Source organism: Pseudomonas sp. IT-232MI5, assembly GCF_949767845.1.
Lineage (GTDB): Bacteria > Pseudomonadota > Gammaproteobacteria > Pseudomonadales > Pseudomonadaceae > Aquipseudomonas.
Genome location: NZ_CATKQE010000033.1, coordinates 288,210 through 403,552 on the forward strand (window position 1 = coordinate 288,210; position 115,343 = coordinate 403,552).

The 115,343-nt window shown below is 59.9% G+C and carries 88 protein-coding genes and 3 pseudogenes (2 of these 91 cut by a window edge); 60 read left to right on the forward strand and 31 right to left on the reverse strand.

The genetic code is table 11. From position 1 onward, the window contains the following. Together ACM6JQ_RS17240 and ACM6JQ_RS17245 are read left to right on the forward strand one after the other, a co-directional pair. Positions 1-2,144, forward strand: the 3' portion of a protein-coding gene (locus tag ACM6JQ_RS17240; protein WP_414894300.1) for a TonB-dependent siderophore receptor. 85 nt of this gene lie to the left of the window's left edge; 2,144 of the gene's 2,229 nt are visible here — the last part of the coding sequence; the start codon falls outside the window, past its left edge; it ends in the stop codon at positions 2,142-2,144. A 185-nt stretch (positions 2,145-2,329) separates the two neighbouring features. After that, entirely contained in the window at positions 2,330-2,539 is a 210-nt protein-coding gene (locus tag ACM6JQ_RS17245; RefSeq protein ID WP_123375311.1) for a hypothetical protein, read from the forward strand. Positions 2,540-2,879: 340 nt separating this feature from the next. Here the strand turns inward: ACM6JQ_RS17245 and ACM6JQ_RS17250 are convergent, their stop codons facing one another. The 7 genes and pseudogenes from ACM6JQ_RS17250 to ACM6JQ_RS17280 all read right to left on the reverse strand — a co-directional run bounded on the left by ACM6JQ_RS17250 (position 2,880) and on the right by ACM6JQ_RS17280 (position 8,643). Further along, positions 2,880-3,377: a GNAT family N-acetyltransferase gene (locus tag ACM6JQ_RS17250; protein WP_007913340.1), complete on the reverse strand. Its 498-nt coding sequence runs from the start codon at positions 3,375-3,377 to the stop codon at positions 2,880-2,882. Between the two features lie 158 nt (positions 3,378-3,535). Further along, positions 3,536-4,117, reverse strand: a complete 582-nt coding sequence (locus ACM6JQ_RS17255) for a DinB family protein (RefSeq protein WP_007917388.1) — start codon at positions 4,115-4,117, stop codon at positions 3,536-3,538. Positions 4,118-4,134: 17 nt separating this feature from the next. After that, the gene (zapE, locus tag ACM6JQ_RS17260) at positions 4,135-5,250 is read right to left on the reverse strand and encodes a cell division protein ZapE (protein WP_007917390.1); all 1,116 of its coding nucleotides are present in this window, start codon (positions 5,248-5,250) and stop codon (positions 4,135-4,137) included. A gap of 22 nt (positions 5,251-5,272) precedes the next feature. Beyond that, a complete protein-coding gene (locus ACM6JQ_RS17265; RefSeq protein WP_007917392.1) occupies positions 5,273-5,614 on the reverse strand; it encodes a nuclear transport factor 2 family protein in 342 nt (113 codons plus the stop codon). Positions 5,615-5,667: 53 nt separating this feature from the next. Continuing rightward, the gene (locus tag ACM6JQ_RS17270; protein ID WP_414894301.1) at positions 5,668-6,384 is read right to left on the reverse strand and encodes a helix-turn-helix transcriptional regulator; all 717 of its coding nucleotides are present in this window, start codon (positions 6,382-6,384) and stop codon (positions 5,668-5,670) included. A 191-nt stretch (positions 6,385-6,575) separates the two neighbouring features. Next, a complete protein-coding gene (gene speB, locus ACM6JQ_RS17275) occupies positions 6,576-7,535 on the reverse strand; it encodes an agmatinase (protein ID WP_095112098.1) in 960 nt (319 codons plus the stop codon). Between the two features lie 16 nt (positions 7,536-7,551). After that, a pseudogene (locus ACM6JQ_RS17280) lies at positions 7,552-8,643 on the reverse strand (polyamine ABC transporter substrate-binding protein). 99 nt (positions 8,644-8,742) lie between these two features. On the opposite strand from ACM6JQ_RS17280, the gene ACM6JQ_RS17285 reads away from it, so the two are divergent. The 4 genes from ACM6JQ_RS17285 (at position 8,743) to ACM6JQ_RS17300 (ending at position 12,460) form a co-directional block, all read left to right on the forward strand. Then, on the forward strand, positions 8,743-9,636 hold the full coding sequence (locus ACM6JQ_RS17285; RefSeq protein ID WP_007917400.1) for a LysR family transcriptional regulator: 894 nt from the start codon (positions 8,743-8,745) through the stop codon (positions 9,634-9,636). A gap of 217 nt (positions 9,637-9,853) precedes the next feature. Continuing rightward, positions 9,854-11,320 carry a nucleobase:cation symporter-2 family protein gene (locus tag ACM6JQ_RS17290; protein WP_077572736.1) on the forward strand — a complete coding sequence of 489 codons (1,467 nt, stop codon included), beginning with the start codon at positions 9,854-9,856 and terminating at the stop codon, positions 11,318-11,320. A 67-nt stretch (positions 11,321-11,387) separates the two neighbouring features. Further along, complete coding sequence (locus ACM6JQ_RS17295) at positions 11,388-11,861, forward strand: LEA type 2 family protein (protein ID WP_123375315.1); 474 nt, start codon at positions 11,388-11,390, stop codon at positions 11,859-11,861. 53 nt (positions 11,862-11,914) lie between these two features. Beyond that, positions 11,915-12,460, forward strand: coding sequence for a GNAT family N-acetyltransferase (locus tag ACM6JQ_RS17300; protein WP_414894302.1), 546 nt, complete (start codon positions 11,915-11,917; stop codon positions 12,458-12,460). Positions 12,461-12,596: 136 nt separating this feature from the next. Here the strand turns inward: ACM6JQ_RS17300 and ACM6JQ_RS17305 are convergent, their stop codons facing one another. Next, positions 12,597-13,520 (reverse strand): carbon-nitrogen hydrolase family protein, encoded by a 924-nt coding sequence (locus ACM6JQ_RS17305; protein ID WP_095112094.1) that lies wholly within the window; start codon positions 13,518-13,520, stop codon positions 12,597-12,599. 84 nt (positions 13,521-13,604) lie between these two features. Between ACM6JQ_RS17305 and ACM6JQ_RS17310 the strand changes: the two genes are divergently transcribed. Further along, positions 13,605-14,513: a LysR family transcriptional regulator gene (locus tag ACM6JQ_RS17310; protein WP_007917410.1), complete on the forward strand. Its 909-nt coding sequence runs from the start codon at positions 13,605-13,607 to the stop codon at positions 14,511-14,513. 4 nt (positions 14,514-14,517) lie between these two features. Here the strand turns inward: ACM6JQ_RS17310 and ACM6JQ_RS17315 are convergent, their stop codons facing one another. Beyond that, on the reverse strand, positions 14,518-14,772 hold the full coding sequence (locus ACM6JQ_RS17315; protein ID WP_007917411.1) for a hypothetical protein: 255 nt from the start codon (positions 14,770-14,772) through the stop codon (positions 14,518-14,520). Positions 14,773-14,926: 154 nt separating this feature from the next. Between ACM6JQ_RS17315 and ACM6JQ_RS17320 the strand changes: the two genes are divergently transcribed. Further along, positions 14,927-15,244 carry a DUF883 family protein gene (locus tag ACM6JQ_RS17320; protein WP_007917413.1) on the forward strand — a complete coding sequence of 106 codons (318 nt, stop codon included), beginning with the start codon at positions 14,927-14,929 and terminating at the stop codon, positions 15,242-15,244. Between the two features lie 179 nt (positions 15,245-15,423). Here the strand turns inward: ACM6JQ_RS17320 and ACM6JQ_RS17325 are convergent, their stop codons facing one another. After that, positions 15,424-16,464 carry an Ldh family oxidoreductase gene (locus ACM6JQ_RS17325; RefSeq protein ID WP_123375364.1) on the reverse strand — a complete coding sequence of 347 codons (1,041 nt, stop codon included), beginning with the start codon at positions 16,462-16,464 and terminating at the stop codon, positions 15,424-15,426. 230 nt (positions 16,465-16,694) lie between these two features. Here ACM6JQ_RS17325 and ACM6JQ_RS17330 point away from each other — a divergent pair, with 230 nt between their 5' ends. After that, complete coding sequence (locus ACM6JQ_RS17330) at positions 16,695-21,569, forward strand: dermonecrotic toxin domain-containing protein (RefSeq protein ID WP_414894303.1); 4,875 nt, start codon at positions 16,695-16,697, stop codon at positions 21,567-21,569. Between the two features lie 65 nt (positions 21,570-21,634). On the opposite strand, the gene ACM6JQ_RS17335 is transcribed toward ACM6JQ_RS17330, so the two are convergent. Beyond that, positions 21,635-21,904, reverse strand: a complete 270-nt coding sequence (locus ACM6JQ_RS17335; RefSeq protein ID WP_042705002.1) for a PepSY domain-containing protein — start codon at positions 21,902-21,904, stop codon at positions 21,635-21,637. A 152-nt stretch (positions 21,905-22,056) separates the two neighbouring features. On the opposite strand from ACM6JQ_RS17335, the gene ACM6JQ_RS17340 reads away from it, so the two are divergent. After that, complete coding sequence (locus tag ACM6JQ_RS17340; protein ID WP_414894304.1) at positions 22,057-23,058, forward strand: FecR family protein; 1,002 nt, start codon at positions 22,057-22,059, stop codon at positions 23,056-23,058. Positions 23,059-23,114: 56 nt separating this feature from the next. Here ACM6JQ_RS17340 and ACM6JQ_RS17345 read toward each other — a convergent pair whose 3' ends face one another. Further along, positions 23,115-25,460 (reverse strand): acylase, encoded by a 2,346-nt coding sequence (locus tag ACM6JQ_RS17345; protein ID WP_414894305.1) that lies wholly within the window; start codon positions 25,458-25,460, stop codon positions 23,115-23,117. Positions 25,461-26,275: 815 nt separating this feature from the next. Between ACM6JQ_RS17345 and ACM6JQ_RS17350 the strand changes: the two genes are divergently transcribed. Beyond that, positions 26,276-26,653 (forward strand): hypothetical protein, encoded by a 378-nt coding sequence (locus ACM6JQ_RS17350; RefSeq protein WP_007918105.1) that lies wholly within the window; start codon positions 26,276-26,278, stop codon positions 26,651-26,653. A gap of 18 nt (positions 26,654-26,671) precedes the next feature. Here ACM6JQ_RS17350 and ACM6JQ_RS17355 read toward each other — a convergent pair whose 3' ends face one another. Further along, positions 26,672-26,860 (reverse strand): hypothetical protein, encoded by a 189-nt coding sequence (locus ACM6JQ_RS17355; protein ID WP_007918108.1) that lies wholly within the window; start codon positions 26,858-26,860, stop codon positions 26,672-26,674. A 158-nt stretch (positions 26,861-27,018) separates the two neighbouring features. Between ACM6JQ_RS17355 and ACM6JQ_RS17360 the strand changes: the two genes are divergently transcribed. The 6 genes from ACM6JQ_RS17360 to ACM6JQ_RS17385 all read left to right on the forward strand — a co-directional run bounded on the left by ACM6JQ_RS17360 (position 27,019) and on the right by ACM6JQ_RS17385 (position 34,469). Then, the gene (locus ACM6JQ_RS17360) at positions 27,019-27,159 is read left to right on the forward strand and encodes a hypothetical protein (RefSeq protein WP_007918111.1); all 141 of its coding nucleotides are present in this window, start codon (positions 27,019-27,021) and stop codon (positions 27,157-27,159) included. Between the two features lie 275 nt (positions 27,160-27,434). After that, positions 27,435-28,682 (forward strand): MFS transporter, encoded by a 1,248-nt coding sequence (locus ACM6JQ_RS17365; protein ID WP_414894307.1) that lies wholly within the window; start codon positions 27,435-27,437, stop codon positions 28,680-28,682. A gap of 11 nt (positions 28,683-28,693) precedes the next feature. Beyond that, positions 28,694-29,824 carry an acyl-protein synthase gene (locus tag ACM6JQ_RS17370; protein ID WP_414894308.1) on the forward strand — a complete coding sequence of 377 codons (1,131 nt, stop codon included), beginning with the start codon at positions 28,694-28,696 and terminating at the stop codon, positions 29,822-29,824. A gap of 1 nt (position 29,825) precedes the next feature. Further along, positions 29,826-32,222, forward strand: coding sequence for an acyl-CoA reductase (locus ACM6JQ_RS17375; protein WP_414894309.1), 2,397 nt, complete (start codon positions 29,826-29,828; stop codon positions 32,220-32,222). A 43-nt stretch (positions 32,223-32,265) separates the two neighbouring features. Beyond that, positions 32,266-33,567, forward strand: a complete 1,302-nt coding sequence (locus tag ACM6JQ_RS17380) for a phenylacetate--CoA ligase family protein (protein ID WP_095112085.1) — start codon at positions 32,266-32,268, stop codon at positions 33,565-33,567. Continuing rightward, a complete protein-coding gene (locus ACM6JQ_RS17385) occupies positions 33,555-34,469 on the forward strand; it encodes a GNAT family N-acetyltransferase (protein ID WP_007918120.1) in 915 nt (304 codons plus the stop codon). The genes ACM6JQ_RS17380 and ACM6JQ_RS17385 overlap by 13 nt, the downstream gene beginning before the upstream one ends. A 70-nt stretch (positions 34,470-34,539) precedes the next feature. On the opposite strand, the gene ACM6JQ_RS17390 is transcribed toward ACM6JQ_RS17385, so the two are convergent. Further along, positions 34,540-35,067, reverse strand: a complete 528-nt coding sequence (locus ACM6JQ_RS17390) for a hypothetical protein (RefSeq protein WP_007918129.1) — start codon at positions 35,065-35,067, stop codon at positions 34,540-34,542. A 384-nt stretch (positions 35,068-35,451) separates the two neighbouring features. Here ACM6JQ_RS17390 and ACM6JQ_RS17395 point away from each other — a divergent pair. The 19 genes and pseudogenes from ACM6JQ_RS17395 to ACM6JQ_RS17485 all read left to right on the forward strand — a co-directional run. Next, positions 35,452-36,582 (forward strand): annotated as a pseudogene (locus tag ACM6JQ_RS17395) (cache domain-containing protein); the annotation flags it as partial. Between the two features lie 333 nt (positions 36,583-36,915). Further along, positions 36,916-37,443, forward strand: a pseudogene (locus ACM6JQ_RS17400) (methyl-accepting chemotaxis protein); the annotation flags it as partial. Between the two features lie 315 nt (positions 37,444-37,758). Further along, the gene (locus ACM6JQ_RS17405; RefSeq protein WP_007918132.1) at positions 37,759-38,205 is read left to right on the forward strand and encodes a DUF411 domain-containing protein; all 447 of its coding nucleotides are present in this window, start codon (positions 37,759-37,761) and stop codon (positions 38,203-38,205) included. Beyond that, positions 38,205-38,639: a YqaA family protein gene (locus tag ACM6JQ_RS17410; protein ID WP_042704985.1), complete on the forward strand. Its 435-nt coding sequence runs from the start codon at positions 38,205-38,207 to the stop codon at positions 38,637-38,639. Before ACM6JQ_RS17405 ends, ACM6JQ_RS17410 begins: the two co-directional genes overlap by 1 nt. A gap of 87 nt (positions 38,640-38,726) precedes the next feature. Next, the gene (locus tag ACM6JQ_RS17415; RefSeq protein WP_007918137.1) at positions 38,727-39,776 is read left to right on the forward strand and encodes an alpha/beta fold hydrolase; all 1,050 of its coding nucleotides are present in this window, start codon (positions 38,727-38,729) and stop codon (positions 39,774-39,776) included. A gap of 13 nt (positions 39,777-39,789) precedes the next feature. Further along, complete coding sequence (locus tag ACM6JQ_RS17420; protein WP_414894311.1) at positions 39,790-40,743, forward strand: D-2-hydroxyacid dehydrogenase family protein; 954 nt, start codon at positions 39,790-39,792, stop codon at positions 40,741-40,743. Positions 40,744-41,325: 582 nt separating this feature from the next. After that, the gene (gene glgA / locus ACM6JQ_RS17425; RefSeq protein WP_007918141.1) at positions 41,326-42,912 is read left to right on the forward strand and encodes a glycogen synthase GlgA; all 1,587 of its coding nucleotides are present in this window, start codon (positions 41,326-41,328) and stop codon (positions 42,910-42,912) included. An 18-nt stretch (positions 42,913-42,930) separates the two neighbouring features. Beyond that, entirely contained in the window at positions 42,931-44,733 is a 1,803-nt protein-coding gene (gene treZ, locus ACM6JQ_RS17430) for a malto-oligosyltrehalose trehalohydrolase (RefSeq protein WP_414894312.1), read from the forward strand. Then, positions 44,730-46,808, forward strand: a complete 2,079-nt coding sequence (malQ, locus tag ACM6JQ_RS17435; RefSeq protein ID WP_414894313.1) for a 4-alpha-glucanotransferase — start codon at positions 44,730-44,732, stop codon at positions 46,806-46,808. Before treZ ends, malQ begins: the two co-directional genes overlap by 4 nt. Beyond that, the gene (locus tag ACM6JQ_RS17440; protein WP_414894315.1) at positions 46,805-49,579 is read left to right on the forward strand and encodes a malto-oligosyltrehalose synthase; all 2,775 of its coding nucleotides are present in this window, start codon (positions 46,805-46,807) and stop codon (positions 49,577-49,579) included. Before malQ ends, ACM6JQ_RS17440 begins: the two co-directional genes overlap by 4 nt. A gap of 21 nt (positions 49,580-49,600) precedes the next feature. Continuing rightward, positions 49,601-49,915, forward strand: coding sequence for a DUF2934 domain-containing protein (locus tag ACM6JQ_RS17445; RefSeq protein ID WP_123375375.1), 315 nt, complete (start codon positions 49,601-49,603; stop codon positions 49,913-49,915). Between the two features lie 224 nt (positions 49,916-50,139). Then, positions 50,140-52,299, forward strand: a complete 2,160-nt coding sequence (gene glgX, locus ACM6JQ_RS17450) for a glycogen debranching protein GlgX (RefSeq protein ID WP_414894316.1) — start codon at positions 50,140-50,142, stop codon at positions 52,297-52,299. Position 52,300: 1 nt separating this feature from the next. Next, the gene (locus ACM6JQ_RS17455) at positions 52,301-53,299 is read left to right on the forward strand and encodes an acyl-CoA dehydrogenase (protein WP_414894452.1); all 999 of its coding nucleotides are present in this window, start codon (positions 52,301-52,303) and stop codon (positions 53,297-53,299) included. Further along, positions 53,296-54,054 (forward strand): PIG-L deacetylase family protein, encoded by a 759-nt coding sequence (locus ACM6JQ_RS17460; protein WP_414894317.1) that lies wholly within the window; start codon positions 53,296-53,298, stop codon positions 54,052-54,054. Before ACM6JQ_RS17455 ends, ACM6JQ_RS17460 begins: the two co-directional genes overlap by 4 nt. Beyond that, positions 54,051-54,650, forward strand: a complete 600-nt coding sequence (locus ACM6JQ_RS17465) for an SAM-dependent methyltransferase (protein WP_095112075.1) — start codon at positions 54,051-54,053, stop codon at positions 54,648-54,650. Before ACM6JQ_RS17460 ends, ACM6JQ_RS17465 begins: the two co-directional genes overlap by 4 nt. Further along, positions 54,647-55,333 carry a glycosyltransferase gene (locus tag ACM6JQ_RS17470; protein ID WP_007918170.1) on the forward strand — a complete coding sequence of 229 codons (687 nt, stop codon included), beginning with the start codon at positions 54,647-54,649 and terminating at the stop codon, positions 55,331-55,333. Before ACM6JQ_RS17465 ends, ACM6JQ_RS17470 begins: the two co-directional genes overlap by 4 nt. A 156-nt stretch (positions 55,334-55,489) precedes the next feature. Then, a complete protein-coding gene (locus ACM6JQ_RS17475; RefSeq protein WP_007918172.1) occupies positions 55,490-56,248 on the forward strand; it encodes a PIG-L deacetylase family protein in 759 nt (252 codons plus the stop codon). Positions 56,249-56,446: 198 nt separating this feature from the next. Then, positions 56,447-57,229, forward strand: coding sequence for an endonuclease/exonuclease/phosphatase family protein (locus ACM6JQ_RS17480; protein WP_095112072.1), 783 nt, complete (start codon positions 56,447-56,449; stop codon positions 57,227-57,229). 389 nt (positions 57,230-57,618) lie between these two features. Next, the gene (locus ACM6JQ_RS17485; protein WP_095112071.1) at positions 57,619-58,686 is read left to right on the forward strand and encodes an autotransporter outer membrane beta-barrel domain-containing protein; all 1,068 of its coding nucleotides are present in this window, start codon (positions 57,619-57,621) and stop codon (positions 58,684-58,686) included. Positions 58,687-58,808: 122 nt separating this feature from the next. Here ACM6JQ_RS17485 and glgB read toward each other — a convergent pair whose 3' ends face one another. The 3 genes from glgB to ACM6JQ_RS17500 form a co-directional block, all read right to left on the reverse strand. Next, entirely contained in the window at positions 58,809-61,040 is a 2,232-nt protein-coding gene (glgB, locus tag ACM6JQ_RS17490; RefSeq protein ID WP_414894318.1) for a 1,4-alpha-glucan branching protein GlgB, read from the reverse strand. A 2-nt stretch (positions 61,041-61,042) separates the two neighbouring features. Further along, positions 61,043-64,384 carry a maltose alpha-D-glucosyltransferase gene (treS, locus tag ACM6JQ_RS17495; protein WP_414894319.1) on the reverse strand — a complete coding sequence of 1,114 codons (3,342 nt, stop codon included), beginning with the start codon at positions 64,382-64,384 and terminating at the stop codon, positions 61,043-61,045. Positions 64,385-64,526: 142 nt separating this feature from the next. Continuing rightward, on the reverse strand, positions 64,527-66,524 hold the full coding sequence (locus ACM6JQ_RS17500) for an alpha-1,4-glucan--maltose-1-phosphate maltosyltransferase (protein WP_414894320.1): 1,998 nt from the start codon (positions 66,522-66,524) through the stop codon (positions 64,527-64,529). A gap of 217 nt (positions 66,525-66,741) precedes the next feature. Here ACM6JQ_RS17500 and ACM6JQ_RS17505 point away from each other — a divergent pair, with 217 nt between their 5' ends. Then, positions 66,742-66,900 (forward strand): hypothetical protein, encoded by a 159-nt coding sequence (locus ACM6JQ_RS17505; protein ID WP_003224520.1) that lies wholly within the window; start codon positions 66,742-66,744, stop codon positions 66,898-66,900. Positions 66,901-67,036: 136 nt separating this feature from the next. On the opposite strand, the gene ACM6JQ_RS17510 is transcribed toward ACM6JQ_RS17505, so the two are convergent. After that, positions 67,037-67,549: an MgtC/SapB family protein gene (locus tag ACM6JQ_RS17510; protein WP_007919183.1), complete on the reverse strand. Its 513-nt coding sequence runs from the start codon at positions 67,547-67,549 to the stop codon at positions 67,037-67,039. Between the two features lie 123 nt (positions 67,550-67,672). Between ACM6JQ_RS17510 and ACM6JQ_RS17515 the strand changes: the two genes are divergently transcribed. From ACM6JQ_RS17515 to mapR, 3 genes are all read left to right on the forward strand, one after another. Then, positions 67,673-67,921 (forward strand): DUF3203 family protein, encoded by a 249-nt coding sequence (locus ACM6JQ_RS17515; RefSeq protein WP_007919185.1) that lies wholly within the window; start codon positions 67,673-67,675, stop codon positions 67,919-67,921. 195 nt (positions 67,922-68,116) lie between these two features. After that, the gene (gene ccoG, locus ACM6JQ_RS17520) at positions 68,117-69,547 is read left to right on the forward strand and encodes a cytochrome c oxidase accessory protein CcoG (protein WP_414894321.1); all 1,431 of its coding nucleotides are present in this window, start codon (positions 68,117-68,119) and stop codon (positions 69,545-69,547) included. Positions 69,548-69,929: 382 nt separating this feature from the next. Next, a complete protein-coding gene (gene mapR / locus ACM6JQ_RS17525; RefSeq protein ID WP_007919188.1) occupies positions 69,930-71,339 on the forward strand; it encodes a GntR family transcriptional regulator MpaR in 1,410 nt (469 codons plus the stop codon). Between the two features lie 149 nt (positions 71,340-71,488). Here mapR and ACM6JQ_RS17530 read toward each other — a convergent pair whose 3' ends face one another. The 7 genes from ACM6JQ_RS17530 to tpx form a co-directional block, all read right to left on the reverse strand. Beyond that, positions 71,489-72,235 (reverse strand): SDR family oxidoreductase, encoded by a 747-nt coding sequence (locus tag ACM6JQ_RS17530; RefSeq protein WP_007914361.1) that lies wholly within the window; start codon positions 72,233-72,235, stop codon positions 71,489-71,491. A 189-nt stretch (positions 72,236-72,424) separates the two neighbouring features. Further along, on the reverse strand, positions 72,425-74,506 hold the full coding sequence (locus tag ACM6JQ_RS17535; protein ID WP_095112067.1) for a putative bifunctional diguanylate cyclase/phosphodiesterase: 2,082 nt from the start codon (positions 74,504-74,506) through the stop codon (positions 72,425-72,427). Positions 74,507-74,802: 296 nt separating this feature from the next. Beyond that, positions 74,803-76,275: an efflux transporter outer membrane subunit gene (locus ACM6JQ_RS17540; RefSeq protein ID WP_123375383.1), complete on the reverse strand. Its 1,473-nt coding sequence runs from the start codon at positions 76,273-76,275 to the stop codon at positions 74,803-74,805. Then, the gene (locus ACM6JQ_RS17545; protein ID WP_007914366.1) at positions 76,272-79,379 is read right to left on the reverse strand and encodes an efflux RND transporter permease subunit; all 3,108 of its coding nucleotides are present in this window, start codon (positions 79,377-79,379) and stop codon (positions 76,272-76,274) included. Before ACM6JQ_RS17545 ends, ACM6JQ_RS17540 begins: the two co-directional genes overlap by 4 nt. Before the next feature lie 142 nt (positions 79,380-79,521). Next, positions 79,522-82,623, reverse strand: coding sequence for an MdtB/MuxB family multidrug efflux RND transporter permease subunit (locus ACM6JQ_RS17550; protein ID WP_414894323.1), 3,102 nt, complete (start codon positions 82,621-82,623; stop codon positions 79,522-79,524). Then, positions 82,620-83,927, reverse strand: a complete 1,308-nt coding sequence (locus ACM6JQ_RS17555; RefSeq protein ID WP_095112064.1) for an MdtA/MuxA family multidrug efflux RND transporter periplasmic adaptor subunit — start codon at positions 83,925-83,927, stop codon at positions 82,620-82,622. The genes ACM6JQ_RS17550 and ACM6JQ_RS17555 overlap by 4 nt, the downstream gene beginning before the upstream one ends. A 175-nt stretch (positions 83,928-84,102) precedes the next feature. Further along, positions 84,103-84,603, reverse strand: a complete 501-nt coding sequence (tpx, locus tag ACM6JQ_RS17560) for a thiol peroxidase (protein ID WP_007914372.1) — start codon at positions 84,601-84,603, stop codon at positions 84,103-84,105. 342 nt (positions 84,604-84,945) lie between these two features. Between tpx and ACM6JQ_RS17565 the strand changes: the two genes are divergently transcribed. Then, positions 84,946-85,371: a YciI family protein gene (locus ACM6JQ_RS17565; protein WP_095112062.1), complete on the forward strand. Its 426-nt coding sequence runs from the start codon at positions 84,946-84,948 to the stop codon at positions 85,369-85,371. 174 nt (positions 85,372-85,545) lie between these two features. Here ACM6JQ_RS17565 and ACM6JQ_RS17570 read toward each other — a convergent pair whose 3' ends face one another. Continuing rightward, positions 85,546-85,914 carry a DUF6124 family protein gene (locus ACM6JQ_RS17570; protein ID WP_414894324.1) on the reverse strand — a complete coding sequence of 123 codons (369 nt, stop codon included), beginning with the start codon at positions 85,912-85,914 and terminating at the stop codon, positions 85,546-85,548. 650 nt (positions 85,915-86,564) lie between these two features. Here ACM6JQ_RS17570 and ACM6JQ_RS17575 point away from each other — a divergent pair. From ACM6JQ_RS17575 to ACM6JQ_RS17640, 14 genes are all read left to right on the forward strand, one after another. Continuing rightward, a complete protein-coding gene (locus tag ACM6JQ_RS17575) occupies positions 86,565-87,353 on the forward strand; it encodes a hypothetical protein (RefSeq protein ID WP_095112199.1) in 789 nt (262 codons plus the stop codon). 10 nt (positions 87,354-87,363) lie between these two features. After that, positions 87,364-87,564, forward strand: coding sequence for a hypothetical protein (locus tag ACM6JQ_RS17580; RefSeq protein ID WP_095112060.1), 201 nt, complete (start codon positions 87,364-87,366; stop codon positions 87,562-87,564). 12 nt (positions 87,565-87,576) lie between these two features. After that, positions 87,577-88,527: a transporter gene (locus ACM6JQ_RS17585; RefSeq protein ID WP_414894325.1), complete on the forward strand. Its 951-nt coding sequence runs from the start codon at positions 87,577-87,579 to the stop codon at positions 88,525-88,527. A gap of 23 nt (positions 88,528-88,550) precedes the next feature. Continuing rightward, on the forward strand, positions 88,551-89,531 hold the full coding sequence (locus ACM6JQ_RS17590; protein ID WP_007914385.1) for an AAA family ATPase: 981 nt from the start codon (positions 88,551-88,553) through the stop codon (positions 89,529-89,531). Continuing rightward, positions 89,528-90,463, forward strand: a complete 936-nt coding sequence (locus ACM6JQ_RS17595; RefSeq protein WP_007914387.1) for a DUF58 domain-containing protein — start codon at positions 89,528-89,530, stop codon at positions 90,461-90,463. Before ACM6JQ_RS17590 ends, ACM6JQ_RS17595 begins: the two co-directional genes overlap by 4 nt. After that, on the forward strand, positions 90,460-91,059 hold the full coding sequence (locus ACM6JQ_RS17600; RefSeq protein ID WP_414894326.1) for a DUF4381 domain-containing protein: 600 nt from the start codon (positions 90,460-90,462) through the stop codon (positions 91,057-91,059). Before ACM6JQ_RS17595 ends, ACM6JQ_RS17600 begins: the two co-directional genes overlap by 4 nt. Further along, positions 91,046-92,038, forward strand: a complete 993-nt coding sequence (locus ACM6JQ_RS17605; protein WP_414894327.1) for a vWA domain-containing protein — start codon at positions 91,046-91,048, stop codon at positions 92,036-92,038. The genes ACM6JQ_RS17600 and ACM6JQ_RS17605 overlap by 14 nt, the downstream gene beginning before the upstream one ends. A 1-nt stretch (position 92,039) precedes the next feature. Next, entirely contained in the window at positions 92,040-93,620 is a 1,581-nt protein-coding gene (locus ACM6JQ_RS17610; RefSeq protein ID WP_414894328.1) for a VWA domain-containing protein, read from the forward strand. After that, a complete protein-coding gene (locus ACM6JQ_RS17615; protein ID WP_414894329.1) occupies positions 93,617-95,059 on the forward strand; it encodes a hypothetical protein in 1,443 nt (480 codons plus the stop codon). Before ACM6JQ_RS17610 ends, ACM6JQ_RS17615 begins: the two co-directional genes overlap by 4 nt. Next, positions 95,056-96,078 carry an HAD family hydrolase gene (locus tag ACM6JQ_RS17620; protein ID WP_414894330.1) on the forward strand — a complete coding sequence of 341 codons (1,023 nt, stop codon included), beginning with the start codon at positions 95,056-95,058 and terminating at the stop codon, positions 96,076-96,078. Before ACM6JQ_RS17615 ends, ACM6JQ_RS17620 begins: the two co-directional genes overlap by 4 nt. 70 nt (positions 96,079-96,148) lie before the next feature. Further along, a complete protein-coding gene (locus ACM6JQ_RS17625; protein WP_095112052.1) occupies positions 96,149-97,723 on the forward strand; it encodes an arylsulfatase in 1,575 nt (524 codons plus the stop codon). A 193-nt stretch (positions 97,724-97,916) separates the two neighbouring features. Further along, a complete protein-coding gene (locus ACM6JQ_RS17630; protein WP_414894331.1) occupies positions 97,917-100,421 on the forward strand; it encodes a fused MFS/spermidine synthase in 2,505 nt (834 codons plus the stop codon). 100 nt (positions 100,422-100,521) lie between these two features. Beyond that, the gene (locus tag ACM6JQ_RS17635) at positions 100,522-102,141 is read left to right on the forward strand and encodes a J domain-containing protein (protein ID WP_414894332.1); all 1,620 of its coding nucleotides are present in this window, start codon (positions 100,522-100,524) and stop codon (positions 102,139-102,141) included. Beyond that, positions 102,138-103,136 carry a DUF3829 domain-containing protein gene (locus ACM6JQ_RS17640; protein ID WP_414894333.1) on the forward strand — a complete coding sequence of 333 codons (999 nt, stop codon included), beginning with the start codon at positions 102,138-102,140 and terminating at the stop codon, positions 103,134-103,136. Before ACM6JQ_RS17635 ends, ACM6JQ_RS17640 begins: the two co-directional genes overlap by 4 nt. A gap of 49 nt (positions 103,137-103,185) precedes the next feature. On the opposite strand, the gene ACM6JQ_RS17645 is transcribed toward ACM6JQ_RS17640, so the two are convergent. Continuing rightward, on the reverse strand, positions 103,186-103,860 hold the full coding sequence (locus ACM6JQ_RS17645) for a DUF3313 domain-containing protein (protein WP_414894334.1): 675 nt from the start codon (positions 103,858-103,860) through the stop codon (positions 103,186-103,188). A gap of 212 nt (positions 103,861-104,072) precedes the next feature. Between ACM6JQ_RS17645 and ACM6JQ_RS17650 the strand changes: the two genes are divergently transcribed. After that, on the forward strand, positions 104,073-106,433 hold the full coding sequence (locus ACM6JQ_RS17650; RefSeq protein WP_414894335.1) for a tetratricopeptide repeat protein: 2,361 nt from the start codon (positions 104,073-104,075) through the stop codon (positions 106,431-106,433). A gap of 349 nt (positions 106,434-106,782) precedes the next feature. Here ACM6JQ_RS17650 and ACM6JQ_RS17655 read toward each other — a convergent pair whose 3' ends face one another. The 3 genes from ACM6JQ_RS17655 to ACM6JQ_RS17665 form a co-directional block, all read right to left on the reverse strand. Further along, on the reverse strand, positions 106,783-107,757 hold the full coding sequence (locus ACM6JQ_RS17655; RefSeq protein WP_123375399.1) for a hypothetical protein: 975 nt from the start codon (positions 107,755-107,757) through the stop codon (positions 106,783-106,785). A 235-nt stretch (positions 107,758-107,992) separates the two neighbouring features. Further along, a complete protein-coding gene (locus ACM6JQ_RS17660) occupies positions 107,993-108,472 on the reverse strand; it encodes a DUF934 domain-containing protein (RefSeq protein ID WP_007919006.1) in 480 nt (159 codons plus the stop codon). Further along, positions 108,469-110,142, reverse strand: a complete 1,674-nt coding sequence (locus ACM6JQ_RS17665; protein ID WP_414894336.1) for a nitrite/sulfite reductase — start codon at positions 110,140-110,142, stop codon at positions 108,469-108,471. The genes ACM6JQ_RS17660 and ACM6JQ_RS17665 overlap by 4 nt, the downstream gene beginning before the upstream one ends. A gap of 346 nt (positions 110,143-110,488) precedes the next feature. Here ACM6JQ_RS17665 and ccoN point away from each other — a divergent pair, with 346 nt between their 5' ends. Together ccoN and ACM6JQ_RS17675 are read left to right on the forward strand one after the other, a co-directional pair. Then, positions 110,489-111,916: a cytochrome-c oxidase, cbb3-type subunit I gene (gene ccoN / locus ACM6JQ_RS17670; protein ID WP_414894337.1), complete on the forward strand. Its 1,428-nt coding sequence runs from the start codon at positions 110,489-110,491 to the stop codon at positions 111,914-111,916. A gap of 18 nt (positions 111,917-111,934) precedes the next feature. Continuing rightward, positions 111,935-112,153 (forward strand): hypothetical protein, encoded by a 219-nt coding sequence (locus ACM6JQ_RS17675; RefSeq protein WP_016983187.1) that lies wholly within the window; start codon positions 111,935-111,937, stop codon positions 112,151-112,153. Between the two features lie 306 nt (positions 112,154-112,459). Here ACM6JQ_RS17675 and ACM6JQ_RS17680 read toward each other — a convergent pair whose 3' ends face one another. Then, the gene (locus tag ACM6JQ_RS17680) at positions 112,460-112,951 is read right to left on the reverse strand and encodes a hypothetical protein (RefSeq protein ID WP_414894338.1); all 492 of its coding nucleotides are present in this window, start codon (positions 112,949-112,951) and stop codon (positions 112,460-112,462) included. A gap of 234 nt (positions 112,952-113,185) precedes the next feature. On the opposite strand from ACM6JQ_RS17680, the gene ACM6JQ_RS17685 reads away from it, so the two are divergent. Beyond that, entirely contained in the window at positions 113,186-114,121 is a 936-nt protein-coding gene (locus ACM6JQ_RS17685; RefSeq protein WP_414894340.1) for a halovibrin HvnC, read from the forward strand. 182 nt (positions 114,122-114,303) lie between these two features. Further along, a protein-coding gene (locus ACM6JQ_RS17690; protein ID WP_414894342.1) for a hypothetical protein crosses the window boundary here: on the forward strand, positions 114,304-115,343 show its 5' portion. Its footprint extends 361 nt past the window's final position; the window shows 1,040 of its 1,401 coding nt (coding positions 1-1,040); it begins with the start codon at positions 114,304-114,306; its stop codon lies off the right edge, out of view.

The following is a 115,343-nucleotide window of genomic DNA, read 5'->3' on the forward strand; positions in this document are numbered from 1 at the left end:
AAGCCGGAAAAACGCCGCAGCCCGCTGACACAGCGCTTGAGCTGGCGGCGACCAACGTCAGTGCACAAGGTCTGGGTACCACCACCGAGAACACCGAGTCCTATACCACCGGCGCCATGAGCACGGCGACGCGCCTGAACCTGTCGATCAAGGAAACCCCGCAATCGGTCTCGGTGATCACCCGTCAGCAGATGGATGATTTCAAACTCGGTACATTGTCCGAGGCCATGCGCCAGACCACGGGCATTGTGGTGCAGCATCTGGATTCGGATCGGGTCAGTTATTCGTCGCGCGGTTATGCGATCAATAATTTCCAGATCGACGGGATGCTCAACACCTTTGATCGCATGAAGTCCGATTCCGACACCATCATCTACGACCGTATCGAGGTGGTGCGCGGTGCCACGGGCCTGACCACGGGGGCCGGTGATCCATCGGCGACCATCAACATGGTGCGCAAGCGTCCGACCGCGCAGTGGCAGGCGCTGGCCGGAGTCAGTGGCGGCAGCTACGACAATTACTACAGCTACGTCGATGTCGGCGGGCCGCTGGCGTTCGACGGGCGCTTGCGCGGGCGTACGGTGTTGGCCTATCGCGACAACCAATCGATCAAGGACAAATACGCGCTGCAACGCGAGGTCGGTTATGGCGTGCTTGAGGCGGATCTGAGCGATTCCACCGTGCTGGCGGTCGGTTACGACTATCAGAACAAGCATGTGCAAGGCTCGTCCTGGGGCACGGTGCCTTACTGGAATGCCGATGGCAGCAAGGCCGGTCTCGGCCGTTCGACCAACATGGCGACGTCGTGGAGTTCCTGGCCGCTGCAGGACAAAACCGCGTTTGCCACCCTCGATCAGCAACTGGCCGGCGGCTGGCGCCTGAAAGCGGCGTACACCCACCGCGACAGCGCGAGCGACGGCAAGGTGTATTACGGCGGTGGCGGTTTCCCCGAGGCCGACCGCAGCGGCATGCTCGCTTACACCTCGCACATGATCGGCACGCAGAAAATGCAGGCGTATGACTTCAATGTCTCCGGCCCCTATTCGCTGCTCGGCCGTGAGCACGAAATGATGTTCGGCTATGGCGAGGCCGAACGCCGCTCGAACTCGCCGTACACCATTGCCGGCGCACAACCCAGCGATTACGGAAAAATCCGCGACTGGAAGTACATGGGCGATATCGCCAAATTCAGCGACACCGTCACCGACCTCACCGGCTCCAAGGACAATACCCGACAGAAAGCCGGCTACATCGCCACACGCCTGAGCCTGGCTGATGATCTGCACGCCGTGCTCGGCAGCCGATACGGCAGCTGGGAAGCGTCCAGCACCAGCAACCGTTACGACGCCAGCCGGCAACTGACCAAGGTCGATTACACCAGCCAGAAACAGAACGACGTCTGGACGCCTTACGCCGGCCTGCTGTACGACTTGACCCCGGAGTACACGGCATACGTGAGTTACACCGACATCTTCAAACCCCAGGGCAACCGCGACAAGAACCGCAAATACATCGACCCCGTTGTCGGCAAAAACTATGAAGTGGGCATCAAGGGCAGCCTGCTCGAGGAACGCCTGAACCTGTCCACGGCGCTGTTCTGGAGCAAGCAGGATAACGTCGCCGAACTCGACAACTCGGCCCCGGCGGATCCGGTGACCCGTGAGCAGTTCTACAAATCCGGCGGCAAGGGCAACAAGGTCAACGGCTTTGAGGCTGAAGTATCCGGCGAAATCCTGCAGGACTGGAACATGACCGCCGGTTACACCTATACCCACTCGGCCGACGGCAACAGCGAGCGCACTAACACCAGTGAGCCGATGAATCTGCTGCGCGTCTCCACCGCGTACCGTTTACCGGGCGAATGGCAGGCGCTGATCGTAGGCGGTGCGGTGAACTGGCAGAGCGATGTGTATGGCACGTCGAGCCGGCCGGTCGGCGGCGACACTCAGGAGGCACGCATCAACCAGAGCGCGTACACCGTCGTCAACCTGATGTCGCGCTACGCGTTCGATCGCCACCTGTCGGCGTCGCTGAACGTCAACAACCTGTTCGACAAGAAGTATTACGACAATGTCGGCTTCTATAACGGCGTGTATTGGGGCGACCCGCGCACGGTAACGGTGAGTCTCGACTGGAAGCTCTAAGCCTTTCCCTTCGACGCGGCGTGCCTTCGCCTGACGGGCGCCGCGTCTGTCTGATACCGCCCCGCAACATGCTGCAAAACCTACACTGAATGGGCGTTAACCCGGTGTTAATTCATGCCACCCAGACTCTCTTCCGAGATCTGCTTCATGGACGAACGGCTCCCACTTTTTCAGTAGGAGGCACCATGAAAATCACCACCGTAATCCTTGCCGGGCTGTTTGCCCTGGGTTCTGCCAGCGTCTTTGCCGAGGGCGGCGCTGAGCGTATGCGTTATTACTACGACAACTTCCCGGTTCACCACGCCCAGAGCGCGCAGCAGAGCGACGCCAACGCGAAAGAAATTCGCGTTCCCGCCGACCAGACGGCGCAAGTGACCGAGTCCTATCGCGACTGAGATTGACCGAGCAACCGATGGACCTTCCGTGGCTCCGCTCTGGCCCGGGAGAAGACAGTTTGGCGCCCTGATTAGGGCGCCTTTTTTATGGCCATTGAGCGGGGTGTTCGACCTTATGCTGTCGCGAGTTCGCAGATTGGGTTGGGTCAGCAAGATCCACCCACCCTCACCCCAGCCCTCTCCCCAAAGGGGCGAGGGGGAAAGGGAGCCGATTTTCATGCTTTTCAAAACCTACGTTCGGCTCGATGTTTCAGGTCGGCGTACCTTGCCCAAACGCCTCGGTCAATCCCCTCTCCCTCTGGGCGGTCCGACGTTTCGGGAGGGTTAGGGTGAGGGGCTTCTAGGCTTGGAGGTTTTTGATCCAGAACAGCATCTGCCCATGATCCGGGTCGAACATGCCCGGCGCGAAGCCGAACTTGCGGTAAGAACCCTGAGCCACAGCGTTGCCTTCCAGCACTTCAAGGGTGATTTTGCAGCAACCGCGCTGGCGAGAGATCTCCTCGACTTTCTGCAGCATTTTCTGGCTCAGACCGAGGCCGCGGAATTTGCCCACCACCGCCACGTCATGGACATTGACCAACGGTTTGCAGGCGAACGTGGAAAACCCTTCAAAGCAGTTCACCAGCCCCGCCGGCTCGCCCCCGACAAAGGCCAGCACGCTGAACGCATGCGGGCGTCGGGCCAGCTCTTCGGGGAGCCGACGCAACAGGTCAGGGTCGAGCGAATGACCGCCGCCCATCGGGTCTTCTGCGTAATGATTGAGCACGATACCGATGGCCTCGGCGTGCGTTGGATTGCTGTAGCTGGCTTGAAGCACAAGAATCTCTGCGGAATCCATTTCCATCCCCGAACACACAAAAGCCCCGGCGCGCAAAGTGCGCACTGAAAGGCTGTCTGACCTTAGCGCGGGGGTGATCGAGCGGGCAACCCGCAAATGCAAAAGATCAAAAGATCAAAAGATCAAAAGATCAAAAGATCGTCCGATCGCGGGCTTTTTCAGCGGCCCCAGATCAACTCTTCAGTCCAGCCCAGTTCGGCGAAGTCTTCGGCACGCAGGCCGCTCTCGCCGGCACAGAAAAACTCATCCAGTTGCGGCGGCTTGACCACTGTGTCGCTGAGCATCGCATGCACCTGGCCTCGGTGATGAATCTGGTGTTCAAACAGGTGCGACAGCATGCGCAAACGGCTGTCGTGCTGCGGCGTGTCGCGGGCAATGGTGACAATCCGGGCCAGATCGCCATCGCGCAGTTGCTCGCAATAGGCAATCAGCCGTCGATCAACATGCGCCTGCTCATCGCGCAGTTGCGGGCCGTCGGTAAATGGCTCGTCCGCATTGAAAAACACATAGCAGTCGGGATGCGGCTCAGCCCCGCGCAGCTCGCGTTCCAGTGCATCGACGTAGAACCAGTCGCAGGTGAGGATGTGATTAAGGGTCAGACGAATGCTCGGGAAGAAACTCGCCCTGGGGGCGGCCAGATCTGCCGCACCGAGCTGGCGCCAGGCCTTGGCCAGACGATGATTGGCCCAGGCATTCTGGTAGGCCATGGTCAGCAAATGATGGGAAAGCGGTTGGCTCATGTCGGCGCCCTCTTCACTCACGTTTCGGCAAAGCGCTGCAGTTGCATCTCCTGCAGGCGACTGAGGGTGCGGCGGAACGGGAATTCCAGATAACCCTCGGTGTACAGCGCGTCCATTGGCACTTGCGCCTCGATGTACAGCGGCACTTTACGGTCATAGCACTCGTCGACCAGCGCGATGAAACGCCGCACACCGTCATCGTGAACCGACAATTGCGGCAGCTCGCGATCACCGGCCACCACCCGCTGCGCGCCATCTTCGGTGCCGCGCGCGATGCGCCCTTCACGTTTCTGTGCGCTGAGGTTCGGCACCTCGCTCAACAGAATAGCCGTGTAGCGATCGCACAGCGCGATGAAATCCATGGCGGCGAACGGCTGCTCGCAAAGATCCGCATAGCGACACCACAACACCGATTCGCTGGCCTGCACGACGTTCAACTGACGATGACCGACCGACACGGGTTCGGTGCTGGCTGGCTGTCCGGCGGTCAACGCCTGAAAGACTTCGTCTAGCGCGCTGACCGGCGACGTGATCACAAAGTAGCGTTGCAGGCCGGCCCCTGGATGCAAGCGGTGATCCTCGGCACCATTCACCGCCACCACCTGCATATGCGCCTTGATCGCGGCAATTGCCGGTACGAAACGGTCGCGGTTGAAGCCGTCGGCGTACAGATCATCCGGCGGCAGATTGGAGGTGCAAACGATGACCACGCCTTCGTCGAACATCACCTGAAACAGCCGACCGAGAATGATCGCGTCGCCGATGTCGTTGACGAACAGCTCATCGAAGCACAGCACCCGCACCTCCGCCGCCAGCTCTTTGGCCAGCGCGCGCAACGGATCGGCAATCCCGGTCAACTGGAACGAGCGCTGATGCACCCAGCCCATGAAGTGATGAAAGTGTTGGCGTCGCGCCGGTACGCGCAGGCTCTGATAGAACTGATCCATCAGCCAGGTCTTGCCGCGTCCGACCGGCCCCCATAGGTAAACGCCGGTGACCGAACGGGCACCGGCGTGCAGGGCTTCATGGCATTTTTGCAGCGCCCAGACCGCGTGTTCCTGGGCTTCGTCCTGGACAAAGCCCTTGTGTTGAACGGCGTGTTGCCAGGCGCTGAGGGGAGTGTCGAAAGTCATGCGCGGCAGTATGCCACGATGCTTACAGGGAAATATCCAGGCGGGCGATTTTGCCCTGTTCGTTCAAGCGAAACGTATAGCGTAACTGGGCCGGGCTGCCGGGGAATGTCCCGGAAATCAGCCCGTGTACCAGCACCTTGCCGGTGCGCTGCTGGACGTCGAGCACTTCGACCCGTGGCTGATAGCGTTGCCCGGTGTCTTGCATCCATTGCGCGATGGCTTGCGGGCCGACCTGATGCTGGCCCTCGTCGAACACGTTGGCATCCTCGGCAAAAAAACTGCCGACCCGCGAGGTGTCGCGTGCGTTGGCCGCATCGATATACGCAGCGATCGCCGGGGCCAGTGTAGAGACAGGATGTGACATGGTTGCAGCTCCTTTTTTGTTTGGTTCTGCGACCATCCTAAATCAGCGCTGCGTCAGTTTTTGTCAGGAGTGAAGCGCCCACTTTCGTCCAGCTGCATCTGCTCGCGCCAAGTGCGTAACAGGTCGCTGCGCCGTCCCGGATAACTGTCGCCCTGACGGCTGGCGGCGCCGATCCGGTCAGTGCGAAATGTACGGTAGGCGCCGCGCAATTCGCACCACGCAACGATGATCCGCACCTCATTGAGGAAGCCCAGCGCCAAGGGCCAGATCAGCCGCTGACTGGGCACCTGTTGCGCGTCGGCGTAATCGATGTGCAGTTTGGCCTGATCGCGGATAGCGTGGCGGAACACGTTCAACGGCACGGCGTTTTGTGGAAAACCATAACCCGGCGGGCCCGGCATCACGGTGGGATTACGCAGCGCTTCCTGCGCTTGTGGATCGAGCACTGCGGCAATTTTCGCCAGCGCATCCGCCGCTGCTTTGCCGAGGACTTCATCACCGCGCTGATCGACATAACGCAAGCCGAGGACGATGGCTTCGGTCTCGTCGGCGTTGAGCATCAGCGGGGGCAAAAACAGGCCGCTGCGCAGCACATAACCGATCCCGGCTTCACCATGGATCGGCGCGCCGAGGGCGGTCAGCTCAGCAATATCGCGATAGAGCGTGCGCTCGGACACATCCAGCTCGGCGGCCAGCGTTGCCGCCGTCACCGGGCGCTTTTTGCCGCGCAGCACTTGCAGCAAAGTCAAAAGACGAGTGGTACGCGACACGATGGTCAGGCTCAGCAGGGAAAGTGATCGCAGCTTAGCAGAGGCTAGTGTCAGAAAATGGCAGGAGCCTTTGCTGAAAATGTGGGAGCGAGCTTGCTCGCGAAAGCGGCGGATCCGTCGACAAAGATGTTGGCTGAAAAATGACGCCTTCGCGAGCAGGCTGGCTCCCACAGGGAGTACGCAGTGTTGCGTCAAATATCGACCTTGTGTCGAGCGGCGTAGAGGCAGAGCATTTCCATCGCCAGTGTGGCGGCGGCCAGTGAGGTGACGTCGGCGTGATCGTAAGCCGGGGCAACTTCCACCACGTCCATGCCGACCAGATTGATCCCGCGCAAACCACCGAGAATTTCCAGCGCTTGCACGGTGCTCAAACCGCCGCAGACAGGCGTTCCGGTTCCGGGTGCAAACGCCGGATCCAGGCAATCAATGTCGAACGTCAGGTACACCGGGTTATCGCCAACCCGGGCGCGGATCGCTTCGACAATCGCTTCGCAGCCACGGCGATGCACCTGTCGAGCATCCAGCACCTGAAACCCCATGTGATCGTCATTGGTCGTGCGCAAACCGATCTGCACCGAACGTGCCGGATCGACCAGACCTTCGCGCGCCGCGTGCCAGAACATGGTGCCGTGATCGACGCGTTTACCCTCTTCATCCGGCCAGGTGTCGCTGTGCGCATCGAAATGAATCAGCGACAGCGCGCCGTGCTTGCGCGCATGGGCCTTGAGCAGCGGATAGCTGATGAAGTGATCACCACCAAATGTGAGCATGGCGCTGCCGGCGTTGAGAATCTGTTCGGCGTGGGCTTCGATGCGTTCCGGGACGGTGTGTGGCGAGCCGTAATCGAAATTGCAGTCGCCGTAATCAATCACCGCCAGATGATCGAACGGGTCAAACGTCCACGGCCAGTGGCGCTCCCAGGCAATCCCGGTGGAAGCCGCGCGAATCCCCCGTGGCCCGAAACGTGCGCCGGGGCGGTTGCTGGTGGCCGTGTCGAACGGCACGCCGCTGACCGCGACATCGACGCCGCGCAGGTCACGGCTGTAGCGCCGGCGCATGAAACTGGTGATGCCGGCGTAAGTGCTTTCGGCGGCGGTGCCATAAAGTCTGTCACGGGTCAGGGCCTGATCGTTTTGCATGGGCACATCCATCGTGGTGCTCCTGTTGTTATTGATGGCTACGGAAAGTGGTCCACAGACGCGTGCGCTGACGCATGTCCTTGAGGCTCATGCTGCGATCGGCATACAGCCGCGCGCGCACCTCGCTGGGTGGGTAGATGTCGGGATCGTTGCGCACGGCGTCATCCACCAATGGCGTGGCAGCCTGGTTGGCGGTGGCAAAAAACAGCGTGTTGGTCAACTCGGCCACCGAGTTCGGCCGCAGCATGAATTCGATGAACGCCCGCGCGGCTTCGGGGTGCGGCGCGTCTTTGGGGATGGCCAGATTGTCTTGCCACACCAGCGTGCCTTCTTTGGGAATGCGATACGCCACTTCGAAGGGTTTATTGGCCTTGTGTGCCTGATCAGCGGCCATGCTTGCGTCGCCGTTGTAGGTCAGCGCAAGGCACACGTTGCCGCTGGCCAGGTCATTGATCTGCCGGCCAGTGGCGACGTAGAGCACCGACGGCTGAAGTTTCTGCAACAACGCTTCGGCGGCGGCCAGATCGTTCTTGTCCGTGCTGTAGGGATCTTTACCCAGGTAATGCAGGGCCAGTCCGATGACCTCCTGCGGCGAATCGAGGATCGCGATGCCGCAGTCTTTCAGCTTGCTGGCGTTCTCGGGTTTGAACAGCAGATCGAGGCTGTTGAGCGGCACATCGGGCAAGCGCTGCTTCACCGCCTCAACGTTCATCCCCAGACCCAAGGTGCCCTAGGTGTACGGCACGCCGTAGCGATTGCCGGGGTCGACGGCGGCCATTTTTTCCAGCAGGTCCGGATCAAGATTGGCGTAGCCCTTGAGGCCGTCGTGGGGGATTTCTTTCAGCGCACCCGCCGCAAGTCCTCGCGCCAGAACGCTGGACGACGGCACCACCACGTCATAGCCGCTACCACCGGTGAGCAACTTGGTCTCCAGCACCTCGGAGGTGTCGAAGGTGTCGTAACGCACATGGATACCGGTTTCCTGCTCAAACCGTTGCAGGGTTTGCGGTGGCACGTAATCGGCCCAGCTGTACAGATTTAGCGTTTTGTCCTCGGCCTGCGCCTGAAGAGCCACGGACAACAGCAGCGCGGGGAAACACAGCTTGAACACGGGAGCCATGACGAACACCTGACCGGAGGAAGTGGTTGCAGAATGCGCGGTCCGATACATTAGAAAAATAGCCGAATAATTATCCTGACTTTATTCCGGAGTAATGTGATGTTGGGTCAACTGCACGACGTCGATTTGCAACTGTTGCGCCTGTTTGTGCGGGTGGTCGAGTGCGGTGGTTTCAGCGCGGCTCAAGGTGATCTGGGCCTGAGCCAGTCAAGCATCAGTCAGCAAATGGCCAAACTGGAAACCCGTCTCGGCTATCGTCTGTGCAGTCGCGGCAAGGGCGGTTTCAGCGTCACGCCCAAGGGCGAGCAGTTGCTGATTGCTGTGCGCACGTTGTTTGAATCGATTGAAACCTTCCGCCATCAATCCAACGGCGTCGCCGGGCGTTTGATCGGCGAAGTGCGCTTGGGGATCTCCGAGTCGGTCGATCAGTCGGTGTTGCAGCGGGTGGCGGTGGCGATCCGCCGCTTTCGCGAGCGTGATGAATCTGTACGCATCGAATTGATCAGTGCCATGCCCGGCGAAATGGAACGCCTGCTGTTGCAACAGCGACTGGATCTGGCGATCGGTTATTTTTCGCAAGTGCAAAGTGCCTTCGACTATCGCCAGTTGTTTAGCGAAACCCAGCATTTGTACTGTGCTGCCGGCCATCCGTTGTTTACCGATGCAGCGCCGAGTGATGCAGCCTTGCAGGCCTGTGACCGAGTCGATCACCCCTATCGGTTTTTGCGCAGTGACGAACCGTTTCAGGGCAAGGTCTGCTCTGCGCGGTCGGAACAGGTCGAGGGTACGCTGACGTTTATTTTGTCGGGTAAACATGTCGGCTATCTGCCGGATCACTATGCGCGCAGTTGGCAAGCCAAGGGCCTGCTGCGGCCAATCCGCGAGGGCGAGTTGAGTTTCGAGGTGGCGTTTCATCTGGCCCGGCATCGGGCACAGGTGCCGGGGGATGCGCAAAAGGCGTTTGAAGAAGATCTGCTCGCAGCCTTCTCCTGATACATCTCGCTGTAGGAGCTGCCGCAGGCTGCGATCTTTTGATCTTAAAAGATCGCAGCCTCGTTTCACTCGACACCTCCTACACAGCCGTCTACCGCTAGCGGCCAATAAAACCTGACCTTTCAGGCAGTTATTGCTCGTTGCCCTCGCCGCCCTCTTCCGGCATCCTGCGCCTCCATTTTCTGACCCGGCCCCGCCTCGCGGCGCGCAAAACACCATGACCGCCTCTGAAAAAGCCCCGCGCAACAACGACCTGATCTATGGTCTCAACGACCGCCCGCACCTGACTGCCACCGTGTTTGCCGCGCTGCAACACGTGCTGGCGAGCTTCGTCGGCATCATCACTCCGACTTTGATCATGGGCGGCGCCCTCGGTCTGCACAGTGAAATCCCCTACCTGATCAGCATGGCGCTGTTCGTTTCCGGCCTCGGCACCTTCGTCCAGGCCAAGCGCTTCGGCCCGGTCGGTTCGGGATTGTTGTGCCTGCAAGGCACCAGTTTTTCCTTTATCAGCGTGATTCTCAGTGCCGGGTTCATGGTCAAGGCGCGCGGTGGTGGCACCGATGAAATTCTCTCAACGATCTTCGGTGTGTGCTTTTTCGCAGCCTTCATCGAAGTGGTGCTGAGCCAGTTCATCGGCAAACTGCGCATGCTGATCACCCCGGTGGTCACCGGCACCATCATCACGCTGATGGGCCTGTCGCTGATCAAAGTGGCCATGACCGACATTGCCGGCGGCTTCGGCGCGCCGGATCTGGGCGCGGCCAGCCATATCTTTCTGGCAGCGCTGGTGATCGGCACCATCGTCGTGCTGAACCGCGTCGACGTGCCGTTTCTGCGCCTGGGCGCGATCGTTATCGGCCTGACGCTGGGCTATGTGGTTGCGTGGCTGATGGGCACGGTGGATTTCGCCTCGATGCCCGAGGTGCCGCTGGTCAGCGTACCGGTGCCGTTCAAGTACGGTTTCAACTTTGACTGGGTGGCGTTCGTGCCGGTGGCGGTGATTTTCCTCGTGTCGCCGCTGGAAGCTGCCGGTGATCTGACCGCCAACTCGATGATCTCGCGACAACCGGTCAAAGGCCCGCTGTACATCCGCCGAATCAAGTCCGGCCTGCTCGCCGACGGCCTCAACTCGGCCATGGCGGCGGTATTCAACAGCATGCCGATGGTGACCTTCGCGCAAAACAACGGCGTGATTCAACTCACCGGTGTGGCCAGCCGCTACGTCGCCTTCTTCATCGCCGGTTTGCTGGTGCTGCTGGGGCTGTTCCCGATGATCGGCGCGGTGCTGCAACTGATGCCGAAACCGGTACTGGGTGGCGCCGAACTGGTGATGTTCGGCACCGTCGCGGTGGCCGGCATCAAGATCCTCGCCGAGGCTGGCCTGCATCGGCGCAACATGCTGATCGTGGCGATTTCGCTGGGCATGGGCCTGGGCATCGCCGCTGTGCCGGAAGTATTGCGCGAACTGCCGCAAGCGCTGCGCAACATCTTCGAATCGCCGATCACCGTCGGTGCGTTGTGCGCTATCGTGCTGAACATCTTTCTGCCAGAAGAATTCATCGAGCTGGAAGAAGACGATTTCGACCCGGAAGCTTCTATCCTTCAGGTCATGGAAAACCCGGACATGCCGGCCAAAGGTGAACCTGCCCCGGCGGCGGCTGTCGCACAGTTGAACCGCTAACGTCTGGCCTTTGATAGAGAGGGCTGAGCCGGTGACGGTTCAGCCCTTTTTTGTTGAGAGACCGTTTATGCGCCGTTTCCAAGCCGTCATGCTGTCACTGCTTCTGCTGTCCCTCAGCGCCTGTGCGCTTTTCCCCAACCGTGATCCGGTGAACATCAACGTGGTCGGCCTCGAACCGTTGCCGAGCCAGGATCTGGAAGTGCGTTTCGCCATCAAGATTCGCGTACAGAACCCCAATGAGACGGCCATCGACTACAACGGCATTGCGCTGGATCTGGAGGTCAACGGCCATTCGCTGGCCTCCGGCGTGAGCGATCAGAGCGGTTCGATCCCGCGTTTTTCCGAAACCATCGTCACAGTCCCCGTCAGCATCTCGGCGTTCTCGGTGCTGCGCCAGACTCTTGGCCTGAGCCAGACGCAAACCCTCGATAACCTGCCCTATGTGCTGCGCGGCAAGCTTGCCGGCGGTCTGTTTGGCACCATGCGCTTTGTCGACAGCGGCAAGCTCAGCCTGCCCAAGGCCACTGCCGCTACCTGGTAAAAATGCGCTAGCCTGCTTCGTTCCTGAAAGACACGCATGGAGGCTGCAGGTTTATGGAAGACATACCGACGCTGTACACCGAACGACTGATCCTGCGCCCATTGCAACTGGCCGATGCCGAAGCCGTGCAGCGCGAATTTCCGCATTGGGACGTGGTGCGTTATCTGAACGCGGCCGTGCCATGGCCGTATCCGGAGGACGGTGCCCTCGCCTATCTGCGCGACATTGCCTTGCCAGCGGTGGCGGCAGGCAAGGAGTGGCATTGGACGATTCGCCTCAAGGCCGCACCCGAACAGTTGATCGGCAGTATCAGCCTGATGGATCAGGCGGACAACCATCGCGGCTTCTGGCTGGCGCCGGCGTGGCAAGGTCAGGGCTTGATGACTGAAGCCTGTGCGGTGGTGACCGATTACTGGTTCAACGCTCTGCAACGCCCGCTGATGCGCGTGCCGAAAGCAGCGCCGAACATCGGCTCACGCAGAATCTCGGAGCGCGCGGGAATGCGTTTGATTCGGACCGATGAAGACGATTTCGTCGCTGGGCGTTTCCCTCGGGAGCTTTGGGAAATCACCCGCGAAGAATGGCAGCAACGCCACTGATTTCCAAGACACACTACCGATCCATTGTAGGAGCTGCCGAAGGCTGCGATCTTTTGCTTTTGTTTTTTAAGATCAAGATCAAGATCAAAAGATCGCAGCCTTCGGCAGCTCCTACAGGGGTTACCAAGGCAGTGGGTTAGGTGTGGAAGCGCACCCCGGGTTTGGCGCGTTCATCTACTGACAGCTCAAACACATCCGGCCGCGCATAGTGGCCGACCACATCGTAGTCATAGCGCGCACGCACCAGTTCATCGGTGTCGATTTCAGCCGTGAGCAAGCCCGCCTCACCGCGCAACGGCCCCGCCAGCACGTCGCCCATCGGCCCGACAATCACGCTGCCGCCGGCAATCAAAGGTCGATCCGCCGGCCAGTTGGCAATCTCGACACCCAACGCCTGAGGCGATGCCTGCACCTGGCACGCACTGACCACAAAGCAGCGGCCTTCATGGGCGATGTGACGCATGCTGACCTGCCACATTTCACGCTCGTCCACGGTCGGTGCACACCACACTTCAATGCCTTTGGCGTACATCGCCGTGCGCAGCAGCGGCATCATGTTTTCCCAGCACACCACGGCGCCGAGCTTGCCCACCTGGGTGTCGAACACCGGCAAAGTCGAGCCGTCGCCCTTGCCCCAGATCAACCGTTCGGTGCCGGTTGGCATCAGTTTGCGGTGTTTGCCGACGAGGCCGTCCTGCGGGTCGAAATACAGCGCGGTGCAATACAGCGTGCTGCCAGAGCGTTCAATCACGCCGATCACCAGATTGGCCCCGGTGCGCGCCGACAGACCGGCCAGCGCTTGCGTCTCGGCCCCCGGCACATCGATCGCATTGGCAAAATAACGGGCGTAGGCTTCACGCCCTTCAGGCAGGCGATAACCCAATTGTGTGCCGAAACCCTCGCCTTTCGGATAACCGCCCAGCAGCGCTTCCGGCATCACTACCAGCGCCGCGCCGGATTCGCTGATCGCGCCTTCCCAACTCAAAATCTGTTCCAGAGTGGCAGCTTTGCCGTCGGGCAATGCGCCGATTTGCAGCGCGGCAACAATCGATTTGGCCATTACGGGGACTCCTTCAGGTTCAGTGGTTGCCGATTCTGCGGCGCCACGCGATCATGAATAAAGCCCCAATTGCTGCTTAATGATATGAGTCAAATGAATATCGCCACGGTCGACCTCAATCTGCTGAAAGTCTTTGAAGCCTTGCATGAAGAATCCAGCGCCAGCCGCGCGGCGTTGCGTCTGGGCGTCACGCAATCGGCCGTCAGCGCGGCGTTGCGCCGGTTGCGTGAGGTTTACGGCGATCAATTGTTCGTGCGCACCGGGCGTGGGCTGGCCCCGACGCTCAAAGCCAATCAATTGAAACCGGTGGTCAGCGACGCGCTGAACAAATGCCGACAAAGTCTGGCGATGGTCGACCCGGCGGCCAATCAATACGAGGGTCGCTCGGTTACCGTAGGGCTGTCGGATGACTTCGAGATCGCCTACGGTCGCCGCCTGATCGAGGAAATCGCCCGCATCGCACCGAAGCTGCGGGTAATCTTCCGACAGACGCATAGCCAGATCGTCGCCCGCGCGCTGATGGAACGCAGCATCGATCTGGCGATTACTGCCGGTGGCTTTGCCGAGCGCTTGCTCAGCCGTCAGGTATTGGGCGAAGGTGGATATGCGTGCCTGGTCGATCCGGCGAGCCTTGCGCCTGGTCAGCAACAGATTGATCTTGAGGCGTTCGTTGCCCGCGAGCACATTCTGGTGTCGTCCGGCGGGTTTATCGGGATTACCGATGAGGGGTTGGCGGCGCTGGGACTGAGCCGGCGAGTGTGCGCCTCGACCACACATTTCGCCGCGCTGCCGTATCTGCTCAAGGGCAGCCGGGCGGTGGCGACGATTCCGACGCATGCCGCCGAGAGCATCGCCGCACTCAGCGGTCTGGCGCTGCTGCCCTGCCCGCTGAAGTTGCCGCGTTATCCGATCGAACTGGGCTGGCGCACCAGCACGCAGATCGATCCGGTGGTGGTCAAAGTGCGTGAAGCGATTGCCACGACGTTCAGTTGAAGCGTTACTTGTTGGCGGCCATCAGGCGATTGACTTCACTGCGTACCATGTTGGCGAACTCCGGCGGCGACATGCCGTCCAGTTCCGCGCGGACCCACTCGGCCCATTTGCCTTTGCGCTTGCCGCGCTCGCCGAACAAACGCGCGGCTTCGCCTTTGGCTTTGCCCAGATTGTTCTGCCAGAGTTCGAACAGACGGGATTTCTCGTCTTCCAGCGCAGCGCGCTCTGCAAGGGATTTGTCGGCCAGATTGAAACTCATGGGGAATTATCCTGCTGCGTAAAATGGCGACATCTTACACGCTCGACGGAAATCTCCCGCGCAGGTTTTTATTTCTGACCTAAATTCAGTGCAACTTTTCAGCAAGCGCCACACTCCATTGATCACTGTCCATTCAACTGCAAGGAGTCACCCAATGGCCCGCAAATCCGCCGTGCAAGCCGCCGAAGACCAAATCAAGGATCAGGCCTTCAGCGAACTTCAGGCTCTGATTCAAGAGTCCGACAAACTGCTCAAGAGCAGCGCCTCACTGGTCGGCGAAGAAGCGGAAACGCTGCGCGGACAAATCGCCCTGAAACTGCAACAGGCGCTGGATTCCGTGTCGAGCGTGCGTGATCGCACCAAACCAGCGGTCGATGCCACCGAAAGCTACATCGGCGGGCACCCGTGGCAGACCGTGGCGATCTCCGCCGGTTTCGGCCTGGTGGTCGGCTTGCTGCTCGGCCGTCGCTGAGTCAAACGCGCACGAAAAAGGCGAACCCACTGGGTTCGCCTTTTTTATGCCTGCCGGTTTTTTTCTGTTCAGATCCTGAATTCAGCTCGGTATTCCACGTCGGCGTACCTCGCCCATTCACCTCACCCTAGCCCTCTCCCCCCGGGAGAGGGCTAGGGTGAGGGGCCTTGGCTCTTTGCTCACACCCCCGCCAGTTCGCGCAACTGCGCCAGCGTCTGCGCGTCCAGCACAATGCCCTCAGCCAACGACTTACTGCGTTGCCAATGCCGACGATCCCCCGGCAAACGCTTGAGCCCGACACTGTGCATCTGGCGCACCAGTTCGCCACTGCGTTCGGCAAAACCCTGCCCGGCGGCTTTGCTCGGGTCGATGACAATCAGCAACTGCCCGGTCCACGGCGTTTTCGCCCCGGGATGATTGGACCAGTCGAACTCGAAGGAAAAATTCCCCCCGGTCAGCGCTGCGGCCAGCAACTCGACCATCATCGACAGCGCCGACCCCTTATGACCACCGAACGGCAACAACGCCCCGCCCTCAAGAATCGCCTTGGGATCCTGAGTCGGCTGACCGAGGCTGTCCACGCCCATCCCGGCCGGCAGCCGCTCACCTTTGCGCGCAGCGATCTGCACGTCGCCATGGGCGATCGCGCTGGTGGCCAGGTCGAAGACAATCGGCGCGGCGCCGGCCCGTGGCGCGGCGAACGCAATCGGGTTGGTGCCGAACAGTGGCCGGTCGGCGCCATGGGGCACCACGCAGGTCATGCTGTTGACCACACTGAGCGCCACCAGACCTTCATCGGCGAAAGGTTCGACATCCGGCCACAGTGCGGCGAAGTGGTGAGAGTTGCGAATCGCCAACACGGCAATCCCGGCGTTTCGCGCCTTCTCCACCAGCAGCGGCCGGGCGGCAGCCAGTGCCGGTTGGGCGAAACCGTTGCCGGCATCGACACGGACAAATCCCGAGGCGACATCTTCGACGTGCGGCACCGCGTGCCCGTTGACCCAGCCGCTGGCCAACGTCGAGACATAACCGGGAATGCGAAACACGCCATGGCTGTGAGCGCCGTCGCGCTCGGCCCCGGCGCAGTTGGCGGCCAGCACTTGCGCGACGTCGGCGGAGGTGCCGTGGCGCAGGAAAATCGTTTCAAGCAGTTGCGTCAGCGCTTCGAGCGATAACGAGGACGCGACAGCAGAGGACACATGATCGTGTGGCGCAGACATCTGAAGCTCCAGAATGATTATTGGAGGGAACAACAGCGTACGGACGACTTGCTCGTCGATTAACCACGGCGGAGCTGTCGGCTGTCAACCCTTCGATCATTCGGGAGTGATTGACGCCCTTCCCTGCACATTTCAGCTCGGCACGTGCGGTAACTATGTACCGCCTGCGCGCTGAACTGCGTACCTATTCTTGAGCCCCCGCCCAAGGCGCCTGCATTCAGAGCTCAATGATGTCTAGCCCCACTGCACCTTTATTGTTCCCCGACATTCTTAAATCCCCAGGCCTGCATGAGGGCTTCCGTCTGGCCCACGGTCTGAACAGCAAAGATTTCTCTTGGCTCGCTCATGTGCAACTGGCAACCCATGCGCTGCGCAGCGAACAAACCCCGCCGATGCTGGCCGAACGCATTCTGTTAAACGCCGACAAGCAATTGGCTGTGCCGCTGGCCGGCAGTTTTATTCTCAGCGCCGGGCCGGATGACAAGGGCGTGTTTCTCTATACCCCCTACGATGGCCTGAAAAAATACAGCGATCACAAGGTGCTGACCGAAGCCTTGCAAGCGCGCCTCGACAACGCTGACGAAAAGGATGATCTGCTTGCCTTTCTCACCGTGTCGCTGCGCAAGGAATTGGTGGAGAAACGCAGCTTTACCCTGACCCGTGAAACGATCGAAGGCGATGTATTTGACGATCAAAAAGCCGCGATCAGCCAATCTCAGGAGACCTGCGGGCGCGACCAGCTGGATGAACTCAAACGCCTGCCTTCGCTGACCACCCTGCTGGAAAAGATTCTCGATGAACTGCTCGAACCTCACTTTGCCGGTTTGCAGCAGTCGCGCACCCGGGTCAGTTTTTTCGCCGACACCGCCCCACTCTCCGGGGATGTCAGGCAATGGGTCGATTCGCTATCGCTGAGTGAAGCGCTACTGCTGTACTTCCGCCGTCATGGCTGGCCGCGTGGTCAGACAGCTGAATTTTCCCATCCCGCCCGCGCAACCCGGCCTGCTGACCAGATCGCGTGGGCAGAAGCGATCAAATCCGCGGCGGGAAAACTGACCATGCTGTTGTTTCGGCAACTCGAGGCCTACTGGAATGCCGCCTCATTCGAGGGCTCGCCCAGACGCGCATTCTTCAGCCAGACACTGCAGGATCAGGTGCGTGCGGATTTGATGATCAAGCGCGAAACGGAAATCCTCTCTGCCGCTGAGTTCGACGCATTGCACTGCTTGATTCGGGAACCGAATGTCGCTTTCCAGCGACCCACCTTCGAAACCGTGTGCTTGCGCGAGGAGAGCACCTATGTCGAGTTGGCCGGCTCGCTGATGATCAACCATGACAAGGCCTATCTCTACACCCCCACGCAAGGCTTTCAGGTTCTCACCGACTACGCCGATCTGAAACAGACGTTGACCGCCAAACTCAATGCCGCCGGACATGAGGACGAGCTGTACGGCCTCATGAGTATGGAGGAGCGCAATCGCTATCTTGGTTTCACCAACGCCCAGGTGTCCGGTGAAAACATCGGCGGCGAGATCATTGCGACGCTGTTTGAGGCAATCCTCACCAAACAGCGCCAGAACGTTGAATACGTCTTGCAACTCTTTCGCCAAAGCGAGCGCACGACTGACATCCATGCGCTTTTCGACAAGGCGCTGGATGTCCGCGCACTGATTCACGAGCGTCTGCTCAAGCTTGACGTCAACGAACGCTGGAGCACCCGCCCGCTGTTTTCCAGCGCACCACCCTCCTCACTCGTGCAGGCCGACAAGGCTGGGCAATTGGCGACAAAGCTGGAACGCACCCTGGATAATCTCACCAGCCACTTTAAAAATCAGCCGACCACGAGCAGCACTGAACAACGCGCCTTTCTCGAAGATATTCGATGGAAACTGGCGCAGGCTTTCGAGGACGGCCTGCGTGGAGAGGCACAGATGAGAAACCTCAGCGGGTCCTGGCTGCCGGCCGAGCGAACACTAGTCGAAACCGTGTTCGACGCAAAACACGCAACACGCATGGATCGCCAGTCCCTCAATGGCTTCCGGCCGGATGCATGGTCGCTCACTCTCACCCGCACGGGCCAAAGTGAAGTGATGTCGCTCGCCCACTGCGTACTCCTGACCGAACGCGGAGGCATGGATGTCAAGCATTCCGGGCGTGCCATCCTGTGGACCCCAGCCATGGGCCTGGAATCGTTCGACGACATCGCCATTGCGCAAAAGCAAATGCAACGACGGCTCGACGACAACAACCAGAATCAGACGCTGCTGGAAAACCTGCCACCGAAGCAACGGCAACTCGATCAGCCATACACTCTGGGTACCTTCCAGCTGATTGAAGGCGATGTGTTGAACGATCGCATGCAGTCGGCCATTGAACATTTCCTCGACCATTGCGAGCTATTACGCGTTTGCATCAAGGACAAGGACACACTCGCTAACTTCCTGAGTCAGATGAAAAACACCGTCATCGATAGCAACTTGCGCCGGGCCATTGAACTCGCGCGGGCCATCGTCCGTCGGCTCGACTATCCAGACTGGTTACGCATGGCCCCGGTCACCGAACAACACACGCAACTCGCCCTGCTGGATGAACTGCGGCGCAGCTTTATCGATGGCAAGGATTTTCTCGAGGGCGTCCCTCCGTTAGCTACCTATGTCGAGCAGACGCTGAAGACCCTGCTCGACGCCAGATTCCCGAACAATGGACTCAAACCCCAGGAGATCCAGATCACACCGAATCTGACGCTGGCCGGCCCTGCGTGCAATCTTCTCGATTTTGCCTTGCATCACTACAACATCGTGCAGGGCACCGGGTTCAAGGTTGCCTCGAACACAGCCACCGCGTTACCGAAGCACCTCAATCAGACTGCCGTGCAGCAACTGCTGCAATCCCTCGATATCACCACCACCTACACGCAGAAAGTGACGCAAGCGCTGTCAGCTGACAGTGCCTCGGCACGCACCAGCAAAGCGCGCTTTTTACGTCAATTGCCCTGGCAGTTGATGCAGCACGCGCACTCGCTGAAGTTGCAGCAACAGCTGTCAGAAAGCGGCTACGACTACATTTGCCAGGTTCTGGACATGCCGGACGGGGTGGCGCGTGCCACAGTCAAGGACGCCCACGCCATTGTCTGCCCGCTGTTATTGAACAAAACCACGGGCGCCGCTTTTGTCGAGGCCCTCGGACTTTATGTGATCGGGCCGGGTGCAGGACAAACAGGTCCACGGGTGCTCTACGCGCCTTACTCCAAATACGTTTTTCGCGAATTCGATAATGAAGCGCAGTTGATTGATGCGTTGAATACACCGGGGCACTTCCAGGATCTGATCATTCGACGTTTGCCCTCAGCGCAACAGGCAGGCTTCAGGAATCTATTGAAAACAACGATCGGCAAACCGACTGAAATCAAGCTGCAAAGCACTGCCATTAACGGCAATCTACTGGAGCGATTGCACAAGGACACGCTCAGCCTGTTGCCGCAGTTGCTCAGTTGCCAGCCGCAGATCAATGCGCATTCCGACTGGGAAGCGGCGAAGTTTCTATTCAGCCACGGTGTCCGTCTGGTCCCCCATCTGTTGCCGGGGAAACTCGCTTCTTTGTTTTTTCTCTGGAAGAGTTACAAGGACTTCAAAGAGTCTGCCGAAGACCTGCAGGAGCACCATTGGGCGAACGCCCTGAAAAGCTTCATTGCAGGAGCGATCTCCCTGTTCAGTCTGGGTCGTTTATCCTGGGAAACAGAGGTGGAAGAGGAAACAGCCGAATTTGCCACTGAAACGCAGGCGCCTGGATCGACGGCTGCCGCAAGCGGCGCGACGACAACGGTAAAAGCCGCCGCTCGCTGGGCAAAAGTCGCACCCGTTACGGCCTCTCGCATTAATCTGCAACGCTTTGAAACCACCACCGCTCTCGAGAAGCTGAAGCTTGAGGACAATAAACTTGTTTATAGGGATTCGTCGACGGCACAAAAATATGCGGCGATTGCCGGCAAGGTCTATCCGGTGATCCAGTCTGAAAAAACCTGGTATTTGCAGGTAAAGGACGGCGGGCAAGGGCCGGCGCTTGAACAGAAGAACTCGAGACTTGTAATTGCCGGCGCCGACAAGTCGGCTCGTCGTTGCCGGTCAAAACAACGCAACAGCGTGCAAACCGACATCGAGCGCAGCCGCTCAATAATGATGCACATCCAGGCCAAAGGGATGGCACAAATCAACCGCCGCTATCCCGCCAGAGCCTTCGTGATTCAGCAAGCTGTCGGTCGGGCGAGAGACTATGCGCTGAATTGCCTGCACAACTTCGTCATAAATCGCGACAACCTGGGTGGCACTCGAGTTGAAACATTACTCAAACACTTTTTCGAAGTTTCGCAAATCACACCCAGGCTACTCAGAAAAATCGAACAGGTGATCATTCCCCTTTGCCGTGAGTTAACTGATCCAAAAGATGACTTGCTCTATACGGAACGCTTTTTCGCGGGCCTGAATGCGCGGTATGGCGACGATACGGTTGCATTTGTTTTCAAGGAAGACAAACGAAAGGTCGTCCACTTCACCGAACTCTTTTTTAATCCGGGGCTGCATGCCTACACCGCTTTTCTGCCGCCCAGGTTCAATATTGACTCTCATGCTCGCGCGATCACGCTGATCCATGAACTTTCGCATTTAGTCTGCGACAGCGACGATTTCGAATCCGTAGAGGCGATGGGGCCATTTCCCCAACTTATCGATACATCAACCGCAAACGGGCTACTTCTCAAAGCTGATATTGATCGGCTGCGTAAGTCCTTTTCCCGTTCCACCCCATTTTCGCAGTTGTTCGCAGAGAAGAGTACGAAGGGTGTGTGGGTGGGTCTGGATCAGTTGCCGGAGCGCGCCAATGAGTACAAAAAAATTCTCAGTCTGACAAAAACCCAAAACCTCGCAGATGCACGTAAAGCCTTTCGCAGTGCGGTTTCTGATGAAGCACGCGTTGATGTGATGCTGGCCAACGCCGACTCGATCGCGTTGCTCATCAGCGAAATGGGCCGGGAACTGGACCCGCTTCCGGTCCCCATACCTTTACCGGCGCCAACTTCAAGTCAGACAGGATCCTCATCTGCTTCGCCTTGACGACTGGAACAAAAAAATACGCCGGCTAGAAGCCGGCGCATTTTCACACGTTGCATTCGGGTTGGTTAATCCTTCTGATCACGCAACACATTGCCCGACGCCCCGTCGATACGGAACTCGTAGACAACGCCATCAGCCTTGCGCCCCTCGCCTTTCCAGTAGCCGTTGTTGTCGGCCTCGATCTCATAGACCTCGACATAACCGGCCTTGGTCTTGACGATCTCGATGGCTTTTTCGATGGTGATCCAGCCAGCGCCCGGCCGATCGGCCAACGCTGCGCCAGCGCTGAGCAAACTGGCGGTGGCAATCAACGCTGCGATTGTCTTTTTGATCATTTTTTCACTCCATTTGTGGATAGTGTTCATTAGCGTCCTGCTTTTTGGGTGCCGGAGCGAAAAATAAGTTCCAATTTGATGGGTAAATGCCATGACGGATGTTCTCGGTCACTTCCCGACAAGGTTAGAATGTGCGAAATCAGGACGAGTCAATGACCCAAGACACCCTCTCGGAAGCCGAATACGATGCGATCACTGATGCCGCCGCGCATTGGTGCATGCGTGTGCACGCCGCCGACTGCACAGACGGAGAACGTCTCGCATTCAAGCAATGGCACGACGCACATCCACTGCATGCCTTCGAATATGAAGTCATGCTGGAAATCTGGGAAGTGGCTGAACACTTGCCTCGCCCGGAATCGGCGTCATTCGTGCCAGCGCCTCGACCTTCGCGCGCATGGCGTCAATTCGCTGTTGCCGCCGGTGTCTGTGCACTCGCCCTGCCACTGGCCGCTTACACTGGCTGGAACCTGGGCTGGCTGCCCGACAGCTATGAACATTTCGCCGCCACCGATAATGTCCGGCAGGTCACGCTGAGTGATGGCAGCCAGATCGAACTGAACCTGAACACCGACCTGACCTTCAGCAATTACAAGGACGAACGCCGGGTCACCCTGAAAAAAGGTGAAGCGTTCTTTACGGTCAGTCACGACATGTCCCACCCGTTTGTCGTCCGCGCAGGCGAAGGTAAGATTCGAGTCACGGGAACACGGTTCAACGTCTGGATGTATCAGGATCAAGTGCGCGTGAACCTGATCGAAGGTTCGGTGCTGGTCACCAGCAATCGTTCATTACCGGGCGATGGCTTGCGCCTTGGCCCGTCGATGCAGGCACGTTACAAACAAGGCGACTACATGCCACAGATCAGCCAGACCTACGCCAGCGACACGTCACTGGCGTGGCGCAATGGCAAACTGGTGCTGGATAACCTGGCGTTGAGCGAAGCACTGCCACTGATCAACCGTTATCTGAGCAATCCACTTGAACTGGCTGATAACAGCACCGGTTCGATTCGCGTGGGTGGCATCTACAACATCAAAGAGCTGAACAACCTCGCCAACAGCCTGCCCAAGGTGCTGCCGGTCTACCTGAGCCGTAACAAGGAAGGTAACCCGGTGATCAACTCGATACCGCAACAGCCACCAAAAAGCTGAAGGCCGCACCCCTTGCAGGATGCGGCCTTCAGGCTCGATGCAATGAACGCTTGTACTTATTGAGCGGCGACTTTCCCCACCTTGTCCAACGTCGCGCGAACAGTCTGCAGCTGATACTGCGGATCAGCCTGAATCTGCTGTTCGGTGAACGGCAGCACACTCCACTGCTTCTTCGAGAACGCCTCGGTCTGATCCCGCGAATACTTCGATGCCGGATCGCTGGACAGCGAGAACGCCAGTAGCCCTTGGGCGTGCGGGCCTTTGTCGTCAAAGGTCACGACTTGCAGGTAGCTGGTGCCACTGACCACTTCGAGTTTGCCGTCCTCACGGGGCACGCTCTGGATGGCGTTGTAGATCCCGAGAGCAGCCGGCCCGCCGTGAATCGGCGTCTGTTGCCCGCCACTGCTGACCACTTGGATATCACCCCAGCGGGTTTGCGGCGTGAGGCCCATTTTTGTACTCGATTCGACCGACGCCAACATGGCCGCACGCAACGCCTTGGCCACCGCTGGCTGCTCGACTGCCAGGCCACGCGGAGTGTGTTGCGCATCCTTGGGATCGAACGCCACGCGCCAGACATCCGGCGAAGCCTGCAATGCCTGCATGATGTTCTGGAAGTGCACCAGGCCCACGCCCGAATCAAGATTGGCGCGGCCATCCCAGGCCTTGAGGCTGACGCAAACCGGTTTGAGAGCCTGAGCGTCGGCGCCGAGGTCAGCGGCACAGAACTTCAACAGATCCGGCACCACCTGCGTTGCCAGATACACCTGGTCGTCCATCACCATTTGCTGCAGATCCTTCACCGCCAACGGCCCTTTCTTGCTCAGTGTGCTCAAACGCTCCAGAGCAAACCGGGCGCGCAAGCCCAGCGGCTGGCCATCCTGACTGATCAACGGCGAGAAACCGGTGAGCGGCTGCGCCGGGTTGGCCAGCCATGCCGAGTCATTGGAGTGCTGGACAAAGTCCTTGCGCAGCAGTTGCGGCAGTTGGCTGGAGGCATAAATGCCTTTCTGCGCCGCTTGCGGGTCGATGTCCCACGCGCAGGCACTGTTGGAGCCGTCCAGCACGATCATTTGTGTGCCGATACGCGGGTCGCTGCACTTGGCCAGTTTCTCGGCGTTGACGTTCGGCACCACCGACAGGTTCATGTACAGCGTCTGGCCTTTGTCATCGACGGCCAGGGTGTTGACCCACGGAATCCCCTGAATCTTGTGCACCGAATCCTGCAGTTCTTGCAGCGTCTTCGCCTGATTCATCGTGTACCACTGGTTCAACACCCGATCATTGTCGAGGTTGGCGTCGCGCAGGCTATAAGCGAACTGATTGTCCCAGTCGAGCTTGCCCGGCCATTGCACAATCGGCCCGAATTGCGAGCTGTAGACATCACGCGAGACCGGAACCACTTGCCCGTCGGCCTGTTTCACCTGCACGGTGACGGTCTGCTTGTTCAACGGCAGGGATTTGCCATCGAGCAGATAGCGTGTGGAATCCTTCGGATCGAGTTGCAAACGATACAAGGTGAAGTGTTTCGATGAATCGACCGTGTGCGTCCAGGCCAGGTGCTGATTGAAACCGATATTGATCATCGGCAGGCCCGGCAATGCTGCGCCCATGACGTCGAGTTTGCCGGGAATGGTCAGGTGCATCTGATAGAAGCGCATGCCGCCGACCCAAGGAAAGTGCGGGTTAGCCAGCAACATCCCGCGGCCATTGACCGAGCGTTCACTGCCCACTGCGACAGCGTTACTGCCACGGTCCAGGGCGAAGCGCTGCTGACGTGCGTCAGCCAACTGATAGGCCTGCACGTTTTGTTCGATTGCGGCGCTCGCATGCGGCGGTGTAGCACCGACCAGGGCCTCGGCGAACTGGCCGACACCGCCCTCGACCAACAGACGGCGGGTCAGCTTCACCAGATCTTCCGGTGCAATCTCTCGCACCCACTCACCCTGACACTGTTGCGGCAAGCCTTGCGGACGGCGCTCGGCCAGATAACGGTTGTAGCCGGCGGCATAGCCCTCGACCAGATCACGCACCTGCGCAGGTTGCGCCTGCCAGAAAGCCTTGACTGCTTCAGGCGTATTGAGCCAGGTAAAAAACACGTCGCTGACGCGGTTTTCGCGTTGCTCGACGGTGAACTGATCCGGACCGAAGTAACGGGAACGCTGGCCATTGACCGTCACGATCTCGTTGGCCAGCAGGCACAGATTGTCCTGGGCATAGGCATAGCCAATGCCAAAACCCAGCCCGCGCTCGTCTTGCGCGCGGATATGCGGCACGCCAAAAGCAGTGCGGCGAATATCGGCGCTGACGTCCGTGGCCGGGCTGAACGCATGGGCCGAACCACTCAAGCCAAAAACCACGCCGGCCAAGGTCAGTCCGGTTAACTGTCTGGAAATTATCACGCTCGCTCCTGATCGACATGCCAAAGAGCGGATCTGACGCTGACGCGGACCCGCCTTGGAAACACCCACGCGTCCACGCGCAATGAGCCTGTCGAAGAAACGAAGCCGAAGAAAAAAATTTAGGCTCGCCGCGTAATCCCCGAAAGCACAATCAAAAGCCCCTCACCCTAGCCCTCCCGAAACGTCGGACCGCCCAGAGGGAGAGGGAACTGACCGAGGTGATTGGTAGAGGTACGCCGACATGAAATACCGAGCCGCACTCAAATTCGCAAGCAAATCAAAAGCCCCACCCACCCCGCTTCTCACCACTCAACAGGATGAGCGTTAGCTCGGCTGCAGCTCTTGATCTTGCCGTGCTGGCCCCTTCGGCAGGCTGAGTGGAGGGATTTATCCGGGGGTGGGAGCGCAGCGACCGTTCGACGAAGTCGAATACATCGAGAGGAGGTGCAGCGAAGCAAACCGTAGGCGATGCCCCCGGATAGATCCCGCAACGAAGGCACCCGAGCCACGGCGAGGGCCGAACGCCGGGGCCCAGACCTTTGGTTCCTTTGGGGCGTTTGCCAAAGGGACTCGCTGTAAGAGCGAAACCGCCAGCCGCAACACCCAAAACAACGGATATTCACCCAAAACCCCAAGAGCCTGGTCGGCCCAAAGGCCGCCAAGCCCAAAGCGATCTCAAGCCAGAATCACAAGAAAAAGACAAACCCCCGACAAATTTTCTACATTTTTTCTTTCATGATTTGTCGTGCTGATACGTCTTGTTTAAAGAGCGCAAAAAAACCTTTCCCGATCAGGCTCTGAAAAGGAGTAATCGCATGTACAACTCGCAACTACCAACGGACGGTAGCCAGGCCCCCAAAGGAGCTTCCATGAGCCCACACGCGAGCGATTTCGGGCAACGCGTCGAGCGTCACGGCAACGAACGCATCCGTTTGCTGCTGAAAAGTTTCGGGCTGCGCACCAGCCTGATTCGTCTGAAAGTCATTGATGCCCTGCTGGTCGCCGCACAAAGCGAGCGGCGTCTGGGTGTGCGCGGCGTCCACAGCCAATTGCTGGATCTGGATATCCCGCTGTCCTTTCTCAGTGTGCGCGAAGTGCTCAAGCGTCTATGCGCCGAAGGGGTGATCACCTTCAATGAAGACAAGAGCTACAGCCTGCATCCACAGGCTGCGGCAGTCCTCAACAACGATTGATGCGTGCGGCAAAAGCCGTCAAGGCTTGACCTTGCGGCGCATGACGCCGTTGATCACCACCACGATCACTGCCACACCGATGGCGACGAACTGGAACGTCTTTTCCGAAATCATTCCTTGGTTTTGCAGCCAGGACAGGCCGAGCATGATCGCCAGGACCGACACGGCGATCAGAATCGAATAAATCAAGCGTTGCTTGTGGGTCATTGCGGCTTCCTGAAACGGTGAAATGTATCCGGTTTGTATCCGCTTGCATGCCATGCACATACCGTTCTACGGGGATGCGCCGCTGCAATCGGGGTCTCATGTTACAGCCGATGAAGAGTTTTGGCTTCATGACGGCGTAACCATGAGGAATTTTCAAAATGCTGCGTCGAATCACCTGGCTGATTCCCGTTCTTGCCCTGCTGACCCTGAGTGGCTGCATCATCTTCCCCCACGGCGGCTGGCATGACGATCACCACCGTTATTACCAGGGTGGCCCTGGTTATTACCAACATCGCTAGAACAGGATTGTTCGCCCTGCCCGCTTGCCCATGAACAGATTGAGGCAGGAACTCAACAAGCCCGATCAACTTCAAACAAAGCCCGCCCTGTTGCGGGCTTTTCTGTTTTTGCCGACGGCGGCTGCCGCGCAGTTGAAACTCACCTGATACGCAAAGCGGACTGGCTAAACAAGTTGCAAGCATTTGAAATCTAATGTCGCAGCAAAAGAATAGGTCACACCCGCCTCTGCAACTAGTCTCTGGCAACTTTCTTCTACTCTCTAACAGGGACGTTTATGCAGAGAACACTTGTAAGAATCGGGCCGCGACAAGTACTAGGGTTTTGTTTGGCGCTGAGCGCTTTTGAACTTCTGACGTATATGGCAAGTGACTTGATCATGCCAGCCATGTTGGCCGTGACAACAGAACTTCAGGCCGACGTCAGACATGTTCCCCATGCGTTCAATCTGTATCTGATTGGCGGAGTCTGCCTGCAATGGCTGATTGGGCCGCTGTCCGATCAATGGGGCCGGCGGCGAGTACTGTTGATCGGCTGCGCATTGTTTGCAATCGCCTGCGCAAGTGCATTTGCCACCCAGCGCATTGAAACCTTCAATCTGCTGCGACTGTTGCAAGGCATGGGCCTGGGTTTCGTGGTCGCGGTCAGTTATCCCGCCCTTCAGGAAGTATTCTGCGAGGCCGATGCGGTGCGTTTGATGGCGCTGCTCGGCAATATCGCCCTGCTTTCACCGCTGCTGGGGCCGCTACTGGGTATTGTCTTGCTGCAATGGCTATCCTGGCGCGAGCTGTTTCTGGGCCTGGGTTTTGCCGCATCAATGGTCTGGCTGGGGCTTTTCGTCTGCATGCCGGAAACGGTCGGGGTCACTCGCGGCGATGGGCAAGTACAAGCCGCCGTGCCTTTTTCCTGGCACCAGACCGGTCAACGCTACCGAGCTCTCTTGAGCAATCGTCGCTTCCTCGCTGCCAGTCTCGCACTGGGGCTCATGAGCCTGCCGCTGATCGCCTGGATCGGCCTGGCACCGTTGCTGCTGATGCAGCTGCTCGAGCTGATGCCGCTGGAATATGCCTTGTGGCAGATTCCGGTTTTTTCCGCCGTCATCACTGGCAATCTGATCCTCGACCGCTTGCTGGTTACGCATTCTTTATCCCGGTTGATCCGGTTGGCGCTCTGGCCTTTTTGTCTCGGCCTTGTGGCGTTGATTGCCTGCGCGCTGTCAGGTGCCGGACTGGGCGCAGTGGTTGCCAGTCTGGCGCTGTACGCGGTCGGGCTGGGAATGAGCAACGCTGCGCTGTATCGGCTGGCGCTGTTTGCCAGCGACGACAGCAAGGGGTTGGTTTCGGCGCTGGCCGGCATGATTTCGATTGCTGTGATGGGGCTCGGCGGCTCACTGATTGCCGCCATCGGCGGTGGCGCCCGCCTCGACCTCTTCGCACTCTGCGCCGCCCTCAGCGGCCTGATGTGCCTGCCCCTGGTGCACGGTTTGTTGCAACGCACACCTCCCGACTCCTCCACTGCTCAATAACGGACTATTGAATGAATCACTTCCCCGCCAGCGATGCGCTTTGCGCATTGCCACACCCCTATTGCCCGGATTCCGTGCCAGCAGGCCTGTTTGATCGGGCCATGACCGAGATCAGTCGTTTTCATTGCCAGCACACGCCCGGCTACGAACATTGGCTGAACGCCAACGGCCTCGACGTGAAGGATCTGGACAGCCTCGATGACTGGTCCCGGCTACCGCCGATTCTGGCCAATTTTTTCAAGCAGCAACTGTTACTCAGCCCCACCGGGGAGGATGCCCTGGAACTGACATCGTCCGGCACCAGCGGCCAAAAAAGCCGCATGCGCTATGACCCGCGCAGTCTGTCGGCCGCGCAGTTCATGGTTGAACGAATCTTTAGTCATTACGGTTGGCATTCAGCGGATACGCCGTGCAATTACCTGCTGCTGAGCTACGAACCGCGGGGCGCGATCACCCTGGGGACGTCCTACACCGACCAATTCCTCTGCCGCTTTGCGCCCGTCAACCGCGTTGTCTACGCCTTGCGCTGCAACGGCGATGGCCACCAGTTCGATGTGTTCGGGGTCATCGCGGCCCTGCAAGCGTTCGCCGAAGAAGGCCTGCCCGTGCGCATTTTCGGCTTCCCGGCGTTTCTTTGGCAGACCTTGCAGCAGATGCAGGCCACCGGCGTGCCTGCGCTGAAACTGCCGAGTGCTTCACTGGTGTTTTTCGGCGGGGGCTGGAAAACCCGATCCAGCGAGGAAGTTCCAAAACAACAACTGTATGGGCGCATCGCCCGGCAACTGGGCATCGAAGTGTCGCGGTGCCGCGACGGTTACGGCGCGGTCGAACATGCGGTGCCGTATATCGAATGTGCCCGGCATCATTTTCATGTCCCCGTTTACGCCAAGGCTTACGTGCGCAATCCGCAGGACTTTTCCATCCAGCCTTACGGTCAGCAGGGCTTGCTGGGATTCGTCTCGCCCTACATCTCGTCCAGCCCGGCGCACGCGGTGGTGATGAGCGATCTGGCGACGCTGCATCCCGGGTCGAGTTGTGATTGCGGCCTCGCCAGTGACTGGTTCGAACTGCAGGGTCGCGCAGGCACCACGGCCGGTAGAAGCTGTGCGATGGCCGCGTCCGAATTGCTGGGGGGACACTGACATGTACCTGATCAACGGAGAACTGCACGCAGATGTCGACCTCGATAACGCACTGGCGCTGCTGCAGCAGACCTTGCCGCAACACCTGAGTACGCCGCTGGACAGCGCCACCGTACTGACTGCCGCCGCACATTTTGCAGGGCAATTGCACAGCCCCGAGCTGCCGCTGGACGATGAACAACGCCAGGTGCTGATCGACTTCTGTCAGCCGCACGCCCTGCAACACAAGCTTGAACGTGAACTGGGCGATCAGGCTGAATCGCTGCGACGTGTCGATTATCAGCATTCGCGCTTTGAGCGCTGGAGTCCGCTGGGACTGGTGGTCCACGTCACGCCAGCCAACGCGCCGCTGCTGGCGTGCTGCGCGCTGATTGAAAGTCTCTTGGCCGGCAACATCAACTGGCTACGGCCCAGCAGCAGTGACCAAGGCCTGACGGCGCGCCTGTTGCACACGCTGGTGCAATGCGACCCCAGCGGTGAGTTGCGCCATTACGTCGCGGTGTTACCGGTGGCGACCCTGCAGATCGGCCGTTTGTGCAAAATGGCCAACGGCGTTTCGGCGTGGGGTGGCGAAGCGGCGCTGCAGGCGATCCGCCAACAGTTGCCGCCCGGATGTCGCTGGATCGACTGGGGGCACCGCATCAGTTTTGCCTACCTGACGCCGCAAGCGGCCTCGCCACAGGCACTGGACGCGCTGGTCGATGAGGTCTGCCGACTGGATCAGCAAGCCTGCTCCAGCCCGCAATGGTTGTTGGTCGATAGCGACGACCCCGCTGTTCTACAAGCAATCGGCAACGAATTGGCCAAGGCGTTCGAGCGCCGCGCCGGACAATGGCCGGCACTGATCCCGACGGTTCAAGAAGCCAGCGAAATCACCACCCGCACCCTGATGACACGTCTGAGCCAGAGTTTTTCCGCAGTGACGGCGCAGGTCTGGAGCGCACCGGGATGGCGAGTGATCTGGAGCCATGATCAGTTGCTTGCGCCCTCGCCGCTGTTTCGCACGGTGCTGCTCAAACCCCTGCCGCGTGCGCGACTGACGCAAAACCTGCTGCCTTGGCGCAACGTTTTACAGAGCTGCGCACTGATGTGCGACGAAGCGCAGATCGGTGCATTGTCGCGAACATTGATTGCCGCCGGCGTCAGCCGAATTGCGCCCATTGATGCAATCCATGATGGCTACGATGGCGAACCCCACGACGGCGTCTATGCACTGCAACGTCTGAGCCGGCGGGTGTCGGTCAGCGTCGCACCGACGCAGTTGCCCACCCACATGACCCTCGACCGTCCAGCTTGCAAGCCGACGCTGGCGGGCCTGGCGATCACCGACAAAGCAGCGTTTATCGCGCGGCCGACGACAGCAGCGGCGCAACTGTTTTTCCGCTCTGGCGGCAGCAGCGGCACACCGGCGCTGGCGGGATACAGCTACCGCGATTTTCAACGGCAAATACGCGCAACGGCCGACGGGTTGTTTGCGGCGGGTCTCGATCCGAGCCGCGACAAGGTGATGAACCTGTTCTTCAGTGGCGGTTTGTACGGCGGCTTCTTCAGCTTTGCCAAAGTGCTGGAAACATTGGGGGCCAGCCACCTGCCAATGGGTGCTCCCGCCGACGATGACTACGGCGATATTGCACAAGTCATCATCGAACAACAGGTCACCGTACTGATCGGCATGCCCAGCTCCCTGCATCGCTTGTTCCTCAACGAACAGCAGCGTTTGAGCCGTTATGGCGCCATCGAAAAAGTCTTTCTCGGCGGTGAACACATCAGTGAGCAGTGCCGCGAACTGTTGCAGCGCTGTGGCGTTGCCAGCATCCGCTCGGCGGTGTACGGCAGTGTCGATGCCGGCCCCTGCGGACATGCCTGCGCCGCGACCGGTGATGGCGTGTTTCATCTGATGGACGCGATCCAGCATCTGGAAATCGTCGCGCTGGAGGAGGACGTGCCTGTCGTTGGCAATGAAATCGGCCGTTTACTGTTCACTTCCAAAGCCCGCGAAGGTCAGCAGGTACAGCGTTATGACGTCGGCGACACAGGGCGCTGGTTGCCCGGCGATTGCGCGTGCGGGCTGAGTTCCCCGCGGTTCGAGCTGCTGCAACGGCACGGCAGGCTGCTGCGTATCGGTAGCGATTTCATCTGCCTGAACGAACTCGGCAGACACCTGCAAGCACCGTTTCAGTTGCACCTCGATCACGCCCCTGACGGCCTCGAACGCCTGCTGGTTCGCAGCCCCGCTGCCCCCGCCGACGTCCTCCTCCGACTGGAAGGCTACGCGACGCTGACGAGCCTTGTGCGAGCCGGGCTGCTCACAGTGCAAACGCAAACCTGCGAGACGCAACAGTTCGACAGAAACAGGCATAGCGGAAAGATACCGGCAGTGGTCGACGCTCGCCGCTGAAAGTCCAACTTCGTCCATGACCAGAACAATTAAAGAGCCCCCCATGAACACAACACTTGAACTGAGCAAGTTGCTCGCCTTCGCCCGCGAACATTCAACGTATTACGCCAGACATTGGCAAGACCTTGCGCCGCAGATCAGCACACTGGATCAACTTCCGCCGATTGATCCGCAACAATACTGGGCCAGCAGCAATAACCTCGATCAATGGCCAGTACTGACTTCAACGGTTGAACGCGCACTCGTGTTCAAGACCGGTGGAACCACCAGCGCGGGTAAACTTTCGGTATTCACCCGTGAGGAGTGGCAGACACTTGTGCGCGACTTCGGTCGCCATCTGGCGAGCCAACTCAATCCGGGAGACCGGGTTGCAAATCTGTTTTTTGTCGGCGATCTGTATGCCAGTTTCATCTTTATCCACGACGCGTTGGCACACGAAACGTCAGGTATTACCGAATACCCCTTCACCGGCGACGTCGACTTTACACTGCTGACTGACTCTATCCGCCAGCACCGAATCAATGTGCTGGCCGGCGTGCCTGCGCAATTGCTGACGTTCGCCAGCGTGTTGGAGCGCCAGGGGCAAACCCTGGCCGAGGTCGAAAGCGTGCTTTACGGCGGCGAGAGCCTGTTCGCCGGGCAATTGCAGATGTTGCACCGAGTGTTCCCCAACGCACGGATCGCCTCCATCGGCTACGCCAGTGTCGACGCGGGGTTCATCGGCGCCACAAGCCGCGATTGTGCCTTGGGCGAACACCGCATGCTCGCCAGCCACAGCGTGCTGGAAATTATCGATGAACACACCGGTGAAGTGATTGAAGAATGCGATCGCACCGGACGCCTGCTGATCACCAACCTCACCCGCCGGCTTATGCCATTGATCCGCTATCCCGTGGGTGATCTCGCCTGCTGGCGAGAGCCGGCCACGGCGAGCATGCGCAAGTTTGCCTTGATGGGTCGCAGCATGAGCAGTCAGCGCGTACGGGTCAGCAGCCTGACCCTGCTGATCGACGACATCGACACAATCATTCAGCGCAACACGGTCAGCGACGACTGGCAACTGGTGATCAGCCAATCGGCAAACGTCGATATCGTGTGTCTGAAATGGGTGCCCGAGGCGTTGAAACCCGAAACGACTCAGGCCAGCACAGCCTTGCACAACGCCTTGATCGAGCGTTATCCGCTGATCGCACAACTCTGCGCTGATGGCCAGCTTGAGCTGCAGGTCGCCTATTGCACAGCCGATGAGCTCGCTCGTCATCCGCGCTCCGGCAAACGCCAACGCGTCGTCGACCTTCGCGACTACGCCGCCCCACGTCCGGAGCAACGCCCATGGACAACGTGACGCTGCGCAGCTATCGCCGCTCCGATGCCGGAGCCGTCAGCCGTTTGTTCCGGGAAATCTATGGCGACCATTACGTACAGCCACACGTGTATTTGCCGTTGATGATCAACCAGAACCATGGCGATGGGAGATGGCATTCACTGGTGGCGGAATCCGGAAAAAAAATCCTCGGCCACGCCACGTTGTGCAGAAACGCGGGATCGCATACGGCAGAACTGGCGTTGAGCGTGGTCCATCCGTCGACCCGCGGGCAGAACATCGCCACCCAGTTGGGCATTCGATTGTTGATCCATGCGCAGGCGCTGGGATGCCATGGTGTAACCATCAAACAGGTGACGCAGCACGCCTATACCCAACGCATGGCTGACCGGCTCGGCTTTTGCAGCAGTGGGTTATTGCTCGACTATGTGCCCTCGCCGTTTGGCGAAGCACTGCCGGAGTCGATTGTCATCGGCTACACCCCTATCGATGGCTACCGCCGCCCGCTCCCGGCATTGCCGTGGCCACAAAGCTGTCGCGAATTCATGGAGCATTTGTGCGAGGTACACGGGGTGCAGGAAAAAGAAGCACCCTGGGTGGGGCCGCCGATGCAGATCGAACACGCTTTCGGGCGTTATGACGTGGTGCTGAAGAAACTCGACGCCGGCTTGCTTCAACAGCTACGACGACTGCCTGAACACTGGATGGTCTCGATCAGACTCAGGCTGGCAACCGGTTTCGCCAGCGCCGTGGACAGCCTCTCGGCAATGGGCTTCGTCTTTACCGGGATTGCCCCGAATGAACGGGGCGCTGGATGGTTGGCGTTGTTTCATCGGGGCTATTGCGCCCGATCGCTGGAGCTGCGCTGCCCACACCTGCAACGACTGCATAATCAGGCTCAACAACACGTCGCAGCACGCTGAAGCGAGGCGTTGCCGGGTTCTTGCACATCAACTAGCCCGTTCAAGCGCTGAGCGGGCTAAACGGTCAGCCTCAAGCTTTGGCTTTGACACCTTCATCGACCGGTTTCGCGGCGTTGCCTTCACCGTAGGTCTTGAGGTTCTGCAGAACATAGATCGCTTTCTTGAACTCTGGAATCAGACTCTGGCCGTAAGCGTTGCCATTGAGGCCATTGTTCTGAATGGCGTCGAGCTGGGTCGCGAAATACTCCAGGGCGTTGAATTTGGCATCGATATCTTTGGTCACGCCAAAACGGTCGAACTTGTCACCGGCGTTCTTCAAGGTAAACGAAGTGATCTCTGAGATCAGCCCGCGGCTGCGCAGCATCTCGCTCAGATTTCCCAATTGTTTTACCGAAACATTCGCAGGATCAAAGCCCTTGATGGCCTTGCGCATGCCCTGCTTGTCCATTTCAGCGGTATTCAGCGCGGTGGGATTGGTGCCGACCTTGGTCAGCATCTGCTGCACTTTGATGCTCTGGGCCACTTGTTTTTTCGCGCCGGTGTTACGAACCATAACGCCTGCTTTGCTCTCCCAGCCGCCGACAATACCGATCGTCATGAGAAGACTCCCTGTGAAATGAACATAAAAAAAATATCCGTGTTGAACGGCATTAATGGGCGCGAGTATCGGCGGGCGAACTGATGGCACCAACCTCTTTCTGCACTTTTTTACAATTCTCGTACATTCTCGATACAAAAGCGCAACGCGCCGCAAAACCTGACCCAGAGCTGTCATCACAATGAAATGAAAATGGCTTTTTCAACCAGTCGCAGGCGATGACCAGCGCTTGTGTATCGAACCCGATACCGACCAGTCATCGGCGCCCAGTTTTTTTAGGACGCAAGTACCTAAAGCTTCCCGTCGCAACGACGATACGCTGTGAATACCCGCACTGTTTTATCCCTGCCCCTAATAAGAAACGCTGCTCAAGGACCGGTCTCCATGCCCGCATTCCGCACTATTCAGGCTCGCTACACGCTGTTTCTGGTTCTGTTCATCCTGCTGTTGTCGGTGTTGACCGTGGTCGGCATCAGCCAACTCGTCGCCCCCAAGCTGCGTCATACAGAAGAACAAGTCGTCCTCAACCGCATTGCCGAAGTCGCCGAGCAGATTCAGGGCGAGTTGAACAAAGTGCAGGCGCAACAGCGCAGCATCACCCAGACCATCCCGCTGCTCGACAGCGCCGCCATCGACACAGTGCTGCCAGGTCTGGTCGATCAGTACGGAGAGCTGAAGGTATTCGGCGGCGGGATCTGGCCTTTGCCGGGGCAACGTGAAGCCGGGCGCAACAAATTCAGCACGTTCTGGCACCGCGATGCCTCGGGCAAACTGGCGGTGAATACATTCTGGAACAGTGACGCAGCCCCCAACTATTACGACCAGAGCTGGTACAAGGGCGGCATGGCCACACCGCGTGGCCAATGCGCCTGGGCGGCGGCTTACAAGGATGACGCCAGCGCCGAGCCGCGCACCAACTGCGCCATGGCCATCCAGAAAAACGGTAGCGCGTGGGGCGTGTCGACCATTGACGTCACCCTCGGCTTCTTCAACGATCTGGTGGCGCGCAAGGAAAAAGACCTCAACGCCGAAATGCTGATCATTGAAGCCGACGGCAAGATCATCAGTAACAGCTCGCGCATCAGTGGCCAGATCGTGCTGAAGAACATCAGCGAACTGGCCGGCACGTCGACCTTCGCCAGCCAGGTCAAAGCCGCGTTGCAGAACCGCGATCAGGCGCAGCGCATCGAGTTCGATAACAACGGCGAAGCCAGCACCTTCTTCATGCGCCCGATTGAAGGCACGCCGTGGTTCCTCGCCAGCGCCCTGCCAACGAAAATGCTCACGGCCCAGCGTGATGACGTTCTCAGCACCCTGAGCCTGTTGCAGATTCCGCTGGTGATTCTGCTGGTGCTGCTGCAGGTCTACGCGATTCGCCAATTGGTGCAGCGCATGAAAGCGTTGAAAGCCAACATCGATTTGCTCTCCAGCGGCGATGCGGACCTGACCCGGCGCATTACCATTCGCGCTGAAGATGAACTCGGCGCCATCGGTCACTCGGTCAACACCTTTATTGCCTACCTGCAAAACATGATCGGCGAAGTCACCCAGGCCACCGGCGCCATGGCATCGAGCCTCGACAACCTGCAACGCACCTCGGCGCACACCAGCCAGATCCTGCTGCGTCACGCCTCGGAAACCGATCAGACCGTTACCGCTATCACCGAGATGAGTTCGACAGCAGAAAGCGTTGCGCAGAATGCCGCCGAAACTGCCGCATTCACCCAGCGCGCCAATGAAAACGCCGACCGTTCCCGCGTGGTCGTGGGCGAAGCGACCAACAGCGTGGTGGCGCTGATCGATGAAGTGGCCAGTGCCACACACAAAGTTGAAAACATGCAGCAGGACGCTCAGCGCATCACTGAAATCCTCGGGGTGATCGGTGCAATTGCCGGGCAGACCAACCTGTTGGCGCTCAACGCCGCAATCGAAGCAGCTCGCGCCGGTGAACAGGGCCGCGGGTTTGCCGTGGTTGCCGATGAAGTCCGCGCCCTCGCCGCACGCACGCAGGCGAGCACTTCGGAAATCAACGAGATGTTGACGCGTCTGACGCAAGGCGTGAGCTCGTCGGTCAGCGCCATGGAAAACACCCAGGCCAGTTGCCAGTCGGCTGCCGACGCCACTGCAAGGGTCAATTCCGGTCTGGATGAAATGGCCGGTTCGGTCAGCCACATCAACAGCCTCAGCACGCAGATCGCCACTGCCGCCGAGCAGCAAAGCGCCGTGACCGAAGAGATCAACCGCAGCATGGTGCAGATCCGTCACATGGTCGATGAGCTGGTGCAGAGCGGCAAAGCCAGCGAACTGAATACCCATCAGTTACTCGAAGCCAACAGCCGGGTGAGCGCGATCATGGGGCGCTTCAAAGTCCGCTGATTCATGCAGGAATTTCTGCAAACCAGATAACCCCTGTGGGAGCGAGCCTGCTCGCGAAAGCGTCCTTTCAGTCACTGCATCCAGTGCCTGACACACTGCCTTCGCGAGCAGGCTCGCTCCCACAAGGTTCGACGGTGTTCACACAATTGCCACCTGACAACTTTGTCATCTCGCGCTCAGCAACCTGTCAGCCTTGATCTACGATCATCCTGCCAGCCCGTCTCGCAACAACTGGAAACATTGCGTTGATGCCAGGCGGCAAAAACCGGTCAAAATGCGTTCTTTTCTGATCGTCACCCGAGCCGAGAATCCGCTATGCGTACCCACCTGCGTCTGGTCGCCCTGAGCGCCCTGTTCATTTCCTCCCTGGCGCAAGCCGCCGATCTGATCCCCATCGAAGTCCATCGTGACGCCAATTGCGGCTGCTGCAAAAAATGGATCAGCCACCTCGAAGCCAACGGTTTCAAGGTCGAAGACCACGTCGAAAGCGACATGAGCAGCTTCAAGCAACAACATGGCGTACCGCCGCGCCTGGCGTCGTGCCACACCGCAATCATCAACGGCAAATTCGTCGAGGGTCATGTGCCGGCAGAACAAGTGCTGGCCCTGAGCAAGCGTGACGACCTGCTCGGCGTCGCCGCACCGGGTATGCCGATGGGTTCGCCGGGCATGGAAATGGACGGCATGAGCGATGCTTATCAGGTTATCGGCCTGAAGAAGAATGGCGCTGACGTCGTCGTGGCGGACTACCCGGCCCATTGATCGGCGCCGCCTACTTCGGGCTGTTCTTTGCCGCGTTCGGTGCAGCGACCCTGTTGCCGCTGCAGTCCGAGGCATTGCTGGTCGGTTTGATCGTCAGCGAACGCTACTGGCTGTGGGGTCTGCTCGCCGTGGCGACGCTGGGCAACGTACTCGGTTCGTTGGTCAACTGGTGGCTGGGCCGTGGCATCGAGCGCTTTCAGGATCGGCGCTGGTTTCCGGTCAGCCCCGCGCACATGGCCCGGGCGCGCAAACACTATGAGCGTTACGGCCACTGGTCGTTGCTGCTGAGCTGGTTGCCGATCGTTGGCGATCCGCTGACACTGATTGCCGGCGTCATGCGTGAACCGCTCGGGCGGTTTTTATTGATCGTTACCCTGGCCAAAGCTGCACGCTATGGTGTGCTGGCCTTGCTGACGCTGGGCTGGCTGGGTTGAACGATCAGGCGCGGTGATTGCCTGTGTTTAACGTCGGCATAATCCAGTCATTCCAGCATCGGCCGATTTCAAACGGAGTTTGACCTTATGTCTGTCATGTTTTCCCGTTGGCTACCCGGCCTGTTTCTTTGCGCCGCCCTGCCCCTGTCGGCACAGGCCGCAACGCCAAGCGAAGCCGCGCCGGAAGGCCCGGCCTATGGCCCGGAGCTGCAAGGCTTCGAATACCCTTACACGCTTAAACACTTTGCCTTTCAGTCCCAGGGTAAATCCCTGCAGATGGGTTACATGGACGTCGCCGCTCACGGCAAGGCCAATGGCCGCACCGTGGTGCTGATGCATGGCAAGAATTTTTGCGCAGCCACCTGGGACAGTTCGATCAAGGCCTTGAGCGAGTCCGGTTACCGGGTGATCGCGCCGGATCAGATCGGCTTCTGCACCTCGAGCAAACCCGACAATTATCAGTACAGCTTCCAGCAACTGGCGACCAACACTCAGCAGTTGCTCAAAGCGCTGGGCATTCAAAAAGCCACCCTGCTCGGCCACTCCACCGGCGGCATGCTCGCCACCCGGTACGCCTTGCTGTTTCCCGAGCAGGTCGAGCAACTGGCACTGGTCAACCCGATCGGTCTGGAAGACTGGAAGGCCCTCGGCGTGCCCTATCGCACCGTGGATCAGTGGTATCAGCGCGAGCTGAAAGTCAGCGCCCAGGGCATTCGCGACTATGAACGCACCACCTATTACGACGGCCGCTGGAAACCGGAATTCGACCGTTGGGTAGACATGCTCGCCGGCCTGAGCAAAGGCCCGGGCAAGACGCAAGTGGCGTGGAACTCGGCGCTGATTTACGACATGATTTTCACCCAGCCGGTGTACTACGAGTTCAAGGACTTGAAGATGCCGACCCTGCTGCTGATCGGCACCTCAGACACCACAGCCATCGGCAAGGACCTCGCACCGCCTGAGGTGAAGGCGAAAATCGGCCACTATGAGGTGCTTGGCAAACAGGTTGCCAAGCTGATCCCGCAGTCGACGCTGGTGGAGTTTCCCGGCATGGGCCACGCGCCACAAATGGAAGAACCGGCGCAGTTCCACAAGGCCCTGCTCGACTGGCTGAATACATCCAATCCCGTGCGTTGATGAGGTAAGGCTGATGGCGGTGCAGATTGCAGTGATCGATGACTGGCAGGACGTGGCCCGCGACGTGGTCGACTGGTCAGTGCTCGATAGCCTCGGTGAAGTGACCTTTGAACACGATTACCCGGCCGACAACGCCACACTGGCCGAACGGCTGGGCCGCTACGAGGTGATTTGCGTGATGCGCGAGCGCACGCGGTTCGACGAAGACTTGCTCAAGCGTTTGCCCAATCTCAAGTTGCTGGTCACCGGCGGCATGCGCAACGCAGCGCTGGATATGCAAGCGGCCGCCAGGCTGGGGATCAAGGTCTGCGGCACCGACAGTTACAAGCACGCCGCCCCGGAGTTGACCTGGGCGCTGATCATGGCGGCCACGCGCAATCTGGTGAATGAGGCGAATGCCCTGCGCGCCGGTCATTGGCAGCAAGGACTGGGCGGCGATCTGCATGGCAAGACCCTCGGCATTCTCGGTCTCGGCAGTATTGGCCAGCGCGTTGCGCAGTTCGGTCAGGTGTTCGGCATGCAGGTCATCGCCTGGAGCGAAAACCTCACAGCCGAACGGGCGCAGCAGGTTGGCGTGACCTACGTGAACAAGCAGGAACTGTTCGAGCAGGCCGATGTGTTGTCGGTGCATCTGGTGCTCAGCGAGCGCAGTCGCGGCCTGGTCGATGCGCAGGCGCTGGGCTGGATGAAGCCGACGGCGCTACTGGTCAACACCGCGCGCGGGCCGATTGTCGATGAAGCGGCGCTGATCAAGGCCTTGCAGAAACAGCACATCGCCGGGGCAGCGCTGGATGTGTTCGAACACGAGCCGTTGCCGGACATGCACCCGTTTCGCACACTCGACAATGTCTTGGCGACTCCGCATGTGGGGTATGTCAGTCGGCAGAACTATGAACAGTTCTTTTCGCAGATGATCGAGGATATTCAGGGATGGGCGGCTGGTAATCCAATTCGTGCGTTAAATTAACCCCCACTGTAGGAGCTGCCGAAGGCTGCGATCTTTTGATCTTCGCTTTTAAACGCAAAATCAAAAGATCGCAGCCTTCGGCAGCTCCTACAGGTGTTGTCTGTGTCAGCCGATCAACAAACTGCCCGCACCACAACAGTGCAACCGCCCTTCCCGCTAGCACAAAATCGTGACCGTCCAGTCACCGTTTTGGCCCTCCCTCGCAGAAAAACCTGCACTTCGTCGGTGCGTTTGCTCCTCAAAAGCAAGGTTGGTGCTGACAGCCAACCGATTGTCGAACAATTTACCCATTTGCTCTGGCCCGCTCTAGGATCTGGCCTAGACTGACTTTCGCGGGGTAAAACCGACCAGTCACATCGCCGAAAAAAAGTCGAAACTTTTGCGCGCGGCGACAGGTCATCAGAAAGACAGGGCCAAAGCGACTGGTGCAATCCTTGCAACGGCCCAATCACCCATTCTGCTTGCGCGTGTTGGGTAGCGTTTGCTCACCGATGCGTGGCGCGTTTGCGCCCGGCCACAGGACTTGGCCATGGACATCGCTTGTTCAAGACAAGAATCAGATCAACGAGACGGGAGATTCATATGATCAGTGCGGCATTGGATATTCAGGGAGAGCGTGCTCAGCAGGCGGTTGGTGAATCGAGCACCGTCAGTGTTCCCGGCAGCCGACAGATCAACGTCCCCGGCACCAAAACGCTGACTCCAGTAGCGAGCCAGAACCCCAACAAGAAAAAAGTGTTGTTTGTTACCTCGGAAATTGCCGATCTGGTCAAGACCGGCGGCCTGGGTGACGTATCTGCCGCCCTGCCCCGCGCCATGGCTCATCTGCACGATGTGCGGGTGTTGATCCCCGGCTACCCGCAAGTGATGCACAGCGAGAACCCGATCCACATCATCGGCGAACTTGGCGGCCATGCGGCGCTACCACCGTGCAAGATCGGCCGCATGGACATGCCGGACGGTCTGGTGATCTACGTGTTGATCTGCCCCGAATTGTACGAGCGCGAAGGCTCGCCCTACGGCGCCAACAACGGCCGCGACTGGCCGGACAACCACATTCGTTTCGCCCGTTTGGGTCTGGCTGCTGCCGACATCGCCGCCAACCTTGCACAAATTCACTGGTGCCCGGATCTGGTGCATGCCCATGACTGGCCGGCCGGTCTCGCCCCGGCCTATATGCACTGGCGCGGGCAGCGCACGCCGACCCTGTTCACCATTCACAACCTCGCCTATCAAGGCGTGACCAGCCTCGGCTCCTGCCCCGAGCTGGGTATTCCCACCCATGCCCTGCAACAGGAAGGCATGGAATTCTACGGCAAGATGTCATTCCTCAAGGCGGGCATGGCGTATTCGAGCCATATCACCACGGTCAGCGCCACTTACGCGCAGGAAATCACCACCCCGGATTTCGGCTGCGGCCTCGACGGCTTTCTCGCCGCCAAGACCCAGCAAGGTTTACTTAGCGGCATCCCCAACGGCATCGACGAGAGCTGGGACGCCGCCACCGATCCGCACCTGTTCGCGCCGTTTGCCATTGGTGACTGGGAAGGTAAAGCGGTCAACGCTGCGCATGTGCGTGAATTATTTGAATTGAATGACTCAGAAGGCCCGCTGTTCGCCGTGGTGTCGCGACTGGTCTATCAAAAAGGTCTGGACCTGACGATCGCGGTATCCGAGTACATCGTAAAAAACGGTGGCCAGATCGCCATTATCGGTCGCGGCGAACCTGAAGAAGAACAAGCCATGCGCGAACTGGCCCTGCGCTTCCCAGGCCAGATCGGCGTGCGCATCGGCTTCAACGAAACCGACGCCCGACGCATGTTTGCCGGCAGCGATTTCCTGCTGATGCCTTCGCGTTACGAGCCTTGCGGCTTGAGCCAGATGTACGCCCAGCGTTTCGGCTCGCTGCCGGTCGCACGCAATACCGGCGGGTTGGCCGACACCATTGAAAACGGCGTCACCGGTTTTCTCTTCGACGAATCCACCGCTGAAAGCTATCAGGAAGCCCTGAGCCGCGCGTTCAAGGTGTTCGCCTTCCCCGAACTGCTCAATGCCATGCGTTGCCGGGCGATGGCTGCGCCGTTCAACTGGTGCAAAGCGGTCGAACCGTACGCCGAACTCTACGAACAACTGGTCGCCAAGGCGCTGGGTAAAGCTCACCACAAATAACCAGGGAGGTTCACCACGATGCCGTTACGGTCTACTGAAACCTGGCCCCACGGCGCGATCATGCTGGACGCCGAACACACGCAATTTGCGCTATGGGCGCCGGATGCGTTTTACGTGAGTGTCGAACTTGAAAGCGGCCAGTCGCTGCCGATGCTGCCTCAGGTAGACGGCTGGTTTGTGATCAAGGCCCGCTGTCCGGCGGGCACCCGCTACCGCTATAACATCGACGGCGAACTGGAGGTGCCCGATCCGGCCTCCAGGGCGCAGGATGGCGACCTTGACCGCCACAGTGTGGTGGTCGATCCGCTGGCCTATCAATGGCGACACACGGCCTGGCACGGTCGGCCATGGAGCGAAGCGGTGATCTACGAGTTGCACGTCGGTGCGCTCGGGGGTTTCGCTGAAGTCGAACAACATCTGGCGCGGCTTGCAGGCTTGGGCATCACCGCCATCGAACTGATGCCGCTGGCGCAATTCCCCGGCGAACGCAATTGGGGCTACGACGGTGTTTTGCCCTACGCCCCGCAAGCCTCCTACGGCACGCCGGAACAACTCAAACACCTGATCGACAGCGCCCACGGTCATGGTCTGGCGGTGATTCTCGACGTGGTTTACAACCACTTCGGCCCCGACGGCAATTACCTGCATCGTTACGCCAAAGGCTTTTTCCGCGAAGACAAACACACGCCATGGGGTGCAGCGATCGATTTTCGCCGCGACGAAGTGCGCGAGTTTTTCATCGAAAACGCCTTGATGTGGTTGCTCGAATACCGCTTCGACGGTCTGCGCCTGGACGCGGTGCATGCCATCGAAGACCCGGATTTCCTCACCGAGATGGCCCAGCGTATCCGCGCGCAGATCGACCCGAGCCGGCATGTCTGGCTGACCGTGGAAAACGAACTCAACCAGTCGAGCCTGCTCGAATACGACTACGACGCGCAGTGGAATGACGACGGTCATAACGCCTTGCACGTTCTGCTCACCGGCGAAACCGACGCCTATTACGCCGATTACGCCGCGCAACCCACCGAACAATTGGTGCGCTGCCTGAGTCAGGGGTTTGTCTTCCAGGGACACATCACCCGCCATGGCGAACCGCGTGGCGAGCCCAGCGAACACCTGCCGTCCACGGCGTTTGTGCTGTTCCTGCAAAACCACGACCAGATCGGCAACCGCGCGTTCGGCGAACGCCTGCATCATCTGGCCGATCCGCGCGCCGTACAGGCAGCGACCGTGTTGTTGCTGCTGTCGCCGATGATTCCGCTGATGTTCATGGGCGATGAGTTTGCCGCCGAGCAGCCATTCCTGTTTTTCACCAGTCACCACGGCGAACTGGCCGAGTTGGTGCGTGAGGGCCGGCGCAATGAATTTGCCGCATTCAGCGCCTTTGCCGACCCGCACAAACGTGAGCAGATTCCCGATCCGAATGGCGAAAAAACTTTCCACGCCTCACAGCCAAGGTTGATCGGCAACGGCAGCGCAAAACAGCAGGAAACCCTCGCGCTGTACCAAAAGCTCCTGCAATTTCGCCATCAATACATCATTCCCCATCTGTCCGGCACTCAGGCCCTCGGCGCCCATATGCTCGGTTACGGCGCGGTCAGCGCACGCTGGCGGCTGGGCAATGGCAGCGAGCTGCGAATTGACCTGAACCTCAGCGACACGCCAGTGGTCAACCCTCCACAGACCGAGGCCGTGTGGTTGTTTCAGCAGCCATCCACCGCCGATCTGTCGGAATCGGGCGAACTGCCCGCGTATTGCGCGCTTGTCAGCCTCACGGCCGCAACCCCTTTGCAACCTCTGGATGGAGAGCGCCTATGAGCGATGCGCAACTGGAAATTCTTGCCAGCCGAGCCGGCCTTGCCGTCGACTGGATCGACGCCAACGGCCGCCCGCAAAAAGTCGCCCCGGCGGTGCTGCGCAATGTCCTGATCGGCCTCGGCCACCCGGCCAGCACGGCGCAGGAAATCGACGCCAGCCTGTTGGAACTGCAAGCCGTTCAACAAGACCGCTACCTGCCGCCGCTGTTGACCGCCGATGTCGGGGTCGGCGTGGATCTGGCGCGGTACTTCGCGCCGGAGACGCCGTGTGAAATCCACCTTGAAGACGGCTCGCGGCTGAACCTGAAACTCGACTCTGAAGCGATACTGCCGGGACTGATCCCGGTCGGCTATCAACAGGTGCACATCAGCGATCAGTATTTCACCCTGGCCGTGGCCCCGGAGCGCTGCTTCAGCGTCGGCGATGCGGTGGATAATCCGATTCCCCGCGTCTGGGGCCTGAGTGCGCAACTGTATGCCTTGCGCCGCGCCGGCGACGGCGGTTTCGGCGATACCCAAGCACTGGAAGATCTGGTCCGCGTGGCCGGTGAGCGCGGCGCCGATGCCCTGGCGATCAGCCCGCTGCACGCCATGTTCAGCGCCGATACCGGGCGCTACAGCCCTTATTCGCCATCCAGTCGGTTGTTCCTCAATTCTCTGTACGCGGCACCCGGGGCCATTCTTGGTGAGCGCGCCTTGCGTGATGCGATCGACGCGGCCGGCCTGGCCGAGCAGTTCGCGCAACTGGAAGACCTGACACTGATCGACTGGCCGAGCGCCGCCGACGCCAAGCAAAAACTCTTGCAAGCGTTGTACGAAGGTTTCATCGCCGGTGAGCATCCGCTGCACCCGGACTTCGCCAGTTTCCGCCACGCCGGTGGCGAAGCACTGGAAAATCACTGCCGTTTCGAAGCTATTCAGGAAATGCGCGCCGCCCGTGGCGAAAACCTCGACTGGCGGCAATGGCCAGAACACTGGCACGACCCACGCGGTGCAGCGCTCGAAGCGTTTGCCGAAGAATACGCCGAACGCATTGGCTATTTCGCTTTTTGCCAATGGCTGATCCACCGTTGCCTGGAACGTGCGCAAACCGCCGCCCGCAGCGCCGGCATGGGCATTGGCCTGATCGCCGATCTGGCGGTGGGCGCCGACGGTGCTGGCAGTCAGGCCTGGAGTTTTCAGGATGAACTGCTCGCCTCGCTGACCGTGGGCGCACCGCCGGACATTCTCAATCGCTCTGGCCAGGGTTGGGGCATTTCCGCGTTCTCGCCGGAAGGTCTGATCCGCAACGGCTTTCGCGCCTTCATCGACATGCTGCGCGCCAACTTCGCCCACGCCGGCGGCCTGCGCATTGACCATGTCATGGGCCTGCAACGCTTGTGGGTGATTCCCAACGGCGCAGTACCTGCCGATGGCGCCTATCTGTATTACCCGGTCGACGACTTGCTGCGATTACTGACCCTTGAATCCCATCGCCACCAAGCGATTGTCCTGGGTGAAGACCTCGGCACCGTGCCCGATGGCTTGCGTGAAAAACTTATCGCCCGCTCGATGCTCGGCATGCGCGTGCTGCTGTTCGAGCAGGACAACACTTACTTCAAGCCGATTCTCGACTGGCCGGACAACGCATTGGCCACCACCAGCACCCACGACCTGCCGACGCTCAACGGCTGGTGGCATGGCCGCGATATCGACTGGAATGCGCGCTTGGGGTTTGTCGATGCCAACGGTGAAATCGAATGGCGCCAGCACCGCCAGCGTGAACGCGAAGGTTTGCGCAGCGCCTTGAGTCAGGACCCGCAGAATTTTCGCGAGGAATCCCACGAGGCCGATCAAGTGGTCGATGCCGCGGTGCGTTTCCTCGGACACACCCGTGCCCCTCTGGTGCTGTTGCCGCTGGAAGATGCGCTAGGCATCAACGAACAAGCGAATCTGCCGGGCACCATCGACACCCATCCAAACTGGTCACGGCGCTTGCCCGGCACCAGTGAGGCGCTGCTCGATGGCGCGGATGCGGCGCGACGTCTGGAACTACTCGCGTGCGCGCGTCTTCAGGCTGCCGAGCGTGACCAATGAATCAAGCGCTTATCCAGCCCCTGCGCGCAACACTGCGCCTGCAATTTCATAAGGGTTTTACCCTTGAACAAGCCGTGCCACTGGTGCCGTACTTCGCCCGGCTCGGCATCAGCCATATTTACGCCTCACCGTTGCTCGCGGCGCGGGCCGGCTCGATGCACGGCTACGACGTTGTCGACCCGACCCAGGTCAACCCGGAACTCGGTGGCGAAGCGGCGTTACGGCGCTTGGTCAGCGCCCTGCGTGAACACAACATGGGCCTGATCCTCGACATCGTCTCCAATCACATGGCCGTCGGTGGCAACGACAACCCGTGGTGGCTCGACTTGCTGGAATGGGGGCGACTGAGCCCTTACGGCGAGTTCTTCGACATTCAATGGCACTCGCCGGACCCGTTGATGGAAGGCCAATTGCTGCTACCGTTTCTTGGCAGCGATTACGGTGTGGCCTTGCAGGAAGGCACGCTGAAACTGCAGTTCAATGCGCAGACAGGCAGTTTCCATGTCGAGCATTACGACCATCACTTCCCGATCTGCCCGAACGATTACGGTGAATTGCTCAGGTCCGAGGAAACGTTGAAGGCGCTGGCCGATCGCTTCAGTTCCCTCAGCTATCAGACCGATGCCCATTCGCTGGCGATTCCGCTGAAAGAAGAATTGCGCCAGTTGGCGATTGATCCGCAGATCCTCGAAGCGATCCAGAACAACCTGAAGCATTACGATTCGAGCAGCGAAGAAGGCTTCGACAAACTGCATCAGTTGCTGGAACGCCAAAGCTATCGCCTGGCGAGCTGGCGTACGGCGGCAGATGACATCAACTGGCGGCGTTTTTTCGACATTAACGAACTCGGCGGTTTGCGCGTCGAACGTCCGGCGGTATTCGAAGCCACCCACGGTAAAATCTTTCAGTTGATCGCCGAAGGCTTGGTCGACGGTTTGCGCATCGACCACATCGACGGCCTCGCCGATCCGCGTGGTTACTGCCGCAAACTGCGCCGCCGGGTTGATCTGCTGGCACCGGGCAGGCATTTGCCGATCTACGTCGAGAAGATCCTCGGCGCCGGCGAAACCCTGCACCGCGACTGGGCGGTGGACGGCACCACCGGTTACGAGTTCATGAATCAGCTGTCATTGCTGCAACATGACCCGGACGGCGAACACGTGCTCGGTGACCTCTGGCAACGGCGCACCGAGCGCCCCGCCGCGTTCATCGAAGAGGCACAACTGGCGCGTCAGCAGATCCTCAACGGCTCGCTGGCCAGTGATTGCGAAAGCGTCGCCCAGGCCCTGCTGCAGGTCGCCCGCGATGACCTGATGACTCGCGACTTGACCCTCGGTGCGATCCGCCGGGTGTTGCAAGCGCTGATCGTGCACTTCCCGGTCTATCGCACTTACATCAGTGCGATGGGTCGCTCCGAGCAGGACGAGGTGTTTTTCCAGCAGGCCATGGACGGGGCCCGGCAAACGCTGAGCGAAGCCGATTGGCCGGTGCTCGACTGCGTTGCCGCTTGGCTAGGTGGCACGCCATGGCGGCGCAAACCGCGTGGTCGCTCGCGCAAGATCCTCAAGCATGCCTGCGTACGCTTTCAGCAACTGACTTCACCGGCAGCCGCGAAAGCCGTGGAAGACACCGCGCTGTATCGCTCGGCGGTACTGTTGTCGCGTAATGACGTTGGCTACAACACCGAGCAGTTCAGCGCCCCGGTCAGCGACTTTCATGCCGTCAATCAGCAACGGCTGGACGAGTTCCCCGACAACTTGCTGGCCACCGCGACCCACGATCACAAACGCGGCGAAGACACCCGCGCGCGTCTGGCCGTGCTCAGTGAGCGCAGCCACTGGTACGCCGAGCAGATCGAACTGTGGCGCGCCCTCGCCCGCCCGGTGCGCGTTGACGATCAGATGCCGTCGAGCGGCGATGAGCTGATCCTCTATCAAGCGTTGCTCGGCAGTTGGCCGCTGCAACTGCGCGATGACGATCAGGCCGGGTTCGCCGATTACGCCAAACGTATCTGGCAATGGCAGCAGAAAGCCCTGCGTGAAGCCAAGTTGCAAAGCAGTTGGAGTGCGCCTAACGAAGCCTATGAAAACGCCGCGCAGGCATTCACCGAAAAACTCCTCACCGGTGAAGAAGGCGAGCTGCTGCGCGCCGCACTAAGCAAGACCGTCAACAGCATCGCCGCTGCCGGCGCCCTCAATGGCTTGGCGCAAACCTTGCTGCGCATGACCGTGCCGGGGGTGCCGGATTTGTATCAGGGTAATGAGTTCTGGGACTTCAGCCTGGTCGATCCGGACAATCGCCGGCCGGTGGATTATGCCGCTCGTGAACACGCCTTGCAGGAGCCATTGCCACCTGTGGAGTTGTTGGCGAACTGGCGTGACGGGCGCATCAAGCAAGCCTTGATCGCCCAGGTGTTGAACCTGCGTGTCGAGCATGCCGAGCTGTTCCGCCGTGGCAACTACCAGGCCCTGGAAGTGCTCGGCAGTCAGGCGCACAACGTGCTCGCGTTTGCCCGTGAGTACGAGGGCAAGCAGGCCATCGTGATCGTGCCGATCCGTTGCGCAAAGCTGCTGGAAAACGGTGCTGTACCTCAAGTCGATGCGCTGCGCTGGGGCGACACGCGGGTGGTTCTACCGTTCGCCGCCTCTGAAACAAACCTGAAGGGACTTTTTTCAAGCAGCGCAGTCACAAAAAACAGGGAGCTGAATATCAGCGACGCGCTGGGGGATGTCCCGGTCAATCTCTTTATCCAACACTTAACACAAGCATGAGTTCAGTTCAGGAGCATTGCGATGAGTACCGACGATAAACGCATTCGCGAATTCGCCTATCAAATCTGGGAATCGGAAGGCAAGCCTGAAGGGCACGAGGAGCGCCATTGGGAAATGGCGCGCAAACTCGCTGAAGCCGAAGCGCTGGCGCCGAAGAAACCGCCAAAAGCCGCTGGCAGTAAAGCCGCGGGCAAGACTAGTGAGGCCAAGGCCCCAGCCGCCAAGCCAAAACCTGCGGCCAAAGCCAAACCGGCCAGCGCTGCAAAAGTGATTCCCCCGGGTGAAAAGCCCGCTGAGAAAAAGCCTCGGGCGCCGAAGAAGCCTTCGGCGATCTGACGCTTTAACGACGATTGAACTGAATGACCGTGTGGCGGGTTCGCTCGCCACCGAGGGCGCGTTCGTCCTCAAGAAACCCACCAATCCCCTGTAGGAGTGAGCCTGCTCGCGATAGCGATCTGACATTCAACATCGATGTCGCCTGATAGACCGCTATGGCGAGCAGGCTCACTCCTACAGGGGGATGTGTAAGCCCAGAAATTACCCGTTTTGCAGGAGCAATCATGACCCGTCCAAAGAATGCCGAACCCGCCGCGCACGCCGAGCCGTCGAGAATCCGTGAAGGCCTGCCCTTCCCGCTCGGTGCGACCTGGGATGGTCTGGGGGTGAACTTTGCTCTGTTTTCCGCCAACGCCACCAAGGTCGAACTGTGCATCTTCGACGATGCCGGCGAAGTCGAACTCGAACGCATCGAACTGCCGGAATACACCGACGAGATCTACCACGGCTACCTGCCCGATGCGCACCCGGGGCTGATTTACGGCTACCGCGTCTACGGCCCGTACGACCCGGCCAACGGTCACCGCTTCAACCACAACAAACTGCTCATCGACCCGTACGCCAAGCAATTGGTCGGCGAACTGAAATGGTCGGAAGCGCTGTTCGGCTACACCATCGGCCACCCTGACGCCGACCTCAGTTTCGATGAGCGCGACAGCGCGCCGTTCGTGCCCAAGTGCAAAGTCATCGACCCGGCGCACACCTGGGGCAACGACCATCGCGTCAGCGTGCCGTGGGACAAAACCATCATTTACGAAACCCACGTGCGCGGCATCAGCATGCGTCACCCTTCGGTGCCGGAGAACGTACGCGGCACTTTCGCCGGGCTGATGGTCGACGATGTGCTCGAACATATTCGCAAGCTCGGCGTGTCCACCGTCGAGTTGCTGCCGATTCACGCCTTCGTCAATGACCAGCATCTACTGCACAAAGGCATGACCAACTACTGGGGCTACAACAGCATCGCCTTCTTCGCTCCGGACCCGCGTTATCTGGCCAGCGGCAAGATCGCCGAGTTCAAGGAGATGGTTGCGCACCTGCACGAAGCCAATCTCGAAGTGATTCTCGACGTGGTCTACAACCACACCGCCGAGGGCAACGAGCAAGGTCCGACCCTGTCGATGCGCGGCATCGACAACGCCTCGTACTACCGTTTGATGCCGGACGACAAGCGCTTCTATATCAACGATTCCGGCACCGGCAACACGCTGGACCTGAGCCATCCGTGCGTGCTGCAAATGGTCACCGACTCGCTGCGTTACTGGGCCAGCGAGATGCACGTCGACGGCTTCCGTTTCGATCTGGCGACTATTCTCGGCCGCTATCACGATGGTTTCGACGAGCGTCACAGCTTCCTCGTCGCTTGCCGTCAGGACCCGGTGCTGCGTCAGGTGAAAATGATCGCCGAGCCGTGGGACTGCGGCCCCGGCGGCTATCAGGTGGGCAACTTCCCGCCGGGCTGGGTCGAATGGAACGACAAGTTCCGCGACACCGTGCGCGCGTTCTGGAAAGGTGACGACGGCCAGGTTGCCGACTTCGCCAGTCGCATGACCGCCTCCGGCGAGATGTTCAACCAGCGCGGACGGCGGCCGTACTCGTCGGTGAATTTCATCACCGCCCACGACGGCTTCACCCTCAACGACCTGGTGTCGTACAACGACAAGCACAACGAAGCCAACGACGAAAACAATCAGGACGGCAGCAACAACAACCTGTCGTGGAACCATGGCGTAGAAGGCCCGACCGACGATCCCGAAATCAATGCCCTGCGCCATCGGCAGATGCGCAATTTCTTCGCCACCCTGCTGCTCGCTCAAGGCACGCCGATGATCGTCGCCGGTGATGAATTCGCCCGTACCCAGGACGGCAACAACAACGCTTATTGCCAGGACAGCGAGATCGGTTGGGTCAACTGGGACCTGAGCGAGGACGGCAAGGCGTTGCTGAAATTCGTCAAGCGCCTGATCAAGTTGCGTCTGGCTTATCCGATCCTGCGTCGCGGCCGCTTTCTGGTTGGTGAGTACAACGAGGACATCGGCGTCAAGGACGTCACCTGGCTGGCACCCGACGCTACCGAGATGACCACCGAGCATTGGCACGATGCGCACAACCGCTGCCTGGGCATGTTGCTCGACGGCCGCGCGCAGGAAACCGGGATTCGCCGCAAGGGTGCGGATGCGACGCTGCTGCTGGTGGTCAACGCCCACCACGACATCGTCAATTTCACCTTGCCGGAAGTGCCGGAAGGCAGCTTCTGGACTTGCATGATCGACACCAATCAGCCGTCGATTCGCGGTCAGGAACGCTTCGATTTCGGCCACGAATACTCGGTCACCGGGCGCTCGCTGCTGCTGTTCGAACTGCAACGTGATGAAGAAGACTGATATGGACCTGCACCGTTATCTCGCCCGGCGTCCGGCGGATTATCCGCACACCGTAGCGCTCGGCAATTGTCTGCGGGCGCTGGTCGAGGCCGGGCTGGATCGTTTGCCGTTGCCGGGCAGTGGCCGCACGCTGGAACGTTTTCAGTGTCTGGCGGAGGTCGCTGGGCATGACCTCGGTTTGTGCAAACTGTTCGAAGGCCATACCGACGCACTGGCGATCATCGAGCAATTGGGCGGTTCGCCGACACCGGGCAGTACGTGGGGCATGTGGGCGGCGGAACCGCCGCAGGCGCGGGTCAAGGTCAGCCCGGCCGGGCACATGGTCGCGCTGCACGGGCGCAAGGCGTGGTGCTCCGGGGCAGCCGTGCTCAGCCACGCCTTGCTCACCGCGTGGGATGCCGATGACCAGCAACAACTTGTGGCCGTCGCCCTCGACCAACCGGGCGTGACCGTCACCGAGCAAGGCTGGCAAGCCGTGGGCATGGCCGCCACTGGCAGCGTGGAGGTGCTGTTCGACGGCGCCGAAGCACAGGCCATCGGCAATCCCGGCGACTATCTGCAACGACCGGGTTTCTGGCAAGGCGGGATCGGTATTGCGGCGTGCTGGTACGGCGCCGCAAGGCAAATTGCCGAAGCGTTGCGCGCACAGTGTGAGCAACGCCCGGAGCCGCACGCCCTCGCCCATCTCGGCGCGGTCGACAGTGCCTTGCAGGCGGCCGCCGATGTCCTGCGTTTCAGCGCCCTGCACATCGATGCACACCCCGAGGACAACGCCGAACTGCTCGCCCGTCGTGCCCGCGCGGTGGTCGAGCAGTCGGCTGAACAGGTGCAGCGAGAGGTCGGTCGCGCCCTCGGCGCCGGGCCGTTTTGCAAGGATCGGCACTTTGCCCGGCTCAGCGCCGACCTGCCGGTGTTCCTGCGTCAGAGTCACGCCGAACGTGATCTGGCTGCGCTCGGGCAAATGGTTGCCGGGCAATCCGCGGAGGCATGGGCGCTATGAAAACCAATCCGATTGTCGGTCAGGGTACGAGCCTGCATCAATGGCAGGCTTCGCGGCATCTGGCGGAACTGGACAGCATCGACATCCTTAGTCTGGTGCCACCCGGCGCACGGGCGGTGATTATCGCGCCGCACCCGGACGACGAAGTGCTGGGTTGTGGCGGTTTGCTGCAATTGCTCGCGGCTGCTGGACGGCCTCTGCAGCTGATTTCAGTCACCGACGGCAGCGCCAGTCACCCCGGTTCCAGTCGTTGGCCGGTCGAACGTCTGAGCGTGGTGCGCCCGCAGGAGTCTGCCGAAGCGTTACGCCGCCTCGGTTTGCCGATGCATCGCGTGAAGTGGCTGCGCGGTGGCTTCAGCGACACCCAGGTGGCCGCTCAGGAAGCAGAGTTGGTCAATTTCATCGGGCGTCATCTGCGCCCCGATGACGTGCTGTTCACCACGTGGAGTGAAGACGGTCATTGCGACCACGAAGCCGTCGGCCGCGCCAGTGCCGAAGCTGCCCGCCGCGTCGGTGCGAGTTGCCATGAACTGCCGGTGTGGACCTGGCACTGGGCAACCCCGGAAGACGCCTTTGTCCCGTGGCAACGCGCACGCAAGATTCTCCTGACGCCGGCGCAAGTTGCGCGCAAGCGCCACGCGGTACATGCCTTCGCCAGTCAACTGGAGGGCGATCCTGACGCCGGACTCGGTCCGGTGCTCGCGCCATATGTGCTCGATCGCCTCCTACAGCCCTTCGAAGTGGTGTTTCTATGAGTGTCGAAGATCGCTACTTCGATGGCCTGTTTGCCGGCAACGACGACCCGTGGGCGTTCCGTGAGCGCTGGTACGAGCAGCGCAAACGCGCGATCACTCTCGCTGCCCTGCCGCGTCCGCACTACCGGGCAATCTTCGAACCGGGCTGCGCCAACGGCGAGTTGAGTGCCGAACTGGCCAGCCGCTGTGATCGCCTGCTGTGCTGCGACACCGCCAGTGCGGCGGTGACCTTGGCGCGCACGCGTTTGAGTCTGTTCGATCATGCCGAAGTGCGGCAAAACCGTCTTCCCGGCGACTGGCCGGAGGAAAAATTCGACCTGATCGTATTTAGCGAGATCGGCTACTACCTCGATGGCGAAGATCTGACAGAAGTGATCCGTCGGGCCAGTGATTGCCTGACTGCCGACGGCCAGTTCCTCGCCTGTCACTGGCGTCCGCCCATCGATGGCTGCCCGCTGAACGCGCGGCAGGTTCATGACCTGATCCACGAAAAATTGCATCTGCCGCGAGTGGCGCTGCATCAGGAAGCGGATTTTATCCTTGAGGTGTGGAGCCGCGAGCCGCGCTCGGTGGCGGCACTGGAGGGCTTGCGATGATCGGCATTCTGATCCCGGCGCACAACGAGGAAGACTTGCTCGACGACTGTCTGAACGCGGCCATGCGCGCCAGCCGCCACGGTTTGCTGGCGGGCGAAAAGGTTGAAGTGTTGGTGGTACTCGACAGTTGCACCGACCGCTCGGCGCAGATTGTCAGCCGCTATCCGGTGCTGAGCCTGCACATCGATGCGCGCAATGTCGGCCAGGCCCGGGCGGCGGGTGCACAGCTGTTGCTGGAACGCGGCGCACGCTGGATCTCCTGCTCGGACGCCGACAGTCGGGTCGCCGACGACTGGCTGGTCGCCCAGCTGGGGTTGGGGGCCGACGCGGTATGCGGTACCGTCACCGTCGAACGCTGGCACGAGTCGTTCGATGCCGCGGCGCAAATCCGCTATCACCGGCATTACCGGGCCTGTGATGGCCATCGGCACATTCACGGCGCGAATCTGGGCATCAGCGCCGACGCCTATCGCTGGGCCGGAGGCTTTAAACCGTTGGCCTGCGATGAAGATGTGCAGTTGGTACGGGAGCTGGAACGGGACGGTGCCAACATCGCCTGGAGTCATCGCCCGCAAGTGCTCACCAGCGCGCGGTTCGACAGCCGTGCTCGTGGTGGCTTTGGTGACTATCTGCGAAATCTGGCACAGATGGAGCAAAAAAAAGCGGATCAGATTGATCTGTGACGCGACGGATCTGGCTTCATGAGCAATACTCTGCTGCGCGGCAATCCAGGGTTCGGAGCGTCGCACGGCATTCAACCAGCCTTCACGGGTCGGTGGCGTCTGGCAATCACTGCCACGCACACGACTGAGGGCGAGACAACACAAGGACGTCAGACCATGAAAACGTTATCCCTCAGCGACAGCAGCCTGCCGGCGCAAATATGGAACAGCGCCGCACAACTGGACAACATTCCCGTCATCAATACTCGCAGCCTGGTGCCCGATGGTGCCCGCGCCGTGGTCATCGCGCCGCATCCCGGCGATGAAGTGGTCACCTGCGGCGGACTGCTGCAATTACTGTCCAGCCTCGGTCATCCGCTGCAACTGCTCTCGATCACTGACGGCAGTGCCAGCCACCCCGGCTCGCGGCAGTGGTCGGAAAAACGCCTGAGCGTATTTCGCCCACAGGAAAGCGTCGAAGCCCTGCGCCGCCTCGGCCTGCCAATGCACAGCCTGAAATGGGTGCGTGGCGGCTTCACCGATAACGCCCTGTGCGACCAGCAGGCGCAAGTGACCGAGTTCATCGGCCGCTACCTGCGCCCCGGCGACGTGGTGTTCAGCACCTGGCGCGGCGATGGCAACGACGACCACGAAGCGGTGGGCCGGGCCAGTGCGCAAGCGGCTGAACAGGCCGGTGCGATCTTCCATGATGTACCGGTCTGGGCCTGGCACTGGCCCGAACGCGACCAGCAACTGATCCCTTGGGAGCGCGCGCGCAAACTGCGCCTCGACACCTGGACCGTCGCGCGCAAGAGCCACGCCACCCACGCCTACGCCAGCCAGCTCAACGGCGAACCGGCGATCGGCATTGCGCCGATGCTGCCGCCGGTGATTCTCGAAAGAATGCGCCTGCCCTATGAAATCGTGTTTGTCTGAATCTCTGATTCCCTGTGGGAGCGAGCTTGCTCGCGAAGAGGCCGTCACATTCACAATATTCGTATCGACTGGAACGACGCCTTCGCTAGCAAGCTCGCTCCCACAGGGTTTGATGTGCAATCGAAATTATCCATAAGGAACTGCCGCACCTCCCCATCAGTCGCATGAATAAGCGGCCCGCAATCCAGAGGAGTGAACGTGTCCAGCGATCCCAAGCGTCATATTGTCGACGCGCCCGGCATTCATCGTCTCAGGGTACTGACGGTCAACACCCACAAGGGCTTCACCGCGCTCAACCGGCGCTTCATCCTGCCGGAACTGCGCGAAGCGGTGCGTAGCACCTCGGCCGACCTGGTGTTTCTGCAGGAAGTGGTGGGTGAACACGAGCGGCATTCGAGCCGTTACAACGAATGGCCGCAAACTTCGCAATACGAGTTTCTCGCCGACAGCATGTGGAGCGATTTCGCCTACGGGCGCAACGCCGTCTACCCCGACGGCCATCATGGTAATGCGCTGCTGTCGAAATACCCGATCCGTGAGTACCGCAACCTTGATGTGTCGATCACCGGGCCCGAACGCCGTGGCCTGCTGCATTGTGTGCTCGACGTACCGGGGCACGCTGAGGTTCACGCGATCTGCGTGCATTTGAGTCTGCTCGAAAGCCATCGGCAATTGCAGTTGCAACTGCTCTGCCAGTTGCTCGAATCCCTGCCCGATGACGCTCCGGTGATCATTGCCGGCGATTTCAACGACTGGCAGCTTCAGGGCAATGTCGCCCTCGCCCGTCGCGACTATCTGCACGAAGCGTTCGAGCGCCATCACGGGCGCCCGGCCAAGACCTATCCGGCACGCTTTCCGCTGTTGCGGCTGGACCGGATCTACCTGCGCAATGCCAGCAGTCATGACCCACAGATCCTCGGTAACAAGCCGTGGACGCATCTGTCCGATCATCTGCCGCTGGCCGTCGAAGTGCACCTGTAGCCGCAATAGTGACAGTAATGCAGGACACAATAAGGCAGCTCGTTCGTTGGTTGAAAGTTACCGACAGACCTTCTGTCGGTAACTGAATGCCCCTGACGCGAGGCTTATACCGCGTTTATCCATGCAAACAACCACTTAGTTATGTGCAGAAAAACAAACGCTTGCAAAGCCCGTTTTACCACTACCGCTCATCGTTCAATTTCTTGACGGGCGCGCTCGACTCTTCTTATCTCTACCTTACTACCCCCGGAATCACTACCCGGGACGAGCCTTCGGACACTCGCAAAATCGAGCGGTCAGGGCTCGCCCCGCTCCATTCGGTCGCCCCTCGTTCGGGGTAGGAGAGACGCCACACAGAGAGAATGCATGCGCCTGCAAGGTAGACCTCCATGAGAACTTCAATCAGCCCACACGAGATCAAAATCACTTTCTGCACAGTGTCGAGTTCTATCTTGCTGTGCTCATCCATGGAGGCGCAGGCCGGTTCTGCGGCGGATGAAACCACACCGTGGTATCGCGCGGATGTGCCCGTAATGACCTTGCCTGCCACCGTCATCACCCCCGGACCGCAACGCTTCAGCCCACGGCCCGATCTGCAGGGCACACGCTTGATTACCGAAGACCTCGCACCGTCCGCCTGGGATGAGTTGTACGGCAGAAGCGCCCGGCAGGCGCAAACCGATGTGCTGTCATCAGGCTACGCGATGCCCGGCAGCGGCGACTTCAAAGGGCCAGCCGTATTGACCGTGAAAGGGAGCAGCCATACCCAGACCATCGGCCTGATCGGCGGCGTCAACCAGATTCAAGCCAATGGCAACGGCGTGCTCACCAGTCGCGCGTTGGCCGATCCGAACAGTGACACCCTCAATCTGCAAGGCCAGAGCCTCGGTGCTTATTACAGCCTCACCGGTGCGCAAGGCTGGCACGTTGATCTGTCGGCCAGCGGTGGCCGGGTCAGTGGTTTCAGTCGCAACGGCCAAGGCGCCAGGCAAGCCACCGAAGGCAGCGCAATGACCTTCTCGGTGGAAGGCGGTTTTCCGATAGGGCTGAGTGACAACTGGGTGGTCGAACCGCAGGCGCAATTGATCAATCAACGCATCACCCTCGACACGCCGTACGCAGGCTCGGGCAATGCTTCTTCCACCGATCTGACAGCGTGGAGCGGTCGCGTCGGTGCACGTTTGAAAGGCAGTTACGATTTGAATGGCTTGCCGGTCGAACCTTATGTGCGCACCAACCTGTGGCACACCGTCTACACCGGCAGCACGGTGACGCTGGATCAGGTCGACAAGATCAGCAGCAGCCGCAAGTCATCCACCGTCGAACTGGGATTAGGTCTGGTGGCACGGGTGACGCCGGCGGTGAGTCTGTACGTGAGTGCGGATTACAGCAGTGATGTCGATGACAATGATTTGAACGGGATCATTGGCAGCCTTGGGGTGCGGATGCGTTGGTAGCGTTTGGCCTGGCGGCGATAGTGTTTGTGCTGACGCCATCGCGAGCAGATTCACTCCTACAAGGGAACGCATTTCAAGTGTAGGAGTGAGCCTGCTCGCGATGGCAGCGACGCGGTCTCGGATCAGCTCTCTGGCTTGAGGATCAACACCGCCAACGGCGGCAGATTCAGTTCCAGCGACAATGACTGGCCATGGCTCGGCACTTCCTCGGTAAACGCCCCGCCGCCATTGCCGTAATTGGAACCGGCATAGGTGTCGGCATCGCTATTGAGCAATTCTGCCCAGCGCCCGGCAAACGGCACGCCGACGCGATAAGCCTGACGTGGCACCGGCGTGAAGTTGGCCACCACCAGCACCGGTTTACCGTCCTTGCTCCAGCGCAACCACGCATACACGCTGTTGATCGCATCATCACCGATCAACCACTGAAAGCCCTGCGGCGCGTCGTCCTGATCGTGCAGTGCCGGTTCTTCGCGATACAGTCGATTGAGATCGCCAACCAGTTTCTGCACGCCTTTGTGTTCGGAGTACTGCAGCAGATACCAGTCCAGTTGCTGATCGTGATTCCACTCGCGCCACTGGCCAAACTCGCAGCCCATGAACAACAGCTTCTTGCCCGGGTGGGTCCACATGAAGCTCAGATAGGCACGCAGGTTGGCGAATTTCTGCCAGCGGTCACCGGGCATCTTGTCGATCAGCGAATGCTTGCCGTGCACCACTTCGTCGTGGGAGATCGGCAGGATGAAACGCTCCGACCAGGCGTAGACCAGACCAAAACTCAACTCGTTGTGATGATGGGCGCGATAGACCGGATCCTGCTGAATGTAATGCAGCGAATCGTGCATCCAGCCCATGTTCCATTTGTAGGCGAAACCCAGACCGCCCTGCTGCGTGCTTTGACTGACACCGGGCCACGCGGTGGACTCTTCGGCGATCACCAGCGCGCCCGGCGCTTCCAGTTCGACCACATCGTTCAAATGCCGGAGGAAGTCGATGGCTTCCAGATTTTCCCGGCCGCCATGGCGGTTGGGTACCCATTCGCCCGCCTTGCGCGAATAGTCGCGGTACAACATCGACGCCACCGCATCGACACGCAAGCCGTCGATATGGAAATGCTTCAACCAGTGCAGCCCCGAGGCCAGCATGTAGCCGTGCACCTCGGTGCGCCCGAGGTTGTAGATCAGCGTGTCCCAGTCCTGATGGAAGCCTTCCAGCGGGTTGCCGTACTCGTACAGTGCGGTGCCGTCGAACTGCGCCAGACCGTGGGTATCGGTAGGGAAATGCGCCGGTACCCAGTCGAGAATCACACCGATCTCGGCCCGGTGGCAGGCGTCGACGAATTCGGCAAACTGCGCCGGCGTGCCATAACGCGCGCTCGGTGCAAATTGCGAGAGCAACTGATAACCCCAAGAACCACCAAACGGGTGCTCCATGATTGGCATCAGCTCGATATGAGTGAAACCCAATTCTTTCACATACGGAATCAGCCGTTCGGCCAGTTCCGGCCAGGTGTACTGACGGGCCACTTCGCCCAGATCATCCAGCTCACATTGCCAGGAACCGGCGTGCAGTTCATAGATCGACAGCGGCGCCGAGTGTTTCTGGCGGTCACGACGGCTGCTCATCCAGTCCTGATCCTGCCAGTCGATTTGCAGCGGCTCGGCGACTTTCGAAGCGGTGTCCGGCGGCAGACTGGTGGCCAGCGCCATCGGGTCGGCCTTGAGCGGCAGAATGCCGTGGGCACCGAGAATCTCGTATTTGTACAACTCGCCCGCTTGCAGGCGCGGGATGAACAACTCCCAGACTCCGGACGGATGACGCAGGCGCATTGGATGCCGACGGCCATCCCAGACGTTGAAATCGCCAACCACCGACACGCGTCGGGCATTCGGCGCCCACACGGCGAAACGCACACCGTCGACGCCATCAACGGTTTTCAGTTGCGCGCCGAGGCACGCACTGAGGTCACGGTGATTACCCTCGGCAAACAGATACAAATCCATTTCACCGAGTAACTGGCCGAAGCTGTACGGATCCTCGGCGACCTGCTCGCCGCCCGCCCAACGTGTGCGCAGCTGATACGGCCGCGGCTGATCGAAATGGCCGACAAACAACCCCGGCGTTTCGGTCTGTTCCAACGGACCGCGTTCTTCACCGCTGTCCTTGTCCAGCACCACGACACTCAACGCACCCGGTAGATAAGCGCGAATGAACTGCCCGCCAGCGCCATCGCCGTGCGGGCCAAGAATGGAAAAAGGGTCGTGATGTTCAGCGCGCACCAAGGCGTCGATATCTTTCGCCGAGGGCAGCAATGTTTCTTTGACCGCACCCTGTTCCTTGTTCGAGAAACTCATGACTACTCTCCACCAAGATCGGAAAAGGGTTTAAGCCCCGTCAATAACCCATACAAACCGTGCAACGGCACGGGCAGCCACGTGGGGCGATTTTCGGCTTCATAGGCCACTTCATAGGCCGCCTTCTCCAGGCCGAACAACGCCAGCGCGGCGTCGGCACCTTCAGGATCTTGCCAAGCATGATCAAGACTAGCTGCCGCACGGCGATATGCCTGAACAAATGCCTCACGGGCCTCATGCAGATAACGCTCGGCGACCAGACGCCGCGCGGTTTCAGACTCAGCGCTGTGGTCAACGTTGTGCACGTTGATGGTCATCGCCGCCGCATAATCGAACGAGCGCAGCACGCCGCTGACATCCTTGTACGGACTGTGTTTGCCACGACGCTCGCTCAATGGCCGCGCCGGTTCACCCTCGAAGTCGATCAGGTAGGCATCGCCCTTGATCACCAGCACCTGGCCCAAATGCAGATCACCGTGGACGCGAATGCGTAAACCGCCGACGGCTTTTTTCGCCAGATCCTGCACATGCGTGAGGATGGTTTTCTTCTCGTCGATGAGACGTTTGACCAGTTTCTGATCCGCCGCATTGAGTTCGCCCTGATGCTGCTTGAGCAGCTTCAAGGCGTGCTCGACCTGCGCCACGACATCCTTGCCCGTAGCCTGCATATCCTTGACCGTCGACACCTGCGGAGCGAAGTCGGGATTGTCGGTAGGCTCGGCAAGCATTTGATGCATTTCGCCCAGACGCTGACCGAGCATGCCGGCAAAATCCTTCAACTCGCCGAGGGCGTTGTAATGCTGTTCCTGCTCGGACATGGCATCGGCCAGCTCATCACGCAGCGCCCGTTCGAGGTTGTTCTGCGTCCACTCCCAGGCATCGCCCTGATTGCTCAGGTAGCCTTGGGCGATCATCAACAGGTTGTCTTCGCCCTGGGCGTCGCGGCGAATCACCGAGCCGAGCAGCGGAGAGATATTGGCAAATCCGGCCTCGGTCAGGTAAGCGCTCATCTCCAGTTCCGGGTGTACGCCAGAAGCGACTTTACGTATCAGCTTGAGCACCAGGCTGTTGCCGATCACCACCGAACTGTTCGATTGCTCGGCGGACAGATAACGCACTTCCGATTCGGCACCGAGGCCGAGTTTTTCCAGATGCGGCGTCGGCGCAAAGCGGATTTCGCCCTCGCTCGACTCAAGTACGGTGCTGTTCTGCATGCCTTGCAGCACTGCACGAACAAATGCTTCAAGACTGAACGCGTCGGTGATCAGACCAACCTGTCGTACACGGCGTACACGGGACAAGGCCAATTGCTGCGGCAACGCCGGGCCGACCTGATCCTCGGAAATGAAACCGAACGGCAGTTGATAACGACTGGTCTGCCCAACGCTGGTGACTTCGATTTCGCTGAGCAGCACCGGATGCTGCGCATCGCCGAAACGCACGCCATAAGCCAGATGTACTTTTTCGATGGCGGCGTCCTTGCCGGCGAACCAGCGGCGGTTCTGCAGCCAGCTCGGCAGAATGCTTTGCTCCAGCGTCGTGCGCGACGGCGCTTCGAGCAGTTCTTCCATGCGTTTTTTCAACACCAGCGTGGTGAAGTCCGGCAGGCTTTGCGCCGGTTCCACGTGCCAACTCGGCATCTGATTTTCTGCCGCCAGCGCGAACCAGTAGAAACCGTACGGCGCCAGGGTCAGGAGGAAATTCAACTGGCCAATCGGCGGGAACGCGTTACCGCCGAGCATCTCCACCGGCACCATGCCGACGTAGGCCGACAGGTCCAGCTCCACCGCTTGCGCACTGCGCGAAACGTTGGCCACGCACAGAATAATTTCGTGCTTGCCATCGGCATCGGTGAATTCGCGGGTGTAGGCCAGTACACGGCGGTTGTTCGGTGAGAGCATTTTCAACGAGCCACGGCCGAACGCCTTGGACTGCTTGCGCACCGCGAGCAGACGGCGGGTCCAGTTCAGCAGCGAGTGCGGATCGCCAGACTGGGTTTCGACGTTGACCGACAGATAGCCATATTGCGGGTCCATGATCGGCGGCAGCACCAGACTCGCTGGGTCGGCGCGGGAGAAGCCGCCGTTACGGTCGATCGACCATTGCATCGGCGTACGCACACCGTCGCGGTCGCCGAGGTAGATGTTGTCGCCCATGCCGATTTCATCGCCGTAATACAGGGTCGGCGTGCCCGGCATCGACAGCAGCAGGCTGTTGAGCAATTCGATGCGACGGCGATCACGCTCCATCAATGGTGCCAAACGACGGCGGATGCCGAGGTTGATCCGCGCGCGACGGTCAGCCGCGTAGTAATTCCACAGATAGTCGCGTTCTTTGTCGGTGACCATTTCCAGCGTCAGTTCATCGTGGTTGCGCAGGAAGATCGCCCATTGGCAATTGGCGGGAATTTCCGGGGTCTGGCGCAGAATATCGGTGATCGGGAAGCGATCTTCCTGGGCCAGCGCCATGTACATGCGCGGCATCAACGGGAAGTGAAACGCCATGTGGCATTCGTCACCGTTGAGGCCTGCGGCATCGGTGTCGCCGAAGTACAGCTGCGTGTCTTCCGGCCATTGATTGGCCTCGGCGAGCAACATGCGGTCGGGATAATTGGCGTCGATCTCGGCGCGGATCTGCTTGAGGACGTCGTGGGTTTCGGGCAGGTTTTCGTTGTTGGTGCCGTCGCGCTCGATCAGGTACGGGATCGCGTCGAGGCGCAGGCCGTCGATGCCCATGTCCAGCCAGTAACGCATCACCGAGAGCACGGCTTTCATCACTTGCGGGTTGTCGAAATTCAGATCCGGCTGGTGCGAATAGAAACGGTGCCAGAAGTACTGGCCGGCAACCGGGTCCCAGGTCCAGTTGGATTTTTCCGTGTCGAGGAAAATGATCCGCGTGCCGTCGTATTTCTGATCGTCATCCGACCACACATAGAAATCCCGCGCCGCCGAGCCGGGCTTGGCCTTGCGCGCACGCTGGAACCACGGGTGCTGGTCCGAGGTGTGGTTGATGACCAGCTCGGTAATCACCCGCAAGCCGCGCTTGTGCGCTTCGGCGATAAAACGCTTGGCATCGGCCATGGTCCCGTAATCGCTGTGCACGCCGCGGTATTCGGCGATGTCGTAGCCGTCATCGCGACGTGGCGAGGGGTAGAACGGCAATAGCCAGATGGTATTGACGCCGAGGTCGGCGATGTAATCGAGTTTAGCGATCAGGCCGGGAAAGTCGCCGATCCCGTCATTGTTGGAGTCGAAAAACGATTTGACGTGAACTTGATAGATCACCGCGTCCTTGTACCAGAGCGGGTCTTTGATAAAGGTGGCTGCCTTGGGTTTCTTCGCCATGTGAAACTCCTGAAAAATTCGTTTCTGCACAGAATCTGATTGTGCTGATCCCCCTGTAGGAGCTGCCGAAGGCTGCGATCTTTTGATCTTGCTTTTAAAAGATCGCAGCCTTCGGCAGCTCCTACAGGGGTTTGGGCAATGCTTAGGTGGCAGTGATTCGCCAAATGCCGAATGGCTGGTAAGCCGGGTCCAGGCGCATGAACTGGTATTTGCCATGCCAGTCCCAGCGATGCCCGTTCATCAAGTCTTCGCCGTGTGTCGTTGCGTCATCGGGCAGGCCCATTTCCCACAGCGGCAGTTCGAAATTCGCCTCCTGCACGTTGTGCGGATCGAGGCTGACCGCGACCAGAATGAAATTGCTGCCGTCGAAGCTGCGCTTGCCGAAATACAGAATGTTGTCGTTCCAGGCGTTGTAGACCTTCAGGCCCAGATGCGTGTGCAGCGCCGGGTTCTGCCGGCGGATACGGTTGAGTTGGGCGATCTCGGCAATGATGTTGCCGGGCGCTGTGAAGTCGCGGACGCGGATCTCGTACTTCTCCGAGTCGAGGTATTCTTCTTTACCCGGCACCGGAGCCGATTCGCACAGTTCGAACCCCGAATACATCCCCCACAAGCCCGAGCCCATGGTTGCCAGCGCCGCACGAATCAAAAATCCCGGACGCCCGGATTCGTGGAGGAACGCCGGGTTGATGTCTGGCGTGTTGACGAAGAAGTTCGGCCGGTAGCATTCGCGCCACGGCGATTCATTCAGCTCAGTGAAATAGGTCGCCAGCTCAGCCTTGCTGTTGCGCCAAGTGAAGTAGGTGTAGCTCTGGGTGTAACCGACCTTGCCCAGCCGCGCCATCATCGCTGGCGTGGTGAAGGCTTCGGCGAGGAAGATCACTTCCGGGTACAGCGCCCGCACATCAGCGATCAGCCATTGCCAGAACGGCAACGGTTTGGTGTGCGGATTGTCGACGCGAAAGATCTTCACGCCCTCCTCGACCCAACCGATGACGATATCGCGCAACTCGACCCACAGGCTCGGAATCGCGTCCGGCGCATAGAAGTCGACGTTGACGATGTCCTGATATTTCTTCGGCGGGTTTTCCGCGTATTTGATCGTGCCGTCGGGACGCCAGTTGAACCAGCCCGGATGCTGTTTGAGCCACGGGTGATCCTGGGAACACTGAATGGCAAAATCGAGGGCGATTTCCAGGCCGTGATCGGCGGCAGCGGCCACCAGTCGGCGGAAGTCTTCGCGGGTGCCGAGTTGCGAGTGAATGGCCTCGTGGCCGCCCTCCTCACTGCCGATGGCATAAGGACTGCCCGGATCATCGGGGCCGGCGGTCAGGGCGTTGTTGCGGCCCTTGCGATGGGCGCGGCCAATCGGATGGATCGGCGTGAAATACAGCACGTCGAAACCCATGTCCTGAATCATCGGCAAACGCGCGTGCACGTCATTAAAGGTGCCGTGACGGTGGGGATCATCGGTGATCGAGCGCGGAAACAGTTCATACCAACTGGCAAATTCGGCCAGTTCGCGTTCGACGTCCACCGGGAATTCCGGACTGACGCTCAGATAGGCGCGATGATCGGCCTCAGCCATCAATTGCGCACTGCGCGAGTGCAGGAACAACGCGACCTGCTCGGTTTCGAGCAGCCCGGACAACTCGTGGTGCAACGCGGCGAGCTGTTCGCTGAGCTGGCCTTCGCTGCGTTCGGCGGCCTGTTGCACCATGGTTCGGCCTTCCTGCAACTCCAGCGAAACAGGCACAGCGGCGCTGTGTTTCTTCTCCAGTTCATATTGGAAACTGGCGAAATGGTCGATCCACGCTTCGATACAATAGAGGAAACGCCCTTGATGCTCAGGGCGGAACTGGCCTTGCCAGCCATTGTTGCCCTGATCAGCCATGACCTCGGTCTGCCAGGTCTCCTCGCCTTCCTCGCGCCAACGGATGCGCACGGCGAGTTTGTCGTGACCGTCGGCGAACACTTTGCTGGTGACCACAATTTCACGGCCGGCAATCGACTTCACGGCGAACTGCCCGCCATCGAGGGTCGGCATGGTGTTTTCAATGGCAATTCGCGGCAGCAGCAAGGCCTGCGACAGCGGCATGTGCGGGTTGTAGCTTAATTCAGAAGGTTTTTCAGCCGTCATTGAGCATCTCTCCTTAACGCCCCAAGGACGCTCTTGTGCCGGGTCAGTGTTCGCAACGCTGCGCCTGCCCCGCAATGAACTCACTTAGGTTCCGAGCGACCGGCGCCGGGAAAAGTTCAGATGAAATTGCCGTGTCAGAAAAGCGGATCGAATTCGCCAAGAGGTGGTCAATCCACTTAAGCACTTCTCACGCCATGTGCCACACGGAGGTCATCAGATGAACATCCCGATCCCGGCCGAAACGCCTGATCCGAACATCGACAAACCCACTCTTCCCGAGACCGAGCCGCAGCCGATTCCCGAGCAGGAACCACCGGGAACCACACCGCCGCCCAAAGAAGAACCACCGACGACGATGCCACCCGTCATCGTCTGATTGATCGTTAACTGATCGTTCCCACGCTCCGCGTGGGAATGCAGCCCGGGACGCTCCGCGTCCCAAAGGGGACGCATAGCGTCCATTGAGGCGTTTCCACGCAGAGCGTGCCAACGATCATCCGGCGCAGGAATGATCAGTGGTCATCAGTTTTTTCCTCGTCCTTTTCGAAGAGCTTCACGATGCGCGGCATCACGCTGAAAATCCCCAGCGCCAGAAAGGTACTGAGCAGCGCCGTTGCCTCCCTGCCCAATCCGGCCGCGACACCAATGGCCGCGGTCATCCACAGCCCGGCAGCCGTGGTCAGGCCTTTGACATGGCCTTCATCGCCTTCCTTGTTTTTCAGGATAGTCCCGGCACCGAGAAAGCCGATCCCGGCGATCACCCCCTGCACCACCCGGCTCATAGCATCCGACTCCGCCCCTGACGTTTGCGGCACCAGCACAAACAGCGCGGCCCCAAGCGCTACCAGCATGTGCGTGCGCACCCCGGCAGCCTTGCCCTTGTGCTCGCGCTCAAACCCCAGAATCCCGCCCAGCACCGCCGCCATCAGCAGGCGAACGGTAATCCGCGTCAATTGCGAAGCATCACCAACGTCGGCGAATTCCGCTTGCAGGGTTTCCCACACTTCATGCCACCACGCGTTCATCGTGCAGTCCTTGTTATTAGTCGGTAAACGATGGACAGCGGCGACCATTAATCAGTTGCGCAGAACGATCGGCAACGCGCGCGCCCTAACCTTGCAGACCTCCCTGAAAAAAGGACTGCCCCCATGCCTCTTCGAGTCGATGAATCCAACCCCGAACAAAAAGTGTGTTTTTTCGCCGTCGAACACGGCGAGGAAATTCGCATTTGCGACACTCTGGAAGTCATGACAGATAGCGAAAAATCCATGTCATTCGTGGAAATAGAAGGCCGGCGCGTTTACATCACAGAGGCAGAGGCTGACGCCTTGACCGTCGCAGGCGCCAAAGACGGGCGCAAACACCTGAAAGCCGACGAGAGTGATTCGGTGATTTGACTGACTTCGATCAACACCCCGCGCAAACGTCTGCGATAGGCGTTTGCGCCTTTGCCTGCGCGCTGCTTCAAGTTGTCGCAGACGTTACCCAAAATCTCATCTGATCCGCTTTTTATTGAAATACCTGAGTCTGTTATGCAAACAGATCGACGCTCATAGTGCGCTGGCCTGATGGAGGCTGATGAGCGAATAACCATGAGCGAACAAATCCCCGTCCGAACCGTAGAAGCATCCCCGACTATAAAGAAGGTGCCCGCACGCCCAATGAAGGTGACGGCCAAGTCCAGCGACAACCAGATCCACACCCGCAGCTTCACCGGCCTGTTCCGCACCCTGCGCATGAGCGGCGCGGGATTTCTGTTCGTGCTGTTTTTCGGCACCGTGTGGCTGAACTGGGGCGGCCGTCAGGCGGTGCTTTGGGATTTGTCCGAAAGCAAATTCCACATCTTCGGCGCGACGTTCTGGCCGCAGGATTTCATCCTGCTCTCGGCGCTGTTGATCATCGCCGCCTTCGGTTTGTTCGCCATTACCGTGTTTGCCGGCCGGGTCTGGTGCGGCTACACCTGCCCGCAGAGTTCGTGGACATGGATCTTCATGTGGTGCGAGAAGATCACCGAAGGCGAGCGCAACCAGCGGATCAAACTGCAAGCTGCGCCGTGGAGCCTGAACAAACTGGCGCGGCGCGCCGCCAAACACACCTTGTGGCTGGCGATCAGCGTGCTCACCGGCCTGACCTTCGTCGGTTACTTCACGCCGATCCGGCCACTGGCCGAAGAGTTGCTGACCCTGCAAATCGGCGGCGTCAGCCTGTTCTGGGTGCTGTTCTTCACCGCTGCCACCTACATCAACGCCGGTTGGCTGCGCGAGGCGGTGTGCATGCACATGTGTCCGTATGCGCGGTTCCAGAGCGTGATGTTCGACAAAGACACCCTGGCGATTTCCTACGACGTGGCCCGTGGCGAAAACCGTGGCCCGCGTAAACGCGACGTGAAACCGCTTGAAGCCGGTCTGGGTGATTGCATCGACTGTCAGTTGTGCGTGCAGGTCTGCCCGACCGGCATCGACATCCGCGATGGCCTGCAGATGGAATGCATCGGTTGCGCGGCGTGCATAGACGCCTGTGACTCGATCATGGACAAGATGAACTACCCGCGTGGTTTGATCCGCTACAGTTCCGAGCGCGAATTGCAGGGTGGCAAGACTCACCTGCTGCGTCCGCGTTTGATCGGTTACACCGTGGTGCTGGTGGCGATGATCGGCGCATTGGCATTGGCGCTGGTCGAACGGCCGATGGTCTCGCTGGACGTGACCAAGGATCGCGGCTTGTTCCGTGAAAACGGTCAGGGCCAGATCGAAAACATCTACACCCTCAAAGTCATCAACAAGACCCAGCAACGTCAGGACTACCACCTCAGCCTGGTCGACGGCGATGGCTTCCAGTTGCAAGGCAAGACTGAGCTGAGCCTGGCACCGGGGGAAATTGTCGATGTGCCGGTGTCGGTGGCGATGACCACGGAGCGCCCGGCCAGCAGTTCGCAGACCTTGAGCTTCAAGATTGCCGACAGTGATGAGCCTGAGGTTTATAGCGTGGCGAAGAGCAGGTTTGTTGCGCCGATGAATCGCTGAGCCGTTAGAATCCGCTCCCTCACCCCAGCCCTCTCCCTGGGGGAGAGGGGGCCGACCGAGGTGTCTGTCGCTATACATCGACCTGACAGACCGAGTCGATTATGGATTCAGCAAAACGCTTTCAGACCGAGTCGATTGGGATTCAGCAAAACGCTTTCAGACCGAGTCGATTGGGATTCAGCAAAGCACTTTCAGGCCGAGTCGATTATGGATTCAGCGAAGCACTTTCAGGTCGAGTCGATTATGGATGCAGCGAAGCACTTTCAGGTCGGTGTAGTTCACAAGCATCCCCCGATCAGTCCCCTCTCCCTCTGGGAGAGGGCTAGGGTGAGGGGCAGTTCCCCTGACACACCTCATCATCAACCAGCACCAAGGCTCCTCGATGAAACGCTACGAAAAATTCGCCGACGACATCGCTGAACTGATCCGCTCCGGCGTCCTCGGCCCCGGCCAGCGCGTGCCTTCGGTGCGTTACGCCAGCCAGACCTACGGCGTCAGCCCGTCCACGGTGTTCCAGGCCTATTACCTGCTTGAACGCCGTGGCTTGATCCGCGCCCGACCGCGCTCCGGCTACTTCGTCAACACTCACGCGCCGAGCCCGTTTTCCGAGCCGGTGATCAGTAGCCACGTCAACGACTCCACCGAAGTCGACGTCAGTGAACTGGTGTTCTCGGTACTCGATTCGATCAAGGACCCGAGCACCGTGCCCTTCGGCTCAGCGTTCCCCAGCCCGACGCTGTTCCCGCTGCAACGCCTGTCGCGCTCGCTGGCCAGTGCCGCCCGCGAGATGGACCCGCGCATGGTCGTCACCGACATGTCGCCGGGCAACCCGCAACTGCGCCGGCAGATCGCCCTGCGCTACATGGTCGGCGGCCTGATGCTGCCGATGGAAGAGTTGCTGATCACCAACGGCGCCCTCGAAGCGCTGAACCTGTGCCTGCAAGCCGTCACCGAACCGGGCGATCTCGTGGCCATCGAAGCGCCGGCGTTCTACGCCAGTCTGCAAGTTCTGGAACGGCTGAAACTCAAAGCCGTGGAAATCCCCGTGCACCCGCGCGATGGCATCGACCTCGGCGTGCTCGCGCAAACTCTGGAACGCCACCCGATCAAGGCTTGCTGGTGCATGACCAGCTTCCAGAACCCGATGGGCGCGACCATGCCCGAGGCGAAGAAACAGGAATTGGTCGAACTGCTGCGCCGCCATCAGGTGCCGCTGATCGAAGATGATGTCTACGCCGAACTCTATTACGGCCAGCAGGCACCAAAACCAGCCAAGGCCTTCGATACTGAAGGTCTGGTGATGCACTGCGGCTCGTTCGCCAAGAGCCTGGCCCCCGGCTACCGCATCGGCTGGGTCGCCGCCGGCCGCTACGCGCAAAAGATCGAACGGCTGAAACTGATGACCTCACTGTGTGCCTCGATGCCGGCGCAAGCAGCGATTGCCGACTATCTGCAACACGGCGGTTACGATCGGCATCTGCGTAAATTGCGTTATGCGCTGGAAGAACAGCAGAGCGCGATGCTTGCGGCGATCGCCCGCTATTTCCCGGCGCAGACGCGGGTCAGCCAACCGGCGGGCGGCTACTTTTTGTGGCTGGAATTGCCGCCGCAGATGGATTCGTTGAAGTTGTTTCAGATGGCACTGGCGCAAGGCATCAGCATTGCGCCGGGGCCGATTTTCTCGCCGACGCAGCGGTTCAGGAATTGTATTCGGTTGAACTATGGCAGCCCGTGGACCGAGGATTCGGAAAAGGCCATGGAGACGTTGGGACGGATTGTGCGGTCGTTCTGACAGATTGTTGCTGACTGCACTGGCCCCATCGCTGGCAAGCCAGCTCCCACAGTGTTCTATGTCACCGCGTATGTTGTGTACGACACAGAAACCTGTGGGAGCTGGCTTGCCAGCGATGGGGCCGGATCAGGCAACACAAATCCCAACGATCAGCGCCCGCCACCCAAATCAACAAACGTCCCGGTCGCATACGAAGCCTTATCCGACAACAACCAGACAATCGCCTCCGCCACCTCATCCGGCCGCCCCCCACGGGCCATCGGAATCGCCGACTCCAGCTTGCTGACCCGATCCGGATCGCCGCTCAGCGCGTGGAAATCGGTGTAGATGTAACCCGGGCGCACCGCGTTGACCCGAATCCCCTCGCCCGCGACTTCCTTGGACAAGCCGATGGTGAAGGTGTCGAGCGCACCTTTTGAGGCCGCGTAATCGACGTACTCGTTGGGCGAACCAAGGCGTGAAGCCACCGACGACACGTTGACGATACTGCCGCCCTGCCCGCCGTGCTTGGGCGACATGCGCAGAATCGCGTGCTTGGCGCAGAGGATCGGCGCCAGAACGTTGGTTTTCATGATTTTCAGAATGCGGAATTCGGACATTTCATCGACCCGCGATTTGTGTCCGACGGTGCCGGCGTTGTTCACCAGCGCAGTGACACGGCCCAATTCGCTGTCGACCCGCTGGAACAGCGCGATCACTTCGTCTTCGATGCTGACGTCAGCGCGCACGGCGATGGCGTGTGCGCCCAATGCACGGACTTGCTCCAGCACGCTTTGCGCAGCCTGCTCGTCTTGCTCATAGTTGATGCAGATCCGATAGCCTTGCTCGGCAGCCAACAGCGCCGTGGCGGCGCCAATTCCGCGCCCGCCACCGGTGATCACAATGACTTTATCCATGCTGGCCTTTCTCCCCCAATGCACACGTAACAGTCGGGGGGAAGAATAACCGCCATTGGCGGGTTTTGCATGAGGTCTGTTGTGTCTGGCCGGACGCCTTCGCGAGCAGGCTCGCTCCCAGACTGCATTCGTGCACCACGCCGTCCCTGTGGGAGCAAGCCTGCTCGCGAAGAACGATAGCGCGGTCGATCAGACCGCCGCCACGGGCTTGCCGCGCGCAATATCCTGCATGAATCTGTCCGCCGGCATCGGATGCCCCAACAGATAACCCTGCAACGAATCACATCCCAGCTCAGTCAGAAACGCCTGCTGCACACCGGTTTCAACACCTTCAGCGACAATGCGCAAACCGAGCGCCTGGCCCAATGCGACAATCGCCGAAACAATCGCGGCATCGTCACTGTCATGCTCCAGATCGCGCACAAAGCCACGATCGATCTTCAGCTCGTTGGCCGGCAAACGCTTGAGGTACATCAGGCTGGAATAACCCGTGCCGAAGTCATCGATCGACAGATCGACGCCCATGTCCGACAACTCCTGCAACACCGTCATGCTCGCATCGGCATCGCTCATGGCCGTGGTCTCGGTGATTTCCAGCGTCAGGCTGTTCGCCGGCAAGTGATGCGTGGCCAACGCCTTGGCCACGCTGCGCACCAGTCCGGCGTGGCAGAACTGCAGCGCCGACAGGTTCACCGCGATACGCCAATCGGTGTAACCGAGCACGTACCACTCGCGCATTTGCCGACAGGCTTCATTGAGCACCCATTCACCGATCGGAATGATCAGCCCGGATTTCTCCGCCAGTTCGATGAACTTGTCCGGCATCAGCATGCCGTGAATCGGATGCTGCCAACGCAGCAACGCCTCAGCCCCGACCGGACGGCCGTTGGCGGCGTCGAACTTCGGCTGGTAATGCAAACTGAACTGGCTGTGCTCCAGCGCTGCGCGCAGGTCCTGCAACAACTGCAACTGCTTGCGCGCGTTGTTGTTCATCGACGCGTCGAAAAAGCTGTAACCGTTCTTGCCGCCGCCCTTGGCGTGGTACATCGCCGCGTCGGCGTTCATCAGCAGTTCCTGCGCGGTCTGGCCATTCCCCGGGTACAGGGCGATGCCGACGCTGGCGGATATCTGCAAATCATGTTCGGCGACGCGGAATGATTGCGCGATCAGGCCGACCTGACGTGCCGCCAGTCCCAGTGCGTCATCGGGTTCGGTCAGACGCACCAGCAGCACGAATTCATCGCCGCCGATTCGCGCCAGTGTGTCCGGACCGCGCAAGTCTTCACGCAGACGCAAGCCCACTTCCCGCAATAACTGGTCGCCCATATGGTGACCGAACGCATCGTTGACCGGTTTGAAGCCGTCCAGATCGATGAACATCAAAGCAAAACAGCCACCCTGCTCATGGACCTTTTTCATCGCCTGATTGATCCGGTCATCCAGCAGCATGCGGTTCGGCAGGCCGGTCAGGGTGTCGTGCAGGGCCAGTTGCGTGAGTTCGCGGTTGGCCACGGTCAATGAGTGCGCCAGATCAGCGGTGCGCGCTTCCAGGCGTGCGTCGAGAATCGATGTGAGCAAGGCAATCGACAGCACTGCCAACGTGGTGATCAACACCAGACTGTCGAGGCCGTTGCCCTTCAAGCCATTGACGGTGGCACCACAGAAACTGCCATCAGGAAACTGCGCGGCGGCCATGCCGGTGTAATGCATGCCGACAATGGCGATGCCCATGATGATCGCCGCCCCGCCCCGAATCAGTCGCACATAAGGCGAATGCTGACGCAGGCGGAAAGCGATCCACAGTGCCGCCGCCGAGGCGCCGACGGCAATCAGCAGCGAAGCGCCAAACAACGTCGGATCGTAATCGATCCCCGGCGTCATGCGCATCGCCGCCATGCCGGTGTAGTGCATGGCACTGATCCCGCTGCCCATGATCAGCGCGCCGAACGCCAGTTGCAGAATCGGCAGTTTCGGCTGACTGACCAACCATAAGGCGAATCCACAGGACAACACGGCGATGAGCAGCGACAGCGCGGTCAGGGCGATGTCATAGCCCAGGTCGATCGGCAGTTTGAAGGCCAGCATGCCAATGAAGTGCATCGACCAGACGCCGATGCCCATGGCAAACGCACCGCCGGCAGTCCAGAAATGCACCGCCCGGCCCTTGGCCGTGGCAATGCGACCGGTGAGGTCGAGCGCGGTGTAGGAAGCGAGAATCGCCACACACAACGAAATGAAAACCAGCGTGGAGGAATAACTACCGATGAGCATGGGAATTCTCGTGGCCACCCAACGCGGATTGCGTCCGTTCTCGGTCGGGCAAAGGCGGCGATTGTACTGATTGCACAGAAGAACGCACTGACAAAGTGAGCAATTGGCCATCAAGCCGATGAAACGCTTGTTCGATCGTCCGACAAGGCTCTGGCGCGGCGTCACAGCTTTTGATCGTTCCCACGCTCCGCGTGGGAATGCAGCCTGGGACGCTCCGCGTCCCTTCAAAGTCGAACGCGGAGCGTCCGTTGAGGCATTCCCACGCGGAGCGTGGGAATGATCAGTGAAGCCAACCTTCAGCGGGTGTTATCGCTCACATCCAGCTGCCCGTCCCAACCACCGCCCAGCGCCGCAATCAATTGCACGCTAGCAATCAAGCGGCTTTGCAGAATGTTCAGCACGCTGCGCTCATTGCTCAGCGCCGTGGCTTGCACCACCACGACGTCGATGTAAGCAATCAGCCCGGCCTTGTACTGGTTTTCCGTCAGGCGCAGGGAGTCGCGCGCCGCATCGAGCGCCTCCTGGCGCACCGCCGCTTCGTCTTCATACACCTTGAGCTGCACCAGATAGTTTTCAACTTCGCGGAAACCGTCGAGCACGGTCTGACGGTACTTGGCCACGGTCTGGTCATACACCGCCTCGGTGCGGTCGACTTCCGCCGAACGAATGCCACCGTCAAACAGCGGCAGCGCCAGTTTCGGCCCCACCGACCAGAAACGGTTGGGCAGGCTGACCAGGTTCTGCGAAGTACTGCTGCTGTAGCCGCCGCTCAGACTCAAGCTCAGATCCGGGTAATACGCCGCTTTGGCCACGCCGATGTTGGCGTTGGCAGCGATCACCGAACGCTCCGCCGAAGCGATGTCCGGGCGCCGCTCCAGCAACTGCGAGGGCAGGCTCAACGGCACTTGCGGCAGCTTTGGAATGGTCTGCACTTCGGCAATGTTGAAATCCGCCGGGGCTTGCCCGGTCAGCACGGCAATCGCATTTTCGAATTGCGCGCGCTGCCAGATCAGGTCAACCAGATCGGCCTGGGTGCTTTTCAGTTGTGTCTGTGCCTGCGCCACCGCATCGCGCCCGGAAACCCCGGCGCGGTACTGGTTCTGGGTCATCTTCAACGAGCGTTCGTAGGCGGCGACCGTGGCTTCGAGCAGGCGTTTCTGCTGATCGATCACGCGCAGTTGCAGGTAGTTCTGCACCAGCTCCGATTGCTGGCTCAGGCGCATCGCAGCCAAATCGGCAAAACTGGCCTGAGCGCTGGCCTCATCGGCTTCCAGTCCACGGCGCAGCTTGCCCCACACGTCCGCTTCCCAACTGACGCCAAGTTCGGCGTTATAGGTGTCGCGGATACCGCTGGAAGAACTGCTCAGACTCGAACTGCTGCTGCCAGTGCCCTGACTGGAGCGGGTCTTGCCGAGGCTCAAGTCTACTTTCGGATAAAACGCGCCACGGGCACTGCGCACCAACGCCTGAGCCTGACGGTACTGGGCTTCCGACTGCGCGACGGTCTGGTTGGAATTGTTGAGTTTCTCGATCAAGCCGTTGAGCTGCTGATCGCCATACAACTCCCACCAGGCCCCACGGGCCAGTGAATCGCTCGGGTTGGCCTGAGTCCAGCCCTCGGCCTCCTTGTACTGGGCGATTTCCGCAGTTTGCGGCCGTTGGTAGTCCGGGCCGACGGCGCAGGCACTGAGCATCGCCACGCACAGCGACAGGCTCAGCAGACGCGAGCCGCGAACGGTGGCCAGATTGAAAAGCGAACGGTCAGTCATAGCGGAGTTTCCAGAGCGGCGTCAGTGCGCACGCCACGCCATTTGTTGAAACGATGGCGCAGCTTGTCAAGATAGAGGTAAACCACCGGGGTGGTGTAAAGCGTCAGCACCTGGCTGAAAATCAGCCCGCCGATGATGGTCAGGCCCAGCGGCTGGCGCATTTCCGCGCCTTCGGCCCGGCCGAGCAGCAACGGCAAGGCACCGAGAATCGCCGCCAGGGTGGTCATCAGAATCGGCCGCAAGCGTTGCAGACAGGCGCTGCGGATCGATTCCAGCGGCGACAGGCCCTGATGCCGTTCCAGTTGCAACGCGAGGTCGATCATCAGAATGGCGTTTTTCTTCACCACGCCAATCAGCAGGAACAACCCGAGCAACGAGATCAGGCTGAACTCGCCGCCCAGCGCATAGATCGACAGCAACGCGCCGACACCGGCCGACGGCAGGGTCGACAGAATCGTCAGCGGATGAATGTAGCTTTCATACAGCACACCCAACACCAGATACACCGCCAGCAACGCCCCGAGAATCATGAACGGCTGGCTCTTTTGCGTCGCGGCGAAGGCGTCGGCGGTCCCGGCCATTTTTGCGATGACGTCTTCCGGCAGGCCGAGCTTGGCAATCGCCCGCTCGATCGCAGCACTGCCCTGCTCCACCGTCACGCCTTCGGCCATGTCGAAGGAAATGTCTTCGGAGGCGAACTGGCCTTCGTGGCTGACGCGGTCGTCTTCCAGGCTGTTTTCGTAATGAGCGAACGTCGACAGCGGCACCCGCGCACCGTCAGCGGTGATCACCTGCACCTGCTTGAGCGTCACCGGGTCCTGGGCGTATTTCGGATTGACCTCCATCACCACTTGATACTGGTTGAGGCTGTCGTAGATCGTCGAAATCTGCCGCTGGCTGTAGGCGTTGTTCAATACCGAGGTAACCATGTCCATGTCGATCCCCAGGCGCTTGGCCTGATCGCGGTCGACGATCAACGTCACTTGCTGGGCACCCGCTCCCTCTCGGGCGTCAATCGCCGTCAGTTCCGGCAAGGCCCTTAACGCGGTAACCACTTTTGGATACCACTTGCGCAACTCGCCCAGATCACCACTTTGCAGGATGTAGCTGTACTGCGACGTGGTCTGTTCGCGGCCGCCGCCAAATTGCAGATCCTGATCGGCCATCAGCATCAGTTGCGCACCGGGGACCTTGGGCATTTCCTTGCGCAGGCGCTCGATGACTTTCTGCGCGTTGAGCTGGCGCTCCTTGATTGGCTTCAGACGCACCAGCATGAAGGCGTTATTGGTGCCGTTGCTGCCGCCAATGAACCCGGCGACACTTTCCACCGCTTCGTCCTTGAGCACGGCGCGGCGGAAAATTTCCATTTTCGGCTGCATCACGCTGAACGACAGGCCGTCGTCGCCGCGTACGAAACCGATCAACTGGCCGGTGTCCTGCTGTGGCATAAAGGTTTTCGGCACCACCACGTACAGCGCAACGTTGACGCCGACGGTGATCAGCAAGCTGAGCAAGGTCAGACGCCGGTGACGCAGCACCCAGTCGAGGCTGCTGGCGTATTTGCCGACCATCCAGTCGTTGGTGCGACGGCTCCAGCGTTGCAGGCGGTTTTCCTGGCCGGGTGTGTGCGGCTTCAGCCAACGGGCGCAGAGCATCGGCGTCAGCGTCAGGGAAACCACCAGCGACACGACGATGGCTGCGGCCAGGGTGATGGAAAACTCGCGAAACAGGCTCTCGACGATCCCGCCCATAAACAGGATCGAGAGGAACACCGCCACCAGCGAGACGTTCATCGACAGCAAGGTAAACCCGACTTCCTTGGCCCCGAGGTACGCGGCCTGCATCGGTTTGACGCCTTCGTCGATGTGCCGGGAAATGTTCTCCAGCACCACGATGGCGTCGTCCACCACCAGACCGGTGGCCAGAATCAGCGCCATCAGCGACAGGTTGTTCAGCGAGAAACCGTAGAGGTACATCACCGCAAAGGTGCCGACCAGCGACACCGGCACGGCCAACGTCGGAATCAGCGAGGCGCGGAAGTTACCGAGGAACAGAAACACCACCAGAATCACCAGCGCCACGGCAATCAGCAAGGTCATCTCGGCTTCATGCAGGGTGGCTTTGATCACCGGCGAGCGGTCCATGGCCAGATTCAGCTTCACGCTGGCCGGCAACACCGCTTGCAGGGCCGGCAGTTGCGCCTTGATCTCGTTGACCGTCTCGATGATGTTGGCGCCGGCCTGGCGGTTGATCACCAGCAGCACGGCGGCGTCATCGTTGAAGAAGCCGCTGTTGTAGCGGTCTTCGACGCCATCACTGACCTTGGCCACGTCCTTGAGGCGCAGCGCTGCGCCATCGGCATAGTGGATGATCAGTGATTCGTAATCCTTGGCTTTTTCCAGCTGATCATTGGCCTGGATCTGCCACAAACGCTGGCCGTCTTCGACCGAACCCTTCGGCCGGCGTACGTTGGCATCGGCGATGGTCTTGCGCACATCGTCGAGCGCTACACCGTACTGATTCAGCGCCTGCGGTTCGAGTTCGATACGCACCGCCGGCAGCGAACTGCCGCCGATCTGTACTTCGCCGACGCCCTGCACCTGGGAAAGGCTCTGGGACAAAATGGTCGAAGCCAAATCGTAGAGCTGGCCTTTTTCCAGCACGTCCGACGTCAGCGACAGCACCATGATCGGCGCCTGCGACGGGTTGACCTTCTTGTAGGTCGGCATGCTGCGCATCCCGCTCGGCAACAGGTTGCGCGAAGCGTTGATCGCCGCCTGCACTTCCCGCGCCGCGCCGTTGATGTCGCGGTCGAGGTCGAATTGCAGAATGACCCGGGTCGAGCCCTGACTGGAACGGCTGCTCATGGTGTTGACGCCGGCAATCGCACCGAATGAGCGCTCCAGCGGCGTTGCCACGGTGGATGCCATGACCTCCGGGCTGGCACCAGGCAGGCTGGCCTGCACGACGATCACCGGGAAGTCCATTTGCGGCAGCGGCGCCACTGGCAGCAGGCCGAAACTCACACCGCCGAGCAGCATGATTGCCAGGCTCAACAGCATCGTCGCGACCGGACGCTTGATGAAAGGACCGGAGAGGTTCATCGAACGCGATCCCCAACGTCACACCAATCCCCTGTAGGAGTGAGCCTGCTCGCGATAGCGGTGTGTCTGTTTACATTGATGTCGCAGGTGCCGGCCTCATCGCGAGCAGGCGAAGGCCTACAGGGGTTATGTGTTCGGACAGTCATACCGACACCTCTTCAGTGTCAGCATTAGTCTTGCCAAAGCGCCGGCCGAGGCGGTCGAAATACAGGTAGATCACTGGCGTGGTGAACAGCGTCAGCACCTGGCTCACCAGCAGACCGCCAACCATTACCAGACCCAACGGCTGACGCAATTCAGCCCCGGAGCCGGTGGCGAGCATCAACGGCACCGCACCGAACAGCGCCGCCAGCGTGGTCATGAGGATTGGCCGGAAGCGCAGCAGCGCCGCCTGATAAATCGCCTGTTCCGGCGCCATGCCTTGGGTGCGTTCAGCATCGAGGGCGAAGTCGATCATCATGATCGCGTTCTTTTTCACGATACCGATCAGCAGAATGATACCGATGATCGCGATCATGCCCAGGTCATTGCCGCTGAGCAGCAACGCCAGCAACGCACCGACCGCCGCCGACGGCAAGGTCGAAAGAATGGTGATCGGGTGAATGTAGCTCTCGTACAGCACGCCTAGCACGATGTACATGGTCACCACTGCCGCCAGAATCAGCAGCAAAGTGCTCGACAATGACGCCTGGAAAGCTTCCGCTGCACCCTGGAACTGGGTCTGCACGCCGACGGGCATGCCGATGTCTTTCTGTACCTGCTCGATGATGTCGACCGCATGCCCCAGCGCCACTCCGGGCGCCAGGTTGAACGACATCATCACCGCCGGGAACTGGCCGATATGGGTGATCGCCAGTTGCGCCTGCCGCTCTTCGACATGGGCCAGACTCGACAGACGCACCTGTGCGCCATCGGTGGTCTTGACGTGAATCTGGTCCAGCGCCTGCGGGCCGATCTTCTCCCCGGCCTGGGCCTGCAGCACCACGCGGTACTGGCTGGCCTGGGTGTAAATGGTCGAGATCTGTCGCTGCCCGAAGGCGTCGTACAGCGCATCGGTGATGTTCGCCACCGAAACGCCCAGGCGTGAGGCGGCATCGCGGTCGATCACCAGATAGACCTGCAAACCCTTGTCCTGCAAATCACTGGCTACGTCCGTCAGTTCCGGACGCTGGGCCAGCGCTTCGACCAGGCGGCCGCTCCACTGGCTGAGCAGTTCGGAATCCGGCGAAGACATGCTGAACTGGTATTGCGTGCGGCTGACGCGGTCCTCGATGGTCAGATCCTGCACCGGTTGCATGAACAGACGGATGCCAACCAGTTTGTCCAGCTGCGGTTGCAGGCGCGCAATCACCTCTGTGGCGCTCAGATCGCGCTCACCGTGAGGCTTGAGGTTGATCAGCAAGCGGCCGCTGTTGAGCGTGGCGTTATCGCCGTCGACACCGATGTAGGACGACAGGCTCTGTACGGCCGGATCTTCGAGAATGATCTTCGCCAGCTCTTGTTGACGCTCGCCCATCGCCGCGAAGGAAATCGACTGCGGAGCCTCGGAAATACCCTGAATCACCCCGGTGTCCTGCACCGGAAAGAACCCCTTCGGCACCACCATGTACAGAAACACGGTCAACGCCAGCGTGCCGATAGCCACCAGCAAGGTCAGCGGCTGATGCTTGAGCACCCAGCGCAGCATCCGACCATACTCGGCGATCATCCAATCGATGACTGCACCGCTGGCGCGGTAGAAACGGCCCTGCTCATGTGCTTCTGGCTCACGCTTGAGCAAGCGCGCGCACATCATCGGCGTCAGGGTCAGCGAGACCACCAGTGAAATCAGGATTGCCACAGCCAGAGTGATGGCGAATTCGCGGAACAAGCGCCCCACCACGTCGGCCATGAACAACAGCGGAATAAGTACCGCGATCAGCGACAGGGTCAGGGAAATCAGGGTAAAGCCAATCTGCTTGGCGCCCTTCAGTGCGGCCTGCATCGGGCTGTCGCCCTCTTCGATGAAGCGCGCGATGTTCTCGAGCATGACGATGGCGTCGTCGACCACAAAACCGGTGGCAATGGTCAGGGCCATCAGGGTCAGGTTGTTCACCGAGAACCCGGCCAGATACATCACGCCAAAGGTGCCGATCAGCGACAGCGGTACGGCCACCGATGGAATGATCGTCGCACTGGCGCGGCGCAGGAACAGGAACGTCACCATTACTACCAGGGCGATGGCGATGAGCAATTCGTGTTGCACATCAGTGACCGAGGCGCGAATGGTCTGCGTACGGTCGGTCAGCACGGTGACATCGAGGCCGGCCGGCAGGTTGTCGGTGATGCTTGGCAGCAACGCCTTGATGCGGTCGACCACCTCAATGACGTTGGCACCCGGCTGACGCTGGATGTTCAGCAGCACGGCCTGATTCTTGTTGGCCCACGCCGCGAGACGCTCGTTCTCGGCGCCATCGACGATTTCCGCAACGTCCTTGAGCCGTAACGGCGCGCCGTTCTTGTAGGCGAGGATCAAATTGGCGTAGTCCTCGGGCGAGGTCAGTTGGTCGTTGGCGTCGAGCATTGACACGCGGGTCGGGCCGTCGAAGTTGCCCTTCGGCTGGTTGACGTTGGAAGCGCTGATCAAGGTGCGCACGTCGGACAGGTTCAGGCTGTTGGCCGCGAGAGCCTCGGGATTGACCTTGACGCGCACGGCCTGACGCTGACCGCCGGCAATGCTGACCATGCCGACGCCGCTGATCTGGGCGATTTTCTGCGCCATGCGCGTATCGACCAAGTCATTGAGTTTGGGCAGCAGCATGGTTTTCGAGGTGATGGCCAGGGTCAGCACCGGGGTGTCCGCCGGGTTGACCTTGTTGTACACCGGCGGTGCCGGCAAATCGGTTGGCAGCAGATTGGTCGCGGCGTTGATGGCGGCTTGCACCTGCTGCTCGGCAACGTCCATGTTGATGTCGAGGCTGAAACGCAACGTCAGCACCGACGCACCGCCGGAGCTGGTCGAGGCCATTTGCGTCAGGCCCGGCATCTGCCCGAACTGGCGTTCGAGCGGCGCCGTCACGGCACTGGTCATCACATCCGGGCTGGCGCCGGGATACAGGGTCATGACGCGGATGGTCGGGTAATCGACTTGTGGCAGTGCAGAAACGGGCAGCAAGCGATAAGCAATCAGGCCGGCCAGCACAATGGCCAGCATGCTCAGGGTGGTGGCTACCGGTCGGAGGATGAACAGCCGCGAAATGTTCATGCGCCCTTCTTGGCCTTGTCGGAAACAGCAGCGTCAGTCGGGGTGGCGGCAGATTTGCCTTGCAGGTGTTCGGTCGGCGTGGTCGGCACTTGATTGCTGTCGTTGACCACTTCCACTTCACTGCCTTCCTTCAGGCGGTCGGTGCCTTCCAGCACCACGCGGTCGCCGGCGGCCAGGCCTTCGGTGACCACGGTGTTTTCGCCATCACTGGCGCCGATCTTCAATTGGCGAATGGTGACTTTCTTGTCGCCATCCAGTGCATAGACGAAGGTGCCGTTGGTGCCGAACTGGATGGCCGCCGACGGTGCCAGCACCACGCCTTTCAGCGTGTCAGCGAGCAAGTGAACGTTGACGAACTGGTTGGGGAACAACGCCTGATCGCGGTTTTCGTAGCGGGCCTTGAACTTCAGGGTGCCGGTGGCGACGTCGATCTGGTTGTCGAGGCTTTGCAGAACGCCGGTGGCTTGCAGTTTGCTGTCGCCGCGATCCCACGCTTCAGCCGGCAGCTTGGCGCCGCTGCGATAACGGGCGAGCACGGTTTCGAGGCTGTTTTCCGGCAAGGTGAAGGCGACGCTGATCGGTTGCGTCTGGGTGATCACGGCGAGGAACGTGGTGTCGTTGGCGGTGACAAGGTTGCCGACGTCAACCTGACGCAGACCGACACGCCCGGCAATCGGTGCGCGGATCTTGGTGAATTCGAGATTGAGCTTGGCGTCGTTGACCGCGGCCTGATTGGTCTTGACTGTACCGAGATACTGACCGACCAGCGCTTCGGCGGTGTCCAGCGTCTGTTTGGCGATGCTGTCCTCTTTGTACAGACCGCGATAACGCTCGACATCGACCTGAGCGTTTTTCAGTTGCGCCTGATTCTGCAGCAGGGTGCCTTCGGCCTGCAGCAAGGCGTTCTGGTACGGGCGCGGGTCGATCTCGGCCAGCAGGTCTCCAGCCTTGACCATCTGCCCTTCTTCGAAATTGATCTTGACCAATTCGCCGCCCACCCGGCTACGCACATTGATGGTGTTGAGAGCGGTCACCGTGCCCAGCGCCTTGTAGTACAGCGGGAAGTCGCCGGTGACTGCTGGCGCCACGCGTACCGGGATTGGCCCGCTACCACCACCGAAGCCCGGCCGCATCATCCCCGAACGCCCGGTGTGCCCGGCGGCTGCCTTGTCAGCGCCCTCCTTGTGGGCTGAACCGGCGGGCCAGAATTTCCAGCACAGGACGGCGATCACCAACAAGACAAGCAGGCTGATCAGCCAGCGACGGGAGTTACGGGGGGACGATTGCATGGAGTGATTAACCATTGGGCGCGTGGGCTTCTTTTACGGGAGGCTGAACGATAAGCACTGATGGGGAATTAGCAAAGCAGCTTTACCGGCAATTTACTTACACCTTACGTTTCAAGGTGTGAGGCAAAACACTGATACACAAATGAAAACGGCCTGGACAGGGCCAGGCCGTTAACAATTGTAAAAGCGCTTACTTGAGAACGGACAGGGCCGCTTCGTAGTTAGGCTCTTCAGCGATTTCCTTGACCAGTTCGCTGTGCAGGACGTTGTCGTTTTCGTCCAGAACCACAACGGCGCGAGCGGTCAGGCCTTTCAGCGGGCCGTCAGCAATGGCCACGCCGTAGTTCTCGATGAACTCGGCACCGCGCAGGGTCGACAGGTTCTGTACGTTTTCCAGGCCTTCGGCGCCGCAGAAACGCGCCTGGGCGAACGGCAGGTCAGCGGAGATGCACAACACCACGGTGTTGGCGATGTCGTTGGCCTGAGCGTTGAACTTGCGCACGGAGGTGGCGCAGGTCGGGGTGTCAACGCTTGGGAAGATGTTCAGCACTTTGCGCTTGCCGGCAAAGTCTTTCAGGGTGACGTCGGACAGATTGCCGGCAACCAGAGAAAAGGCTGGCGCCTTGGAACCGGCTTGTGGCAACTGGCCGTTGACTTGAACCGGGTTGCCTTTAAGGGTGACTTGAGCCATGACTTGAGTCCTTCTGATGTTTTGATTGGAAAGCATGCAAGAGGCCGAAGTTAACCACGAAATTGTCCTACGACCTATGCCCTGTTTAGAAATTGTTGGGTGCCTGCTCGAAAAATTGTATACAAAACCACAACCATTCCCCTGTAGGAGTGAGCCTGCTCGCGATAGCGGTCTGTCAGTCAACATCTGCGTATATGACCCACCGCCATCGCGAGCAGGCTCACTCCTACAATGAGATCTGCGGTGTGAAAAATTCTCCGCACTTTTACCAGAGACCCTGTCGATTCAAGTGTGGCCCGTTCGACTAAACAACGAATCCCCACAATCCACGGAGTAAACGCCATGCGCTTCATGATCCTTGTAAAAGCCAACGCCGATTCGGAAGCCGGCATCATGCCCAGCGAAGAACTGATCACCGCAATGGGCAATTTTAACGAAGAACTGGTCAAGGCCGGCATCCTGATCGATTGCGATGGCTTGCATCCGAGCAGCAAAGGCGCTCGCGTGCATTTCTCCGGTGACAAACGCACGGTCATCGACGGGCCGTTCATCGAGACCAAAGAATTGGTGGCGGGTTACTGGATCTGGGAAGTGAAGTCGAAAGAAGAAGCCATCGAATGGGTCAAGCGCTGCCCTAACCCAATGCCGGGCGAGTCCGATATTGAAATCCGTCAGATATTTTCTGCCGAAGACTTCGGCGCCGAGTTCACCCCCGAAGCGCGTGCGCAAGAAGAACGCGTCCGCGAACAGGCCAAGAAAAACAGCTAAACCGGACATCACATGTAGGAGCTGCCGAAGGCTGCGATCTTTTGATTCTGATCGTTCCCACGCTCTGCGTGGGAACGCCTCAAGGGACGCTCCGCGTTCCAGCTTGCGAATTTGACGCAGAGCGTCAAGGGCAGCATTCCCACGCAGAGCGTGGGAATGATCATTCAAGGGCGATCAGTTTTTGAGTTCGACGTGATCGAGGGCTTGGTTGACGGCCAGTTCGCCCAGCATGACGACCTGTGCGATGCCCAATGCGGTCTTGCGCTGCGAGGTTTCCAGCGAGGCGGCGAAGTTGATCAGCATTTCGCTGGCCGAGCCGAGGGTTTCGCTGGCGTTGGCTAGCAGGGATTCGGTGTTGTACCTGGGATTGGCGAGGTACATGGGTTCCGGCTCGTTGGCGCTGGACATGATGTGGGCGGAGGGGTTGAGGTAGAAATCGAGGGCGCGGTCGGCGGCTTCGTGGAGCTTTTTACTGTCGACCGAGGCGTAGGGGGATGTAGTGTCGGCTTCTGCTTCTGGGGGGTTGGGTGTTGGTTTTTTCATGGTGTAACTCCGCTGAAAGTTGGAGCTGTCCCATTCGGTTTCCGGACGAAGAGGTGGCAGCTGTACGCAGGTTGGAAACCCGGGCAGCGGCGACCCGGTCGACCCGAAGGTCTCCCGCGCACAGCCGCCATAACGGAGTGCACACATTTGAAGTGCGCAAGGATACGTTATGAAAGGCGTGTACGCGCCACTAATACCCGTCGGGGTTTCCAGTCCCGGTCGCTGATTTGGCAGCGACGAACACAGGCTAGAGACCCGACGTCCGACGGACAACCTGAAAACCTTGTGGGAACGTTCCGCAAAATCAAAACAACCTTTAAACATCCCGAATTGAAATACGTATGGGTAGGAGTTGCCGAGAGCTCAAACCGCGACCGGACGATTCTCTGATTTTGATCCACAAAACCAAGATCAAAAGATCGCAGCCTCGTTTCACTCGACAGCTCCTACACCGTAAGCAATGGAATAGTTGGTACACAATCACCTGTGAACCCGTACACAAAACCAAAGAATTAATCCATTCGGCTGGCTAACTCCCGATTAGCTGCTAGCGTCATTCAGACGTGTCCTACAGGCTTGATAAGAAAGGGATTACGCCGTAACGGCCGAGAAGTGCCGAGTATCCAGAAGCCACCAGGGAATCGGGGATGATGTTCAATCGAGTGGGGAAGACTCTTTTTCTGGCGAGTGCGCTGGCGGCTGCGTGTGGCGTGCAGGCGGATAACGCCGAGGACTCGAACAAAAGCAACAACCCGTTGAACGTGGCGCCCGGCGCCAATCTGCAGGACTACTACACTCCGAAACTCTACGACAGCAATGCGCACAGCAATGACGTGTTGCTGCGCGGCACCCTGCCGATTGCGCCCAACGATTTCATCGGCGTGCCGCAACTGGTCCGCGCCACGCTACCGATCAGCACCCGCCCCGATCCGCACAACGGTTACAGCACCGGCATCGGCGATCTGAACCTGTTCGATATCTTCATTCTGAAAACCGAAGGCGTGCAATTGGGCATTGGCCCGTTGATCACTGCGCCGACCGCCGAACAGGACGAACTCGGTACCGGCAAATGGCAAGGTGGCCTCGCCGCCGTGGCCATCGACGCCTCGCCGCGCGGACTGCTCGGCGCGCTGGTGCAGTACCAGAGTTCGTTTGCCGGTGACAACGATCGCCCGCACGTCGAGAGCGCAACCATGCAGCCGTTCATCATCCATAACCTGGAAAAAGGCTGGTACCTGCGCTCCACCGGCACCTGGACTTTCGACCTGAAAAACGACACCCACTACATCCCGCTCGGTCTGGGTGTTGGCAAAGCCTGGAAGTCCGGCAGCAACATCCTCAACGCTTTCGTCGAGCCGCAGTGGACGGTCGACCGCAAGGGCGACGGGCTGCCGCAGTTCGTTGTGTACACGGGTATCAATGTGACATTCGGCAAATAAGGAAAACGCCATGCACGCTGTTTTCAAAGCCACCGGATACGGCCTGATGACCATGTTTGTCAGCTGTGGCGTCGGCGCCCAGCAGCCCAACTGCCCGCCGACACCAAACGGCTCGGCACAGGGGATTGTTCGCCTTGATATACCGAAACCGGAAGTCGCCAGTGGTGAATGGAAAATGCCGTTGCTCAACCCGATCAATTCAAAACAATAAGCGGAGTTTTTGATGATCAAGCCCAACGTTGTGCGCCCGCTGTTGGCGCTGTGCATGATCGGCAGTCCTCTGCTTTACGCAGCAGAGGGCGGTGTCGGCCGCCCGATCACCGGCCAGCAGGTGTTCTCCAACGCCGGGATCGTCCCGCCCGAGCCGGGTTGGGTCATGTCGCTCACCAGCATCTGGTACGACGGCTCGCTCAAGGGCAGTGACGGTGCACCGATTTCCGGCGCAGTCAGCGGCGGGATCGACATGAAAGTCTCCTACACCATGGGCAACTTCACCCACGTCTGGGACACCGGCAAAGGTCCATGGAACTACGCCTCGGCAATCGGTGTGCCGGTGCAATACACCGACATCAAAGCCAGCATCACCGGCCCGCGCGGACGGACGTTGGGTGACAGTGACTCAGGTACGCAATTCGCCGACGCCTTGATCACGCCGATTGCCGCCGGCTATCACTTCGATGAGCTGAACCACATCTCGTTTTCGCTGCCGATCTACGTGCCAACCGGCGCCTACAACAAGGATCGTCTGGCCAACCCGGGACAGAACAACTACACCTTCATGCCAACGGTGGCGTTCACGCATCTGGATGGCAAGGGCGGCGAACTCACGCTGTCCAGCGGTCTTGAGTTCTATACCGAGAACGACGCCACCGACTATCGCAACGGCAACATCTTCACCCTCGACGCACTGTGGATCCATGGTTTTGGCGATGGCTGGAGCGCGGGTATTGCGGCCGGCTACATCCAGCAACTCACCGATGACAAAGGCCAGACCGCCGACACCTTCAATGGTTATCGCGGACGCTCTGTAGGCGCCGGCCCAGTCGTGGGCTGGACCGGTAAATTCGCCGACGCCCAAGCCAATATCAGTGCGCGCTGGGTACCGGAGTTCGACACCAAGAACCGCCCTGAAGGCAACGGCTTCAGCGTCAACCTGACCCTGGCCTTTTTCTAGACCGGACACAAAGGACTGCCCCCATGACTGCGCTTACCGACCTCAACGCCCTGCAAGCCAGCATCGCCGAAGCGGTACTCGGCCAGGATCAGGTGATCCGCCAGATCCTCCTCGGCCTGTTGGCCAACGGTCACTTGCTGCTGGAAAGTCTGCCGGGGCTGGCCAAGACCCGCACGGTCAAGGCGCTGGCCAAGCACCTCGACGCGAAGATGAGCCGCATCCAGTTCACCCCGGATCTGCTGCCCTCGGACATCACCGGGGCCGAGGTGCTGCATCAGGTCGAAGGCAAAAACGAAATCCGTTTCCAGCCGGGGCCGCTGTTCGGCAACCTGATCCTCGCCGACGAGATCAACCGCGCGCCGGCCAAGGTGCAAGCGGCGTTGCTTGAGGCTATGGAAGAGCGCCAGATTACGGTGGCCGGCAACAGCCATGCCCTGCCCGACCTGTTTATTGTGGTGGCGACGCAAAACCCGATCGAACAGGAAGGCACCTATCCGCTGCCGGAAGCGCAGATGGACCGGTTTCTGATGAAAGTCCTGCTCGACTACCCGAGCGCGGAAAACGAAAGTCAGGTGCTGCGCCTGCTGCGCAACGAAGAGTTCGCTCAGGGCGCTAGCACCACGTCAGCCAAAGGTTTCAGCCTGCCGCAGGAGGTGATCTTCGCTGCGCGCAAGGAAGTCAGCGCCGTGCACGTGTCCCCGGCCATTGATAGCTACCTGATAGATCTGATCAACGCCACCCGCCACCCCGCCGATTACGACGAAGACCTCGCGCGCTGGATTGCCATCGGCGCCAGCCCACGCGGCGGCATTGGCCTCGACCGTTGCGCGCGTGCCGATGCGTGGCTGCAGGGTCAGGACTTTGTCTCGCCGGACAACGTGCGCGCGGTGGTGCATCCGGTTCTGCGCCATCGCCTGCAATTGAGCTACGACGCGGTGGCCGACGGCGTCAGTGCCGATCAGGTGCTCGACCGGATCCTCGACAAAGTGGCGATTCCGGCATGAACGACGAAGGTCTGGTCTACGTCTCTCTCGCGCAATTGATGGCGCTGGAGTTCAAGGCCCGTGACCTGAGTTTTCTCGCACGACAGCCGCGGGGCAGCATCCTCGCCGGCAACCATGCTTCGCGCCTGCGCGGGCGTGGCTTGAATTTCGATGAGCTGCGTCGCTATCAGCCGGGCGACGATTTGCGTCACCTCGACTGGCGCGCCTCGCTGCGCACCGGCAAACCGGTGGTGCGTACCTTCACCGAAGAGCGCGACCGCCCGGCGTTGATCGTCGTCGATCAGCGCATGTCGATGTTCTTCGGCTCGCAACGCAGCTTCAAATCCGCACTCGGCGCCGAACTCGCGGCACTGGCGGCGTGGATGGTGTTCAACGCCGGCGACCGGGTTGGCGGACTGGTGTTCAACGATCAGCGTATCGACAGCATCGCACCGTTGCGCAGCCGTAAACGTGTGGAAGCCTTGCTCAGCCGTATCGCCGAACAGAATCAGGCACTGAGCGCGGCTAATCCCGACGCCGAAGACGAAGACCAGCTGGACAAGGTCTTGCAACGCTGCCTCGCCCTGGCCGGGCACGACCATTTGATCTGCATCGTCAGCGACTTCGCCGGGGCCGGCGAACGGACCCTGCAACTGATGCGGCAATTGTCGGCGCACAACGATGTGATTGCGCTGCAGGTCTACGATCCGCTGGCGATGAAGCTGCCGAGCAATGGCCGCCTGCTGGTTACCCAAGGCGAATTGCAAGTGGAACTGGCGGTGGAAAAACGCAACGTGCACCAACCCCTGGGGGATTTTCTCAGCGGCCGGCTGAAAGACGTCGCCACTTTGCTGCGCCGCAGTCAGGTGCCGCTGATGATGTTCAGCACCGCCGAAGAGGCGCACGCACAACTGCGCGCCGAGCTGGGCAAAAGTGCCGGGGCACGGCGATGAACCCGAATATCCCGAGCATTGAACAGCTTAAAGAGCTGGGCCTGCCCGAGCCGGTCAGTTATGCGCCGCAGACGTGGGGTTGGTGGGTGTTGCTCGCCCTGCTCATATTGGCCGCGTTGTTGATCGGCATTCGGCGCTATGTGCAATGGCGCAGAGACGCTTATCGGCGCGAAGGCCTGGCGCGTCTGACGCAGTTGCGCAGCCGCAGTGATGACTTGAATGCCTTGCGTGAACTGCCGGAGCTGCTCAAGCGCGTCGCCCTCTCGATGCCCACACAATCCCCAAAGTGGAACCCGATCCCTGTAGGAGTGAGCCTGCTCGCGATAGCGTCATCACGTTCAACACATGCATCGACTGACCGGACGCCATCGCGAGCAGGCTCACTCCTACAGGGTCCTGCGGCGCTGGGGAGGGAGGATTGGCAAGGCTACTTGCAGCGCCACTGCAAAAAGCCGCTCCCGGCCGATTTCAGCGAACAACTCGCGCAACTCGCCTACGCCCCCGACGACACCTTGCGCGCCCTCCCCGCGCCGCAACGCCTGGCGCTGTTCGACAGCTGCCAATACTGGATGGAGCATCACCATGTGGCAGCTTGATTACCCCTGGCTGTTGCTTCTGCTGCCATTACCTTGGCTGGCTTACCGCTATCTGCCCGCCTACAACGAGGCCCGCAGTGCCGTGCGTGTGCCGTTTTTCGCAGCCATGAGCCGCGCGGTCGGTGAGGCCCCGGGCATCGTCGGCAACCGCCGCAATCACTGGCAACTGCTGCTGAATGTTCTGGTCTGGGCCTTGATTCTGCTGGCCGCCGCACGCCCGGTTTTCGTGGAAAAGCCCATCGAACGGCAACAACCGGTACGCGACCTGATGCTCGCCATCGACCTCTCGCAGTCAATGGAAACCGAAGATTTCACCAACGCCAGCGGCGCAAAAATCAACCGCCTCGCTGCCGTCAAAGACGTGGTGCAGGGCTTTATCGACAAGCGCAAGGACGACCGCCTCGGTCTGATCGTGTTTGGCACCGGCGCCTACCCGCAGGCGCCGCTGACCCTCGATCACGCCAGCCTCTCGCTGCTGCTGGCCGACACCGGTATCGGCATGGCCGGCCCCAATACGGCGATCGGTGACGCGATCGGTTTGAGCCTGAAGCTGCTGGACAAGGCCCACGAGCAGGAAAAAGTGCTGATCCTGCTTACCGATGGCAACGACACCAGCAGCGCGATCACCCCGGATCACGCCGCTGAAATGGCCGCCAACAAAGGCGTGATCATTCACACCATCGGCATCGGTGACCCGAGCGCGTCCGGTGAAGCCAAGGTCAACTTGTCGGCGCTGGAACAGATCGCCAAAACCACTGGCGGCCAGTTCTTCCGCGCCGAAGACCGCAACGCGCTGGATCAGGTCTACAGCACCCTCGATCGCCTCACGCCACACCAGGTGAAAACCCTCAGCCATCAACCACAACGCGAGTTGTTCTACTGGCCGCTGGGCGCGGCGGTTGCGCTGTTGGGGCTGTATCACCTCGGCGCGCTGCTGCGTGTGCGTCTGGCGTTTGCCCGTCAGCGGCAGGAGGCCTGAGATGGAGATCAACCTCAGCGACTTCCATTTCCTCCGCCCCCTATGGCTGCTGCTCGCACTGTTCGGTGCCGTGCTGCCGCTGCTCTGGCGGCGTGGTCGCGACCTGCAACGACGGCTGCGCGGCAATATCGCCGAGCACTTGTTGCCGCATCTGCTGGTGACTCCGCAGGACCATCAGCGCCTGCGCCCGGTGCACCTGCTGTGCGCACTGTTGATCCTCGGCGCCGTCGCCGCCGCCGGACCGACCTGGGAACAGGATCGACCGGACTTCCTTGAAAATCGTGCGCCGCTGATTGTCGCCGTGGATCTGTCGCCATCGATGGACGCCAGCGATGTGCAGCCGAGCCGACTGGAAGCGGCGAAACACAAACTGCACGATCTGATCCAGCGCCGCGCCGGCGCTCGCACCGCACTGATCGCCTACGCCGGCAGCGCCCATCTGGTGTTGCCACCGACCGACGATCCGGCGCTGCTCGACACCTTCATTCAAGCCTTGGGCAGCGGATTGATCGACAAACCGGGCAAAGACGTCGGCGCGGTGATCGATCAGGCGAAACGCTTGCTCAATGCCGAAAAAACACCCGGCAGCCTGCTGCTGATCACTGACGGCGCTGACACCGCAGAACTCGACGGCCTCGACAAGCGTGTGGGCGACAGTCCATTACAAGTGCTGGTATTGGCCGTTGGCAATGAGGACGGCGGCATCATCCATGATGCCAACGGCCAGCCGCGCACCGATGCCAACGGGCGCCCGGCACTGGGCCGTTTCGATCCGGCAGCAATCAAGCAACTGGCCTCCGCCCTCGATGCGCCACTGGGCAGCCTGAGCGTCAATGACGATGATCTGGACTGGATCGAGTTGCACGCGCAGCAGCATTTTCAGAGTGCCAGCGCCGAGCAGCGCGAATTGCACTGGAAAGACGCCGGTTACTGGCTGTGCTGGCCGTTGTTGCTGTTGGCGCTGTGCAATGTGCGCAAGGGCTGGAGCGTCAACTGGATGCCCGCGCTAGCACTGGCGATTGGCTTGAGCTGGCCAGCAGCACCGGCGCAGGCCAACGCCCTGACCGATGCGTTTTTCACCCGCGACCAGCAAGGTCGCTGGGCGTTCGAACATGAGCATTTGCCGCAGGCTGCCGCGCTGTTTGTCGACCCGTACTGGAAAGGTGTCGCGGCGTATCACGCGGCCGACTACGACTTGGCGCTGGCGACCTTCGCGCGGCTCGACACACCGCAGGCGTATTTCTATCTGGGCAATATTTACGTGCGCCGCTTCAAGTTCGATGAGGCCATCGCCGCGTATACCCAGGCCTTGAAGCTGCAACCGCAGTTCCCCGAAGCCACGGCCAATCTGGCGCTGGCGCAAGCGCTGCTCAAGGACACCGAAAGCGCCGAGAAAAACGCCCCGGAGACCAAGCCCGATGAGGTGAAATTCGACAAGGCGCCGGGTAAGGGTCAGAGCAAAAAGGTCGAGACCGAGCAGGCTGCGTCCGATGCTTTGTGGCTGCAGAACCTGACCACCTCGCCGGCGAAGTTTCTCAAGCAAAAGTTCAGCTTGCAGGATCAGCAGGGAGCCAGGCCATGAAGCGTCCAAACCCTGCTGGCCCTATCGCTGGCAAGCCAGCTCCCACAGGGTTTTGCAGTGTTCACAAAAGCAGTGAAAGCACAGGAGGCCCCTGTGGGAGCTGGCTTGCCAGCGATGGGGCCAGATTGATCACTACAAGAATCAGCTTCTGGTTCCTGGCCAGTCTGCTCAGCCTCAATGCTTTCGCCGCCGAACCCCAACTCAAAGTCCAGGCCCACCTGCAACCCGCCGAAGGCGCCATGGTTGGCGGTCTGGTCGAGCTGCAAATCGACGTCCTCACCGACACCTGGTTCACCAGCGCCGCCACCCTGCCCGACCTGAAGCTCGACGGCGCCCTGGTCATGCCGCCGGACGGTCAGGCGCAGCATCTCAATCAAACCATCGACGGTCAGGCCTTCAGCGGTTTGCGCTACAGCTACCTGATTACCCCGAACGTCGCGCGCAGCTTCGACATTCCGGCGCTGACCGTGCGCGCCACACCCGGTCAGGCCACGACAGAAATCAGTGCGCAGAGCCAACCGGTGCAGTTCAGCGCGGCCCAGCCGCCCGGCTTCAAACCCGGGGAAACACCGCTGGTGGCCAACGGTTTGCGTTTCACTCAGAGCATCACCCACTCGGCGACGCCGTTGAAAGTCGGCGACAGCATCACCCGCCAACTGACCCTGCAAGCGGACGGCGCACTGGCCATGGCCCTGCCGATTCCAATGCTCGGTGATGTTCCCGGTCTGAGCCGCTATGCGAAAACCCCGCAAGTCACCGCTCTGGACGACGGTCGCGGTGACATCCTCGGCGGTCAGCGCATCGACAGCGTCAGCTACCGCATCGACAAGGCCGGCTCGCACACGTTGCCGGCCATCGAGGTGAAATGGTGGGACGCCGGCACTCGCCAATCGCGCACCGCGCAAGTGCCGGCGGTGACGTTCGAAGCAGCAGCCGGCACGCCTTACAAAGCGGTCTTTTCGATCAGCGAAGACCTCAAGCAACTCGGCCAGAATCGCCTGCACTTCTCTACACGCTGGCTGTGGTGGCTGACCCTGATCGTGGCGGTCGTCGGTGCCGCTTATCTGTTGCGTCCAGCGTTTAACCGCGCCCGGCAACAGTGGCAAGTACGCCGCCAGGCGCAACTACGGGCATGGCAGCAATCCCCTGACTTCGCCTGGCAGCAAGTCAACGCACAACTGCAAGCCCGCCCTCCTCAATTGAGCGCGCTGTACCTGTGGCTGCGCCGGAGTCGGCTGGGGCTGAAACTGGTCGATGCCGGCCCGCGCCTGCAAGGGCTGTTACGCGGGCTTTATGGTCGTCAGCCAAGCACCGAGCAAACACTCGTTCAACTGCGCGAATCATTGACTACGCTTCACAGTCAGGCCGAACAGCAGCAGGCAAAACCGGCCTCGGCCCTGCGCCCGCTCAACCCCGTTCACGAGAAGGATTTCCCATGACGACTGCGCTACGGCAACGCCAACGTTTCGGACTCGCCCTGTTGTTTGGCCTCGCCCTGCCATTGCTGGCTCAGGCCAGCGAGCCGCTGCCGTCGTGGAATGACGGCCCGGCGAAGAAGAACATTATCGAATTCGTGCAGGCGGTGACCGACCAGACCAGCAAGGATTTCGTCAAACCGGCCGACCGTATCGCCGTGTTCGACAACGACGGCACGTTATGGAGCGAACAACCGGCCTATTTCGAATTGCTGTTTGCCTTCGATGAGGTCAAGCGCAATGCCGCGCAGCATCCGGAGTGGAAGACTACCCAGCCGTTCAAAGCCGTGCTGGAAAACGATCACAAGGCGCTGGCCGCTTCCGGCATGGAGGGCCTGCTGAAGATCGTCGGGGCGACCCACACCGGCATGACCACCGAAGCCTTCGATGACTACGCCAAAACCTGGCTCAGTCAGGCGCGCCATCCGAAAACCGGCAAACCGTACACCGAGATGATCTTCCAGCCGATGCTGGAAATGCTCGACTACCTGCGCAAACAGGACTTCAAGACCTACATCGTTTCCGGCGGCGACACCGGGTTCATGCGCGCCTTCGCCGAGAAGGTCTACGGCATCCCGCCGGAACAGGTGATCGGCACCACCTTCATCACGTCATTTCAGTACAAGGACGGCAAGGCCTCGATCGTGCGCACAGCGAAACTGGCGCACAACGACGACGGCCCCGGCAAACCGGAAAGCATTGATGCGGTGATCGGCAAACGGCCGATCCTCGCCTTCGGCAATTCCGACGGTGACCTGCAGATGCTGCAGTGGACCGCCGCCGGTTCCGGTAAACGCTTCATGGGCCTGGTGCACCACACCGACGCCAAGCGCGAATGGGCCTATGACCGTCAATCCGATATCGGCCGGCTCGACAAAGCCCTCGATGAAGCGAATTCCCGTGGCTGGACCGTGGTTGACATGGCGTCGGAGTGGCGCCGGATCTACCCGTTCGAGCCTGCGGTCACCGGGCAGGTGCAATAAGAAAGCGTGATGCAGGACTGCAATAAACGTTAGTCGCAATAAACGACCCCCGCGAAAAGGAGCTAGTCATATGACTCGCATACGCAAGTGGCTACCGAAACTCGCCCTGGTGGCGACTTCGGTCATGGCGCTGTCGGCAACTGCCACAGCGGCTGAGAAACCCAACATTCTCGTAATCTTCGGCGATGACATCGGCCAGACCAATATCAGCGCCTATTCGATGGGGGTGGTGGGCTACAAGACCCCGAACATCGACCGCATCGCCAAAGAAGGCATGATGTTCACCGACTACTATGCGGAGAACAGCTGTACGGCTGGACGATCGTCGTTCATCACCGGGCAGACTCCATTGCGTACTGGCCTGTCGAAAGTGGGCATGCCTGGCGTGCCAGTCGGCTTGCAGCCCCGCGATATAACCATCGCCCAGGCATTGAAAGCACAAGGTTACGCAACGGGCCAGTTCGGTAAAAACCACCTCGGTGATAAAGACGAATATCTGCCGACTAACCATGGTTTCGACGAGTTCTTCGGCAACCTCTATCACCTCAATGCCGAAGAAGAACCGGAGCGTCCGTACTGGCCCAAGAATGATGCCGAGTTTGTCAAGGCAGCCTCTCCGCGTGGCGTGATCCACAGTTTTGCCGATGGCAAGATCGAGGACACCGGCGCGTTGACCAAAAAACGCATGGAGACCATCGACGACGAAACCACTGCCGCCGCTCAGGCGTTCATCGAGAAGCAATCGAAGGCGAACAAACCGTTCTTCGTCTGGATGAACACCACCCGCATGCACGCGTTCACTCACGTGCGCGAATCGATGCAGGGTCAAAGCGGCATGGTCGGCAACGAATATGCCGATGGCATGATCGAGCACGACGGCGACGTCGGCAAACTGCTCAAAACGCTCGATGACCTGAAGCTGACCGACAACACCATCGTGGTCTACACCACCGACAACGGCCCTAACCAATGGTCGTGGCCGGATGCGGCAACCACACCGTTCCGCAACGAGAAAAACTCCAACTGGGAGGGTGCGTATCGAGTGCCTGCAATGATTCGCTGGCCGGGTAAAGTCAAGGCGGGGGAAGTTTCGACGCAGCTGTTCTCGGGTCTGGACTGGTTCCCGACGCTGTTGGCGGCGGTCGGCGACACCGATATCAAGGATCGCCTGCTCAAAGGCGCCGACGTCGGCGGCAAGAACTTCAAGGTGCATCTGGACGGTTACAACCAGTTGGATTACCTGACGGGCAAAACCGACAAGAGCGCGCGCGAGGAGTTCTACTACTTCAACGATGACGGTGTGCTGGTCAGCATGCGTTTCAACGATTGGAAACTGGTCTTCTGTGAGCAGCGCGCTCCCGGTGGTCTGGAAGTGTGGAGCGAACCGTTCGTGTGCCTGCGTGTGCCGAAAATGTTCAACCTGCGCATGGACCCGTACGAACGGGCTGACATCGTGTCTGACCAATACTATGACTGGCTGACGAAAAACGACTATCTGATTTTCGACGGCACCCGCAGGGCTGCGAAGTTCCTGCAGACATTCGTCGACTATCCACCGAGTCAGCGTCCGGCGAGCTTCAGCATCGACCAGATTCGTGAGGACGTGGATCGCCGCATCGAAGAGAAAATGAAGAAAGCCCAGTAACACCGCTCGACTGCCGCTCGCCGTCACCGGCGGGCGGCCCTTTTTTGATCGTTCCCACGCTCTGCGTGGGAACGCAGCCCGGGACGCTCCGCGTCCCTTGCCGAAATGGACGCAGAGCGTCCAATGAGGCATTCCCACGCAGAGCGTGGGAACGATCAGCCAGTCACCATCACTTTTGAATTAAGGCCTCCGCATGTCCTCACGTATCGCCAGCAAGCCGTCGGCCATACCCGCCTCGCATACCGCCGCTCCCGCGCTGGTGTTCCCCGCCCTGCTGCTGTGCATCTCCGGCGCAGCGGCGCTGGTCTATCAGGTGCTGTGGATCAAGCAACTGTCGCTGGTGGTCGGCGTCGAGGTGTATGCGATCACCACCGGTATCAGTGCGTTTTTTGCAGGCTTGGCTATCGGTGGCTGGCTGTTCGGGCGCTGGGCCGATCGCTTGCAGCAGCCGGTGTTGCTGTATGCCGGGCTGGAAGTGCTGGTGGCGATTCTCGGCGTCGGCGCGACCGTGGCCATGAGCCTGGCGGCCAGTCCGTTTGCCTGGCTGCAAGAGCATGTCGGCCTGATCGCGTGGATATTGCCGTTCGCATTGGTCGGCTTGCCGGCGGTGTTGATGGGCGGCACCCTGCCGGTGCTGGTGCGTTCGCTCGCCGCCGATCCGGGCAAGGCTGGCGGTCAGTTATATGCGGCCAACACCTTGGGGGCGATTGTCGGCACCCTCCTCGCCGCGTTCGTGTTGATCGCCAGCCTTGGTGTGCGTGGCAGTGCCTTGTTCGCGGCGATGCTCAATCTGCTGGCAGCCATCGGTGCGTTATGGCTGGCCCGGCAGCATCCGGCGCCCCTGACCACCACCGTCAAACACCACGCGGAAAAAGCCCCGGATCGAACCGCGCTGTGGCTGTACTCCATCGCCGGTGGCGTGGCGCTCGGTTATGAAGTGGTCTGGTCGCAATCGATCGTGCAGTTCATGAGCACTCGCACCTACGCGTTTGCCGTGGTGCTGGCGACCTATTTGACCGGGTTGTTTATCGGCAGCGCCCTGCTCGCCCGGCGGGTCGAGCGAATTCGTGATCCGTGGGGCGTGTTCGGCTTGCTGATTGCCGGCGCCGGCCTGATCGCGTTGCTGGAAATCGCCGTGCTCGGGCGCTGGCTGGTGATCGCGCAAAGTCAGGCGGAAATGTGGCTGTTGAGTCTGGGCACCAGTGAACTCGCCGGCATGAGTGCACGCTTCGCGGTGGCAGCGTTGAGCATTGTCTTTGTACCGACGCTGCTGCTTGGCGCGGCGTTTCCGCTGGCACTGCGTTTGAGTGTCGGCCATGAACGCGTCGGCCGGGATGTGGGTGCCGTGGTCGCTTTCAATACCCTCGGCGGGATCGTCGGGGTGATGCTCTGCGGCTTCCTGTTGATCCCGCTGCTGGGGCTGGTGCGGACCTTGGGCCTGCTGGCGATTATCGCCGCCGGCATCGGCTATTTTGCCGTACGCAGAGGTCATCACGTGAAGAAAGGCCGGCGTCAGGCCGTGGTTGCCCTCGGTCTGGTCTCGGTTGCATTTGCCGTGTTTACCCCGGTCGACAAACTCGCCAGCCTGCTGCCCGGTGCGCGCAACGGCAGCCTGTCGTTCTATGAAGAAGGACGGGGCGGCACCGTCGCCGTGGTTGCTCAAGGTCGCGGCGATAACACCTTTCATCGTTTGTATATCCAAGGCGTGTCGAACACTGGTGACGCCATGCCTTCACTGCGCTACATGCGCGTGCAAGCCTTGCTGCCGCTGTTGATTCACAACGGTGAGCCACGCTCGACACTGGTGATCGGTTTCGGCACCGGCATCACTGCTGGCGCCCTGCTGCGCTACCCGGGGCTGGAACATCGGGTGGTCGCCGAGTTGCTGCCGTCAGTGGTCAAAGCCGCGCCGTTGTTCAAGGGCAACTTCAACGCCGCCAGCGATCCCGGCGTCGATGTGCGTCTGCGCGACGGGCGCCAGGAACTGCTACGCAGCGCACAAACCTACGACCTGATCACCCTCGAACCGCCACCGCCCTCTGCGGCCGGTGTGGTCAATCTGTATTCGCGGGATTTCTATCAGTTGGCGGCGAGTCGCCTGGAGGACAAAGGCATCGTCGCGCAGTGGCTGCCGTTGCCGACGCAGAACATCGACGACTCGCGTTCGCTGGTGCGCAGCTTCCTTGATGTGTTCCCGTATGCCTCGCTGTGGACCAGCGAATTCCACGAGATGCTGCTGGTCGGTTCGCTGCAGCCGATGGAACTGGACGCCGCAAAAATCACCGCGCGTTTCCAGCAGGACAGCGTGCGTAGCACCTTGCAGGATGTCGGTATCGGCTCGGCCGCTGCCCTGCTCGCGACCTGGGTCACCGATCGCGCCGGGCTTGAACGCTTTGCTGCCGATGCGCCTGCGGTGACCGACGATCAGCCGAGGATCGAATATGCGCCATGGGTGCGCAGCAAGGAGATCACGCGCGTGTTGCCGGCACTGTTGGACCTGTATCAGGCGCCGTCACTGGTGAATGCCGATGCCGGTTTCAATGAACGTATGGAAAGCCATCGTCAGCGCCTGATGCAGTTCTATCGCGCCAGCCTGCATGCCTATGACGGCGACCGCGATGCCTGGGCACGGGATATCGGCGAGGTGATGCGCGGCGATGGCGGCAACCCGTATTTCCGCTGGTTCGTCGGCAAATGAATGGTGGCTGAGGACTTTTCGACGCGAAACAGGTAGGGTGCGCGCAATCAAAGTGCCACCACTGGACCGCGTCGAAGGTTTTCATGGAGTTGTACACGCAATGAGTTGCTGGACCGTCCTTGGCCTTACCGCCGACGCCGATACGCGCAGTATCAAACGCCAATACGCCGCCCTGCTCAAACAGACCCGCCCGGACGAAGACGCCGAGGGCTTTCAGCGCCTGCGTGACGCCTATGAGCAAGCCCTGAATTACAAGGAATGGGCGCAGGTCCACGAAGACAACGAAGCGCCGGACGACAGCTGGGATTTGACCGGCCTGACCGTGGTCGAAGTCGATGCCTTGCAACAGGCGACGCGCTCGCTGCACGGCACCAGCCTTGCGCAGTTGCAACAGCGCCATGCCCTCGCCGTTGAGCAGGGTTGTGCGCATATTCTCGAAGAAACCCTGCTGCAGCATTGCATCGAGCACCCTGACACGTCGGCGCCGATGGTCGATTGGGCGGTGCAGACCTATCACTGGTTCAGTGCCTGGCAGCGGCTTGAGCTGGATGAAGAGTCGATCGAACTGTTGCTCGATCAGCAGCGTGATCGCATGACTCGACCATTGCGTGATGCCCTCGAACGCGAAGACGGCGAAGCCTTTTTGCGGGCCTACGCACAGTCCGCGCAATACCTTTGGCTCGACGCTGAAGTGCACCGGCAGTGGTTCAACCTGTACCTGAGTCGATTGCTGCTGGACAGCGAATACTGGTCCTCCGCTATTTTCGAACAGGTGTGCGTTGGCCAAGGCTGGCACTCCGGCCCGGCCAACCTTTGCCCGAAAGATGAATGGAAGCGGCTGACCGCTCGCTACGAGGCACCGCGGTTTATCGCGCAGCAACGTCAACTCGCCGAAGAGCCGCCCGCCACCGCCGAACACCGCGCCGCCCGCCTGTTGCTCGGCAGCGGCCCGTTCAGCCAGCGGCGCGCACTGGCCCGGCGCCTGCGTGAGAAAGATTGGGAGCATTGCCGACACTTAAGTTCGGCGCTGTACGCCAATCATCCGAAGGTCTGCGCAGAGTTGCCCGGTGGCACCGCGTTTTTCTGGCGTGATTGGGAACTGAAACGCGGTGAATGGCCGACCTACGTTGGCGTGGTGCTGGCTTGTCTGATCGGTGCGTTTACTCATTTTATCCCGCTGGGGCTGCGCGTCACCGGCCTGTTCAATATTTTCATGGTGTCGATCGTGGTGTTTGGCGTAATTGCCGCCGGCCTCAATTGGCTGGCCCACGATCTGGCGCACCGTTATTGGCTGCTGGATGACTGGCTCAGCGCGCGGCTGTGTCCGGGGATCGTGGCGCCATTCGGGGTACTTCGCGACCTGATTCCCTGTGCGCTGATGGTCGCCGGACTCACTTGGCTATTCGGTCCTGTCGGCGGGGTGGTCTATGCAACGACGTTGGCGGTGGTCGGCCTGGTCCGGCGGCGTCAGATCGAACCGCACGTGTCCTGGGAACAACGCAATCCACTGCTGAAGATTTGCCTGGCGGTACTCGGCGTTGTCGCCCTGGTGATCTTACTCGGCGTGCTCAATGTGATCGCCAGCAAAGACACGGTGACCCGCAATCAGGGACTGCAACCCTGGGCCGAGCGTTTGTGCAGTCGTCTGCCCGCCACGGCGACTGGCTGCGGTGCACCCGCTACCCGTGAGCAATGGTATGGCGCGGAGGCAAAACCATGAGTTCAAGAATGATGTTTGTCAGTGGTCTACTGATCGCACTGCTGGTGATGGGGTTGTCGGGGGCAACCACGCCGTTCCTGCAACTCGACCTGTGGCTGGACAATCGCGACGCGCCCGTCACTGCTCAGGCCAACGCGCTAAGCCCGATCATCACCTGCATCAACCGAGTCGACGTGCATTGGCAGGTCGCCTACGAGCAATACAAACACCCGAAACCGCCAAAGGATTATTCCGCCGCCAATTGGGTCCCCGAGCCACGGGACTTCGAAGACAGCGATGCGCGCATCGTGCAGGACATCCAGAAGGATGTCTGTCTTTCCAACATGAACCTGAAGCTCGATCTTCTGGGCTATCAGCCGGGACTCTCGCAACGCGCCCGTGACTATGCGAAAGCGCTGCAGGGCGTGGCAACAGTATCGATGCCCTCACGATTCGATAGAAGTGCCAGCTTCGTTTCCGTGTTCCCGAATCCGTCAGGGGGCTACCGGGAGCGGTACCTGAGCGCCATCGCTGACTACCTCCAAACGTCGGCGGCCTTGAGAAAAGACCTTCTTGCGCTGGATATGGCCCAGCGCAGCGAACAACTGAAACGGCTGGATGCGCGCATGGGCAAGGAGATCCACTGGTCGCTGCTGGCCTACATGATTCAGGCCCGAAATACGCTGGAGCAGTTGGAAGACGGGATGAAGCACCAAACGCTGACACCGCAAACCGTGGCGGACACCACCGCCAGCCTGCAACAGGCATGGTCTCGCCGCGAGCCTTCCATGCGCACCGGCGAGCGCGGATTCCGCACCAAGGATGATGACGCAAAGGAACTGTGGGAATACATCAGCGAGCCCGCGCAGCATTACCTCGACGCGCTGAACACCCTGCACAAGGACTGGCAGGAACACGCCGAACCGCAACGTTTGAGCGACGACTACTACGCCGTCACCCGTGGTTACGACGCCTTGCTCAGCCACTACAACCGCCGGGCACGCGCCAACTTCTGAGGAGTTGCACCGGCCGGACCGTCCTCGTGGACAATCCGGCCGGGCGCACTTATTTGACAGCCTTGAGCTTCAGATACGACTGACGCATGTCCGAGGCCCAGCCATCGATCACCGGTTTGACGTCATTCGCCGTCATCGCCTGCGAGTCATTTTCCAACGGCTTGCCGGTGCCTTTGCGCACCACTTGCGCGACGACCTTGTTATTCGCGCCATCGAGGAACACCGCTTCGGTGGCCAGGGTAGTTTCCTGATCGCGAATACCGCTGGCGGTGCTGACCGCAGCGGCGACCAGAGCAATCGGAATCACCTCATAGGCGTGCAGACCTTCAGTCTTGCTGCTCACGGCGGTGATCGCCGCACGCACCACAATCACGCCCGGGCCTGGGCCGGTGGCCAACGGCAGGTCTTTGCCGATTTCACGCTTGAGTGCCTGATCGTAGTAGGAAGTGATGCCATTGAGGGTTTGCTGGGAGATCTTCGCGGTCGGTTGCGGTTTCGGGTACAGCTGGGTCGGCTCGATATACACACTGGTGAATTTCTTGATGTCGACCTTCGGATCGATCCAGCGCATGACCTCGGCACCGGACGGCGATTTGGCCTCCTTGAGCTGGCTGTAGTCTTTGAGGAAGCCGGAGTACTCTTTCGGGTCGACGGTTTTGCTGGAACAACCCACCACTGCGAGAGTGGCAAAACACAGAGTGCCCATCATCACTGCTAGCTTCATGCTGTAACTCCTGTCAGAAGGCCGAAAACTTTGCCTGGGGGAGTTACAGGTATAGCTAAAACCTCAGTAATTGCGATTGCAAAGCACAAAATTCACACAAACCTGCGCGACGGATCACAAGGGTCATTTGACAGACGCCGATGATCCGGCAAAGCTGCATCGAGCTTGAACGCACGCCAGACGGCAAATGCACCTGGACTACGGAAGTCGCAATGCCCAAGCATAAAAATAAAACCGCACAACCTGACCCTGATTCGACGCAACCTTCCATTTCAAAATACCTGTTCCCGATCACCATCGCTGTACTGCTCGCCGCCGTCGCGGGCATCGGCTGGTTTCTGTTCAGCCCTGCTCCGGCGCCGTTGAAACCCGCGCCGATCAGCGCCCCCGTCGCCCCGGCTGCCAAGCCACAACCAGTTGTGGCGAGCAAACCGGCAACCATGGTCGATGAACAACAATGCCAGGGCTGCCACAGCGAACAGGTCAAGGACTGGCAAGGTTCGCATCACCAATTGGCGATGCAGCCGGCGAACGCCGAAACCCTGCTCGGCGACTTCAACAACGTCACCTTCAAAGGCGAAAACGAGACCACGCGTTTCTCGCGCAAGGGCGATGAATTCTGGGTCAATACGCCCGGCATCGACGGCAAGAACGCCGACTTCAAAGTCGCCTACACCTTCGGCATCGCGCCGCTGCAGCAATACCTGATCGAAGTCGGCGAAGGTCGTTTGCAGGCGCTCGGCGTGGCCTGGGATACCGAGAAACATCGCTGGTTTCATCTCTATCCCGGCCAAGGCGTCAACTTCAAGAATCCGCTGCACTGGAGCAAGCCGAGCCAGAATGCCAACTTCATGTGCGTCGAGTGCCACACCACCGGCTTCAAGCGCAATTTTGATGCGGCCAGCAACACCTTCAACAGTCAGTGGAACAGCCTCGGTGTCGGTTGCCAGGCTTGCCACGGCCCGGCCTCGAATCACCTGGAGTGGACGCAGAAAAAAACCGACCTGATTCATCAGGGGTTTGACGTCGACCTCAAGGACAAGAACGCCACCGTCGAGATCGAAACCTGCGCCCGCTGCCATGCACGTCGAGCGCCGTTGGGCGATGGCTACACCGTCGGCAAGCGGCTGATGGACGACTACCTGCCGAGCACCCTCACCCGCGAACTGTATGCGCTGGACGGCAAGATCAAGGATGAGGTGTTCGAACACGGCTCGTTCCTGCAAAGCAAAATGTTCGACAAGGGTGTGCGTTGCAGCAACTGCCACAACCCGCACAGCAACGAACTGAAAGCCCCGGGCAACGCGGTGTGCCTGCAGTGCCATAACACCGCTGGCAAGACTTCAATCGAAGGTGTCGACGGCAAAGGCCTGCAAGCGAAGAACTACGATTCCATCGAGCATACGCGCCACACCATGGGCCAGCCCGGTTCGCAGTGCGTCGATTGTCACATGCCCGGCAAGTTCTACATGGGCAATGACTTCAGGCATGACCACAGCTTCAGCATTCCCAACCCGGAACGGGCGCAGAAGCTCGGCACCCCGGACGCCTGCCTGTCCTGCCATCAAGGTAAGGCTGGCGACAAGGTCACCGCGCAGTTCAAGTTGTGGAGCGCCTCTACCGCGCCGCTGGCACCGCGTTATGACGAAAGCCTGTGGTTGATCCGCAACGGCCAGCCGGGCGCCGCGGATGCGCTGTATGAGCAGTTGCAGCGCAGCAATTTGCCAGCGATTCAACGGGCGACGTTGCTCGCTGAATTGCCGCTGTACCCGAGCGAACAGGCGTTGAAATTGGCTACGCAGGACCTGAAGAATCCGGCGCCGCAAGTGCGTGAAAGTGCGGTGCGAGCGATCAGTGCATTCCTGCCGCCAGCGGAGCGTGCGCCATTGTTGTCGCCGCTTCTGGGTGATCCAGTGAAAGCGGTGCGCATTGTGGCTGCGCGGGATCTGTTGAGTGTTGCGCGCAACAATGGTCTTGGCGCTGCGCAAGCCAATTGGGAGGCTGCGATTGCCGAGTACGAAGCGGTGCAGAAAAGCCTGCTGGAACGTGCCGAGGCCAATCTGAACCTGGCGATGTTGTATCAGGCCAGTGGCCGTGGTTCGGAAGTCGAAGGTCTGTTGCGCTCGGCGCTTAAGCGCGACCCGGATTTCTATCCAGCGTTGGTGACGCTGGTGCAATGGCTGGAGGCCAATGGCCGTGGCCAGGAGGCGCAGACGCTGTTGGATGACAGCCTCAAGCAGCATCCGGACGCCGCACTGTTGCAGCACACCCGTGGCTTGTCGCTGATCCGCGCCGGCAAGACCACCGAAGCCATGTCACCGCTGAAAAAAGCTGCGCAACTGGAGCCGCAGAACGCACAGTACGGTTATGTGCTGGCGGTGGCGCTGCATGAAAGCGGCAAGGTCGATGAGGCGTGCGCGGTGCTGGAAGGTTTGCTCAAGGTACAACCGGCGAACCGCAATGCGCGGTTGTCGCTGATTCAATGGTATCTCGACAGCGGGCAGGAGCCGAAGGCGCAGGTGCTGTTGCAGGGGTGGAAGAAGATGAATATGGGGGATCCGGCGCTTAAGTGATTGGCTGGAGATTGGCTTCCCTCACCCTAGCCCTCTCCCAGAGGGAGAGGGGACCGACCGGGGGAGATTCAAGAATTCCGCCGACTTGAGCGATTGGCTTTGAATCCATAATCGACTCGGTCTTTCACGTCGGTGGAGGACGACAGACACCCCGGTCAGTCCCCTCTCCCAGAGGTAGATGGAGGGGACCGATTGGGGGAGATTCAAGAGATGCACCGACGTGACCGATTCGCTTTGAATCCATAATCGACTCGGTCTGTCACGTCGGTGTCGCTCGCCAGACAACTCGGTCAGTCCCCTCTCCCTCTGGGAGAGGGTTAGGGTGAGGGGCTTTTCAGGGTTCACGCCATTACCAGGACGACGTCTCACCACTGCGCAATGCCATCTCGCGCCGGCTGTTGATGTGCATCGCCTTGATCAACGACACCGTGCCCACCAGCAAAATCGCCGCGCCCAACAGGAAGTCGATGTTGTAGAGCTGGAAGTCCTGCACCGGCCCGATCAGCAGCACCCGCACGATCGCAGCGCCCAACAGCGTGGCGAGGAAGTCGATCCCCGGCTCGTTACGGTAGAACACCAGCAGCAACGGCAGGCACAACACCAACAGCAGCAACAACACGACAACCTTGAACGAACCTTTGCGCTCGACGCTGAACGCACACTCGTGCGGGCCGTAAGCCTTGTAATCGTCATCGCGGATCATCGAGTTGTTCTCGTTGATATAGTCGACGCGGTTGTACTTCTGGATCGGTGTGAAGGTATTGGACATCTCCATCAGCGTGGTGATGTTCTTGAAGCGCAGGTCGATGCGCTCGCTGCCCTTGAGGTAATAAAGCACCGGTTTATAGCCGTAGCGATAAGTGTCGAAAGGGAATTCGGTGACCTGACCCTGCACACCGATCGGCCGTGGTTCGAGTTCGGCATAGGCGCTTTTGTTGGTGGCCGACAGGTTGCGGCTCAGCGGCTGCACCTTGACCTGTTCAAGGAAGATCGGCGTGACGCCATAGGACCACTGCAACGGTTCCAGACGCAAACGCAGTTCGTTGCGGCTGAGGTCGTAACGGTTGAAGGTGCGTTCCGAAACCACAAGGGAGCCACTGAGCATGAACTCGCCGCGCAGGTTGTTGGTGACGCGCAAGGTCAGTTGGTCCTTGCCCAGCAACGCCGCTTCGGTGGACGGTGGCGTGCCGCACCACGCGGTGCTTTCGCCGACGCCGCCGAGCTGGCCGCTGCGGTTTTCCTTGAATACGTAAAAGTAACTGGCCCACAGCGTCACCATCAAAAGCAACGCTGTGAGGCCGAGGATTTTTTTGCCCGGACTCACTGATCAGACTCCCTTCTTCGGTTCCATCGTCCAGCCGAAAACCCGCTGGCGACGGCGACTCTACCAAAAGGCCACCACTGACCCAAGGAAAAATCCCCGATTGGCCAAGGTTGTAAGGGTTTCCCCGGTGGTAAAAGCCAGATCAAAAGATCGTCCGAACGCGGCCCGAACCTGCGGCAGCTCCTACACGCGATCCACTGTAGGAGCTGCCGCAGGCTGCGATCTTTTTTAACCGTCAACGCCGACGGAACAACGGACGTGGTTCGATCACCGAACGCCCATACAACACGCTCATCCCGGCCAACCCCTTCAGTGCATCCTCGGCAGATTTGTCCTCACGCACCGCAAAACTGTCGAACCCGCACTGGCGCATATGGCTCAGTTGATCACGCAACACATCGCCGATCGCGCGCAACTCCCCTGCCCAGCCGAAACGACTGCGCAGCAGATACGCCTGGCTGTAAGCGCGGCCGTCGCGAAAACTCGGGAAGTCCAGCGCGATCAGCGGCAACGATCGCAACCACGGCACCAGGCTTTCAACCTCATCGTCCGGGCCCAGCCACACCGCGTGGGTCGACGGCGACTCCAGCCAGTGCGCCAGTGGCAACATCAGCAAACCTGCCGGCCTTGGCGTCGATGGCTCACGCACCAGCGTCCATGGGTCATCCGTGACTATTCGCGCCACGCCCTGCTCCAGTCGCAACAGATTGTTCATACCGCGGCCTCCAGCGTTTTCGGATAGACCCGCTCCTTGAACGGCTCCAGGCCAATCCTTGCCACGGTGTCGACAAACAATTCCTCGTGCTCGCGATAGCGCACAAAGGTGCCAATGATCCGCTCGATCACCTGCGGCACTTCAGCGGCGCTGAACGACGGGCCGATGACTTTGCCCAATGCGCTGTTTTTGCCTTGCGCGCCGCCGAGGGTGATCTGATACCACTCGCTGCCGTTCTTATCGACGCCGAGGATGCCGATATTGCCGATGTGGTGATGGCCGCAGGCGTTCATGCAGCCGGAGATGTTCAGGCTGATATCGCCCAGATCATGCAGGTAATCGAGGTTGTCGAAGCGTGCCTGAATCGCCTGGGCAATCGGGATCGATTTGGCGTTGGCCAAGGCACAGAAATCGCCGCCGGGGCAGGCAATAATGTCGGTCAGCAGGCCGACGTTGGCGCTGCCCAGATCGTGTTTGCACGCCAGTTGCCAAAGCGCATAGAGATCGGTTTTCGGTACATCGGGCAGGACGATGTTCTGCTCGTGGGCAATACGAATCTCGCCGAAACCGAAACGCTGCGACCAGTCAGCGACTGCGAGCATCTGCACGCCGGTGACATCCCCCGGCGGCGAGGCCATGCCCGGTTTGGTCGACAGCACGACGCTGGTGTAACCCGGCACTTTGTGCGGCTGCACATTGCGCGCGACCCAACGAGCGAACGCCGGGCTTTCGGCCAGGCGCGTGCCGAAGTCCAGATCGGTGTCGGCCAGGCTGTGATAAACCGGCGGCACGAAGGCGCTGGCGACCCGTTGGTATTCGGCCTCGGTCAGTTGCGCCGGGCCGTCCTTGAGGTGTTGCCATTCCTCTTCGACTTCCTTGGCGAACGCCTCGATGCCCAGCGCCTTGACCAGAATCTTGATCCGCGCCTTGTACTTGTTGTCGCGCCGGCCGTGGCGGTTGTACACCCGCAGAACCGCTTCGACGTAGGACAGCAAATGCTGCCACGGCAAGCCTTCGCGGATCTGCAAACCGAGAATCGGCGTGCGGCCCAGGCCACCGCCGACGATCACTCGCAGGAGCATCTGCCCGTCGCGACCGGGGTAAAGGTACAGACCGATGTCGTGCATCATGATTGCGGCGCGATCCTGTTTGGCCGAGCAGATGGCGATCTTGAATTTGCGCGGCAGAAACAGGAATTCCGGGTTGATCGTCGACCACTGCCGCAGGATCTCGGCCAACGGGCGCGGGTCGATCAGTTCGTCAGCCGCGACCCCGGCGAAGGCCTCGGTGGTGATGTTGCGCACGCAGTTGCCGGACGTCTGGATCGCATGCATGTTGACCTGCGCCAGACGTTCGAGAATATCCGGCACGTCGCTCAGTTCGATCCAGTTGAACTGCATGTTCTGCCGCGTGGTGAAGTGGCCGTAACCGCGATCGTAATCGCTGGCGATGCTGGCCAGCGTGCGCATCTGTTCGGCGCTCAACGTGCCGTAGGGAATCGCCACGCGCAGCATGTAGGCGTGCTTCTGCAGGTACAGGCCGTTTTGCAGGCGCAGCGGCAGGAACTCCTCTTCACTCAATTCCCCGGCCATGAAGCGCTCGACCTGATCGCGAAACTGCGCAACGCGCTCGAACACCAGCGCCCGGTCGTAATCATCGTATTGATACATGCAACTGCCACCTCATCAGGACGCACACAATTCCTGTAGGAGTGAGCCTGCTCGCGATAGCGCTGTGTCAGGCAACTGAGATGTTGACTGACATAGCGCTATCGCGAGCAGGCTCACTCCTACAGATTTTCCCAGACTATGGCCGAACAGCGCAGCACGTTACAGATTCACCTGAAGTCATAAAAACCATATCAGGGCGCGGCAGAACGCCGCAGCCAGCCCTTCAATCTGATCCGCACAAATCAAAGATTCCTGAGCCTGTTTTGTTTCTGGCGGGGTTTCTACAGTGCAGCTCATGCCAGACCGGGTGGCCTGGCAAGACTTTGCAACCGTGGATGAACTGACCATGAGCACAGCAACAATCGGACAGGCTTATAACTACAAGGTCGTCCGCCAATTCGTCATTGCCACAATTTTCTGGGGCGTGGTGGGCATGGCGATGGGGGTTTTGATCGCCTCGCAACTGGTGTGGCCAGAGATGAATTTGGATCTGCCGTGGACCACCTTCGGCCGTCTAAGACCGCTGCATACCAGCCTGGTGATTTTCGGTTTCGCCGGCAGCGCGCAATTTGCCGCCAGTTATTACGCGGTGCAGCGGACCTGCCAGGTGCGGCTGTATTCGGACAAACTCGCGGCGTTCACGTTCTGGGGCTGGCAATCGGTGATTGTGATCATGCTGATCACCCTGCCAATGGGCTACACCACCACCAAGGAATACGCCGAGATCGAATTCTCCGGCGCGGTGTGGATGGCCGTGGTCTGGGTCGCCTACGCCATCGTTTTCTTCACCACCGTGGTACAGCGCAAGACCAAACACATCTACGTCGGTAACTGGTTTTTCGGCGCGTTCATCCTGGTGATCGCCATGCTCCATGTGGTCAATCACCTGTCGATTCCGGTGGACTGGTTCAAGTCCTATCCGGTGTATTCCGGTGCTACCGACGCCATGGTGCAGTGGTGGTACGGGCACAACGCGGTGGGTTTCTTCCTGACCACCGGGTTCCTCGGGATGATGTATTACTTCGTGCCGAAACAGGTCAATCGCCCGGTGTATTCGTATCGCTTGTCGATCGTGCATTTCTGGGCGCTGATCACCCTGTACATCTGGGCCGGCCCGCACCATTTGCATTACACCGCACTGCCGGACTGGGCGCAGTCGCTGGGCATGGCCATGTCACTGATCCTGCTCGCGCCGAGCTGGGGCGGGATGATCAACGGCATGATGACCTTGTCCGGCGCCTGGCATAAGTTGCGCACCGACCCGATTCTGCGCTTCCTGGTGTTGTCGCTGGCGTTCTACGGCATGTCGACGTTCGAGGGGCCAATGATGGCGATCAAAACCGTCAACGCCCTCTCCCACTACACCGACTGGACCATCGGCCATGTGCACGCCGGCGCCTTGGGCTGGGTGGCGATGATCACCTTCGGCGCGACCTATCACATGGTGCCGAAAGTCTTCGGTCGCGAGCAGATGTACAGCACGCCGCTGATCAACCTGCACTTTTGGCTGGCGACGATTGGCACGGTGTTGTACATCGCTTCGATGTGGGTCAACGGTATCACCCAGGGCCTGATGTGGCGGGCGATCAACGAGGACGGCACGCTGACCTATTCGTTCGTCGAGGCGCTGCAGGCCAGTCATCCGGGGTTCATCGTGCGTTTCGCCGGTGGGGTGTTCTTCCTCACCGGGATGTTGCTGATGGCTTACAACGTGTGGCGCACGGTGCGGGTTGCCGACGTTGCACTGGCGCGCAGTGAAGCGCAGATCGCCTGAGGCAGGGAGCCGCTCGTGATGGAGATTTTCTTTGATGTGTTGGGCGTGGTGTTTCTGTGGCTGGCGGTGGAGTACTGCTTGCGGCGGGAGACAGCGGACAGTCTGGATGAGGCGAGCATGGTGCCGTTTGCCGATGATCCGGAGGTGGCTCGGCGGGTTGAGCTGGCTACCGGAAAAACCGTGAAAGCGGTGGCGCCGGAGGTGGCGAAGCCGGGGTGGGTGAATCTTGATATGTGAGGGGTGTCAGGTGGGCTGCCCTCACCCTAGCCCTCTCCCAGAGGGAGAGGGAACTGACCGAGCTGTTTGTTCGGGTTACGCCGACCTGAAATATCTCGGGTGAATGCAATCTCAAAAACAATGAAGATCGGCTCCCTTTCCCCCTCGCCCCCCTGGGGGAGAGGGAACTGACCGAGTTGTTTGTTCGGGTTACGTCGACCTGAAATATCTCGGGTGAATGCAATCTCAAAAACAATGAAGATCGGCTCCCTTTCCCCCTCGCCCCCTTGGGGGAGAGGGCTGGGGTGAGGGGGTAAGCTCTTGATCTTAAACGCGATCGCGAGGAATCAGACTCTGCAACTGCTGGGCAAGGAAATTGGCGTCGAAGGCAAACGTATCCGGATCCTTCAAGCCATTGGTCTTGCGCCATTGCCACGTGCCGTCCGGCAATCCGACCAGCGAAATGCTGCCATACCGCGCCGCCGTCAGCCCCATCACCGCGAGCGAGATCTGACCCGCGCTGCCCATTACATCCGGCACGAACTCCACCGGTTTGCCGGCAATCACAATGCTCAGCTTCTCCGTCTTGAAAGTTGACGTCTCTACCGGGTTACTCGGCCCGAACGCGACATAGGCCTCGCGGCTAACCTCCAGTAGATTCGGCGCCTGCACCGGCTCCAGCCATTGCTGAATATCACCGAACAGCGCAGTAATCCGCGTGGCCCAAGCGGCTGATTGCGTCTCGAACAGTTGCTTCTTGTGCGCTTCGCTCTCGGCGTAATGACGAAGCATCTCGCCCAGTTGTTGTACGTCGTTCATGAGCAAGCTCCTCAATTGGCCTATGAGTACGGATAGTGGCAGATCGACCGGCCTACGTACGTTTAAGTAATCACCCCATACTCCTTTATCGAGCCCTTTAACCGACAGACGGTTAAAATAAGGCAAAATACCTGTCAGTTCTGACAGTGCTCAGCCTGCAAAATTAGTGTTTCATTCATCAGCGAGGTGAATTCAGCAGAGACGACAAACGGCCAGAACGCAGGGAGCAGCAAAATGAAAATTTTATTTTTTTCAGTTTCAATCGCAACGCTACTTGGCTGTGCTCACACGACTACACCGCAACTGAACCAGCCAGTTAGCAGCAGTAATGCAAATAGTGCCCTGACCGGACCGCAAGTCGTCGAGTGGTTGAATACACTTTATAACTCGAAATTTCAGAACTGCCATGAGTCAGCCAACCAGCCCGCCTTCCTGTGTTCGGGGATAATTTTTCGAGTCACTGATAAAAAGCCAGGCGAGACTCATCACGTCTGGAACCCCAGCCCGACGTCCGTCAAGAATGGTGGAGTCTCCTTCTCTTACCTGAGAGCAGACTCCAAATACGGGCGACTGGCCTGGGGCCATGGCAACGGATTCATGCTGTACCCGATTTTCGGCGCCCCGCAAGACAAGGTCGATCTCGATGTGTTGTGTTCGTTTCCAATCGATGGCTGGACCTGGAACCGCACCACACCTTGCGGTCATCACGCCTCGTACCCTACCACCAGCCAGCGTTGCCAGAGTTCAGGAGTGTCCACCGCCGAACAGTGGAAAAACGTCTGGGACAACTCCCCCAATAGCCACCACATTCGCCAATGCGGCTTCGATGTTTCAGAGGCTACCGGCAAGCCGGCTGCGGTGCCGTTCTACCAGTCGGTAAGAGCGCGTGGAATGTTGAGTCAGAACCCCACGCACTTCACTGAACAGAATGAAGTCGTGGTCAAGACATGGCCACAAAATCTGCAAGACACCCTGCCGCTCATGGCGTTCTTCTTTATCGCCGGTGGCGGCAATGCCGGCCTGCCGGAAGCCCAAGGCAACCAGCAGGATTTCTACAATTCCACCACCCGAAGAATATGGGTGCCGGTCATCCGTTTGTTTCCTCCCTCGACCCCCACCAGCGAGGCCACGTTCCAGTACGTCGAGTCCGACCAACTGGTCAAGCCTTGAATCCCAGTCTGCAGCCGCGAAGCAATGATCGCTGGCTTTCAGAGTTCGCCATGCGTTGCGTCGGGTAGAAATCTGATGAACGGTAGCTTTGACCCCGTTTTACCTGTCAGATCTGACAGTAGGCGATGTTTGCCAAAAGGTTTTAGATAAAGGTGTCTATCGAATACTCAGGGACGCACGACATGAACAACCCATCCGAGAACACTCAACCGCTGCAAATTGAACCGGTACAAATACCGGGCATGGTGAATCCGGTGGACCATCCAGAGGCACATCACGGTGGGATTCCGTTATCACTGGCTAGCAGCGGGAACATCCGGTTAGTCGTGGATCCCTGGTTAAACATGAGTGTCAATGACTCTGCAGACGCATTGCTCAACGAATCGGACAACTCAGTGGTTAACAAGATCATTGAGAGCGGCGAAGAGGATAAACAGTTCACGATGGACTTGCCCGCCACGCTTCTTAGGGACGGCATCAACTCTTTGCGTCTGCGAGTGACCCGGCTCAATCAACCCGTGCCCGCAACTTCGCAGCCGCTGAAAGCGCTTTACTACACCCCGCGTCCCGGCGGGCAAGTCACCGGAAGCGGGGACAACCCGAATCTGACAATGACGCTGCCCGCTGAAGTCATCAGAGACGGCGTAAACGCTGAACGTGCAAAGAACGGTGTAGACCTCAGGCTAAGTTATGTCTACATGCGCCAACACGACGTAATTACACTCTATCGTGATGGCCGGGAAACAACGTACAAGGTGACCGCCACTCAAGCCGCGGCGGGCGCCGTCGTGGTGAGGCTGTTCACCAATGACTTCTGGCAAGACAACGAAAAATTTGTCTTGCGCTTCAGGGTCACCGACCAGCTCGGTAACACATCAGGCCCGCAGGCCATCTGGTCAAGTTCCTCGTTGATCAATGTGTACATACGCAAAGAACCGGAACCGGAGCTGGATCTGCTCAAACCAAAGGTACTGGAGGCCAAGGAATCCGGCGGCACGGTGCTTAACTTCATCAAGGATTTTTATAACGCCGAGTTTGCCACGGTTGAAGTCAATTACATCGGCTCGGCACCGCAGCAGACAGTTAGAGTTCAATGGCTGGGCCGTAACTTTACCTACCACACGGACATTCAGACTGTTACAGCAATCGGGCAAACGTTGCGCTTCCGTATTCCGCGTCTGGAGGTCATCGACATTATTGGCGGCAGCCATGCTGATATCAC

Excerpts from the sequence above, each read along its gene's own strand:
- ACM6JQ_RS17250 (WP_007913340.1), bottom strand. The coding sequence starts at position 3,377 with ATGGATTCCGCAGAGATTCTTGTGCTTCAAGCCAGCTACAGCAATCCA.
- ACM6JQ_RS17595 (WP_007914387.1), top strand. The coding sequence starts at position 89,528 with ATGAACGACGAAGGTCTGGTCTACGTCTCTCTCGCGCAATTGATGGCG.
- ACM6JQ_RS17330 (WP_414894303.1), top strand. The coding sequence starts at position 16,695 with ATGTCTAGCCCCACTGCACCTTTATTGTTCCCCGACATTCTTAAATCC.
- ACM6JQ_RS17485 (WP_095112071.1), top strand. The coding sequence starts at position 57,619 with ATGAGAACTTCAATCAGCCCACACGAGATCAAAATCACTTTCTGCACA.
- ACM6JQ_RS17610 (WP_414894328.1), top strand. The coding sequence starts at position 92,040 with ATGGAGATCAACCTCAGCGACTTCCATTTCCTCCGCCCCCTATGGCTG.
- ACM6JQ_RS17640 (WP_414894333.1), top strand. The coding sequence starts at position 102,138 with ATGAGTTCAAGAATGATGTTTGTCAGTGGTCTACTGATCGCACTGCTG.
- ACM6JQ_RS17455 (WP_414894452.1), top strand. The coding sequence starts at position 52,301 with ATGGACCTGCACCGTTATCTCGCCCGGCGTCCGGCGGATTATCCGCAC.
- ACM6JQ_RS17530 (WP_007914361.1), bottom strand. The coding sequence starts at position 72,235 with ATGGATAAAGTCATTGTGATCACCGGTGGCGGGCGCGGAATTGGCGCC.
- ACM6JQ_RS17660 (WP_007919006.1), bottom strand. The coding sequence starts at position 108,472 with ATGAACAATCTGTTGCGACTGGAGCAGGGCGTGGCGCGAATAGTCACG.
- ACM6JQ_RS17370 (WP_414894308.1), top strand. The coding sequence starts at position 28,694 with ATGAATCACTTCCCCGCCAGCGATGCGCTTTGCGCATTGCCACACCCC.
- ACM6JQ_RS17685 (WP_414894340.1), top strand. The coding sequence starts at position 113,186 with ATGAAAATTTTATTTTTTTCAGTTTCAATCGCAACGCTACTTGGCTGT.
- ACM6JQ_RS17570 (WP_414894324.1), bottom strand. The coding sequence starts at position 85,914 with ATGAAAAAACCAACACCCAACCCCCCAGAAGCAGAAGCCGACACTACA.
- ACM6JQ_RS17340 (WP_414894304.1), top strand. The coding sequence starts at position 22,057 with ATGACCCAAGACACCCTCTCGGAAGCCGAATACGATGCGATCACTGAT.
- malQ (WP_414894313.1), top strand. The coding sequence starts at position 44,730 with ATGAGCGATGCGCAACTGGAAATTCTTGCCAGCCGAGCCGGCCTTGCC.
- ACM6JQ_RS17420 (WP_414894311.1), top strand. The coding sequence starts at position 39,790 with ATGGCGGTGCAGATTGCAGTGATCGATGACTGGCAGGACGTGGCCCGC.
- ACM6JQ_RS17535 (WP_095112067.1), bottom strand. The coding sequence starts at position 74,506 with ATGCTCATCGGTAGTTATTCCTCCACGCTGGTTTTCATTTCGTTGTGT.
- ACM6JQ_RS17475 (WP_007918172.1), top strand. The coding sequence starts at position 55,490 with ATGAAAACGTTATCCCTCAGCGACAGCAGCCTGCCGGCGCAAATATGG.
- ACM6JQ_RS17500 (WP_414894320.1), bottom strand. The coding sequence starts at position 66,524 with ATGACGGCTGAAAAACCTTCTGAATTAAGCTACAACCCGCACATGCCG.
- ACM6JQ_RS17465 (WP_095112075.1), top strand. The coding sequence starts at position 54,051 with ATGAGTGTCGAAGATCGCTACTTCGATGGCCTGTTTGCCGGCAACGAC.
- ACM6JQ_RS17505 (WP_003224520.1), top strand. The coding sequence starts at position 66,742 with ATGAACATCCCGATCCCGGCCGAAACGCCTGATCCGAACATCGACAAA.
- ACM6JQ_RS17540 (WP_123375383.1), bottom strand. The coding sequence starts at position 76,275 with ATGACTGACCGTTCGCTTTTCAATCTGGCCACCGTTCGCGGCTCGCGT.
- ACM6JQ_RS17365 (WP_414894307.1), top strand. The coding sequence starts at position 27,435 with ATGCAGAGAACACTTGTAAGAATCGGGCCGCGACAAGTACTAGGGTTT.
- speB (WP_095112098.1), bottom strand. The coding sequence starts at position 7,535 with ATGGATGTGCCCATGCAAAACGATCAGGCCCTGACCCGTGACAGACTT.
- glgX (WP_414894316.1), top strand. The coding sequence starts at position 50,140 with ATGACCCGTCCAAAGAATGCCGAACCCGCCGCGCACGCCGAGCCGTCG.
- ACM6JQ_RS17335 (WP_042705002.1), bottom strand. The coding sequence starts at position 21,904 with ATGATCAAAAAGACAATCGCAGCGTTGATTGCCACCGCCAGTTTGCTC.
- ACM6JQ_RS17310 (WP_007917410.1), top strand. The coding sequence starts at position 13,605 with ATGAGTCAAATGAATATCGCCACGGTCGACCTCAATCTGCTGAAAGTC.
- ACM6JQ_RS17305 (WP_095112094.1), bottom strand. The coding sequence starts at position 13,520 with ATGGCCAAATCGATTGTTGCCGCGCTGCAAATCGGCGCATTGCCCGAC.
- ACM6JQ_RS17360 (WP_007918111.1), top strand. The coding sequence starts at position 27,019 with ATGCTGCGTCGAATCACCTGGCTGATTCCCGTTCTTGCCCTGCTGACC.
- ACM6JQ_RS17440 (WP_414894315.1), top strand. The coding sequence starts at position 46,805 with ATGAATCAAGCGCTTATCCAGCCCCTGCGCGCAACACTGCGCCTGCAA.
- ACM6JQ_RS17245 (WP_123375311.1), top strand. The coding sequence starts at position 2,330 with ATGAAAATCACCACCGTAATCCTTGCCGGGCTGTTTGCCCTGGGTTCT.
- ACM6JQ_RS17375 (WP_414894309.1), top strand. The coding sequence starts at position 29,826 with ATGTACCTGATCAACGGAGAACTGCACGCAGATGTCGACCTCGATAAC.
- treS (WP_414894319.1), bottom strand. The coding sequence starts at position 64,384 with ATGGCGAAGAAACCCAAGGCAGCCACCTTTATCAAAGACCCGCTCTGG.
- ACM6JQ_RS17585 (WP_414894325.1), top strand. The coding sequence starts at position 87,577 with ATGATCAAGCCCAACGTTGTGCGCCCGCTGTTGGCGCTGTGCATGATC.
- ACM6JQ_RS17625 (WP_095112052.1), top strand. The coding sequence starts at position 96,149 with ATGACTCGCATACGCAAGTGGCTACCGAAACTCGCCCTGGTGGCGACT.
- ACM6JQ_RS17600 (WP_414894326.1), top strand. The coding sequence starts at position 90,460 with ATGAACCCGAATATCCCGAGCATTGAACAGCTTAAAGAGCTGGGCCTG.
- ACM6JQ_RS17680 (WP_414894338.1), bottom strand. The coding sequence starts at position 112,951 with ATGAACGACGTACAACAACTGGGCGAGATGCTTCGTCATTACGCCGAG.
- treZ (WP_414894312.1), top strand. The coding sequence starts at position 42,931 with ATGCCGTTACGGTCTACTGAAACCTGGCCCCACGGCGCGATCATGCTG.
- ACM6JQ_RS17650 (WP_414894335.1), top strand. The coding sequence starts at position 104,073 with ATGCCCAAGCATAAAAATAAAACCGCACAACCTGACCCTGATTCGACG.
- ACM6JQ_RS17645 (WP_414894334.1), bottom strand. The coding sequence starts at position 103,860 with ATGAAGCTAGCAGTGATGATGGGCACTCTGTGTTTTGCCACTCTCGCA.
- ACM6JQ_RS17325 (WP_123375364.1), bottom strand. The coding sequence starts at position 16,464 with ATGTCTGCGCCACACGATCATGTGTCCTCTGCTGTCGCGTCCTCGTTA.
- ACM6JQ_RS17255 (WP_007917388.1), bottom strand. The coding sequence starts at position 4,117 with ATGAGCCAACCGCTTTCCCATCATTTGCTGACCATGGCCTACCAGAAT.
- zapE (WP_007917390.1), bottom strand. The coding sequence starts at position 5,250 with ATGACTTTCGACACTCCCCTCAGCGCCTGGCAACACGCCGTTCAACAC.
- ACM6JQ_RS17590 (WP_007914385.1), top strand. The coding sequence starts at position 88,551 with ATGACTGCGCTTACCGACCTCAACGCCCTGCAAGCCAGCATCGCCGAA.
- ccoG (WP_414894321.1), top strand. The coding sequence starts at position 68,117 with ATGAGCGAACAAATCCCCGTCCGAACCGTAGAAGCATCCCCGACTATA.
- ACM6JQ_RS17575 (WP_095112199.1), top strand. The coding sequence starts at position 86,565 with ATGTTCAATCGAGTGGGGAAGACTCTTTTTCTGGCGAGTGCGCTGGCG.
- ACM6JQ_RS17315 (WP_007917411.1), bottom strand. The coding sequence starts at position 14,772 with ATGAGTTTCAATCTGGCCGACAAATCCCTTGCAGAGCGCGCTGCGCTG.
- ACM6JQ_RS17300 (WP_414894302.1), top strand. The coding sequence starts at position 11,915 with ATGGAAGACATACCGACGCTGTACACCGAACGACTGATCCTGCGCCCA.
- ACM6JQ_RS17390 (WP_007918129.1), bottom strand. The coding sequence starts at position 35,067 with ATGACGATCGGTATTGTCGGCGGCTGGGAGAGCAAAGCAGGCGTTATG.
- ACM6JQ_RS17470 (WP_007918170.1), top strand. The coding sequence starts at position 54,647 with ATGATCGGCATTCTGATCCCGGCGCACAACGAGGAAGACTTGCTCGAC.
- ACM6JQ_RS17295 (WP_123375315.1), top strand. The coding sequence starts at position 11,388 with ATGCGCCGTTTCCAAGCCGTCATGCTGTCACTGCTTCTGCTGTCCCTC.
- tpx (WP_007914372.1), bottom strand. The coding sequence starts at position 84,603 with ATGGCTCAAGTCACCCTTAAAGGCAACCCGGTTCAAGTCAACGGCCAG.
- ACM6JQ_RS17285 (WP_007917400.1), top strand. The coding sequence starts at position 8,743 with ATGTTGGGTCAACTGCACGACGTCGATTTGCAACTGTTGCGCCTGTTT.
- ACM6JQ_RS17355 (WP_007918108.1), bottom strand. The coding sequence starts at position 26,860 with ATGACCCACAAGCAACGCTTGATTTATTCGATTCTGATCGCCGTGTCG.
- ACM6JQ_RS17380 (WP_095112085.1), top strand. The coding sequence starts at position 32,266 with ATGAACACAACACTTGAACTGAGCAAGTTGCTCGCCTTCGCCCGCGAA.
- ACM6JQ_RS17515 (WP_007919185.1), top strand. The coding sequence starts at position 67,673 with ATGCCTCTTCGAGTCGATGAATCCAACCCCGAACAAAAAGTGTGTTTT.
- glgB (WP_414894318.1), bottom strand. The coding sequence starts at position 61,040 with ATGAGTTTCTCGAACAAGGAACAGGGTGCGGTCAAAGAAACATTGCTG.
- ACM6JQ_RS17350 (WP_007918105.1), top strand. The coding sequence starts at position 26,276 with ATGTACAACTCGCAACTACCAACGGACGGTAGCCAGGCCCCCAAAGGA.
- ACM6JQ_RS17405 (WP_007918132.1), top strand. The coding sequence starts at position 37,759 with ATGCGTACCCACCTGCGTCTGGTCGCCCTGAGCGCCCTGTTCATTTCC.
- ACM6JQ_RS17580 (WP_095112060.1), top strand. The coding sequence starts at position 87,364 with ATGCACGCTGTTTTCAAAGCCACCGGATACGGCCTGATGACCATGTTT.
- ACM6JQ_RS17635 (WP_414894332.1), top strand. The coding sequence starts at position 100,522 with ATGAGTTGCTGGACCGTCCTTGGCCTTACCGCCGACGCCGATACGCGC.
- ACM6JQ_RS17550 (WP_414894323.1), bottom strand. The coding sequence starts at position 82,623 with ATGAACATTTCGCGGCTGTTCATCCTCCGACCGGTAGCCACCACCCTG.
- ACM6JQ_RS17320 (WP_007917413.1), top strand. The coding sequence starts at position 14,927 with ATGGCCCGCAAATCCGCCGTGCAAGCCGCCGAAGACCAAATCAAGGAT.
- ACM6JQ_RS17620 (WP_414894330.1), top strand. The coding sequence starts at position 95,056 with ATGACGACTGCGCTACGGCAACGCCAACGTTTCGGACTCGCCCTGTTG.
- ACM6JQ_RS17385 (WP_007918120.1), top strand. The coding sequence starts at position 33,555 with ATGGACAACGTGACGCTGCGCAGCTATCGCCGCTCCGATGCCGGAGCC.
- ccoN (WP_414894337.1), top strand. The coding sequence starts at position 110,489 with ATGAGCACAGCAACAATCGGACAGGCTTATAACTACAAGGTCGTCCGC.
- ACM6JQ_RS17675 (WP_016983187.1), top strand. The coding sequence starts at position 111,935 with ATGGAGATTTTCTTTGATGTGTTGGGCGTGGTGTTTCTGTGGCTGGCG.
- ACM6JQ_RS17445 (WP_123375375.1), top strand. The coding sequence starts at position 49,601 with ATGAGTACCGACGATAAACGCATTCGCGAATTCGCCTATCAAATCTGG.
- glgA (WP_007918141.1), top strand. The coding sequence starts at position 41,326 with ATGATCAGTGCGGCATTGGATATTCAGGGAGAGCGTGCTCAGCAGGCG.
- ACM6JQ_RS17555 (WP_095112064.1), bottom strand. The coding sequence starts at position 83,927 with ATGGTTAATCACTCCATGCAATCGTCCCCCCGTAACTCCCGTCGCTGG.
- ACM6JQ_RS17615 (WP_414894329.1), top strand. The coding sequence starts at position 93,617 with ATGAAGCGTCCAAACCCTGCTGGCCCTATCGCTGGCAAGCCAGCTCCC.
- ACM6JQ_RS17415 (WP_007918137.1), top strand. The coding sequence starts at position 38,727 with ATGTCTGTCATGTTTTCCCGTTGGCTACCCGGCCTGTTTCTTTGCGCC.
- ACM6JQ_RS17545 (WP_007914366.1), bottom strand. The coding sequence starts at position 79,379 with ATGAACCTCTCCGGTCCTTTCATCAAGCGTCCGGTCGCGACGATGCTG.
- ACM6JQ_RS17665 (WP_414894336.1), bottom strand. The coding sequence starts at position 110,142 with ATGTATCAATACGATGATTACGACCGGGCGCTGGTGTTCGAGCGCGTT.
- ACM6JQ_RS17460 (WP_414894317.1), top strand. The coding sequence starts at position 53,296 with ATGAAAACCAATCCGATTGTCGGTCAGGGTACGAGCCTGCATCAATGG.
- ACM6JQ_RS17265 (WP_007917392.1), bottom strand. The coding sequence starts at position 5,614 with ATGTCACATCCTGTCTCTACACTGGCCCCGGCGATCGCTGCGTATATC.
- ACM6JQ_RS17290 (WP_077572736.1), top strand. The coding sequence starts at position 9,854 with ATGACCGCCTCTGAAAAAGCCCCGCGCAACAACGACCTGATCTATGGT.
- ACM6JQ_RS17565 (WP_095112062.1), top strand. The coding sequence starts at position 84,946 with ATGCGCTTCATGATCCTTGTAAAAGCCAACGCCGATTCGGAAGCCGGC.
- ACM6JQ_RS17510 (WP_007919183.1), bottom strand. The coding sequence starts at position 67,549 with ATGAACGCGTGGTGGCATGAAGTGTGGGAAACCCTGCAAGCGGAATTC.
- mapR (WP_007919188.1), top strand. The coding sequence starts at position 69,930 with ATGAAACGCTACGAAAAATTCGCCGACGACATCGCTGAACTGATCCGC.
- ACM6JQ_RS17605 (WP_414894327.1), top strand. The coding sequence starts at position 91,046 with ATGTGGCAGCTTGATTACCCCTGGCTGTTGCTTCTGCTGCCATTACCT.
- ACM6JQ_RS17630 (WP_414894331.1), top strand. The coding sequence starts at position 97,917 with ATGTCCTCACGTATCGCCAGCAAGCCGTCGGCCATACCCGCCTCGCAT.